At 59.6% G+C, this 112,881-nt stretch carries 112 protein-coding genes, 5 tRNA genes and 1 riboswitch (2 of these 118 only partly in view); of the genes, 81 read left to right on the top strand and 36 right to left on the bottom strand.

Going from position 1 to position 112,881, the window contains the following annotated elements:
- Positions 1 to 248: the 3' end of a succinylglutamate desuccinylase gene (gene astE, locus BFP95_RS03340; RefSeq protein WP_065881345.1), read on the top strand. The gene continues 757 nt to the left of window position 1, outside the view; only the last 248 of its 1,005 coding nucleotides appear in the window; the start codon falls outside the window, past its left edge; its stop codon occupies positions 246 to 248.
- 315 nt (positions 249 to 563) lie between these two features.
- Here the strand turns inward: astE and BFP95_RS03335 are convergent, their stop codons facing one another.
- Positions 564 to 1,073, bottom strand: a complete 510-nt coding sequence (locus BFP95_RS03335) for a 6,7-dimethyl-8-ribityllumazine synthase (protein ID WP_065874001.1) — start codon at positions 1,071 to 1,073, stop codon at positions 564 to 566.
- A gap of 96 nt (positions 1,074 to 1,169) precedes the next feature.
- A riboswitch (FMN riboswitch) is annotated at positions 1,170 to 1,339 on the bottom strand.
- A 190-nt stretch (positions 1,340 to 1,529) separates the two neighbouring features.
- On the opposite strand from BFP95_RS03335, the gene ltaE reads away from it, so the two are divergent.
- The 8 genes from ltaE to mgtE all read left to right on the top strand — a co-directional run bounded on the left by ltaE (position 1,530) and on the right by mgtE (position 9,270).
- Positions 1,530 to 2,534, top strand: a complete 1,005-nt coding sequence (ltaE, locus tag BFP95_RS03330) for a low-specificity L-threonine aldolase (RefSeq protein WP_065874000.1) — start codon at positions 1,530 to 1,532, stop codon at positions 2,532 to 2,534.
- Positions 2,535 to 2,680: 146 nt separating this feature from the next.
- Positions 2,681 to 5,299: an alanine--tRNA ligase gene (gene alaS, locus BFP95_RS03325; protein WP_065873999.1), complete on the top strand. Its 2,619-nt coding sequence runs from the start codon at positions 2,681 to 2,683 to the stop codon at positions 5,297 to 5,299.
- Between the two features lie 95 nt (positions 5,300 to 5,394).
- Positions 5,395 to 6,636: an aspartate kinase gene (locus tag BFP95_RS03320; RefSeq protein ID WP_065873998.1), complete on the top strand. Its 1,242-nt coding sequence runs from the start codon at positions 5,395 to 5,397 to the stop codon at positions 6,634 to 6,636.
- 173 nt (positions 6,637 to 6,809) lie between these two features.
- Complete coding sequence (csrA, locus tag BFP95_RS03315; protein ID WP_003175645.1) at positions 6,810 to 6,998, top strand: carbon storage regulator CsrA; 189 nt, start codon at positions 6,810 to 6,812, stop codon at positions 6,996 to 6,998.
- Between the two features lie 62 nt (positions 6,999 to 7,060).
- Positions 7,061 to 7,151, top strand: a tRNA-Ser gene (locus BFP95_RS03310).
- A 108-nt stretch (positions 7,152 to 7,259) separates the two neighbouring features.
- Positions 7,260 to 7,336: transfer RNA gene (locus BFP95_RS03305), tRNA-Arg, on the top strand.
- A 72-nt stretch (positions 7,337 to 7,408) separates the two neighbouring features.
- Positions 7,409 to 7,485: transfer RNA gene (locus tag BFP95_RS03300), tRNA-Arg, on the top strand.
- Between the two features lie 339 nt (positions 7,486 to 7,824).
- Entirely contained in the window at positions 7,825 to 9,270 is a 1,446-nt protein-coding gene (gene mgtE, locus BFP95_RS03295; protein ID WP_065873997.1) for a magnesium transporter, read from the top strand.
- 102 nt (positions 9,271 to 9,372) lie between these two features.
- Here mgtE and BFP95_RS03290 read toward each other — a convergent pair whose 3' ends face one another.
- From BFP95_RS03290 to BFP95_RS03280, 3 genes are all read right to left on the bottom strand, one after another.
- A complete protein-coding gene (locus BFP95_RS03290; RefSeq protein WP_003193592.1) occupies positions 9,373 to 9,699 on the bottom strand; it encodes an Arc family DNA-binding protein in 327 nt (108 codons plus the stop codon).
- A 377-nt stretch (positions 9,700 to 10,076) separates the two neighbouring features.
- On the bottom strand, positions 10,077 to 10,256 hold the full coding sequence (locus tag BFP95_RS03285; RefSeq protein ID WP_065873996.1) for a PA3371 family protein: 180 nt from the start codon (positions 10,254 to 10,256) through the stop codon (positions 10,077 to 10,079).
- Positions 10,257 to 10,267: 11 nt separating this feature from the next.
- The gene (locus BFP95_RS03280; protein ID WP_065874022.1) at positions 10,268 to 10,495 is read right to left on the bottom strand and encodes a hypothetical protein; all 228 of its coding nucleotides are present in this window, start codon (positions 10,493 to 10,495) and stop codon (positions 10,268 to 10,270) included.
- 325 nt (positions 10,496 to 10,820) lie between these two features.
- Between BFP95_RS03280 and BFP95_RS03275 the strand changes: the two genes are divergently transcribed.
- Positions 10,821 to 10,897, top strand: a tRNA-Arg gene (locus BFP95_RS03275).
- A gap of 637 nt (positions 10,898 to 11,534) precedes the next feature.
- The gene (locus tag BFP95_RS03265; RefSeq protein ID WP_065873994.1) at positions 11,535 to 12,920 is read left to right on the top strand and encodes an MFS transporter; all 1,386 of its coding nucleotides are present in this window, start codon (positions 11,535 to 11,537) and stop codon (positions 12,918 to 12,920) included.
- Between the two features lie 59 nt (positions 12,921 to 12,979).
- Here BFP95_RS03265 and BFP95_RS03260 read toward each other — a convergent pair whose 3' ends face one another.
- The 4 genes from BFP95_RS03260 to flgA form a co-directional block, all read right to left on the bottom strand.
- Entirely contained in the window at positions 12,980 to 13,729 is a 750-nt protein-coding gene (locus tag BFP95_RS03260) for a flagellar brake protein (RefSeq protein ID WP_065873993.1), read from the bottom strand.
- A 96-nt stretch (positions 13,730 to 13,825) separates the two neighbouring features.
- Positions 13,826 to 14,296, bottom strand: a complete 471-nt coding sequence (locus BFP95_RS03255) for a flagella synthesis protein FlgN (RefSeq protein WP_065873992.1) — start codon at positions 14,294 to 14,296, stop codon at positions 13,826 to 13,828.
- Positions 14,297 to 14,344: 48 nt separating this feature from the next.
- Positions 14,345 to 14,659, bottom strand: coding sequence for a flagellar biosynthesis anti-sigma factor FlgM (gene flgM, locus BFP95_RS03250; protein ID WP_065873991.1), 315 nt, complete (start codon positions 14,657 to 14,659; stop codon positions 14,345 to 14,347).
- Positions 14,660 to 14,800: 141 nt separating this feature from the next.
- Positions 14,801 to 15,565, bottom strand: coding sequence for a flagellar basal body P-ring formation chaperone FlgA (gene flgA, locus BFP95_RS03245; protein ID WP_065873990.1), 765 nt, complete (start codon positions 15,563 to 15,565; stop codon positions 14,801 to 14,803).
- Positions 15,566 to 15,646: 81 nt separating this feature from the next.
- Between flgA and BFP95_RS03240 the strand changes: the two genes are divergently transcribed.
- The 7 genes from BFP95_RS03240 to BFP95_RS03210 all read left to right on the top strand — a co-directional run bounded on the left by BFP95_RS03240 (position 15,647) and on the right by BFP95_RS03210 (position 21,954).
- Positions 15,647 to 16,579, top strand: a complete 933-nt coding sequence (locus BFP95_RS03240; RefSeq protein WP_065873989.1) for a chemotaxis protein CheV — start codon at positions 15,647 to 15,649, stop codon at positions 16,577 to 16,579.
- A 43-nt stretch (positions 16,580 to 16,622) separates the two neighbouring features.
- Positions 16,623 to 17,450, top strand: a complete 828-nt coding sequence (gene cheR / locus BFP95_RS03235) for a protein-glutamate O-methyltransferase CheR (protein WP_065873988.1) — start codon at positions 16,623 to 16,625, stop codon at positions 17,448 to 17,450.
- Positions 17,451 to 17,752: 302 nt separating this feature from the next.
- On the top strand, positions 17,753 to 18,160 hold the full coding sequence (gene flgB / locus BFP95_RS03230; protein ID WP_010208346.1) for a flagellar basal body rod protein FlgB: 408 nt from the start codon (positions 17,753 to 17,755) through the stop codon (positions 18,158 to 18,160).
- A gap of 3 nt (positions 18,161 to 18,163) precedes the next feature.
- Positions 18,164 to 18,607 (top strand): flagellar basal body rod protein FlgC, encoded by a 444-nt coding sequence (gene flgC, locus BFP95_RS03225; protein WP_065873987.1) that lies wholly within the window; start codon positions 18,164 to 18,166, stop codon positions 18,605 to 18,607.
- 16 nt (positions 18,608 to 18,623) lie between these two features.
- Positions 18,624 to 19,349: a flagellar hook assembly protein FlgD gene (gene flgD / locus BFP95_RS03220; RefSeq protein ID WP_065873986.1), complete on the top strand. Its 726-nt coding sequence runs from the start codon at positions 18,624 to 18,626 to the stop codon at positions 19,347 to 19,349.
- 31 nt (positions 19,350 to 19,380) lie between these two features.
- A complete protein-coding gene (gene flgE, locus BFP95_RS03215) occupies positions 19,381 to 20,685 on the top strand; it encodes a flagellar hook protein FlgE (RefSeq protein WP_065873985.1) in 1,305 nt (434 codons plus the stop codon).
- Between the two features lie 180 nt (positions 20,686 to 20,865).
- Positions 20,866 to 21,954: a hypothetical protein gene (locus BFP95_RS03210; RefSeq protein WP_065909257.1), complete on the top strand. Its 1,089-nt coding sequence runs from the start codon at positions 20,866 to 20,868 to the stop codon at positions 21,952 to 21,954.
- A 90-nt stretch (positions 21,955 to 22,044) separates the two neighbouring features.
- Here BFP95_RS03210 and BFP95_RS03205 read toward each other — a convergent pair whose 3' ends face one another.
- On the bottom strand, positions 22,045 to 24,942 hold the full coding sequence (locus BFP95_RS03205) for a ribonucleoside-diphosphate reductase subunit alpha (RefSeq protein WP_065873983.1): 2,898 nt from the start codon (positions 24,940 to 24,942) through the stop codon (positions 22,045 to 22,047).
- A gap of 726 nt (positions 24,943 to 25,668) precedes the next feature.
- Between BFP95_RS03205 and BFP95_RS03200 the strand changes: the two genes are divergently transcribed.
- Together BFP95_RS03200 and BFP95_RS03195 are read left to right on the top strand one after the other, a co-directional pair.
- Positions 25,669 to 26,394: a response regulator gene (locus tag BFP95_RS03200; RefSeq protein WP_065873982.1), complete on the top strand. Its 726-nt coding sequence runs from the start codon at positions 25,669 to 25,671 to the stop codon at positions 26,392 to 26,394.
- The gene (locus tag BFP95_RS03195; RefSeq protein ID WP_065881337.1) at positions 26,391 to 28,001 is read left to right on the top strand and encodes an ATP-binding protein; all 1,611 of its coding nucleotides are present in this window, start codon (positions 26,391 to 26,393) and stop codon (positions 27,999 to 28,001) included. Before BFP95_RS03200 ends, BFP95_RS03195 begins: the two co-directional genes overlap by 4 nt.
- A 114-nt stretch (positions 28,002 to 28,115) precedes the next feature.
- On the opposite strand, the gene BFP95_RS03190 is transcribed toward BFP95_RS03195, so the two are convergent.
- On the bottom strand, positions 28,116 to 28,832 hold the full coding sequence (locus BFP95_RS03190; RefSeq protein ID WP_065873980.1) for a 4'-phosphopantetheinyl transferase family protein: 717 nt from the start codon (positions 28,830 to 28,832) through the stop codon (positions 28,116 to 28,118).
- A 136-nt stretch (positions 28,833 to 28,968) separates the two neighbouring features.
- On the opposite strand from BFP95_RS03190, the gene BFP95_RS03185 reads away from it, so the two are divergent.
- From BFP95_RS03185 to BFP95_RS03175, 3 genes are read left to right on the top strand one after another with little or no spacing between them, the layout of a single operon-like run.
- A complete protein-coding gene (locus BFP95_RS03185) occupies positions 28,969 to 29,277 on the top strand; it encodes a hypothetical protein (protein ID WP_065873979.1) in 309 nt (102 codons plus the stop codon).
- Between the two features lie 18 nt (positions 29,278 to 29,295).
- Positions 29,296 to 29,973 (top strand): response regulator, encoded by a 678-nt coding sequence (locus BFP95_RS03180; protein WP_049711914.1) that lies wholly within the window; start codon positions 29,296 to 29,298, stop codon positions 29,971 to 29,973.
- Entirely contained in the window at positions 29,970 to 31,316 is a 1,347-nt protein-coding gene (locus BFP95_RS03175) for an ATP-binding protein (protein WP_065909255.1), read from the top strand. Before BFP95_RS03180 ends, BFP95_RS03175 begins: the two co-directional genes overlap by 4 nt.
- 138 nt (positions 31,317 to 31,454) lie before the next feature.
- Here BFP95_RS03175 and BFP95_RS03170 read toward each other — a convergent pair whose 3' ends face one another.
- Complete coding sequence (locus BFP95_RS03170) at positions 31,455 to 32,453, bottom strand: AraC family transcriptional regulator (RefSeq protein ID WP_065909253.1); 999 nt, start codon at positions 32,451 to 32,453, stop codon at positions 31,455 to 31,457.
- 339 nt (positions 32,454 to 32,792) lie between these two features.
- Here BFP95_RS03170 and BFP95_RS03165 point away from each other — a divergent pair, with 339 nt between their 5' ends.
- The 3 genes from BFP95_RS03165 to BFP95_RS03155 all read left to right on the top strand — a co-directional run bounded on the left by BFP95_RS03165 (position 32,793) and on the right by BFP95_RS03155 (position 35,838).
- Complete coding sequence (locus tag BFP95_RS03165; RefSeq protein ID WP_065873976.1) at positions 32,793 to 34,124, top strand: dicarboxylate/amino acid:cation symporter; 1,332 nt, start codon at positions 32,793 to 32,795, stop codon at positions 34,122 to 34,124.
- Between the two features lie 140 nt (positions 34,125 to 34,264).
- Positions 34,265 to 35,251 carry an XdhC family protein gene (locus BFP95_RS03160; protein WP_065873975.1) on the top strand — a complete coding sequence of 329 codons (987 nt, stop codon included), beginning with the start codon at positions 34,265 to 34,267 and terminating at the stop codon, positions 35,249 to 35,251.
- Positions 35,248 to 35,838 carry a nucleotidyltransferase family protein gene (locus BFP95_RS03155; protein ID WP_065873974.1) on the top strand — a complete coding sequence of 197 codons (591 nt, stop codon included), beginning with the start codon at positions 35,248 to 35,250 and terminating at the stop codon, positions 35,836 to 35,838. The genes BFP95_RS03160 and BFP95_RS03155 overlap by 4 nt, the downstream gene beginning before the upstream one ends.
- Before the next feature lie 185 nt (positions 35,839 to 36,023).
- Here the strand turns inward: BFP95_RS03155 and rne are convergent, their stop codons facing one another.
- Positions 36,024 to 39,167: a ribonuclease E gene (gene rne / locus BFP95_RS03150; protein ID WP_218187116.1), complete on the bottom strand. Its 3,144-nt coding sequence runs from the start codon at positions 39,165 to 39,167 to the stop codon at positions 36,024 to 36,026.
- 766 nt (positions 39,168 to 39,933) lie between these two features.
- Here rne and rluC point away from each other — a divergent pair.
- The 3 genes from rluC to BFP95_RS03135 are packed head-to-tail and all read left to right on the top strand — an operon-like array spanning position 39,934 to position 42,547.
- The gene (gene rluC, locus BFP95_RS03145; RefSeq protein ID WP_065874021.1) at positions 39,934 to 40,893 is read left to right on the top strand and encodes a 23S rRNA pseudouridine(955/2504/2580) synthase RluC; all 960 of its coding nucleotides are present in this window, start codon (positions 39,934 to 39,936) and stop codon (positions 40,891 to 40,893) included.
- Complete coding sequence (locus BFP95_RS03140; protein ID WP_065873972.1) at positions 40,880 to 41,542, top strand: HAD-IA family hydrolase; 663 nt, start codon at positions 40,880 to 40,882, stop codon at positions 41,540 to 41,542. The genes rluC and BFP95_RS03140 overlap by 14 nt, the downstream gene beginning before the upstream one ends.
- A 21-nt stretch (positions 41,543 to 41,563) precedes the next feature.
- The gene (locus BFP95_RS03135) at positions 41,564 to 42,547 is read left to right on the top strand and encodes a S49 family peptidase (RefSeq protein WP_065873971.1); all 984 of its coding nucleotides are present in this window, start codon (positions 41,564 to 41,566) and stop codon (positions 42,545 to 42,547) included.
- 130 nt (positions 42,548 to 42,677) lie between these two features.
- On the opposite strand, the gene BFP95_RS03130 is transcribed toward BFP95_RS03135, so the two are convergent.
- Positions 42,678 to 43,256: a Maf family protein gene (locus tag BFP95_RS03130; protein WP_065873970.1), complete on the bottom strand. Its 579-nt coding sequence runs from the start codon at positions 43,254 to 43,256 to the stop codon at positions 42,678 to 42,680.
- Between the two features lie 105 nt (positions 43,257 to 43,361).
- On the opposite strand from BFP95_RS03130, the gene BFP95_RS03125 reads away from it, so the two are divergent.
- The 20 genes from BFP95_RS03125 to BFP95_RS03030 all read left to right on the top strand — a co-directional run bounded on the left by BFP95_RS03125 (position 43,362) and on the right by BFP95_RS03030 (position 61,104).
- Positions 43,362 to 43,892: a YceD family protein gene (locus BFP95_RS03125; protein ID WP_049711923.1), complete on the top strand. Its 531-nt coding sequence runs from the start codon at positions 43,362 to 43,364 to the stop codon at positions 43,890 to 43,892.
- Between the two features lie 13 nt (positions 43,893 to 43,905).
- A complete protein-coding gene (gene rpmF / locus BFP95_RS03120; RefSeq protein WP_008152339.1) occupies positions 43,906 to 44,088 on the top strand; it encodes a 50S ribosomal protein L32 in 183 nt (60 codons plus the stop codon).
- A gap of 4 nt (positions 44,089 to 44,092) precedes the next feature.
- A complete protein-coding gene (gene plsX, locus BFP95_RS03115) occupies positions 44,093 to 45,103 on the top strand; it encodes a phosphate acyltransferase PlsX (protein ID WP_083214627.1) in 1,011 nt (336 codons plus the stop codon).
- Between the two features lie 126 nt (positions 45,104 to 45,229).
- Positions 45,230 to 46,168 (top strand): ACP S-malonyltransferase, encoded by a 939-nt coding sequence (gene fabD / locus BFP95_RS03110; protein WP_065873968.1) that lies wholly within the window; start codon positions 45,230 to 45,232, stop codon positions 46,166 to 46,168.
- 31 nt (positions 46,169 to 46,199) lie between these two features.
- Positions 46,200 to 46,943 carry a 3-oxoacyl-ACP reductase FabG gene (fabG, locus tag BFP95_RS03105; RefSeq protein WP_034108356.1) on the top strand — a complete coding sequence of 248 codons (744 nt, stop codon included), beginning with the start codon at positions 46,200 to 46,202 and terminating at the stop codon, positions 46,941 to 46,943.
- Between the two features lie 191 nt (positions 46,944 to 47,134).
- Entirely contained in the window at positions 47,135 to 47,371 is a 237-nt protein-coding gene (acpP, locus tag BFP95_RS03100; protein WP_003175607.1) for an acyl carrier protein, read from the top strand.
- A 128-nt stretch (positions 47,372 to 47,499) separates the two neighbouring features.
- A complete protein-coding gene (gene fabF / locus BFP95_RS03095) occupies positions 47,500 to 48,744 on the top strand; it encodes a beta-ketoacyl-ACP synthase II (RefSeq protein WP_034108354.1) in 1,245 nt (414 codons plus the stop codon).
- Positions 48,744 to 49,559, top strand: coding sequence for an aminodeoxychorismate lyase (pabC, locus tag BFP95_RS03090; protein ID WP_065909249.1), 816 nt, complete (start codon positions 48,744 to 48,746; stop codon positions 49,557 to 49,559). The genes fabF and pabC overlap by 1 nt, the downstream gene beginning before the upstream one ends.
- Before the next feature lies 1 nt (position 49,560).
- A complete protein-coding gene (gene mltG, locus BFP95_RS03085; RefSeq protein WP_065889843.1) occupies positions 49,561 to 50,694 on the top strand; it encodes an endolytic transglycosylase MltG in 1,134 nt (377 codons plus the stop codon).
- Between the two features lie 19 nt (positions 50,695 to 50,713).
- Complete coding sequence (gene tmk / locus BFP95_RS03080) at positions 50,714 to 51,346, top strand: dTMP kinase (RefSeq protein ID WP_065873965.1); 633 nt, start codon at positions 50,714 to 50,716, stop codon at positions 51,344 to 51,346.
- Entirely contained in the window at positions 51,339 to 52,328 is a 990-nt protein-coding gene (locus BFP95_RS03075; RefSeq protein WP_065873964.1) for a DNA polymerase III subunit delta', read from the top strand. Before tmk ends, BFP95_RS03075 begins: the two co-directional genes overlap by 8 nt.
- A gap of 53 nt (positions 52,329 to 52,381) precedes the next feature.
- Positions 52,382 to 53,191: a TatD family hydrolase gene (locus tag BFP95_RS03070; RefSeq protein WP_065881320.1), complete on the top strand. Its 810-nt coding sequence runs from the start codon at positions 52,382 to 52,384 to the stop codon at positions 53,189 to 53,191.
- A 437-nt stretch (positions 53,192 to 53,628) separates the two neighbouring features.
- Positions 53,629 to 54,282 (top strand): TetR/AcrR family transcriptional regulator, encoded by a 654-nt coding sequence (locus BFP95_RS03065; RefSeq protein ID WP_010208394.1) that lies wholly within the window; start codon positions 53,629 to 53,631, stop codon positions 54,280 to 54,282.
- A gap of 115 nt (positions 54,283 to 54,397) precedes the next feature.
- On the top strand, positions 54,398 to 55,366 hold the full coding sequence (locus BFP95_RS03060) for a GTP 3',8-cyclase MoaA (RefSeq protein ID WP_065881319.1): 969 nt from the start codon (positions 54,398 to 54,400) through the stop codon (positions 55,364 to 55,366).
- A gap of 204 nt (positions 55,367 to 55,570) precedes the next feature.
- Positions 55,571 to 56,176, top strand: a complete 606-nt coding sequence (locus BFP95_RS03055) for a DUF4823 domain-containing protein (RefSeq protein ID WP_065873961.1) — start codon at positions 55,571 to 55,573, stop codon at positions 56,174 to 56,176.
- A gap of 16 nt (positions 56,177 to 56,192) precedes the next feature.
- Positions 56,193 to 56,753 (top strand): DUF1285 domain-containing protein, encoded by a 561-nt coding sequence (locus BFP95_RS03050; RefSeq protein WP_065873960.1) that lies wholly within the window; start codon positions 56,193 to 56,195, stop codon positions 56,751 to 56,753.
- A gap of 70 nt (positions 56,754 to 56,823) precedes the next feature.
- Positions 56,824 to 57,537 (top strand): GntR family transcriptional regulator, encoded by a 714-nt coding sequence (locus BFP95_RS03045; protein WP_065873959.1) that lies wholly within the window; start codon positions 56,824 to 56,826, stop codon positions 57,535 to 57,537.
- Positions 57,534 to 58,535 carry an ADP-ribosylglycohydrolase family protein gene (locus BFP95_RS03040; protein ID WP_065881314.1) on the top strand — a complete coding sequence of 334 codons (1,002 nt, stop codon included), beginning with the start codon at positions 57,534 to 57,536 and terminating at the stop codon, positions 58,533 to 58,535. The genes BFP95_RS03045 and BFP95_RS03040 overlap by 4 nt, the downstream gene beginning before the upstream one ends.
- Positions 58,536 to 58,727: 192 nt before the next feature.
- Complete coding sequence (locus tag BFP95_RS03035; RefSeq protein WP_065909247.1) at positions 58,728 to 60,194, top strand: purine-cytosine permease family protein; 1,467 nt, start codon at positions 58,728 to 58,730, stop codon at positions 60,192 to 60,194.
- A complete protein-coding gene (locus tag BFP95_RS03030) occupies positions 60,187 to 61,104 on the top strand; it encodes a PfkB family carbohydrate kinase (RefSeq protein ID WP_065873956.1) in 918 nt (305 codons plus the stop codon). Before BFP95_RS03035 ends, BFP95_RS03030 begins: the two co-directional genes overlap by 8 nt.
- A 65-nt stretch (positions 61,105 to 61,169) precedes the next feature.
- Here the strand turns inward: BFP95_RS03030 and BFP95_RS03025 are convergent, their stop codons facing one another.
- The 3 genes from BFP95_RS03025 to BFP95_RS03015 form a co-directional block, all read right to left on the bottom strand.
- A complete protein-coding gene (locus BFP95_RS03025; RefSeq protein ID WP_065873955.1) occupies positions 61,170 to 61,436 on the bottom strand; it encodes a hypothetical protein in 267 nt (88 codons plus the stop codon).
- A 51-nt stretch (positions 61,437 to 61,487) separates the two neighbouring features.
- Complete coding sequence (locus BFP95_RS03020) at positions 61,488 to 61,820, bottom strand: hypothetical protein (RefSeq protein ID WP_065873954.1); 333 nt, start codon at positions 61,818 to 61,820, stop codon at positions 61,488 to 61,490.
- An 85-nt stretch (positions 61,821 to 61,905) separates the two neighbouring features.
- Positions 61,906 to 63,102: an MFS transporter gene (locus tag BFP95_RS03015; RefSeq protein ID WP_065873953.1), complete on the bottom strand. Its 1,197-nt coding sequence runs from the start codon at positions 63,100 to 63,102 to the stop codon at positions 61,906 to 61,908.
- 188 nt (positions 63,103 to 63,290) lie between these two features.
- Here BFP95_RS03015 and BFP95_RS03010 point away from each other — a divergent pair, with 188 nt between their 5' ends.
- The 6 genes from BFP95_RS03010 (at position 63,291) to BFP95_RS02985 (ending at position 69,261) form a co-directional block, all read left to right on the top strand.
- Entirely contained in the window at positions 63,291 to 63,770 is a 480-nt protein-coding gene (locus tag BFP95_RS03010) for a GNAT family N-acetyltransferase (protein WP_034099874.1), read from the top strand.
- 271 nt (positions 63,771 to 64,041) lie between these two features.
- Complete coding sequence (locus tag BFP95_RS03005; RefSeq protein ID WP_065873952.1) at positions 64,042 to 64,863, top strand: SDR family oxidoreductase; 822 nt, start codon at positions 64,042 to 64,044, stop codon at positions 64,861 to 64,863.
- Positions 64,864 to 64,898: 35 nt separating this feature from the next.
- Positions 64,899 to 65,879: a substrate-binding domain-containing protein gene (locus BFP95_RS03000; RefSeq protein WP_049711944.1), complete on the top strand. Its 981-nt coding sequence runs from the start codon at positions 64,899 to 64,901 to the stop codon at positions 65,877 to 65,879.
- Positions 65,876 to 67,375 (top strand): L-arabinose ABC transporter ATP-binding protein AraG, encoded by a 1,500-nt coding sequence (gene araG / locus BFP95_RS02995; RefSeq protein WP_065873951.1) that lies wholly within the window; start codon positions 65,876 to 65,878, stop codon positions 67,373 to 67,375. The genes BFP95_RS03000 and araG overlap by 4 nt, the downstream gene beginning before the upstream one ends.
- 17 nt (positions 67,376 to 67,392) lie before the next feature.
- Complete coding sequence (gene araH, locus BFP95_RS02990) at positions 67,393 to 68,358, top strand: L-arabinose ABC transporter permease AraH (protein ID WP_065874020.1); 966 nt, start codon at positions 67,393 to 67,395, stop codon at positions 68,356 to 68,358.
- A gap of 99 nt (positions 68,359 to 68,457) precedes the next feature.
- Complete coding sequence (locus BFP95_RS02985; RefSeq protein WP_065873950.1) at positions 68,458 to 69,261, top strand: IclR family transcriptional regulator; 804 nt, start codon at positions 68,458 to 68,460, stop codon at positions 69,259 to 69,261.
- 109 nt (positions 69,262 to 69,370) lie between these two features.
- Here BFP95_RS02985 and BFP95_RS02980 read toward each other — a convergent pair whose 3' ends face one another.
- Positions 69,371 to 70,423, bottom strand: coding sequence for an NAD(P)-dependent alcohol dehydrogenase (locus BFP95_RS02980; protein ID WP_065873949.1), 1,053 nt, complete (start codon positions 70,421 to 70,423; stop codon positions 69,371 to 69,373).
- Between the two features lie 181 nt (positions 70,424 to 70,604).
- Between BFP95_RS02980 and BFP95_RS02975 the strand changes: the two genes are divergently transcribed.
- Complete coding sequence (locus tag BFP95_RS02975) at positions 70,605 to 71,498, top strand: AraC family transcriptional regulator (protein WP_049711947.1); 894 nt, start codon at positions 70,605 to 70,607, stop codon at positions 71,496 to 71,498.
- Positions 71,499 to 71,615: 117 nt separating this feature from the next.
- Here BFP95_RS02975 and BFP95_RS02970 read toward each other — a convergent pair whose 3' ends face one another.
- Entirely contained in the window at positions 71,616 to 73,280 is a 1,665-nt protein-coding gene (locus BFP95_RS02970; RefSeq protein WP_065909245.1) for an electron transfer flavoprotein-ubiquinone oxidoreductase, read from the bottom strand.
- Between the two features lie 506 nt (positions 73,281 to 73,786).
- On the opposite strand from BFP95_RS02970, the gene BFP95_RS02965 reads away from it, so the two are divergent.
- The 14 genes from BFP95_RS02965 (at position 73,787) to BFP95_RS02900 (ending at position 85,416) form a co-directional block, all read left to right on the top strand.
- Positions 73,787 to 74,536, top strand: a complete 750-nt coding sequence (locus BFP95_RS02965) for an electron transfer flavoprotein subunit beta/FixA family protein (protein WP_032887429.1) — start codon at positions 73,787 to 73,789, stop codon at positions 74,534 to 74,536.
- A 2-nt stretch (positions 74,537 to 74,538) separates the two neighbouring features.
- Positions 74,539 to 75,468, top strand: coding sequence for an electron transfer flavoprotein subunit alpha/FixB family protein (locus tag BFP95_RS02960; protein ID WP_065873947.1), 930 nt, complete (start codon positions 74,539 to 74,541; stop codon positions 75,466 to 75,468).
- Between the two features lie 84 nt (positions 75,469 to 75,552).
- Positions 75,553 to 76,368, top strand: a complete 816-nt coding sequence (locus BFP95_RS02955) for a substrate-binding periplasmic protein (protein ID WP_065873946.1) — start codon at positions 75,553 to 75,555, stop codon at positions 76,366 to 76,368.
- A 9-nt stretch (positions 76,369 to 76,377) separates the two neighbouring features.
- Positions 76,378 to 76,740, top strand: a complete 363-nt coding sequence (locus BFP95_RS02950) for a DUF4398 domain-containing protein (protein WP_049711951.1) — start codon at positions 76,378 to 76,380, stop codon at positions 76,738 to 76,740.
- Positions 76,737 to 77,552, top strand: coding sequence for an OmpA family protein (locus tag BFP95_RS02945; RefSeq protein WP_065873945.1), 816 nt, complete (start codon positions 76,737 to 76,739; stop codon positions 77,550 to 77,552). The genes BFP95_RS02950 and BFP95_RS02945 overlap by 4 nt, the downstream gene beginning before the upstream one ends.
- 287 nt (positions 77,553 to 77,839) lie before the next feature.
- Positions 77,840 to 79,279, top strand: a complete 1,440-nt coding sequence (locus BFP95_RS02940; RefSeq protein ID WP_049711953.1) for an aminotransferase-like domain-containing protein — start codon at positions 77,840 to 77,842, stop codon at positions 79,277 to 79,279.
- 104 nt (positions 79,280 to 79,383) lie between these two features.
- Positions 79,384 to 79,851, top strand: a complete 468-nt coding sequence (locus BFP95_RS02935; protein WP_065873944.1) for a translation initiation factor 2 — start codon at positions 79,384 to 79,386, stop codon at positions 79,849 to 79,851.
- Between the two features lie 162 nt (positions 79,852 to 80,013).
- A complete protein-coding gene (locus BFP95_RS02930) occupies positions 80,014 to 80,268 on the top strand; it encodes a YkgJ family cysteine cluster protein (RefSeq protein ID WP_065873943.1) in 255 nt (84 codons plus the stop codon).
- Between the two features lie 41 nt (positions 80,269 to 80,309).
- On the top strand, positions 80,310 to 80,915 hold the full coding sequence (locus BFP95_RS02925) for an START domain-containing protein (protein ID WP_065873942.1): 606 nt from the start codon (positions 80,310 to 80,312) through the stop codon (positions 80,913 to 80,915).
- A 103-nt stretch (positions 80,916 to 81,018) separates the two neighbouring features.
- Positions 81,019 to 81,255 (top strand): hypothetical protein, encoded by a 237-nt coding sequence (locus BFP95_RS02920; protein WP_065873941.1) that lies wholly within the window; start codon positions 81,019 to 81,021, stop codon positions 81,253 to 81,255.
- 213 nt (positions 81,256 to 81,468) lie between these two features.
- Positions 81,469 to 81,810, top strand: a complete 342-nt coding sequence (locus BFP95_RS02915) for a ribonuclease E inhibitor RraB (protein ID WP_065873940.1) — start codon at positions 81,469 to 81,471, stop codon at positions 81,808 to 81,810.
- A 441-nt stretch (positions 81,811 to 82,251) separates the two neighbouring features.
- Positions 82,252 to 83,661: a circularly permuted type 2 ATP-grasp protein gene (locus tag BFP95_RS02910; RefSeq protein ID WP_065873939.1), complete on the top strand. Its 1,410-nt coding sequence runs from the start codon at positions 82,252 to 82,254 to the stop codon at positions 83,659 to 83,661.
- A gap of 4 nt (positions 83,662 to 83,665) precedes the next feature.
- Positions 83,666 to 84,616: an alpha-E domain-containing protein gene (locus tag BFP95_RS02905; RefSeq protein WP_065873938.1), complete on the top strand. Its 951-nt coding sequence runs from the start codon at positions 83,666 to 83,668 to the stop codon at positions 84,614 to 84,616.
- Positions 84,613 to 85,416, top strand: coding sequence for a transglutaminase family protein (locus BFP95_RS02900; protein WP_065909243.1), 804 nt, complete (start codon positions 84,613 to 84,615; stop codon positions 85,414 to 85,416). The genes BFP95_RS02905 and BFP95_RS02900 overlap by 4 nt, the downstream gene beginning before the upstream one ends.
- A 133-nt stretch (positions 85,417 to 85,549) precedes the next feature.
- Here BFP95_RS02900 and BFP95_RS02895 read toward each other — a convergent pair whose 3' ends face one another.
- Positions 85,550 to 86,386, bottom strand: a complete 837-nt coding sequence (locus BFP95_RS02895) for a cytochrome c (protein WP_371914445.1) — start codon at positions 86,384 to 86,386, stop codon at positions 85,550 to 85,552.
- A gap of 611 nt (positions 86,387 to 86,997) precedes the next feature.
- Here BFP95_RS02895 and BFP95_RS02890 point away from each other — a divergent pair.
- The 3 genes from BFP95_RS02890 to BFP95_RS02880 all read left to right on the top strand — a co-directional run bounded on the left by BFP95_RS02890 (position 86,998) and on the right by BFP95_RS02880 (position 91,352).
- Positions 86,998 to 88,203, top strand: a complete 1,206-nt coding sequence (locus tag BFP95_RS02890) for an acetyl-CoA C-acetyltransferase (RefSeq protein ID WP_065873936.1) — start codon at positions 86,998 to 87,000, stop codon at positions 88,201 to 88,203.
- 16 nt (positions 88,204 to 88,219) lie between these two features.
- The gene (locus tag BFP95_RS02885) at positions 88,220 to 90,367 is read left to right on the top strand and encodes a 3-hydroxyacyl-CoA dehydrogenase NAD-binding domain-containing protein (RefSeq protein ID WP_065909241.1); all 2,148 of its coding nucleotides are present in this window, start codon (positions 88,220 to 88,222) and stop codon (positions 90,365 to 90,367) included.
- A 259-nt stretch (positions 90,368 to 90,626) separates the two neighbouring features.
- Positions 90,627 to 91,352 (top strand): amidotransferase, encoded by a 726-nt coding sequence (locus tag BFP95_RS02880; RefSeq protein WP_065873934.1) that lies wholly within the window; start codon positions 90,627 to 90,629, stop codon positions 91,350 to 91,352.
- Here the strand turns inward: BFP95_RS02880 and BFP95_RS02875 are convergent.
- The 3 genes from BFP95_RS02875 to BFP95_RS02865 all read right to left on the bottom strand — a co-directional run bounded on the left by BFP95_RS02875 (position 91,349) and on the right by BFP95_RS02865 (position 94,075).
- Positions 91,349 to 92,320 carry a magnesium and cobalt transport protein CorA gene (locus tag BFP95_RS02875; protein ID WP_049711965.1) on the bottom strand — a complete coding sequence of 324 codons (972 nt, stop codon included), beginning with the start codon at positions 92,318 to 92,320 and terminating at the stop codon, positions 91,349 to 91,351. The genes BFP95_RS02880 and BFP95_RS02875 overlap by 4 nt on opposite strands.
- A 126-nt stretch (positions 92,321 to 92,446) precedes the next feature.
- Entirely contained in the window at positions 92,447 to 93,169 is a 723-nt protein-coding gene (locus BFP95_RS02870; RefSeq protein ID WP_065909240.1) for a 1-acylglycerol-3-phosphate O-acyltransferase, read from the bottom strand.
- Positions 93,170 to 93,382: 213 nt separating this feature from the next.
- Positions 93,383 to 94,075: a crotonase/enoyl-CoA hydratase family protein gene (locus BFP95_RS02865; protein WP_049711967.1), complete on the bottom strand. Its 693-nt coding sequence runs from the start codon at positions 94,073 to 94,075 to the stop codon at positions 93,383 to 93,385.
- A 336-nt stretch (positions 94,076 to 94,411) separates the two neighbouring features.
- Here BFP95_RS02865 and BFP95_RS02860 point away from each other — a divergent pair.
- A tRNA-Ser gene (locus tag BFP95_RS02860) sits at positions 94,412 to 94,501 on the top strand.
- 264 nt (positions 94,502 to 94,765) lie between these two features.
- Here the strand turns inward: BFP95_RS02860 and BFP95_RS29745 are convergent.
- Positions 94,766 to 94,912 carry a hypothetical protein gene (locus BFP95_RS29745; protein ID WP_175405968.1) on the bottom strand — a complete coding sequence of 49 codons (147 nt, stop codon included), beginning with the start codon at positions 94,910 to 94,912 and terminating at the stop codon, positions 94,766 to 94,768.
- 93 nt (positions 94,913 to 95,005) lie between these two features.
- On the opposite strand from BFP95_RS29745, the gene BFP95_RS02855 reads away from it, so the two are divergent.
- Positions 95,006 to 96,070, top strand: a complete 1,065-nt coding sequence (locus BFP95_RS02855) for a 2,3-butanediol dehydrogenase (protein ID WP_256534110.1) — start codon at positions 95,006 to 95,008, stop codon at positions 96,068 to 96,070.
- 88 nt (positions 96,071 to 96,158) lie between these two features.
- Here the strand turns inward: BFP95_RS02855 and BFP95_RS02850 are convergent, their stop codons facing one another.
- The 3 genes from BFP95_RS02850 to BFP95_RS02840 form a co-directional block, all read right to left on the bottom strand.
- Positions 96,159 to 96,494, bottom strand: a complete 336-nt coding sequence (locus BFP95_RS02850; RefSeq protein WP_049711969.1) for a hypothetical protein — start codon at positions 96,492 to 96,494, stop codon at positions 96,159 to 96,161.
- A gap of 201 nt (positions 96,495 to 96,695) precedes the next feature.
- Positions 96,696 to 97,274 (bottom strand): DUF4337 domain-containing protein, encoded by a 579-nt coding sequence (locus tag BFP95_RS02845; RefSeq protein ID WP_065909233.1) that lies wholly within the window; start codon positions 97,272 to 97,274, stop codon positions 96,696 to 96,698.
- Positions 97,275 to 97,328: 54 nt separating this feature from the next.
- Positions 97,329 to 97,694: a DUF2784 domain-containing protein gene (locus BFP95_RS02840; protein WP_065881295.1), complete on the bottom strand. Its 366-nt coding sequence runs from the start codon at positions 97,692 to 97,694 to the stop codon at positions 97,329 to 97,331.
- Between the two features lie 108 nt (positions 97,695 to 97,802).
- Between BFP95_RS02840 and BFP95_RS02835 the strand changes: the two genes are divergently transcribed.
- Positions 97,803 to 98,492, top strand: coding sequence for an HAD-IA family hydrolase (locus tag BFP95_RS02835; protein ID WP_065909231.1), 690 nt, complete (start codon positions 97,803 to 97,805; stop codon positions 98,490 to 98,492).
- A gap of 114 nt (positions 98,493 to 98,606) precedes the next feature.
- On the opposite strand, the gene BFP95_RS02830 is transcribed toward BFP95_RS02835, so the two are convergent.
- Positions 98,607 to 99,353, bottom strand: a complete 747-nt coding sequence (locus BFP95_RS02830; protein ID WP_065881293.1) for a 3-oxoacyl-ACP reductase family protein — start codon at positions 99,351 to 99,353, stop codon at positions 98,607 to 98,609.
- Between the two features lie 126 nt (positions 99,354 to 99,479).
- On the opposite strand from BFP95_RS02830, the gene BFP95_RS02825 reads away from it, so the two are divergent.
- Positions 99,480 to 100,403, top strand: a complete 924-nt coding sequence (locus BFP95_RS02825) for a LysR family transcriptional regulator (RefSeq protein ID WP_065909229.1) — start codon at positions 99,480 to 99,482, stop codon at positions 100,401 to 100,403.
- A gap of 104 nt (positions 100,404 to 100,507) precedes the next feature.
- Here the strand turns inward: BFP95_RS02825 and BFP95_RS02820 are convergent, their stop codons facing one another.
- The 3 genes from BFP95_RS02820 to BFP95_RS02810 form a co-directional block, all read right to left on the bottom strand.
- On the bottom strand, positions 100,508 to 101,236 hold the full coding sequence (locus BFP95_RS02820; protein ID WP_065881290.1) for an aspartate/glutamate racemase family protein: 729 nt from the start codon (positions 101,234 to 101,236) through the stop codon (positions 100,508 to 100,510).
- Positions 101,237 to 101,249: 13 nt separating this feature from the next.
- Positions 101,250 to 102,776, bottom strand: a complete 1,527-nt coding sequence (locus BFP95_RS02815; protein WP_065881288.1) for an NCS1 family nucleobase:cation symporter-1 — start codon at positions 102,774 to 102,776, stop codon at positions 101,250 to 101,252.
- Between the two features lie 469 nt (positions 102,777 to 103,245).
- Positions 103,246 to 103,980: a phosphoadenylyl-sulfate reductase gene (locus tag BFP95_RS02810; RefSeq protein WP_065873909.1), complete on the bottom strand. Its 735-nt coding sequence runs from the start codon at positions 103,978 to 103,980 to the stop codon at positions 103,246 to 103,248.
- Between the two features lie 153 nt (positions 103,981 to 104,133).
- Between BFP95_RS02810 and thrH the strand changes: the two genes are divergently transcribed.
- A complete protein-coding gene (gene thrH, locus BFP95_RS02805; RefSeq protein WP_049711978.1) occupies positions 104,134 to 104,751 on the top strand; it encodes a bifunctional phosphoserine phosphatase/homoserine phosphotransferase ThrH in 618 nt (205 codons plus the stop codon).
- Between the two features lie 201 nt (positions 104,752 to 104,952).
- Here thrH and BFP95_RS02800 read toward each other — a convergent pair whose 3' ends face one another.
- The 6 genes from BFP95_RS02800 to BFP95_RS02775 form a co-directional block, all read right to left on the bottom strand.
- Complete coding sequence (locus BFP95_RS02800; RefSeq protein WP_065881286.1) at positions 104,953 to 105,309, bottom strand: helix-turn-helix domain-containing protein; 357 nt, start codon at positions 105,307 to 105,309, stop codon at positions 104,953 to 104,955.
- Positions 105,309 to 105,611: a type II toxin-antitoxin system HigB family toxin gene (locus tag BFP95_RS02795; protein ID WP_065881284.1), complete on the bottom strand. Its 303-nt coding sequence runs from the start codon at positions 105,609 to 105,611 to the stop codon at positions 105,309 to 105,311. The genes BFP95_RS02800 and BFP95_RS02795 overlap by 1 nt, the downstream gene beginning before the upstream one ends.
- Before the next feature lie 228 nt (positions 105,612 to 105,839).
- Positions 105,840 to 107,183: an aminodeoxychorismate synthase component I gene (gene pabB / locus BFP95_RS02790; protein WP_065881283.1), complete on the bottom strand. Its 1,344-nt coding sequence runs from the start codon at positions 107,181 to 107,183 to the stop codon at positions 105,840 to 105,842.
- 89 nt (positions 107,184 to 107,272) lie between these two features.
- A complete protein-coding gene (locus BFP95_RS02785; RefSeq protein WP_065873906.1) occupies positions 107,273 to 108,259 on the bottom strand; it encodes an alpha-L-glutamate ligase-like protein in 987 nt (328 codons plus the stop codon).
- A complete protein-coding gene (locus tag BFP95_RS02780; protein ID WP_049711983.1) occupies positions 108,259 to 109,791 on the bottom strand; it encodes an osmotic stress tolerance membrane protein RloB in 1,533 nt (510 codons plus the stop codon). Before BFP95_RS02780 ends, BFP95_RS02785 begins: the two co-directional genes overlap by 1 nt.
- A gap of 5 nt (positions 109,792 to 109,796) precedes the next feature.
- Positions 109,797 to 110,330 (bottom strand): retropepsin-like aspartic peptidase RloA, encoded by a 534-nt coding sequence (locus BFP95_RS02775; protein WP_065873905.1) that lies wholly within the window; start codon positions 110,328 to 110,330, stop codon positions 109,797 to 109,799.
- Positions 110,331 to 110,602: 272 nt separating this feature from the next.
- On the opposite strand from BFP95_RS02775, the gene BFP95_RS02770 reads away from it, so the two are divergent.
- The 3 genes in view from BFP95_RS02770 to prpC are tightly spaced (at most 40 nt apart) and all read left to right on the top strand, a layout consistent with a single transcriptional unit that may run on beyond the window.
- Positions 110,603 to 111,313: a GntR family transcriptional regulator gene (locus BFP95_RS02770; RefSeq protein ID WP_065873904.1), complete on the top strand. Its 711-nt coding sequence runs from the start codon at positions 110,603 to 110,605 to the stop codon at positions 111,311 to 111,313.
- Positions 111,310 to 112,203: a methylisocitrate lyase gene (gene prpB, locus BFP95_RS02765; protein WP_065873903.1), complete on the top strand. Its 894-nt coding sequence runs from the start codon at positions 111,310 to 111,312 to the stop codon at positions 112,201 to 112,203. Before BFP95_RS02770 ends, prpB begins: the two co-directional genes overlap by 4 nt.
- Positions 112,204 to 112,243: 40 nt before the next feature.
- On the top strand, positions 112,244 to 112,881 hold the 5' portion of the coding sequence (gene prpC, locus BFP95_RS02760; RefSeq protein WP_065873902.1) for a bifunctional 2-methylcitrate synthase/citrate synthase. 490 nt of this gene lie beyond the right edge of the window; 638 of the gene's 1,128 nt are visible here — the first part of the coding sequence; it begins with the start codon at positions 112,244 to 112,246; its stop codon lies off the right edge, out of view.

Here is a 112,881-nt window from a genome sequence, read left to right as displayed (position 1 = left end):
GCCTGAAGCTGTTCGCCGTTGCGCGGGAAGTGATCAAGCACAGCGATGCCTTCCTGATGCACTTGCCGACGGATGTGGAAAACTTTTCGGAGCTGGAAAAGGGCTATCTGCTGGCCGAAGACGTGGCCAAGACCCGTTGGGTGATCGAGGAGGAGGGCGCGCGCATCATCTTTCCCAACCCCAAGGTGAAGAATGGCTTGCGGGCAGGGATATTGATTGTGCCGACGACGGACGCTGGTTTGGTCTGAATCTAAAGGTCCACCGCGATCAAATGTGGGAGCTGGCTTGCCTGCGATAGGCACAGGCATCTACACATTTTCAATGTGATAGTGCGTAGCAGCTGTCGAGCCCTGGCGAGGCTGCGTTTGCGGTCTGTCTGACACACCGCTGACGCAGCCTCGCCAGGGCTCGACAGCTGCTACGCAGAGGGCTCGCTCAAGATGTGTAGATACTTATGCTGCGATAGGATCAACTCGGTCCGTCAGTGACGCTGAGGCGATGCCATCGCAGGCAAGCCAGCTCCCACACAGGCCCAGCTCTGAGGCTGGGCCTGGCGGTGTTGTTTAGACCGCTACAGCACGCGGCTCGCTGCGACGGATCGCACGCACTTTATGCAGCGTATCGGCGCAGGTCCGCGCCGCTTCCTGGCCTTTGTGCACGAAGTGCTCGTAGAAAAAGGTGTGGTGCTCAGTGCCCGCATGGAAGTGATGCGGTGTCAGCGATACCGAGAACACCGGCACTTCAGTTTCCAGCTGCACCTGCATCAGCCCGCTGACGACCGATTGGGCCACGAATTCGTGACGGTAGATGCCGCCATCCACCACCAGCGCAGCAGCGACGATACCGGCGTAGCGGCCGGTCTTGGCCAGCAGCTTGGCGTGCAGGGGCATTTCAAAGGCGCCGCCGACTTCAAAGAAATCAATATCCGATTCCTGGTAGCCCTGGGCGATCATTTCGGCGAGGAAGCCTTTGCGCGATTGGTCGACAATATCCTTGTGCCAGCAGGCCTGGATAAACGCGACGCGCTCGCCGTGATGGTTTTTGCTTTTGCTGTCGATCGCAGTGGGTTGCATGTTCTGACTCCTGTTTAAGAAAAAAACAGGGCGTTATGAATCGAATGGGATTTAAGGGTACGCAAGCACACTTCGTGCGCGGCCCTTAGGTGCCAATCCCGTTCTCTCTTCATCCGGACTATGACCGTCGGCCCCGGGATCACACCGGGTCTGCTGACCTTGTCGCCGTCCTGCGTGAGCAGTTCGAGGCGCCAAGCGCTCGCGGGCTATACACATTGCGTGTAATTACCGCCGGTGGGGAATTGCACCCCGCCCTGAGAACGTTGCCACCAGAACTCTGGCGGCGGAGAGTTTTTAACACGGTTTTTCGCAAACTGCACGATCGCTGTATCGATAAGCTATATCGGTTTGTTTGGTTGGTATTCGATTGAATGCAGCGGGGGCTTGATATTCCGTGGCTTTGCCCGCAGTAATCATTCACAAAAAGAACTTACTGAACCCCTGGAGGCTTGTTTCATGTCCGTGATTGACCTGCGCAGCGACACTGTGACCCAACCCACTCCCGGCATGCTCGACGCCATGGCTACTGCCGTCAGCGGCGATGACGTGTATGGCGAAGACCCCAGCGTCAATCGTCTGGAGGCCGAGTTGGCCAAGCGCCTGGGCTTTGCCGCTGCGCTGTTCGTGCCCACCGGCACCATGAGCAACCTGCTGGCGTTGATGGCTCACTGTGAGCGTGGCGAGGAATACATCGTCGGCCAGCAGGCCCACACCTACAAATACGAAGGTGGCGGCGCAGCGGTGTTGGGTTCGATCCAACCGCAACCGCTGGACATGCAGGCAGATGGTTCCCTGGACCTGGACCAGGTGCTGGCGGCGATCAAGCCGGACGACTTCCATTTCGCCCGCACGCGCCTGCTGGCGCTGGAAAACACCATGCAAGGCAAGGTATTGCCGCTGGACTACCTGGCGAAGGCGCGGGCATTCACCCGTGAACAGGGCCTGGCCCTGCATTTGGACGGCGCACGGCTCTACAACGCAGCGGTCAAGCTGGGCGTGGAGGCGCGCGAGATTGCCAAGCACTTTGATTCGGTGTCGGTGTGCCTGTCCAAGGGCCTTGGCGCGCCGATTGGCTCGGTGTTGTGCGGTTCCACGGCGTTGATCGCCAAGGCCAGGCGCCTGCGCAAGATGGTCGGCGGCGGCATGCGCCAGGCCGGTTCCCTGGCGGCGGCGGGGCTGTATGCGCTGGACCACCAGGTGCAGCGCTTGGCCGACGACCACGCCAACGCCCAATGGCTGGGTGATGAGCTGCGCAAAGTGGGTTATGAAGTGGAGCCGGTACAGACCAACATGGTCTACGTGCAGATCGGTGATCGGGCCGAAGCCTTGAAGGTTTTTGCTGCCGAGCGCGGGATCAAGTTGAGCACTGCACCGCGCCTGCGCATGGTCACGCATATGGATGTCAGCCGGGCGCAGATCGAGCAAGTCGTGCAGGCATTCGTCGAGTTTTCGCGCAAATGAGCGTGCAGACCGTCTAATTGAACCTTTCAATCGTATAAACACGCTGTACCCCCGGCAAAGGGCCGATATAATGCGGCCCTTTGCCGTCGCTCCGTCTGATGATGTTGCGCATTGGCCTTTGGCCGCAGCCTCCGTGGAAGAACCTAATGAAAAGCGCAGAAATCCGTGAAGCCTTCCTTCGCTTCTTCGAAGAGCAAGGTCACACCCGTGTCGCCTCCAGCTCCTTGATCCCAGGCAATGACCCAACCCTGCTGTTCACTAACGCGGGGATGAACCAGTTCAAGGACTGCTTCCTGGGCCAGGAAAAGCGCGCCTACACCCGCGCCACCAGCAGCCAGAAGTGCGTGCGTGCCGGCGGCAAGAACAGTGACCTGGAAAACGTGGGCTACACCGCCCGCCACCACACGTTCTTCGAAATGCTGGGTAACTTCAGCTTTGGTGACTATTTCAAGAAAGATGCGATTACGTTCGCCTGGACCTTCCTGACCGGCGTGTTGAAGCTGCCAAAGGAAAAACTCTGGGTAACCGTGTACGCCACGGACGACGAAGCGTACGACATCTGGACCAAGGAAATCGGCGTGCCCGTCGAGCGCATGATTCGCATCGGCGACAACAAGGGCGCCCCGTACGCTTCCGACAACTTCTGGACCATGGGCGATACCGGCCCGTGTGGCCCTTGCACCGAGATCTTCTACGACCACGGCGCCGACATCTGGGGTGGCCCACCGGGTTCGCCGGAAGAAGACGGCGACCGTTACATCGAGATCTGGAACAACGTGTTCATGCAGTTCAACCGCACCGCCGATGGCGTGTTGCATCCGCTGCCTGCGCCGTCGGTGGATACCGGCATGGGCCTGGAGCGGATCAGTGCGGTGATGCAGCACGTTCACTCCAACTACGAAATCGACCTGTTCACCAACTTGTTGAGCGCGTCGGCCGCGGCCATTGGTTGTGCCAATGAAAGCCAGTCTTCGCTCAAGGTGGTGTCTGACCACATCCGTTCCTGCGGTTTCCTGATCGCCGACGGTGTGTTGCCTTCCAACGAAGGCCGTGGCTATGTGCTGCGCCGTATCATTCGTCGCGCCTGCCGTCACGGTAACAAGCTGGGCGCCACTGGCAGCTTCTTCTACAAAATCGTGGCCGCACTGGTTGCCGAGATGGGCGAAGCCTTCCCGGAACTCAAGCAGCAGCAAAGCAATATCGAGCGCGTGCTCAAGGCTGAGGAGGAGCAGTTCTCCAAGACCCTCGAACACGGCCTGAAAATCCTGGAGCAGGACCTGGCTGAACTCAAAGGCACCGTGGTGCCTGGCGATGTGGTGTTCAAGCTGTATGACACCTATGGCTTCCCGATGGACCTGACCGCCGACATCGCCCGTGAGCGTGAGCTGACCATTGATGAGGCCGGTTTTGAGCGTGAGATGGAAGCCCAGCGCGTGCGTGCCCGCTCCGCCAGTTCCTTCGGCCTGGACTACAACACCCTGGTCAAGGTTGACGTGCCTACCGAATTCATCGGTTACAAGGCTACCGTTGGCGCTGCCAAGATCGTTGCCATCTACAAAGACGGCAAGTCGGTCGACGTGTTGAGTGAAGGCGAAGAGGCGGTTGTGGTCCTGGACCAGACGCCGTTCTACGCCGAGTCGGGTGGCCAGATTGGTGACTGTGGTTTCCTGAGTTCGACGTCCGGCCGTTTTGAGGTGCGCGACACCACCAAGACCGGCGGTGCGTTCCTGCATCACGGTGTGTTGGTGTTGGGCAACTTGACGGTCGGTGCGCCGGTGGACACTCAGGTCGATGCCGATGTACGCCATGCGACGGCGTTGAATCACTCGGCCACTCACCTGCTGCACGCCGCGCTGCGCCAGGTACTGGGCGAGCACGTCCAGCAGAAAGGTTCGTTGGTCGACAGCCAGCGCCTGCGCTTCGACTTCAGCCACTTTGAAGCGATCAAGCCCGAGCAGATCAAGGCCCTGGAAGACATCGTCAACGCTGAGATTCGCAAGAACACCGCGGTAGAAACCGAAGAAACCGACATCGAGACCGCCAAGGCCAAAGGCGCCATGGCGCTGTTCGGCGAGAAGTACGGCGACAACGTGCGTGTATTGAGCATGGGCGGCAGTTTCTCTGTGGAACTGTGTGGCGGTATCCACGCCAACCGTACCGGCGACATCGCCCTGCTGAAAATCATCAGCGAAGGGGGTGTGGCGTCCGGTGTGCGTCGTATCGAGGCCGTCACCGGCGCTGCGGCCCTGGCCTACCTCAATGCGGCTGAAGAACAACTCAAGGAAGCGGCCAGCCTGGTCAAGGGCAGCCGTGACAACCTGATCGACAAGCTGTCGGCTGTGCTGGAGCGCAACCGTGCGCTGGAGAAACAGCTGGAGCAGTTGCAGGCCAAGGCGGCCAGTGCGGCGGGCGACGATTTGTCGGCTTCTGCGGTGGACGTCAAGGATGTGAAAGTGTTGGCTGCGCGCCTGGACGGTCAGGACGGCAAGGCGCTGTTGGCCTTGGTCGATCAGTTGAAGAACAAGCTCGGCCGCGCAGTGATCCTGCTCGGCGGTGTCCATGAGGATAAGGTCGTTCTGGTTGCCGGTGTAACCAAGGACCTGACTGGCCAACTCAAGGCCGGTGATTTGATGAAGCAAGCCGCCGCGGCAGTGGGCGGGAAGGGCGGCGGTCGTCCGGACATGGCGCAAGGCGGTGGTGTAGACGCTGGCGCCCTGGACGCAGCCCTGGCCCTGACCGTGCCGTTTGTCGAGGCAGGTATTTAAGGCACTGTTAATCAGCCCGTGGTCTAGTCGCGGGCTGGTTCGGTGCTGGTTGATTGGTTATCAGGCGCCCCTTTACGGGCTGAGGCGGCTTAGAAATGGCTTTGATCGTACAGAAATTTGGAGGCACCTCGGTCGGCTCTGTCGAAAGAATCGAGCAGGTGGCCGACAAGGTTAAGAAGTTCCGCGATGCTGGCGACGACCTAGTGGTGGTGCTGTCGGCCATGAGCGGCGAGACCAATCGCCTGATCGATCTGGCCAAGGCAATCAGTGGTGATCAACAGCCGCTCCCGCGTGAGCTGGATGTGATCGTGTCCACCGGCGAGCAGGTGACCATCGCCTTGCTGGCCATGGCGCTGAATAAGCGCGGTGTGCCGGCGGTGTCCTACACTGGCAGCCAGGTGCGTATCCTCACTGACAGCGCGCATACCAAGGCGCGCATCCTGCAAATTGATGATCAGAAAATTCGTACTGATCTGAAAGCCGGCCGCGTGGTAGTTGTGGCGGGCTTCCAGGGTGTGGATGAGCAGGGCAATATCACCACCCTCGGGCGTGGCGGTTCAGATACCACCGGCGTGGCGCTGGCGGCGGCGCTCAAGGCCGATGAATGCCAGATTTACACCGATGTGGATGGTGTCTATACCACCGATCCGCGTGTGGTGTCCGTGGCTCAGCGCCTGGATAAGATCACCTTTGAAGAGATGCTGGAAATGGCCAGCCTTGGTTCCAAGGTGTTGCAGATCCGCGCGGTGGAGTTTGCCGGCAAGTACAACGTTCCGCTGCGCGTATTGCACAGCTTCAAAGAGGGTCCGGGCACCCTCATTACTATTGATGAAGAGGAATCCATGGAACAGCCAATCATTTCCGGTATCGCTTTCAACCGTGATGAAGCCAAGCTGACCATCCGTGGCGTGCCAGACACCCCGGGCGTGGCGTTCAAGATCCTGGGCCCTATCAGCGGCGCGAACATCGAAGTCGACATGATCGTGCAGAACGTTTCGCACGATAACACCACCGATTTCACCTTCACCGTGCACCGCAACGAGTACGATGCGGCGGAACGGATCCTGCAGAACACTGCGCAGGAAATCAGTGCCCGCGAAGTGATCGGCGACACCAAGATTGCCAAGGTGTCGATCGTGGGTGTGGGCATGCGTTCCCATGCCGGCGTTGCCAGCCGTATGTTTGAGGCCCTGGCCAAGGAAAGCATCAATATCCAGATGATTTCCACCTCCGAAATCAAGGTTTCGGTGGTGATCGAAGAGAAGTACCTGGAACTGGCTGTACGTGCGCTGCATACCGCTTTTGAGCTGGACGCTCCGGCCCGACAGGGCGAGTGATGCAGTGCCAGAAAGGCGCGGTTTACCGCGCCTTTCATTTTTTGTAGGGCGCATGTTCTTTTGCGTGGGCTCGACAATACTTAGGTGGTAGGGCTACGGCTTTTGGGTTGTAGGTCGAATGCCTTTTTTTTGCAGACTGTTGTTCCTGAACTGAAATGCGTGAGGAGAAAGGTATGTTGATTCTGACTCGTCGTTGCGCAGAAAGCCTGATTATCGGTGATGGCGAAATCACCGTGACCGTGCTCGGCGTCAAAGGCAATCAAGTACGTATCGGGGTTAACGCTCCGAAAGAGGTAGCGGTGCACCGCGAGGAAATCTACCTGCGGATCAAGAAAGAGAAGGACGAAGAACCAAGCCTTTAATTTTTATCGTTTTTTATGTTTGCAAACGGGGATGAACGTGGTTAATATACGCCCCGTGTTGCGGAGAGCTGGCCGAGTGGCCGAAGGCGCTCCCCTGCTAAGGGAGTACACCTCAAAAGGGTGTCGGGGGTTCGAATCCCCCGTTCTCCGCCATTATTTGCTTAGTACGTTGCAATCTGGTTTTTTCGGTAAGTTGTTGAAATTACTCGAAAAAATAGCTTTACATAGAGATTGAACGGCCTATAATGCGCGGCAACAAATGCACTCGTAGCTCAGCTGGATAGAGTACTCGGCTACGAACCGAGCGGTCACAGGTTCGAATCCTGTCGAGTGCACCATTTAAGAGTCAGTTGCAGCAATGCAGGTGATTCGGTTACAACCAGTTGTGATCTGGTCTAAAAACACAATCTGCACTCGTAGCTCAGCTGGATAGAGTACTCGGCTACGAACCGAGCGGTCACAGGTTCGAATCCTGTCGAGTGCACCATACAAACAAAAAGCCCGCCTAGTGCGGGCTTTTTGCCGTCTGGGGTTTGTGTAGGATTTGTTCTTTTTCTCCTCTCTCATGTGTTTTCCTTCCACACTGCGTCGTCGCAGTTCATAGATGCAGCCAATGCTTAGCTTTGGCTCGCAAGCGCTTGTTCTTTCCAGTTTTTTAACGTTTAAAGTGGCCGGGCGGTGTATCATTGCGCCCGTCAGCCCCGCCGGGGCTTGTGGAATACCTCCATGGACTTACCCAGTAGTTACTCAGTACCCCGTTTTACCAATCATGAATTGACTGATTGATCCTTCCGGCGTGCCCCGCTGCTGGGAGTGGAGTTCGCCTATGACCGAAGTAGAAGTAAAGAAAAAAACACAAGACAGCCTGCAGGATCGCTTGGCTCAAGTCATCGAGCTGCTGCAGCGCCAGCGCGTGGTCGAAGACCTTACGCACCGCCAGGATGGTCCGAATAACGACTTGGTCGAAAACCTGGTCCATCGGCAAAACCTCGTCGAGCTGCAACGCAAGCTCGATGACCTGCACTCCGCCGACGTCGCCTATATTCTCGAAGCCCTGCCGCTGGATGACCGACTGGCCCTTTGGCAATTGGTCAAGGCTGATCGTGACGGTGACATCCTGCTCGAAGTATCTGACTCAGTCCGTGAAACCCTGATCGCCGACATGGACGACCACGAGCTCCTGGCTGCGGCCAAGGAGATGGACGCCGACGAGCTGGCTGACCTTGCCCCCGAGCTGCCACGTGATGTTGTCCATGAGCTGATGGAAGCGCTGGACACGCAACAGCGCGAGCGCGTGCGCTCTGCGTTGTCTTACGATGAGGATCAAGTCGGCGCGCTGATGGACTTCGAGATGGTCACCATCCGCGAAGACGTTAGCCTGGAAGTGGTCCTGCGCTACCTGCGCCGGCTTAAAGAGCTGCCTGGTCACACCGACAAGCTGTTCGTGGTCGACTACGAAGGCATTCTCAAGGGTGTACTGCCGATCAAGCGTCTGCTGGTCAATGATCCGGACAAGATGGTTGCGGATTTGATGGCCAGCGATACGGTGAGTTTTCACCCGGATGAAGATGCCTACGACGCGGCGCAAGCGTTCGAGCGTTATGACTTGATCTCGGCGCCGGTGGTCGACAAGAACGGCAAATTGATTGGCCGTTTGACCATCGATGAGATCGTCGACCTGATTCGTGAAGAGAGTGAAACTGAAGTCCTCAACATGGCGGGTTTGCGTGAAGAGGAAGATATCTTTGCGTCGGTCTGGCGCTCGCTTCGTAACCGCTGGGCCTGGCTGGCGGTCAATCTGGTTACCGCCTTTATCGCCTCGCGTGTGATCGGCTTGTTCGAGGGCTCCATTGAGAAGCTGGTAGCCCTGGCCGCGTTGATGCCGATTGTGGCCGGTATTGGCGGCAACTCCGGCAACCAGACGATCACGATGATCGTGCGCGCGATGGCGCTGGACCAAGTGAGTACGGCTAACTCATCGCGTCTGTTGCGCAAAGAGCTGGCCGTGGGCCTGATCAACGGTTTGGTGTGGGGTGGGGTGATCGGTGTGGTGGCCTACTTGCTCTATGGCAGTTGGTCGCTTGGCGTGGTGATGACTGCTGCCATGACCCTCAACCTGCTGTTGGCGGCCCTGATGGGGGTATTGATCCCCATGACCCTGGCCCGTCTTGGACGCGACCCAGCGATGGGTGCCAGCGTGATGATCACAGCCATGACCGACAGTGGTGGCTTCTTCATCTTCCTGGGCCTGGCGACGATATTCCTGCTCTGATTCCATCCAGTGGGGGCAAATCTGCCCCCACCTCACATCCTCTTCCCGAATTGCGCGCAAAAAAAAGCCAGCACATGGCTGGCTTCGGCTTTCAGCTGCAAATCAATTGGCTTCTGCGGCCGCCTCAACGTCGTGCGCGATAAGCGAGACGAGAGCATTTTGCTGGCGGTGGGAAAGCTGGCGAAAACGCTGCAGCAGTTCGCGTTCGTGCAGCGACAGCTCGGGGCTGTCCAGGCGCATGCTCAACTCTTCGCCCAACGCACCTTCCTGAATGAGGCTTTGTTCCAGGCGCGCGATGATTTCGGAGTTCATACTGCGGTGATGATTGCGAGCCACCTCGGCAATGCGTTCCCGCATTCCGTCTGGCAGACGTACGACGAACTTGTCAGCCGTACGGCTGGAATAAATTGCCTGTTTCAATGGGCGCATATATTTAACCGGTTAGTTCAGGGGAGCGGTTTTTGGAATTGGCCGCAAGATGAGTGTTAAGACAAGACTCACGACCAAAGTTCAACCCGAATTGCAAAGAGGCCGCATCATGCCTCAGATTTGCCAGTTCCTTGGCGTCAATTCTGTGACAAATATTGAACCGACTAAAGGCTTTATGCCAGCACTCATTTTTTTTTTTGCGGACTGGTTGGAAAAATCTTCTACGCGTGATTCCGCGATGGAACTTCCCGGAACTCCAGACCAGCACAGGGTTTGAGGCCGCACATCCTATAGCAAAGTGGCACTTTGCCCTTAGGTTTAAGACTAGTGGCAATTTGCCGATTAGCCAGAGCCAGGCGACATAAGGTAGGGGGAGATTAGCGCAGGACTGGGTCGAACTTGATACGACGACCGACAATGAGGGTGATCAACAACAGGCTGGCAAACACACCGGTGGCAATGAATGCGGTGGTTTGGCCGTCTTGCGATTCGGCGCCCAAGCCCACGGCGCCGGTGAAGGCGGTCAGGCACAAAAACAGCCAGGCAGATTTGGTCATTTACGATTTCCTTAGAAAACCCAGTGTTCAGATGCAGGTGCAGCGTGGGTGCCTTCGGTCAGGCGTACCGGCGATTGCGCGTTGGGCGTCATTACCGCCAGCTGCGGCCGCTGTTGCAGGTGATGCGGGACAGCCTGGCTGATCTGCGCGGGATCGTTAGCGCCAGTCGATTGAAAATGGAATGTAACTAATACAGCCAAGGCTACGGTGTTGAGGGCTAACAGAAGGGCACTGTTCATGGTCATGTTCTCCGCTTAACGCCGTGGCTTATTGGGTTTGTAGGAGAAGTATTGCAGGTCTCGTGCCAATCTATTAATCCATTAAAATCAATGGCTTGAGTGTACTTTAAAGGGTCGAAAGGTTGCAATTTGCAATGATGGCATTTTGAGGGAGTGCATTTTGCACGATGGCGGCAAGTGCCCGGGTTTACGGGGCGAAACTGCGATCAGCCCGGCAGGGATCGGCCTACACTCAAAAAGCCGACGGACGACATGACAAAACCCACCTCGGCCGTTAACATGCACGCCGTCCGTCGCCGTGCCCTTGGTCAGACGACTGTCATTTGTCCCAGTAGCTCAATTGGATAGAGCATCCCCCTCCTAAGGGGAAGGTTGGCCGTTCGAACCGGCCCTGGGACACCATCTACTTCAAGGCTTTCAGCTATCCTCCCTCTGCCCGGTACGGCATCTCAGTGCCCCGAGCTGCGCAGGCCATACTTGCGCAATGCCCCCGCTCAGCAGTCCACAGTCACTCCGGTGTAAAGCGTGCGCCCATCACCTGGAGAATGCAGGGGCTTGCGCGTCACTTCTCAGAATTACATGGCTATGAGGTGATGGGCGTCGGTGCCTCTTACATCGGCTTCATTCGTGCTGAGCCGCCCGATATATCCCTGGCTGACCGCGTTGCGAAGGATTTTTGTGCGCTCTACAACACTGGCGATGAAAGCCTGCCAGCACAGGTTCGTGTAGCCACAGAGGCGATCTCCGGTCGCAGGCACCTGTGGTTGCGTTACGTGGAGTGACGCTGTGTGAAAGCGAGAAGCCCTGAGAGCTGAGCATTTTCGATACTTTTGTCGAACCTTGTCGGTGTTCAGGGCTCTCAGCACGTGCGCGGTGTATTTATCGCAACTTATGTACCTTGCAAGTGGCCGGGCAGCGTCTGAGCTATTACGCAAAATAATCCCCGGAAACAGCGCATGTTGCCTGTCCGGACCCGGCCACCCCGGACTATCATGCCGATAGCCCTACCTCTCACCGCAAGGAGCCGCTCGGAACGCCGATGCGCCAAATCTGGAAATCTTTTCGAGCCCTTTATTTCGCCTCTTTGATGATGCTGATCGGCTCCGGCTTGCTCAGTACCTACCTGGCCTTGCGCCTGGCGGCCGACCATGTCGACAGCCTGTGGGTGGGTGCGCTGATGGCGGCCAACTATTTTGGCCTGGTGCTGGGTGGCAAGATCGGGCACCGCCTGATTGCCCGGGTCGGGCATATCCGCGCCTATGCCACCTGTGCTGGCATTGTCGGCGCGGCGGTGCTGGGCCATGGCCTAGTCGACTGGCTGCCGGCCTGGATCGTGCTGCGGATCATCGTGGGCCTGGGGATGATGTGCCAGTACATGGTGATCGAAAGCTGGCTTAATGAGCAGGCCGACGCCAAGCAGCGTGGCGTGGTGTTCAGTGGCTACATGATTGCGTCCTATCTGGGCCTGGTGCTCGGCCAACTGATCCTGGTCATGCACCCCCAGCTTGGCCTTGAATTGCTGATGCTGGTCGCGCTGTGTTTTGCCCTGTGCCTGGTGCCGGTGGCCATGACCCGGCGTATTCACCCGGCAGCGCTGCATCCGGCGCCGATGGAGCCGCGCTTCTTTATCAAGCGCGTGCCGCAGTCACTGAGTACTGTGCTGGGGGCGGGCTTGATTGTCGGTTCTTTCTACGGTCTGGCGCCGCTCTATGCGTCGCAGCAAGGGCTCAGCACCGAGCAGGTCGGCTTGTTCATGGGTAGCTGCATTTTTGCCGGCTTGCTGGTGCAATGGCCGCTGGGCTGGTTGTCGGATCGGTATGACCGAGCACTGCTGATCCGCTGTTTTGCCTTGTGCCTCGCGGTGGCGGCATTGCCGCTGGCGATCATGACCAAAGTCCCGCTGGAAGTGCTGTTTGTCGCCGGGTTCCTGTGCTCGCTGGTGCAGTTTTGCCTGTACCCGTTGGCCGTGGCGTTTTCCAACGACCATGTCGAAGGCGATCGTCGGGTCTCCCTGACAGCGATGCTGCTGGTGACCTACGGTGTCGGCGCAAGCATCGGGCCGTTGTTGGCGGGCGTGGTGATGAAGCTCTTTGGCAGCCAGATGCTGTACGCGTTCTTCAGCCTGTGCGCGGTGATCCTGGTGTGGCGTATCCGGCCCAAAGCCGTGACCAACCTGCACCAAGTGGAAGATGCGCCACTGCATCACGTGGCAATGCCTGACAGTATGTCCAGTTCACCGCTGGTCGCTGCCCTGGACCCGCGGGTTGATGAGCAGGTGGTGCAAGAGCAGATGCAAAACACCGTTCCCGACCCGGAGCCGGAAATCGAGCCGCAACCATCGACGGATGAGCCGCCCTTTGAGGGACCGCCGGAGCCGCTGGGGCCCGAAGAGCATCCGCATGACTTGAGCAGGGCGCGCCCCTGAAAGCAAAAACGGGCAGATCCCTCAAGGATCTGCCCGTTTTTTATTGCGGTTGTCAGGGTTTAAAAATCGTCGTCTTTGTCGAAACGCCGTGCTTCACGTTGGAGCTGGTAGACAAAACGCTCGACCTGACGCTGCACCAAACCACTCATGTTGTGGAAGCGCACGCCGGCGAAGGTGGTGTTGATCCTTTCTTCGAAATGCAGATGACGCAGTTCGACCGAGGTGGTCATGCTGCCAAAGGGCAGGGCCGCGATAAACCGGTCGTAGACCTGGCCCAGTTGCAGGCGCTCGGAAATGTCGCCTTCAAAACGCAGTTTGCAGCCGGTAGCGGAAATATCCAGCAACTTGCCGTTGACCGGCGCTTGGAGTTTCTCGCCGCCCAATTCAATGTTGACCAATTGCGCCAGCTTCAACGCGGCGCGAAAGGCATTGCGCCGTTGATGGTAGACCACCTCGTCCGGTAGGCCGCCGGTGTAAATACGGTGGCCGTCCTTTTCGGTTACGGTCAGCGTACCGTTGCTTTCCCAGGCGACGCGCACACCGTCATGGAAGCCTTCAATGCGGAAGGGTTCGCCATTCTCGAGGTGGCGTTCGCCGTCGCGGGGGATCATTTCATCCAGGGCGAGGGTACCGCCGTCCCGATTGACGTCCACCAAGTAGCTCTGGAAGCGTTGGCTGCGTTCATGGAAGGTAATGATCAGCGGGTCATGGCTTTCTTGCAGCATCCGCAAGGTGCCGGCGATTTCCAGAGGGGTGGTGAGGACCTTGGGTGGCTGCGGGGCATCTTCCGCATTAAGGGCGTTGAACACGGTTCTTCCATCTCCAGACAAAATACGACTACACGCAAGAGCAGGCATTCTGCCAGTATGTGGCGCGCCTTGGATAGGCCGCGCTGTAAACGGGCGTCAGGCTTGGCTGCGGGTGCTTGGCTTGACCAGGCGCGAGGTAGAACCTTGCGCGTTATATAGCGCCGGAGGCTCACCGCCGTGAAGTATACGCAACTGGTTCGCGGTCGTAGCTTGCTGAAGCTGGATCGACTGACCGTTGAGCAGGTTGGCTTCCTGGCACAGGGAGAGCAATTGATTGAGTTCTTTGCTCTGGGCCAGTAATTGGTCGCCGACCGAGGAGTGGCTGGCCAACTGCGCCAGGCCGTCCTGGTCGGCGGGCAGGCCCAGGCTGATGAGGATCTGGCTGCGTTTTTTGCCGTGCTGTTCCAGCAGGACAATCAACGACTGCTTGCGCGCCAGAATTTCTTCCAGCAGGGGCATATCGCGGCCGTAGAGGGCCAGGGATTCTTCCCTGAGCAGCTCGAGCAGCTGTTGCGTCGGCGCTAGATCATCAATGATCAGCTGTAGCAGATTTTCGTCGTGATGCATGGCTGGCCTTGGGTTTTAAGCGTCCAAAAGCCCGGCGCAGGCCTTTGCCTAGCGCTCGGCTTCGAAGTTAAGCAGCTTGCTGGCTACACGGTTGCTGTCGACTTTATAGCTGCCATCGGCGATTGCCTGTTTCAATTCAGCCACACGGGCTTTATTGACCACCGGTTGATCGCGCAGCGAGTCAGTGACCTTCTGCAACTGTTGAGCCTCATTGCTCAGGTGTACGGATTCCCCGCTCTGGCTGGCGCTGGCCTGTTCTGCCTTGGCAGGCAGTGGCTGGGCCTTGGCTTCCACGCTTTCCTTGGAACGCGTAGTGCCTGCCGTTGATGGGGCATTATTCAAACGACTGAAATCGATGACCATGATAAAAAAACCTCTGGGTATTTGGACGCTTGCCATGTTTTCGGCAATACCCGGATTAACTTTAGGCGCGAATGACAATAAATCTCCGCACGGAACATCTCGTGCACAGTGTAGAAAAACCCAGCGTCCACTACCAGCAATCTATAAAGCGACCTCGACTTGCCCCGGCGCCGTTACCCTGGCCTTGATGACCCGGTTGGAATTGAGGTTCTTGACGCGTATCTGTTCGCTCATACCGCCGTTGGACAAGGCTTCCCCCGGCATTTTTACCTGCAGTGCACCACTGCTGGCGGAAATGACCACCTGATCGCCCTTGCGAATCACCTCTGCCTGCTCAAGATGCACCAGTGTGATCACCTGGTCAGTGACCACTGGTCGGGTCAATTTCTGCCCGACGGCCTGATCGAGGGATGTCAGGTAGCCCTGACTGATCATGCTGATGTCGCGCTCGCGCAACACAACGTCTTCGAAACCGATGATGCCGGTGCGTTTGAGTGGGCGGGCCACCACCACCACATCGCGAAACAACTTGACCTGGGCCGGCACGAACACGGTCCAGGGCGAGGCGCCGTCGCAGCGAACCTTGACCGTCACGCGGCCAATGGGCTGTGCCGGGCTTTCCAGGGTGGCTGTCAATTCCTTGTCGCACATTGGCATGCGCAAACGCGGGTCCAACTGGTTGACCTGGATTTCATAACGCCCTGGCGTCTGTGTGGTCGCCAGATAATCTTCTACAGTGAACTCAAGAAAGCCTTGAGTGACGCCGATAAGTAGATCAGGCAGGGTGACGTTATCTGCGCGGGCTGTGGCGCTCAGACCCAAGGCGAGTATCGCCAGCGGTGTGCAGAACAATCTGCAAAACCGTGTAGGGTTGGCGCGTCGGGAAACCGTCGTTTTAATATCCATAATCAATAAATAGCAAAGCTCGTGCCGTTTAGCGTTGGGTGCGCGTCGCACCCTCAAAGGTTTTAGCGTAGGAGTCTGGGCATGGCAGGAGTAATGGATTCAGTAAACCAGCGCACACAGCTGGTAGGGCAGAATCGCCTGGAGTTGTTGCTTTTTCGCCTGGATGGCAAACAGCTGTATGGCATCAACGTGTTCAAGGTGCGGGAAGTGCTGCAATGCCCCAAGCTGACGATCATGCCCAAGTCCAGCCCGGTGGTATGTGGCGTTGCCAATATCCGGGGTGCGACGATCCCGATTCTTGATCTGGCCCTGGCCACCGGTTCTGCAGGTTTGCAGGACCGCCAGAATCCATTTGTGATCATCACCGAGTACAACACCAAGACCCAGGGTTTCCTGGTGCGCTCGGTGGAACGTATCGTCAACATGAACTGGGAAGAGATCCATCCGCCGCCCAAGGGCACGGGTCGCGATCACTACCTCACGGCAGTGACGCGGGTGGATAACCAGTTGGTCGAAATCATCGACGTGGAAAAAATCCTCGCCGAAGTGGCACCCACCTCGGAGTCGATTTCCGTGGGTGTGGTGGACGCTGAAACTGCGCACAAGGCAGTCTCCCTGCGCGTGTTGACGGTGGACGACTCTTCTGTGGCCCGTAAACAGGTGACCCGTTGCCTGCAAACCGTCGGCGTGGAAGTGGTGGCCCTCAACGATGGTCGCCAGGCGTTGGATTACCTGCGCAAGCTGGTGGACGAGGGCAAGAAGCCGGAAGAAGAATTCTTGATGATGATCTCCGACATCGAGATGCCGGAAATGGACGGCTACACCCTCACGGCGGAGATACGCAACGATCCACGCATGCAAAAATTACATATCATCCTGCATACTTCGTTGTCGGGTGTATTCAACCAGGCGATGGTCAAGAAGGTCGGTGCCGATGACTTCCTGGCCAAATTCCGCCCCGATGACCTGGCATCCCGGGTCGTCGAGCGGATCAAAGCAGCAGATCACGGCTAGGGGCTTTTTCCCTGGCGGTCACACGATTTAAGAGGCGGTATCAGTGTCTACGGGTAATTTGGATTTTGAACAGTTCCGGGTCTTCCTGGAAAAGGCCTGTGGCATATTGCTCGGTGAAAACAAGCAGTATCTGGTATCCAGCCGTCTCAACAAACTGATGGAGCAGCAGGGCATCAAGTCGTTGGGTGAGCTGGTCCAGCGCATCCAGGGCCAGCCGCGCAGCGGGCTCAAGGAAATGGTGGTCGATGCCATGACCACCAACGAAACCCTGTGGTTTCGCGACACCTACCCCTTTGAAGTGCTCAAGAGCAAAGTGCTGCCGGAGGCCATCAAGGCCAGCCCGGGCCAGCGCCTGCGCATCTGGTCGGCGGCGTGCTCCTCGGGGCAGGAGCCGTACTCGATCTCGATGTCCATCGATGAGTTCGAGCGGACCAATATGGGCCAATTGAAGGCCGGTGCTCAAATCGTGGCCACCGACCTGTCCGGCACCATGCTCACCAACTGCAAGACCGGCGAGTACGACAGCCTGGCGCTGGGCCGTGGCCTGTCCCCGGAGCGCCTGCAACGTTTCTTCGACCCGAAAGGGGCGGGACGTTGGGCGATCAAAGCGCCGATCAAGAACCGTGTGGAGTTTCGCTCGTTCAACCTGCTCGACAGCTACGCCAGCCTGGGCAAGTTCGACATGGTGTTCTGCCGCAACGTGTTGATCTACTTCTCCGCTGAAGTGAAGAAGGACATCCTGCTGCGCATCCACGGCACGCTCAAGCGGGGCGGCTATTTGTTCCTCGGTGCATCCGAAGCGCTGAACGGTTTGCCGGATCATTACCAGATGGTGCAGTGCAGCCCTGGGATCATTTACCAGGCTAAATAGTACGCAAATCTAAATGTGGGAGCGGGTTTGCTCGCGAATGCGGTGGATCAGTCATAGATAAGTTGACTGACCCACCGCATTCGCGAGCAAACCCGCTCCCACTTTTTTTGCGGCAATTTCCCCAATAGCGGCAACTCTCCATTGCCGCTTTACTGGCGCCACGCGGAAACCTCTTGCCGCTTTTCTGGCATTGCCGCCGGCAACCGCCCCGCAAACCCTTGATATACGGGCCTCCGCAAGATTGGCATGCACCTTGCTATAACCCTGTTAACGAAAAGCAGGTCAGCCTAAAGGTTTCCGCCATGAGCATCAGCTTCGATAAAGCGCTCGGTATCCACGAACAAGCCCTGGGCTTCCGCGCCCAGCGTGCTGAAGTCCTGGCCAACAACATTGCCAACGCCGACACCCCGAACTACAAGGCTCGGGATCTGGACTTCTCCGCCGTGCTCGCCGCACAGCAGGACAAGACCAAAAACGGCACCTTCGCCTTGAACATGACCAACAGCCGTCATATTGAAGCGCAAGGCCTGAGCAATGGTGACGAGTCGTTGCTGTATCGCACACCGATGCAGCCGTCGATCGACCAGAACACCGTCGACGCCCAGCTTGAGCAATCGGCCTATGCCGAGAACTCGGTGAACTTTCAAGCCAGCTTCACCCTGCTTAACAGCAAATTCAAAGGGCTGATGTCAGCCCTGCGCGGAGAGTAAGCCATGTCCCTGTCCAGTGTTTTCAATATTGCCGGCAGTGGCATGAGCGCGCAGACCACGCGTTTGAACACCGTCGCCAGTAACATCGCCAACGCCGAGACCGTGTCTTCGAGCATTGACCAGACCTACCGTGCCCGTCACCCGGTGTTCGCCACCATGTTCCAGGGTGGCCAGGCTGGCGGCAGCGATTCGCTGTTCCAGGACCAGGGTAATGCCGGTTCTGGCGTGCAGGTGCTTGGTGTGGTCGAAGACCAGAGCAACCTTGAAGCCCGCTACGAACCCAACCATCCCGCCGCGAACGAAAAGGGTTATGTCTACTACCCCAACGTCAACGTGGTTGAGGAAATGGCCGACATGATTTCCGCCAGCCGTTCGTTCCAGACCAATGCGGAAATGATGAACACCGCCAAAACCATGATGCAGAAGGTCCTGACCCTGGGTCAGTGATAAGGGGCGCCAAATAATGGCCATCGTTGATACGAGTAACAACACGGCAGTCCAGGACCTTTTCAACTCCAAGGTCAAGACCGCGACCGACACCAGCAGCGTCAATAGTGCCTCCAAGGCAGCGACGGGCAGCCAGTCGCTGGGCAAGGACGCGTTCCTGCAACTGCTCGTGACCCAACTGAAAAACCAGAACCCGCTGTCGCCGCAAGACAACGGTGCGTTCGTGGCCCAGTTGGCGCAGTTCAGCAGCCTGGAAGGCATCAACACCCTGAACGACTCGGTGAACAACATCTCGAGCAACTTCAGCTCGTCGCAAGCGTTGCAGGCGTCGTCGCTGGTAGGGCGTTCGATCATCACCCAGACCGACAAGGCTCTGGTGGACACCAGCAAGAGCATGACCGGTTCGGTAGCCGTGACTGCGGCGACAGGCAACGTCGCCATCAAGATCACCGACAAAGACGGCAACGTGGTGCGCACCATTGATATGGGCGCCCAGAGTGCAGGCAACTCCGACTTTATCTGGGATGGCAAGAACGACAACGGTGAGGTCGCCCCAGCGGGCACTTACACCTTCGCGGCCACCACCAAGAATGACAAGGGCGACGCGGTTGCCTTGGCAACTTCGCTGCCGGCAACGGTAACCAGCGTGACGTTGAGCAAGACCGGCGGCGAAATGCTGCTGAACCTTGCAGGCGGCATGGGCAGCGTCAAGCTGTCGCAAATCCAGACTATCGGTACATAGAGCCGGCTAAATACGGCAGAGGGAGAGAAACATGTCTTTTAATATCGGCCTTAGCGGCCTCTATGCGGCCAACAAACAACTGGACGTGACCGGCAACAACATCGCCAACGTCGCGACCACTGGCTTCAAGTCGTCCCGTGCGGAGTTTGCGGACATCTACGCCGCCTCCAAACTGGGCACCGGCCAGAACAGCATCGGCAACGGTGTGAACCTGGCGGCAGTGTCCCAGCAGTTCACCCAGGGTGACGTCAACAACAGCGGCGGCGTGCTGGACATGGCGATCCAGGGCGGTGGCTTCTTCGTTCAGAAGGGCAGCGACGGTTCGCTGGAATACACCCGCAGCGGTGCTTTCCGTGCCGACAAAGACGGCTATGTCACCAACAATACGGGCACTTCGCGCTTGCAAGGCTACGCCGCGGACGCGGACGGCAACATCGTCAAGGGCGGCTTGACCGACCTGCAACTGAACCTGTCGTACCTGCCGCCCAAGGCTTCAACCAAGGTGGACTCCACCAGTAACCTGAACTCGTCGTCGCCGGTGATCAACCAGACCACTAAGCCGTTCGATCCTACTGACACGAGCACCTTCACCACCCAGAACAGCACCACGTTGTACGACGCCCAGGGTAACTCCCACGAAATGGTGCAGTACATGGTGAAATCGGACGCCAACGAGTGGAAGGCCTACACGTTGATCGACGGCCGTAACCTGGATGGCACTAAGCCTACAACCACCGGCGCCACCGCCCCCGTGCCAGCGACCTACACCTTTGACGGTGCCGGTAAGCTTACGGGTGTCACCGGTACCGGTGTGGTCGGCACGACCCTGACGCTCACGGGTTGGGTGCCGGGTACGGTGACCAACGGTAATTGGGCGCCAAACGACGCTACAGCGCCGGATATTGCCGTCAACCTGGGTAACGTCACCCAGTACAACTCGGCCAGCTACCGCAACCCGCCGACCACCGATGGTTACGCGACCGGCCAGATCACCGGCCTGAAAATCGACGGTAGCGGCGTATTGTTCGCCACGTTCAGCAACCAGCAGAGCAAGGCCATCGGCCAGATCTCCCTGGCCAGCTTCAACAACGAACAAGGCCTGCAGCCATCGGGCGGCACCACGTGGAGAGAGACTTTCGCCTCGGGCCAGCCGGGTTACGACACCCCGCAAGCCGGTACCTTGGGTTCGATCGTGGCCAACTCCCTGGAGAACTCCAACGTCAACCTGACCAACGAGCTGGTGGACCTGATCAAGGCCCAGAGCAACTACCAGGCGAACGCCAAGACCATCTCCACCCAGAGCACCATCATGCAGACCATCATTCAGATGACGTGATGCTGCTGGTCAGACCCTGACGAAAAAAAACCCTCTACGAGGGTTTTTTTTTGCATTCATTTTGTTTGGCGTGATTTTTCATACAGTCCGTGTCCCTAGAGACCACTCGTTTTTACCGGAACGGCCGGCACAGTTTTCCCTACCAAGTAAACCGACAGTGGCTTACGGGTGGAGAAGTCTATGCAATGGGCTCAACAGGTAGCAGGCCAAGCGGCTCGGATTTCTTTTGGCGGCGGAAGCTACACATACGGCACTGAAAACACCAAGGACAACACTGAGGGTGCCGAGAGTCTGGATGCCGACAAGGCGGTCGTTTCTAAGATCCTGAAGGCGTTGGAGGAGGCTCAGAAAACGTCCAAGAGCCAAACCGTCCAGGATTTGCGTGACAAGCTCAATGAGGTACGCAAGAAGCTCGGCGAGGAGAGATTCAAGGAGGTTATTGAGGCGTTAAAGAAAGACGCGTCTGACAGTTGGCTCGCGTTCTTGAAGGCGCTTTTTCCGGAGCTGTTTACTGATGACGGATCTCCCTCTCCACCTGAGCCCATAAACATTGGTGGGGGCGGTGGGGGCGGTGGCGGTGGCGGCCGGGTGAACAGGGAGAATTTTGGTCCTTCCGACGCCATGAGCAACAAGCCCCTCACAGAGGGGGCGAATTACCATGATTACCAGCCCGATAAAAGTGTGCGTGGGAAAAAGCCGGATAACATTTGGAGTGGTTTCTCTCAGGGCTTCGAAGGCAATTGCACGACGGTGTCTTCAATAAAAGCAGCGATGCAGCACTTTGGTCAGGACCCTAAAGACATTTTCAAAAATGTTGAGTTAAAGGGAAATACCTATGAGGTGGAGATGCGTGATGGATTCAAACTCAAACTGACCAAAGATGAGCTGAGCATGGCTGCGCGAGAAGCGCGCTTCCAGGGTGATGACCCTACGTTAATGACCAACGCCAACTTTCTATACGCCGCGAGCGCCAAGCGTGCCCAGATGGAAGGGAACAGTGGCTCACCGGGAGAAAACGACAGAGATGCCACGAGAAGCTACACAGATGCGCTGATAAGCCTGAATGATGGTGAGCATTCCCGTGAAGGCTTGCACAGGCTTGGGCTGAAAAATCACTACAGGCCGGGCTTTCAAAGTGATTTCGAGCGGGGGATGGTGGGGACTTATGAAACGGATGCGCATTCCATGGCGGTGATTGGCAATCATAAGGAGCTATGGGGCAGGCGAGGTGGAGCTCCAGGACCGGGCATTTATACAGTGCTTTTCTAACGACCAAAAAAAACGCCGGCAAACCTAATCATGCTCAGGTTTGTCGGCGTTTTTCAGTTCCGGATCATCACGATCCGTAACCGCCTCAGCTTATTGGCAAGCTTCGCAATCCGGCTCGTCAATCGCACAAGCCTTTGGCACCGGGGCCGGGCCGGCTGGCGCGGCGAGTACCGAGTCATCACCGTGGTTGCCGCCGCTGGAAACTGCGTTCAGCTTGCCGGTGTTGATGGTCGACTTCTCGGTGCTGGTCGCGGCCAGGGCACGGAGGTAGTAAGTGGTTTTCAGGCCACGGTACCACGCCATACGGTAGGTCACGTCGAGCTTCTTGCCCGAAGCGCCGGCGATGTACAGGTTCAGGGACTGTGCCTGGTCGATCCATTTCTGGCGACGGCTGGCGGCGTCAACGATCCACTTGGTGTCCACTTCGAAGGCGGTCGCGTAGAGCTCTTTGAGTTCTTGCGGGATGCGCTCGATCTGCTGCACGGAACCGTCGTAGTACTTCAGGTCGTTGATCATGACCGAGTCCCACAGGCCGCGGGCTTTCAGGTCGCGAACCAGGTACGGGTTGATCACGGTGAATTCGCCCGACAGGTTCGATTTCACATACAGGTTCTGGTAGGTCGGTTCGATCGACTGCGATACGCCAGTGATGTTGGCGATGGTGGCGGTCGGTGCGATGGCCATGATGTTGGAGTTACGAATGCCTTTCTGCACACGGGCACGTACCGGCGCCCAGTCCAGGGATTCTTCCAGGTCAACGTCGATGTACTTCTGGCCACGTTGTTCGATCAGGATCTGTTGCGAATCCAGCGGCAGGATGCCTTTGGACCACAGCGAACCCTGGAACGTCTCGTAGGCGCCGCGCTCGTCAGCCAGGTCGCAGGAAGCCTGGATCGCGTAGTAGCTGACCGCTTCCATGGACTTGTCGGCGAACTCGACCGCCGCATCCGAACCGTAAGGAATGTGCTGCAGGTACAGCGCGTCCTGGAAGCCCATGATGCCCAGGCCAACCGGGCGGTGCTTGAAGTTGGAGTTCTGCGCTTGTGGCACTGAGTAGTAGTTGATGTCGATCACGTTATCGAGCATGCGTACGGCGGTGTTGACGGTGCGTTCCAGCTTGGCGGTGTCCAGCTTGCCGTTGACGATGTGGTTCGGCAGGTTGATCGAGCCCAGGTTGCAAACGGCGATCTCGTCCTTGTTGGTGTTCAAGGTGATCTCGGTGCACAGGTTCGAGCTGTGGACCACGCCCACGTGCTGCTGCGGGCTGCGCAGGTTGCACGGGTCTTTGAAGGTCAGCCATGGGTGGCCGGTTTCAAACAGCATGGACAGCATTTTGCGCCACAGGTCTTTGGCCTGGATGGTCTTGAACAGCTTGATCTTGCCAGGGTACTGGGACAGGGCTTCGTAGTACTCGTAGCGCTCTTCGAAGGCTTTACCGGTCAGGTCGTGCAGGTCCGGCACTTCGGAGGGCGAGAACAGGGTCCACTGGCCGTCATCGAAGACACGCTTCATGAACAGGTCAGGAATCCAGTTGGCGGTGTTCATGTCGTGGGTACGACGACGGTCATCACCGGTGTTCTTGCGCAGCTCGATGAACTCTTCAATGTCCATGTGCCAGGTTTCCAGGTAGGCACACACCGCGCCTTTGCGCTTGCCGCCCTGGTTGACCGCTACGGCGGTGTCGTTCACCACTTTCAGGAACGGCACAACGCCCTGGGACTTGCCGTTGGTGCCCTTGATGTACGAACCCAAGGCACGTACTGGCGTCCAGTCGTTGCCCAGGCCACCGGCGAATTTGGACAACATGGCGTTGTCGTGGATCGCGTGGTAGATGCCCGACAGGTCATCCGGCACGGTGGTCAGGTAGCAGCTCGACAGCTGTGGACGCAGGGTGCCGGCGTTGAACAGGGTTGGGGTCGACGACATGTAATCGAAGGACGACAGCAGGTTGTAGAACTCGATGGCACGGTCTTCTTTGTGCTTCTCTTCAATCGCCAGGCCCATGGCCACGCGCATGAAGAACACTTGCGGCAGTTCGAAACGGATACCGTCCTTGTGGATGAAGTAACGGTCGTACAGGGTTTGCAGGCCCAGGTACGTGAACTGCTGGTCGCGCTCGTGGTTGATCGCCTTGCCGAGTTTTTCCAGGTCGAAAGTGGCCAGGATCGGGTTCAGCAATTCGAATTCGATACCCTTGGCGATGTACGCCGGCAGGGCCTTGGCGTACAGGTCGGCCATTTCGTGGTGGGTAGCGCTGTCGGCGACACCGAGGAAGCCCAGGCCTTCGGCACGCAGGGTGTCCATCAGCAGGCGCGCGGTCACGAACGAGTAGTTCGGCTCACGTTCAACCAGGGTACGGGCGGTCATTACCAGGGCGGTATTGACGTCGGTCAGGGCCACGCCGTCGTACAGGTTCTTCAGGGTTTCGCGCTGGATCAGGTCACCGTCGACTTCTTCCAGGCCTTCGCAGGCCTCGGTGATGATGGTGTTCAGGCGGCCCAGGTCCAGCGGTGCAAATGTACCGTCGGCCAGGGTGATGCGGATCGATGGGTGCGCTTGTACGGCGGCTTCGTCGGCCGGAGCGCGCACGGCACGTTCCTTGGCACGCGAATCACGGTAGATCACGTAGTCACGGGCAACTTTTTGCTCGCCGGCACGCATCAGGGCCAGTTCGACCTGGTCCTGGATTTCTTCGATGTGGATGGTGCCGCCCGAGGGCATGCGACGCTTGAAGGTCGCGGTGACTTGTTCGGTCAGGCGTGCAACGGTGTCGTGGATGCGCGACGAAGCGGCAGCGGTGCCGCCTTCAACTGCAAGAAACGCTTTGGTGATCGCGACGGTGATTTTGTCATCGGTGTAAGGAACGACAGTGCCGTTACGCTTGATCACGCGCAATTGGCCAGGTGCAGTGGCGGACAGATCCAGGTTCGAATCAGCGGCCTGCGGCACGGAGCCCTGCGGGTTCTCGCGAGTTGTGTCGGTTTGCATGGGGGGTTGTCTCCACATTCTATATTTATTTGGGCACCATCTCGGTGCCCACCGTTCCGTCCTGAAGCACTTACAGCAGGCCTGGGCCTGGCATAACAACTTCGGGACAGGAGGAAGGGAGCTGTTCGCGCCGCTTCCATGCCGAAGTCTTCGGTTCGGGGCTGAAAAGCCCTTGGCCGTATTCCTGGTGGGTGACAGTTGCCAGGTTCAGACACTGCAACACCCGTACCGTTTTGCGCTGTAGGCGCTTGAAAACGGCTGCCATCCGCGTACGCGGTTTGGGCGTTCAAAAAATGCGTGGGTTCAACCAAACGAGTGCAAGAAAGGGCTTGAGTTTCTTGTCTGATCTGTGTTTGGTTTTTTCGCTCAAAACCCTACATGTAGGGTTTTTTTTGCGCCGGGCTACAAGATAATGCGTTTTGGGGGGCTTAGCAACGCACTACCTGTGGATAACGTTGTGGGTAAAATGTGTATGAAACGTGGAACACCCGTGTAGGCCGCATTGCTGCTGGATTCGGCCGTTTGTCACCGGATATTCCAAGATAAAAACAACGGGTTGGATTTTTGAGGGCGCGAACCCTATCACAAAAAAACGCGATCACCGAATGGATTTCCCGGCTTGTGTTTGGGGGTTGGGGCATGGCTACAATCGGCCATTGTTATGCCCTCAAAACATGACAAACAGGGTATGGCCAACGCAGTTTCTAATAACAACGAGGACCACCCGTGGAGCAAGAAGCCTGGCAAATACTGATCGTCGAGGACGACCAGCGACTGGCCGAACTGACCCGTGAGTATCTGGAGAGCAATGGCCTGCGGGTGTCAGTGGAAGGCGATGGCGCCCAGGCGGCCGCGCGTATCATCGCCGAGCAACCGGACCTGGTGATCCTGGACCTGATGCTGCCCGGCGAGGACGGCCTGAGCATTTGCCGCAAGGTGCGCGAGCGCTATGACGGCGTGATCCTGATGCTCACCGCGCGCACCGACGACATGGACCAGGTGATGGGCCTGGACATGGGCGCCGATGACTACGTGTGCAAACCCGTGCGCCCGCGTCTGTTGCTGGCGCGCATCCAGGCCCTGCTGCGGCGCAGCGAACCGGCGGAACCGCCTGCGGTAGAGAATCAGCGCCGCCTGCAATTTGGCCCTTTGGTGGTGGACAATGCCCTGCGCGAGGCTTGGTTGAATAATGACGGTATTGAGCTGACCAGTGCTGAATTCGACCTGCTCTGGCTGCTGGTGGCGAATGCCGGTCGCATCCTGTCCCGCGAAGAAATCTTCATCGCCTTGCGCGGCATCGGCTACGACGGCCAGGACCGTTCGATTGATGTGCGCATCTCGCGCATCCGCCCGAAAATCGGCGACGACCCGATCCACCCACGCCTGATCAAGACCGTCCGCAGCAAAGGCTATTTGTTCGTCCCCGAAGCCGCCGCCGACATGCCGCTGTGAATTCGATCTTCCTGCGTATCTACGGCGGCATGTGCGCAGCGCTGATTCTGGTGGCGCTGCTCGGCGTACTGGCCCTGCACCTGCTCAACGAGGTGCGCAGCGGCCAGTACCGCGAGCGCCTGGCCCATGGCACCTTTGCCTTGATGGGCGACAACCTGCAGCCCATGAGTCCCATCGAGCGCCAACGCGCCCTGGCGGTGTGGGAGCGTTTGCTGGGTATCCCGCTGGAGTTGCGCCCCCTGGCCGATGTGCACTTGGACTTGAGCCAGCGCAACAGCCTGCAACGTGGCCAAGTGCTGGTGCAACAGACGGGTCCTCACGCCGCGCGGGTGCTGCGATTGGTCAGTGCCCAGGAACCACTCGTGCTGGAGGGGGAGGTGCAGCAGATCAGCGAGCAACTGGCGCGCGCGACGATCTACCTGCTCGCCGACGAACTGGTGCGCTTCCCGGTGGCCGAACAGCCGCAGCGCCTGGCAGACATAAAAGAAGCCAAGGGTTTTGGCTTCGACATGCACCTGATGACCCTCGACCAGGCTGATATGGACGAGGACCAGCGCCGTCGCGTATCGGAAGGCGATACGGTGATGGCCCTGGGCAAGGGCGGCGATTCGATCCGCGTGTTTGCCGGCATGGTCGGCACGCCGTGGGTGCTGGAACTCGGTCCCCTGTATCAGATGAACCCTTATCCGGCGCAGTGGCTCATCCTGATCGCCTTGATCGGCCTGACCCTGATCGGTCTGATCGTCTATCTATTGGTGCGTCAGCTTGAACGCCGCTTGCGCGGCCTGGAAGCCGCCGCCACACGCATTGCCAAGGGCAACCTGGAAGTCCGCGTGCCGGCCCGTGGCGCTGACTCGGTGGGGCGCCTCGCTGCAGCGTTCAACGGCATGGCCGAGCACTTGCAGCAGTTGCTGGCGATCCAGCGTGAACTGGTGCGCGCGGTGTCCCACGAACTGCGCACGCCGGTGGCGCGTCTGCGTTTCGGCCTGGAGATGGTCGGCGATGCCACCACCCCCGAGGCACGGCGCAAATACCTCGAAGGCATGGACAGCGACATTCAGGACCTTGATGGCCTGGTCGATGAAATGCTCACTTATGCGCGCCTGGAACAGGGCTCGCCGGAGCTGAATTTCCAGCGAGTCGACCTGAATGCGCTGCTTGATCAGGTGATCGGCGAATTATCGCCACTGCGCCCGCAGATCAACGTGGCACGGGGTATCTGCCTGTCTTCGACGCATTGGGATGACGCCTGGGTCGACGCCGAGCCGCGTTATTTGCACCGTGCCCTGCAGAACCTGGTGAGCAATGCCATGCGCCACGCCCAAGGCCACGTGTTGATCAGTTATCAGGTGGGCCAGGTGCGCTGCCGTATCGACGTGGAAGACGACGGCCCCGGCGTGCCGGAAAGCGCTTGGGAGCGCATCTTCACGCCGTTCCTGCGCCTGGACGACAGCCGCACCCGCGCCTCGGGTGGGCATGGCCTGGGCTTATCGATTGTGCGTCGGATTATCTACTGGCACGGCGGCCGGGCGTTGATCAGCAAGAGCAACAATTTGGGTGGGGCGTGCTTCAGCTTGAGTTGGCCCAGGGATCAGGACAAACCCTGATACCGCTATCGCAGCGGTGCGGCGACCCGACAAGCCAGCTCCCACATTCGATCGAGTTCCAGCTTTGGAATGCACTCCAAATGTGGGAGCTGGCTTGCCTGCGATAGCGATCTATCAAGCGCGGATGGCTACCAGACTCAACAGTTGTCCATCACTCACCGCAAACTGCCCCACCAGCTCCTTGCCATGGCACCACTCACTGGAAAGATCCGTCAGCAACCGTAGCCGCAGCTGGCCCGACTCGGACCACTCCAGCAACTCCGCATGCTCAAAATAAAAACGTTTCTGCACAATCGGATAGAGCGCCTTGAACAGGCTTTCCTTGGCCGAAAACGTCAGCGTCACCAGCAAAGCGATCTGCTCTCGCGGGAGGGCGGCCATACGCCGCATTTCATCGGCAGTCAGGATTTCCCCGGCCAGCCGTTCAGCCCGCTCCAGCGTCAGCACATTCTCCAGGTCCATCCCAAGCCCACGCCATTGCGCCGTGTGCGCGACAATCGCAGCGGCGTGCCCGGTGCTGTGGGTGATGGAGCCACTGATGTGCGCGGGCCACACCGGTGCACGGTCTTCACCGATGGCTGGCACGCAATCGAGGTGATCGAGCTGTTGCAGTGCAGCGCGGGCGCACAGCCGGCCGGCCAGGAACTCGGCCTGACGCTTGGCCACTGAACGCTGGATGCTCGCGGGGGGCGGCACGGCACTGCGCTGGAAGTCGCCTGGCGCTAATAAGGCAGGGTCAAACCGGGTGCTGAGAAACACCGTGCCCGGCAAGGGATCGGGCAGCGGCCAATGGGCGTCGAGTGGAGTGCAGCAAGCGGGTAGGGAATTCATGGGCGGTATTTTGCCGAGTTGATGGGCAACAGGATAGCCCGCTGCGGTTCAGGTGCGGTTCAGAGCCTGTTCAGGGGGAGTTCAGGGGCGCCTGCGTAGTCTGGCCTAACAGCCAAAATGCGTGGAGGTAAGCACCATGAGTGCGATCAAAAAGCTGATGTTGGCGTTAACCATGCTCAGTGCCACCGCTGGGGTCCAGGCCGCTGATGGTGCCTTTGCCGCATTCGGCAAAGAAAAGACCCGAAAAACCAGCACCTTGATTCAGCGTGTCAGCCTCGAAGACGCTGGCAGCCAACCTACGCCCTGGGGCCAGTCCCTTGGCCTTGTCACCCCGCAGCCGGCGTACCGCGCTGGCTATGAACACCTGACCGGTCAGTTCAATGGTATTAAACTGCGCCCGCAAGACCTGCAGGGCCGCTATGATATCCCTCTGTCGGACAGTTGATTTGCTTTGGAGAGCCTTATGAAATTGCTGGTGGTGGAAGATGAGGCGCTGCTGCGCCATCACCTGTTTACCCGCCTGACCGACAGCGGCCACGTGGTCGAGGCTGTGGCCAATGCCGAAGAGGCCCTCTACCAGACGGGCCAATTCAACCATGACCTGGCCATCATCGACCTGGGCCTGCCCGGCCTGGGTGGGCTGGACCTGATCCGCCAACTGCGTACCCAGGCCAAGACCTTCCCGATCCTGATTCTCACGGCTCGCGGCAACTGGCAGGACAAGGTCGAAGGGTTGGCTGCCGGCGCCGACGACTACTTGGTCAAGCCGTTCCAGTTTGAAGAGCTGGAAGCGCGGATGAACGCGTTGCTGCGTCGCTCCAGTGGTTTCACCCAGTCGACCATCGTGGCCGGGCCGTTGCTGCTGGACCTTAACCGCAAGCAAGCATCCCTCGACGAACAGCCCCTGGCACTGACCGCCTACGAATACCGGATTCTCGAATACCTGATGCGCCACCACCAGCAAGTGGTCGCCAAGGACCGTTTGATGGAGCAGCTTTACCCCGATGACGACGAGCGTGATCCCAATGTCATCGAAGTGCTGGTCGGTCGCCTACGCCGTAAGCTGGAAGGCCCGGCCGGGTTCAAGCCGATCGACACCGTGCGTGGCCTGGGCTACCTCTTCAATGAGCGCTGCCGTTGATTCGCTCGTTACGCGTGCGCTTGATGCTGGCGGCCGCCACTCTGGCCGTGCTGTTTATGCTGGGTTTGTTGCCGGCCATGCAGGGGGCGTTCAGCCTGGCGTTGCAGGACTCCATCGAGCAGCGCTTGGCGTCGGACGTCACCACCCTGATTTCCGCCGCGCGGGTCGACAATAACCGCCTGCAGATGCCGGCGCAGTTGCCGGACGAACGTTTCAACCTCACCGACAGCCGCCTGCTCGGCTATATCTACGACCGCGAGGGCCACCTGGTGTGGCGTTCGCGGGCGACCAAGGAAGAGAACATCAACTACAAACCGCGCTACGACGGGCGCGGTAATGAATTTGCGCGAATTCGTGAGGCCAATGGTCAGGAATTCTTTGTGTATGACGTCGAGGTCAGGCTGCTGGGCGGCAAGAGCGCGGCGTTTAGTATCGTCGCCCTGCAACCGGTGCGTGAATACCAACTGACCCTCGAAGGCCTGCGCGAAAACCTCTACCTGGGCTTTGGTGCGGCGTTGCTGGTGTTGCTGACCTTGCTCTGGCTGGGCCTGACCTGGGGCTTGCAAGCCTTGCGGCGGCTTAGCCAGGAACTCGACCAGATCGAAGGCGGCACCCGAGAAAGCCTTAGTGAACAACACCCCCGCGAATTGCTGCGCCTCACCGGCTCCCTCAACCGTTTGCTGCACAGCGAACGTGAGCAACGTGCGCGCTACCGCGACTCCCTTGACGATTTGGCCCACAGCCTGAAAACCCCGCTGGCGGTGTTGCAGGGCGTGAGCGAAGACATGGCCCAGCGCCCGGAAGATCGCGACCAGGCCTGGGTTTTGCAGTCACAGATTGAGCGCATGAGCCAGCAGATCAGTTACCAGTTGCAACGCGCCAGCCTGCGCAAAAGCGGCCTGGTGCGCCACCAGGTACGCCTGGCGCCGGTGCTGCAAAGCCTGTGCGACACACTGGACAAGGTCTACCGCGACAAACGCGTCACCGTCTCCTTTGAACTGCCGGATGAATGCGACGTGCCCATGGAAAAGGGCGCCTTACTGGAATTGCTCGGCAACCTGCTGGAAAACGCTTACCGCCTGTGTTTGAGCGAAGTGCGCATCAGCCTGGTGGAAAGCCTGGAGGGCAGTGAGCTGTGCATCGAGGATGACGGGCCGGGTGTGCCGGCGGACCAGCGTGCGCGGATTTTGCAACGGGGTGAACGGCTGGATCGCCAGCATCCCGGGCAGGGGATTGGGTTGGCGGTGGTCAAGGATATTATTGAAAGCTACGGCGCACGGTTGACCCTGGGGTATTCACCGTTGGGTGGCGCGGCATTCAAGATTCATTTTCCGGCCTTGTGATCTCTATTGACTCCACTGGCCTCATCGCAGGCAAGCCAGTTCCCATGGTGGATTGGGTTCACAAATCACTATGTGTTAACCCAATCCACTGTGGGAGCCGGGCTTGCCCGCGATGAGGCCCGCACAAGCAACACAGCTCTAACTTTCTTGCGCGCGATACGCCCCTGGCGTCAGCCCCGTCCACTTCTTGAACGCCCGATGAAACGCCGACGGCTCGGAAAACCCCAACTGCTCGGCAATCTCCTGCAATGACAAATCCGCTCGGCCCAAATGATAAATGGCGATGTCCCGCCGCAGCTCATCCTTGAGAGCCTGAAAACTGGTGCCTTCTTCGCGTAAATGCCTGCGCAGGGTCTGCGGGCTGATGTGCAGGTGCTGGGCGACGGCTTCCAAGTCCGGCCAGGGCGTGCGGTCGCGGCTGAGCAAGCGGCGTAGCTGACTGCTCAAGCTATCGCCTTCATCTGGCCGAGAGAGCAAGTCGGCGGGTGAGCGCTCCAAAAAGTGCTTGAGTGTGCGCTCATCCTGCAGCAGCGGCAGGTTCAGGTAGCGCGCGGGAAACACCAGGCTACTGTTCGGCGCACCGAATACCTGGGCACAGGGAAACAGCAGGTCATATTCGCCGGCGTGAGCCGGCATCGGATAACTGAAGGTGGCCTGGTGCAGCCGAATCCGTTGGCCGATCAGCCAGCTGCCCAGGCGATGCCAGATCACCAGCAGGCATTCGCAGAGGAAGTGATCCGGGTCCCACAACTGCGAGTCGTCCAGACTCAAGCGGGCCATTTCGCCTTCACGTGTCAGCTGCCAGCGCGGGCCTTGTGGGAATAGGCTATAAAATAATAAGCCGCGTTCCAGGGCTTTCTCCAAGGTGCGGCAGTGGATCAGCGCGTGGCACATCATCGCGAAGGTGCCGCGTTTGCTTGGGCCGTCGGCGAACCCAAGATATTCATCGTCAAGCGCCAGCCAGAGCATTTGCAGCAACCGGGCGAATTGCTCCGGCGCGATACGGGCGCGGGGTTCGGTGAGCAGCTCCGGCGTGATGCCCACCTGGTCCAGCAGCCCCGAATAGTCGTAACCGTCCCGACGCGCCCCGCCGAGAGCAGCGCGGGCGAAATGACTGGCGATGGTACGTTCACGCATGCGAAGGCCTCGTCCATGGAGTCGCGGATGGTAGCCAGCGCTGGAGAGGGTCACAAGGCGGATATCCGCCAAATTGTAGGACGGGATTGGGTGAGGGGGCGGAAATCCGCCACTTGCTTATGCGCTTGGGAGGATGCCAGGAAGTCCCAAGCCCTGATGCCTAAAGGCCTTTGCGGATTTTAAGAGAAGTGGCACGGCGTTTGCGATAAGGACTACAGCGCAGGCTTGTTTCTACAGGGCTCGCAAACAACAAATCCCTCCAGTGCAGGAGGGTTCGCAATTCAAGTGTCGTGGGCAATGGCGGATATTTGCCACACGGGACGATTGAGGAACTTTGCAATGACGACTCGTCAGCCAATCTACAAATCCCTGTACTTCCAGGTGATCGTCGCAATCGTTATCGGTATTTTGCTCGGTCACTTCTACCCGCAGACCGGCGTGGCCCTCAAGCCACTGGGTGACGGGTTCATCAAACTGATCAAAATGGTCATCGCCCCGATCATCTTCTGCACCGTTGTCAGCGGCATCGCTGGCATGCAAAGCATGAAATCGGTGGGCAAAACCGGCGGCTACGCGCTGCTGTACTTCGAAATCGTTTCTACCGTCGCGCTGCTGATCGGCCTGATCGTGGTCAACGTTGTGCAACCGGGCGCCGGCATGCACATCGACGTAGCGACCCTGGACGCTTCCAAAGTCGCGGCCTACGTCACTGCCGGTAAAGACCAGAGCATCGTTGGCTTTATCCTCAACGTCATCCCGAACACCATCGTCGGCGCCTTCGCCAACGGCGACATCCTGCAAGTGCTGATGTTCTCGGTGATCTTCGGTTTCGCCCTGCATCGCCTGGGTGCCTACGGCAAGCCAGTGCTGGACTTCATCGATCGCTTCGCCCACGTGATGTTCAACATCATCAACATGATCATGAAGCTCGCGCCAATCGGTGCCCTGGGCGCCATGGCGTTCACCATCGGTGCCTACGGCGTAGGTTCCCTGGTGCAACTGGGTCAGTTGATGATCTGCTTCTACATCACCTGCCTGCTGTTCGTGCTGGTGGTGCTGGGTGGCATCTGCCGCGCTCACGGCTTCAGCGTGATCAAACTGATCCGCTACATCCGTGAAGAGTTGCTGATCGTACTGGGTACTTCGTCTTCCGAATCCGCACTGCCACGCATGCTGATCAAGATGGAGCGTCTGGGCGCGAAGAAATCCGTAGTCGGCCTGGTGATCCCGACGGGCTACTCGTTCAACCTCGACGGTACGTCGATCTACCTGACCATGGCTGCCGTGTTCATCGCCCAGGCGACTGACACCCACATGGACATCACCCACCAGATCACCCTGTTGCTGGTGCTGCTGCTGTCTTCCAAAGGCGCTGCTGGCGTGACTGGTTCGGGCTTTATCGTCCTGGCTGCGACCCTGTCGGCTGTAGGCCACCTGCCTGTTGCAGGCCTGGCGCTGATCCTGGGTATCGACCGCTTCATGTCCGAAGCCCGCGCGCTGACCAACCTGGTGGGTAACGCTGTTGCAACCATCGTTGTGGCCAAGTGGGTCAAGGAACTGGACACCGACAAGCTGCAAAGCGAGCTGGCGTCCGGCGGTACCGGTATCTCGGAAACGCGCGAGCTGGATGACCTGGGCGTGGCCGAAGGCCCTGCACCTGTCGTCAAGTAAACTGCTGATGGCGTGAACTAACGCCGACCGCAACGCACAAACGCCCCGACTGGTTCGGGGCGTTTGCGTTTCTGGCGCGTCACTTTGGTGGCTTTTGTTTTACAGTAAGTGAATGGTTTTTTACGCTTGCAGGAGGTTTTGTGGACAGTGTGGATCTGAATGTCCTGCGCAGCGTGCTGGAATGGCGTCGCGCCGGGCAGCGAGTGGTGTTGTACAGCGTGGTCCAGACCTGGGGCAGCGCGCCGCGCCCGCCGGGCGCCATGCTGGCGCTGCGCGGCGATGGCGTGGTGATCGGCTCGGTGTCTGGCGGCTGCATCGAGGATGACTTGATTGCACGCCTGAAGGATGGCCGACTGCCTGAAGACGGGCCGCCGGTGCAGTTGGTGACCTACGGCGTCACCCGCGACGAGGCGGCGCGTTTTGGCCTGCCATGTGGTGGCACCTTGCGCCTGACTGAAGAGCGCGTGGACGCGTGGGAATGGGTGTCGGAACTGCTGGAGCGTTGTGAAGATCATCAGATCGTCGCACGTGAGCTGGACTTGACCACCGGTAACGTTACCTTGAGCAGCGCGAGCAAGACCGATGGGGTGACCTTCGACGGCGAACGCCTGCGGGCTATCTATGGCCCGCGCTGGCGTTTGCTGTTGATCGGCGCCGGGCAGTTGTCGCGTTATGTAGCGGAAATGGCGCGGTTGCTGGATTTCGAAGTGCTGATCTGCGACCCGCGCGACGAGTTCGTCTACGGCTGGGAAGAACAGCACGGCCGCTTCGTACCGGGCATGCCCGATGAAGCGGTGCTGAATATCCAGACCGATGAGCGCACGGCCATCGTCTGCCTCACCCATGATCCGCGCCTGGATGATATGGCACTGCTTACGGCACTGAATTCCTCGGCGTTCTACATCGGCGCCCTGGGTTCGCGGGTCAACACTCAGAAACGCCGGGAAAACCTCGCGGCGCTGGGGTTGTCGGCGCAAGCGATTGCGCGCCTGCACGGGCCGATCGGGTTGCACATCGGCAGCCATACGCCGGCGGAAATCGCGCTGTCGTTAATGGCGGAAATTGTTGCGATCAAGAACGGTGTGGCGCCCATGCAGAAAAAGCCGCTGCCGGTGGTAGCTGAGTGACGCTGACGGCGATTGTGCTCGCGGCGGGGCAGGGCAGTCGCTTTCGTGCCGAGGCGGGGGCTGACCAGGATAAGCTGTTGGCTGATTGCGTCGGCCTGGATGGCGTGACTCGGCCAGTGATCGAGCAGGTGCTGGTGAATTTACCGAAGCGCGTTGTAAAGCGCTGGCTGGTGACCTCGCCGGAGCGAACGCAGGTGATCCGTTTGGCTGAGGCGTATGGCTGCGACGTCCTGCTGCTACGCTCGGCGGGGATGGGCGACAGTCTTGCCGCGGCGGTGGTGGCCAGCGGTCCGGCGGACGGCTGGCTGGTGCTGCTGGGGGACATGCCGTTTATTCAGTCATCGAGCATTGAGCAAGTAATCGATGGGTTGGAGGCGGGTGGCATCAGCGTGCCGCTGCAGGATGGGCAGTATGGGCATCCTGTGGCGTTTGACCGGGCATCTGGGCCGGGGTTGATGGCATTGACCGGTGACCGTGGGGCCAAACCGTTGTTTGCGCAGGCGGTGGTGAGGGAAGTGCAGCTGAATGACCCCGGCGTGTTATGGGATGTCGATTTGCCGCAGTCCCTGAATTTCACCCCGGTCTAAGTGTGGGAGCTGGCTTGCCTGCGATAGCGGTCTGTCAGCCAAAACACCTGTGACTGATACACCGCTATCGCAGGCAAGCCAGCTCCCACCTTTGCTTGCATTTCAAATCGATGAATCAGTGTTTTCGTCGCCATTAAAAAGCCCCGCCTGATCACTCAGGCGGGGCTTTTTAGTCGCTGCTGGAATCAGACGAGGGGTTTAGGCTCGTGCTCTGCTTCCCGTGCAGCAGCGGCGGCTGCTTCCGCTTCCTTGCGACGACGACGCACTTCACGTGGGTCGTTCGGTGCTCGGCCGTTTTCGGTCAGCGCGCTGGCCGGTGCGGCTTCAACCACTGGAGCGGCAACTTCGGCAATCACCGGCGCTTCAACGACTGGCGCAGGTTCAACGACCGGAGCGGGCTCAACCACTGGGGCAGGCTCGGCAACCACGACTTCAGCAACCGGTGCTGGCGCTTCTTCTACCACGGGGGCAGGGGCTGGCGCTTCAACCGAAGCGGCAGGCTCGGCAGTCCATTGGAAGGCGGTCTGTTCCTCACGAACTTCGCGTACTTCCGGCGCTGCTTCGACAACCGGTGCTTCAACAAACGCTTCGACCACTGGCTGAGGTTCAACCACAGGTGCGGGCTCAACAGCGGCCACTTCAACTTCTGGCTGAGCTTCAGGCGCCTGCGCCACTTCCACTTCCGGTACAACCGGCGCTTCGATTGGGGTGGTCGCTTCGACAACTGGTGCCTCTACGACTGGCGCTTCAGCAGCAGGCGCTTCAACAACCGGCGCTTCAACCACTGGGGTCTCGGCAACAGGTGCTTCCACAGCGGCGGTTTCTTCGATGGCGGCGGTGGCGCGTTCAGCCTGCTCGTGGGCCTGGGCTTCAGCAGGTGCGCTGATAACCGAGCTGGCAACGGCAGCCGTAACGGCCAGGCCGGCAGCCAGTTCTTCGCCAGTTGGCTCGCTGGTAGCGGCTTCTGCGTTTTCGCCGGCTTCTTCCGAGCCTTCGATCACGTTGCCGTTGGCGTCACGTTGACGCTCACGACGGTTGCTGCGACGACGCTGGCCGCGGGAGCGGCGGCGTGGACGATCGCCTTCGGCGCCTTCCTGACCGTCTTCCTGCAGTTGCTCTTCGCTGGTCAGCACTTCCTCTTCTTCGCTGGCGGCAGCCGCTTGCTCGGCGCGTGGTTGACGCTCTTCACGCGGAGCGCGCGGTTGGCGTTCTTCACGTGGCGCACGCTCTTCGCGCGGTTGGCGAGCCGGGCGTTCTTCTGCAACGACAGCGGCACCGGCAACGGCTGGCGCAGCGTCCAGTGGCTCGCGCAATTCACGCACACGCTCTTCACGCTCGCCACGAGGCTTGCGATCTTCACGCGGGGCACGTGGGGCACGTGGCGCGCGCTCTTCACGCGGTGCGCGTTCTACCACTGGGGTTTCTTCACGGGCTTCGCGAGGTGCGCGCTCTTCACGTGGGGCGCGTTCTTCACGCGGCGCACGTTCTTCGCGCGGCTTGCGCTCTTCGTCACGGCGACCGTTGCGGTTACGGCTTTGTTGGCGACCGTTGCGACGCTCTTCGTTGCGTGCAGGACGCTCGGAAGCCGGTTTTTCAACCACAACCGGAGCGGCTGGCTCTTCTTTGGTGGCGAACAGGCTGACCAGCGATTTCACCAGGCCTTTGAACAGGCTTGGCTCAGGCATAACGGCCGGAGCGGCAACAGGCGCTGCTGCTTCAACGGGTACCGGTGCGTTGGCACGGGCAGGGGCCGTCTTGACCGCAGCTTCCTGGCGAACCAGGGTACGGGTCGCAGCGGCTGGCTGGACTTCTTCCACTTCGGCAGCGGCAGCGGCGATTTCATAGCTGGACTGGCCGCTGTGGGCTTCCGGGCTGTCATCACGCAGGCGCTGCACTTCGAAGTGCGGCGTTTCGAGGTGATCGTTCGGCAGGATGACGATACGGGCACGGGTGCGCAGTTCGATCTTGGTGATCGAGTTGCGTTTTTCGTTGAGCAGGAAAGCTGCAACCGGAATCGGCACTTGTGCGCGGACTTCGGCGGTGCGGTCTTTCAGGGCTTCTTCTTCGATCAGGCGCAGGATCGCCAGGGACAGCGATTCAACGTCACGGATGATACCGGTGCCGTTGCAACGCGGGCAGACGATGCCGCTGCTTTCGCCCAGGGATGGACGCAGGCGCTGACGAGACATTTCCAGCAGGCCGAAGCGCGAGATGCGGCCGACTTGCACGCGGGCACGGTCAGCTTCCAGGCATTCGCGGACTTTCTCTTCCACGGCGCGCTGGTTCTTGGCTGGGGTCATGTCGATGAAGTCGATCACGATCAGGCCGCCGATATCACGCAGGCGCAGTTGGCGGGCGATTTCTTCTGCCGCTTCCAGGTTGGTCTGCAGCGCGGTTTCTTCGATGTCGCTGCCTTTGGTCGCACGCGCCGAGTTGATGTCGATGGACACCAGGGCTTCGGTCGGGTCGATCACAATGGAGCCGCCGGAAGGCAGTTCGACCACGCGCTGGAAGGCGGTCTCGATCTGGCTTTCGATCTGGAAACGGTTGAACAGCGGAACGCTGTCTTCGTAGAGCTTGATCTTGCTGGCGTACTGCGGCATCACCTGGCGGATGAAGGTCAGGGCTTCGTCCTGGGCTTCAACGCTGTCGATCAGCACTTCGCCGATGTCCTGGCGCAGGTAATCACGGATGGCGCGGATGATCACGTTGCTTTCCTGATAGATCAGGAACGGCGCGGAACGATCCAGGGACGCTTCTTTGATGGCGGTCCACAATTGCAGCAGGTAGTCGAGGTCCCACTGCATTTCTTCGCTGCTGCGGCCCAGGCCGGCAGTGCGAACGATCAGGCCCATGTCGGCGGGTGCGATCAGGCCGTTCAGCGCTTCACGCAGTTCGTTGCGCTCTTCGCCTTCGATGCGACGGGAAATGCCGCCGGCACGTGGGTTGTTCGGCATCAGCACCAGGTAACGACCGGCCAGGCTGATGAAGGTGGTCAGGGCGGCGCCCTTGTTGCCACGTTCTTCTTTTTCGACCTGGACGATGACTTCCTGGCCTTCGCTCAGGACGTCCTTGATGTTCACGCGGCCTTCAGGGGCTTTCTTGAAGTATTCGCGGGAGATTTCTTTGAGGGGCAGGAAGCCGTGGCGCTCGGAGCCGAAATCGACAAAGGCAGCCTCAAGGCTTGGTTCGATGCGAGTAATCCGGCCTTTATAGATGTTGGCCTTCTTTTGCTCGCGTGCACCGGATTCGATGTCCAGGTCGTAGAGGCGTTGGCCATCTACCAGTGCAACACGCAACTCTTCGGGTTGAGTTGCGTTAATCAGCATTCTTTTCATGTTGTACCGTCGGTTTCCGGGCTGCCGGAAACGGCGTTCGGCACACACGACTTCTCACGGTCGGTGTCAGGTGCGTCAAGAGTGGTTGGCCACTCCAGTGTCCAGCAATAACAGGCCAATTGGGCCGTATCGCGACGGACGCGTCCTGCTTGTTAGCGGTGGTGACAAAGGCACCACTTCAACAAAAGCTAAGGTCAGGAGGAGGAATCAACCGACGACTGTGGACGAGATGAAGCGTCTAAATATAAGCCTAGTGCTACACGGTCCGACGGTTGTGCATCTCCACCCTACACGTATCCCTGATAATTCGGGTGCTGCCGCGCGCAGAATCCGCAGCGGGTTGGCATTTACCGTGTTCTCCAATGGGGAGTCCACGCTCATGGCTAAACAAGACTGAATGTGGGCGACTGCGCTCTCACTCAGCTCTTAACAGGCGTTGTTTCCGAAGCATTCACCATGGTCTGGCTCAGAACTGACTGCACTTTGTGAACTGGCCGTAAATATCGGCGCAAAACGCGAGTATTCACTCTGCGCATCGCACTCGCTTCAGGCCTCATGTCACCTGCGCTCGTTACAATCTTGAGCCTTCCAAGGTGGCGAACACCCCGTAGGACGGCCTCGCGTCCTGATGAATTGCGATGGTCAGGGCCGGCAGTTTGCCGCTAGTCCTCTGTCCAGGCCGCTTTTGGCGGCGTTCGCGACTATAGCAGCAATGATTAAGTGCTTCAATTCCATAAAAATTGTTATCATCGCCGCCATGACGAATACCGCCCCCCAGACCCCCAGCGTCCAGCTGCTTGAGGTCTCGCCGGAATATGCCGGCCAACGCATCGACAATTTTCTCCTGGCCAGGCTCAAAGGCGTGCCCAAGACCTTGATTTACCGCATCTTGCGTAAAGGTGAAGTGCGGGTGAACAAGGGTCGGATCAAGCCCGAGTACAAGTTGCAGGCGGGCGATATCGTCCGTGTGCCGCCGGTTCGCGTGCCCGAGCGTGATGAGCCCGTGCCATTGGCGCAGGGTCTGTTGCAGCGCCTCGAGGCGTCGATTGTCTTTGAAGACAACAAGCTGATCGTGATCAACAAGCCCTGCGGCATTGCGGTTCACGGCGGCAGCGGCCTGACGTTTGGCGTGATCGAAGCCTTTCGTCAGTTGCGTCCGGACGCCAAGGAGTTGGAGCTGGTCCATCGCCTGGACCGAGACACCTCCGGCCTGCTGATGATCGCCAAGAAACGCAGCATGTTGCGTCACCTGCACACCGCCTTGCGTGGCGATGGTGTGGACAAGCGCTACATGGCGCTGGTGCGCGGCAACTGGGCCAGTTCCATCAAGAGCGTTCGCGCGCCGTTGCAGAAGAGCAACCTGCGTTCCGGCGAGCGCATGGTGGAAGTGGACGAGGAGGGCAAGGAAGCCCTGACTTTGTTCAAGGTGCTGCGCCGTTTCGGCGACTTTGCCACCCTGGTCGAGGCCAAGCCGGTGACCGGTCGTACCCACCAGATTCGTGTGCACACGCTGCATGCGGGCCACTGCATCGCTGGCGATACCAAATACGGCGACGAGGACTTCTCCAAGGAGATCCGCGACCTGGGCGGCAAACGTCTGTTCCTGCACGCCTACATGCTTACCGTGCCGTTGCCGGATGGTGGCGAGTTGAAGCTGCAAGCGCCGGTCGATGAGATGTGGGCCAAGACCGTGGAGCGCTTGAGTGTCGCGCCGTGATTACAAGCTGCTGATATTTGATTGGGACGGCACCCTGGCCAATTCCATTGGCCGGATCGTCGAATCGATGCACATGGCGTCAACGCGTTCGGGTTTCGAGCTGTGCAGCGACTTCGCGGTCAAGGGCATTATCGGCCTGGGCTTGCCTGAGGCGATCCGCACCTTGTACCCCCACATTAGCCAAGCCGAATTGGTCGCGTTTCGCGAGCACTACGCCGATCACTACACGGCGCTGGAGGCGGAGCCTTCGCCGCTGTTTGAGGGCGTGGCGCAGTCCCTGCAGGCCTTTCGCGCCGAGGGCTACCACTTGGCGGTCGCCACCGGCAAGTCTCGTCGCGGGCTGGATCGAGTGCTCAAGGCCCACGGTTGGGATGATTATTTCGATATCACCCGTGCTGCCGATGAAACCGCCAGCAAACCTCATCCTCTGATGCTGGAGCAGATCCTGGCGCATTGCGGCGTGTCGCCACGCCAGGCCTTGATGGTGGGGGATGCCTCTTTCGATCTGATGATGGCGCGCAATGCAGGCATGGACAGTGTGGCGGTCAGCTACGGCGCCCAGGCTGCCGAGGCTTTGCAGCAGTACGAGCCGCGACTGACGATTGATCATTTTTCCGAATTGCAGGCTTGGCTAAACCGGGCCCGATGAGTCTTTGCTGGGGTTAATGGCATGAGTGACGAATGGAAAGCGCCCGAAAAGGCTGAAAGCGGTGATGACAAGAGCTGGAAACTGCTGGAGAAAACCCTCCTGGCCAGCGTTCAGGAGCAGCGTCGTGCGCGGCGCTGGGGGATTTTCTTCAAGTTGCTGACCTTTGTCTGGCTTATTGCCATGCTGGCATTGTTCAGCCCGCTGATGGATATGGAAAAAAATGCGACCCGTGGCGCCCACTACACCGCACTGATCGAAGTGCGCGGGGTGATTGCCGATAAGGAGCCCGCCAGCGCTGACAATATCGTCAGCAGCCTGCGTGCCGCGTTTGAGGACCCCAAGGTCAAGGGCGTGATCCTGCGCATCAACAGCCCGGGCGGCAGTCCGGTGCAGTCGGGTTATGTGTATGACGAAATTCGCCGTCTGCGTGGCCTGCACCCGGATATCAAGCTGTACGCGGTGATTTCCGACCTGGGCGCTTCCGGTGCCTATTACATTGCCAGCGCCGCAGACCAGATCTACGCCGACAAGGCCAGCCTGGTGGGTTCCATCGGTGTGACGGCGGCCGGTTACGGCTTTGTTGGCACCATGGAGAAGCTGGGTGTGGAGCGCCGTACCTACACCTCGGGCGAGCACAAGTCGTTCCTCGACCCGTTCCAGCCACAAAAGGCTGATGAAACCGCATTCTGGCAGGGCGTGCTCGACACCACCCATCGCCAGTTTATCGCCAGCGTGAAGCAGGGGCGTGGCGACCGCCTGAAGGATAAGGACCATCCCGAGTTGTTCTCCGGATTGGTGTGGTCAGGCGAGCAGGCGTTGCCGTTGGGCTTGATCGACGGCCTGGGGAGTGCCAGTTTGGTTGCGCGGGATGTGATTGGCGAGAAGGAGCTTGTGGATTTTACGGTTGAAGAATCGCCGTTTGACCGGTTCTCCAAGAAACTGGGTGCCAGCGTCGCCGAGAAGCTGGCGCTGTATATGGGCTTCCAGGGCCCGACCCTGCGCTGATCTAACAGATGCATAGATTCAAATGTTGGAGCTGGCTTGCCCGCGATATCGGTTGGCCAGTCGACATTTATAATGGCTGGACCACCGCTATCGCAGGCAAGCCAGCTCCCACAGTAGTTTGGTGGTGGAATTAAGGGATTTGCACGCCTTCAGCCAATAGCATGTCCACCAGGCGGATCAGCGGTAGGCCAACCAGGCTGGTTGCGTCCGGCCCTTCAGTACTCTGAAACAGGCTCACGCCCAGCCCCTCAGCCTTGAAGCTGCCTGCGCAGTCATACGGCTGCTCAATCCGCAGATAGCGCTCAACACGCTCAACGTCCAGCTCACGCATGTGCACGGTAAAAGGTACGCAGTCGACTTGGCAGTGCCCTGTCTCGCTGTTCAGCAGCGCCAGGCCGGTGAGAAAGCTGACGCGCTTGCCGCTGGCGGCTAATAATTGCTCGCGCGCGTTTTCAAAGGTGTGAGGCTTGCCGATGATCCGGCCTTCCAGCGCGGCAACCTGATCAGAGCCGATAATCAAATGCCCTGGATGGCTGGCCGCTAGCGCGCGGGCCTTCTCTTCGGCCAGGCGCTTGACCAGCTCAATGGCGGACTCATTTGCGCGATGGCTTTCATCGATATCCGGCGAGCTGCAGATGAACGGCAAGTGCAGGCGGCTCAGCAATTCCCGGCGATAAACCGAGCTGGATGCGAGTAATAAAGGCAGCATGGGTGACTCCTCAAAGGCAGTGGCAGATTCTAGCGCGTGACCGGCTGACGCACAGGGCTGAATTTCCTTTGACATGGCCCGGTGCATCCCTATAATGCTGCGCCTATGTTGAATGACCCGATTCCACCTCACGTTGACCCGCGCAAACTGGCTGATCGTGGCACTTCCCTTCAAGGTGAGTTGCTGTTGGCCAATTTGGAGAGACTCTGCGACCCGCTTTCCGACACTGTCGGTACGGTGCAGGCTAAATTCGTTTTTGAACGAGATGAACGTAAATCTGTGGTAATTCACAGCGTTATCGACACCGAAGTCAAAATGGTTTGCCAGCGTTGTCTTGAGCTGGTCACCCTGCCGATCCACAGCGAATGCAGTTATGCTGTGGTGAAAGAGGGTGCGAATACCCAGTCGTTGCCGAAAGGTTATGACGTGCTGGAACTGGGCGAAGATCCATTGGATCTGCATGCACTGATCGAGGAGGAGCTTCTGCTCGCCTTGCCCATTGTGCCTGCTCATCATCCGGAAGAATGCCAGCAGCCGGCGGACCTCGGCGACGAGTCCGAACCGAGCGAGGACGAGGTAACGCGGTCCAACCCGTTCAGTGTATTGGCGCAGTTAAAGCGTGACCCAAACGTTTAGGAGTTAATCAATTATGGCTGTTCAGCAGAACAAAAAATCCCGCTCTGCCCGTGACATGCGTCGTTCGCACGATGCCCTGACGGCGAGCACTCTGTCTGTAGAAAAAACCACCGGTGAAATTCACCTGCGTCACCACGTATCGCCAGAAGGCGTATACCGTGGTCGTAAAGTGATCGACAAGGGCGCTGACGAGTAATCACTTGTCTGCTCTAGTCATCGCGATAGACGCAATGGGCGGGGACTTCGGTCCCCGCAGCATTGTTCAGGCCTGCATTGCCAGCCTGTCTGCCACACCCTCGCTGCACCTGACCCTCGTTGGTCAACCCTCCCTTCTTGAAGAACTGATTGCCAGCCATCCGGCGGTGGATCGCGCGCGCCTGACGATTACGCCGGCCAGCGAAACCATTGGTATGGATGAAAAACCGGCGGCAGCCCTGCGTGGCAAGCCCGATTCTTCGATGCGGGTGGCCCTGGAGCTGCTGCGTGATGGCAAGGTGCAAGCCTGTGTCAGTGCCGGCAACACGGGGGCCTTGATGGCGTTGTCGCGGCATGTGCTCAAGACATTGCCAGGCATTGATCGCCCCGCGATGGTGGCGGCGATTCCGACGCAGAAAGGTTACTGCCAGTTGCTGGACCTGGGTGCGAATGTCGATTGCAGTGCCGAGCACCTGTTGCAGTTTGCCGTGATGGGGTCGGTGGCCGCCGAAGCGCTGGGCGTGGCCCGGCCGCGGGTGGCGTTGCTGAATATCGGCACCGAAGACATCAAGGGCAACCAGCAGGTCAAGCTCGCCGCCACCTTGCTGCAAAGCGCGCGCGGCTTGAATTACATCGGATTCGTCGAGGGTGATGGTTTGTACCGTGGCGAGGCGGACGTGGTGGTGTGCGACGGGTTCGTCGGCAATATCCTGCTCAAGTCCAGCGAAGGCCTGGCGACCATGATCGCCACGCGTATCGAGGCGTTATTCAAGCAGAGCCTGGCGTCGCGCCTGGTCGGCGCCCTGGCGCTGCCGTTGATGCGCCGCTTGCAGGCTGACCTGGCCCCGGCGCGGCATAACGGCGCAAGTTTTCTGGGGTTGCAGGGCATTGTGGTAAAAAGCCATGGCTCGGCTGGCGTCGAGGGCTTTCAAAGTGCTATTGCGCGGGCCGTGATCGAGATCCAGGAGAACCTGCCGCAACGCTTGCACGGCCGTCTTGAGGATCTGTTGCCTTAGGCGAATCGGCCCGGGAATGCTTAAATGTGACCGGCCAGTTCAATTGACCATCCAATCTGTCAGTTTCGTGCGCTCCCACCGTAGGCGTGCGCATTTTTGACGACCAGATCATTAGGGGCTTGTTACATGTCTACATCCCTCGCATTCGTCTTTCCAGGGCAGGGTTCGCAGTCCCTCGGCATGTTGGCCGAACTGGGCGCGCAATACCCGTTGATCCTGGACACCTTTAAGGAAGCTTCCGACGCCCTGGGTTACGACCTGTGGGCACTGACCCAGCAGGGGCCGGAAGAGCAACTCAATCAAACCGATAAAACCCAGCCGGCCATCCTGACCGCTTCGATCGCCCTGTGGCGCTTGTGGCTGGCGGAAGGCGGCGCGCGTCCAGCATTCGTCGCCGGTCACAGCCTTGGCGAATACAGCGCCTTGGTGGCGGCGGGCAGCTTGACCCTGGCTGAAGCGGTCAAGCTGGTCGAGCGTCGTGGGCAGCTGATGCAAGAAGCCGTTCCGGCAGGGCAGGGCGGCATGGCCGCTATCCTGGGCCTGGACGACGCCGTGGTGATCGAAGCCTGCGCCGAAGCGGCCCAGGGCGACGTGGTCAGCGCCGTTAACTTCAACTCCCCTGGCCAAGTGGTCATCGCGGGTGCCAAGGCTGCCGTTGAGCGCGCAATCGAAATCTGCAAGGCCCGTGGCGCCAAGCGTGCCTTGCCGTTGCCGGTCAGCGTACCGTCCCATTGCGAATTGATGCGCCCGGCGGCCGAGCGTTTTGCCGAGTCCATCGCTGCCATCAACTGGCAGGCACCGCAGATCCCGCTGGTACAGAACGTCAGCGCCGCCGTGGCGGCCGACCTCGACACCCTCAAGCGCGACCTGCTCGAGCAGCTCTACAAGCCCGTGCGCTGGGTTGAATCGGTCCAGACCCTGGCGGCCAATGGCGCCACCGAGCTGGTTGAGTGCGGCCCGGGCAAAGTCCTCGCCGGCCTGAACAAGCGCTGCGCCGACGGCGTCTCGACGGCCAACCTCAATACACCTGACGCCTTTGCTGCCGCTCGCGCAGCCCTGGTCTGACCCTCAATTTCCGAACTTAGGAGAAGCCTGCATGAGTCTGCAAGGTAAAGTTGCACTGGTTACCGGCGCAAGCCGTGGCATTGGCCAGGCTATCGCCCTGGAGCTGGGCCGTCAGGGCGCCATTGTGATCGGCACTGCCACGTCCGCCTCGGGCGCCGAGCGTATCGCCGCGACCCTGAAGGAAAACGGCGTGCAAGGCACCGGCCTTGAGCTGAACGTGACCAGCGATGAGTCAGTGGCCGCCGTGCTGGCCGAGATCACCGCGCAGTTTGGCGCGCCGGCGATTCTGGTAAACAACGCCGGCATCACCCGCGATAACCTGATGATGCGCATGAAAGACGACGAGTGGTACGACGTGGTCGATACCAACTTGAACAGTCTGTTTCGCCTGTCCAAGGGCGTTTTGCGTGGCATGACCAAGGCGCGTTGGGGCCGAATTATCAATATTGGCTCCGTAGTGGGTGCCATGGGCAACGCAGGCCAAGTAAACTACGCGTCCGCCAAGGCCGGTCTGGAAGGTTTCAGCCGTGCATTGGCACGTGAAGTCGGCTCGCGGTCGATTACGGTCAACTCGGTGGCTCCAGGGTTCATCGACACCGATATGACCCGCGAGTTGCCGGAAGCACAGCGTGAAGCCTTGCTGACGCAGATTCCGCTGGGCCGTCTGGGCCAGGCTCAAGAGATCGCGAATGTGGTCACTTTCCTGGCATCCGACGGTGCGGCATACGTGACTGGGGCTACAATCCCGGTGAACGGCGGGATGTACATGAGTTAAATTGTGACGGATCGCTTCAAAAAAATGTCATACGAGCTGTCTAAAATCCGTTATAAAGCTGCAACTTAATTTATAGGCGGGTGGCCGACCGGGTACTGGGTGAAGCTTTCAGTTGAAAAGCTGAAATGGCTTTCTATACACTTACCCACTGGCCAGCTGCCTGAATTTGTCCATTAGGAGTTAAACAAGGTATGAGCACCATCGAAGAGCGCGTCAAGAAAATCGTCGCCGAGCAACTGGGCGTTAAGGAAGAAGAAGTGGTCAACACTGCTTCCTTCGTAGAAGACCTGGGTGCCGATTCCCTTGACACCGTTGAGCTGGTGATGGCTCTGGAAGAGGAATTCGAGACCGAAATCCCGGACGAAGAAGCTGAAAAAATCACTACTGTTCAAGCTGCTATCGACTACGTTACTAGCCACCAGGCGTAATAGTTTGTAGTCGTCGCTTGCTTTCAGGGAAAAACCGCACTGCTGTAACGGCGTGCGGTTTTTTCTTTAGCCCTGACGAAATGTGAGCGCTGAAGCAAAAGTGTCGTCATTAGAAAAAGGAGAGTGCTGTGTCGCGTAGACGCGTCGTAGTCACCGGTATGGGTATGTTGTCGCCACTGGGCACGGATGTGCCGAGCAGTTGGCAGGGCATTCTGGCTGGCCACAGTGGTATTGGTCTGATCGAACACACGGACCTTTCTGCCTATTCCACCCGTTTTGGCGGCTCGGTCAAGGGCTTCAATGTCGAGGAATATCTCTCGGTCAAAGAATCTCGCAAACTCGACCTGTTCATTCAATACGGCCTGGCAGCCGGTTTTCAGGCAGTGCGGAACGCCGGCCTGGAAGTCACCGACGCCAACCGTGACCGCATCGGCGTGGCCATGGGTTCGGGTATTGGTGGTTTGACCAATATCGAAGAAACCAGCCGCACGTTGCACGATTCCGGGCCCCGTCGAATTTCACCGTTCTTCGTGCCGGGCTCGATCATCAACATGATTTCCGGTTTCCTGTCCATCCACTTGGGCGCACAGGGGCCTAACTACGCCATCGCTACGGCGTGCACCACCGGCACGCACTGCATCGGCATGGCGGCGCGCAACATCGCCTATGACGAAGCCGACGTGATGATCGCTGGCGGCGCCGAGATGGCGGCCTGTGGCCTTGGCATGGGCGGCTTCGGTGCGTCCCGTGCACTGTCGACCCGCAACGACGAGCCCACCCGCGCCAGTCGCCCGTGGGACAAAGGCCGTGATGGTTTCGTCCTGTCCGACGGCGCCGGTGCCCTGGTGCTGGAAGAGTTGGAACACGCCAAGGCGCGTGGCGCGACCATCTATGCCGAGCTGATCGGCTTTGGCATGAGCGGCGACGCTTACCACATGACCTCGCCACCCTCCGACGGTGCCGGCGCTGCGCGTTGCATCACAAACGCCCTTCGCGATGCGAAGGTCAACCCGGACCAGGTGCAGTACATCAATGCCCATGGCACGTCGACGCCGACTGGCGATTTGGCGGAAGCTGAAGCCATCAAGTCGGTGTTCGGCGAGCATGCCTACAAGCTGGCGGTCAGCTCCACCAAGTCCATGACCGGCCACTTGTTGGGCGCGGCGGGTGCGGTTGAAGCGATCTTCAGCGTGATGGCCATCAAGGATCAGGTCGCTCCCCCGACCATCAACCTTGATGAGCCGGACGAAGGCTGCGACCTGAACTTCGTGCCTCACGAAGCGCAGCCGATGCCGATCGACGTGGTGATCTCCAACTCGTTCGGTTTTGGTGGCACTAACGGGTCCCTGGTGTTCCGCCGGTTCGCCGAGTGATGCACAGCTGGGTCGACGGTCAGCCAGCGGATAACGTGCCCCTGAAAGATCGCGGCCTGGCGTATGGCGACGGGCTGTTCGAAACCATCGCCGTCAGGGCCGGGCAGCCGGTGCTGCTCGACCGTCACCTGCAACGCCTCGATGAGGGTTGCAGGCGCCTCGCTTTGGTTGCAGATCAGCCTTTGATCCGCAACGAAGTGCTGGCCTATGCCGCCGCCCTTGGCGACGGTGTCCTCAAGTTGATCCTTACCCGTGGCGACAGTCTGCGTGGCTATGGCATCAACCCTGGCGCGCCAGTGCGCCGTATCTTGCAGGGCAACCCGCCCGCTACTTATCCCCTCGCCCATGGAACCGACGGCATCCGCCTGTTTCCGTGTGCCACCCGGTTGGCCGAGCAGCCACTGCTGGCCGGCCTCAAACACCTGAATCGCCTTGAGCAGGTGATCGCCCGTGCCGAATGGCGGGATGCCGAGCACGCTGAAGGTTTGATGCTGGACATGTCTGGGCGTGTCATCGAAGGCGTATTCAGCAACCTGTTCCTTGTGCGCAACGGCTTGTTACTAACCGCTGATCTGACGCGTTGCGGCGTTGCCGGCGTGATGCGCGCCGAGATTCTGGCCCAGGCTCAAGCGCTGGGCACCCCGGTGGCCGTGGCCGACATCAGCCTCGTGCAGTTGCAGCAGGCTGACGAAGTCTTTGTGTGCAACAGCGTTTATGGCATTTGGCCTGTGCGCGGGTACGCTGCGATGAGCTGGTCGGTTGGCCCGCTCACCCGTAAACTGCAGGGCATTGTTCGCGCGCTATTGGAAATTTGAGTTGATACGAAAACTGGTTGTACTGCTGCTGGTCGGTCTGTTCTCGGCGGCTTTGCTGTTGGGCTATTCGGCCTGGAAGTTCGATGCTGCCTTGAAGCAGCCTTTGAACCTGACCCAGGAGCAATTGCTCGATGTACCGGCAGGGGCGACCCCGACCGGTACCTTCAATCGCCTGGAAGCCGATGGCGTGCTCGACGGCGCGTTCTGGTTGCGCCTGTACTGGCGCTTCAACCTCGACGGCCAGCCACTGCACAGCGGCGAATACCGCATGACGCCTGGCATGACGGCGCAGGGCTTGATCGGCCTCTGGCAGCGTGGCGAAGTGGTTCAATACAGCCTGACCCTGGTCGAAGGCTGGAACTTCCGCCAGGTGCGCTCGGCCTTAGCCAAGCATGAAAAGATCGTGCAGAGCCTTTCGGGCCTCACTGACAGCGAAGTCATGGATAAACTCGGCCACCCTGGCGTGTTCCCCGAGGGGCGGTTCTTCCCCGATACCTACCGCTTCGTGCGTGGCATGACCGACGTCGAATTCCTGAAAAAAGCCTACAACCGCCTGGACGATGTACTCGCTCAGGAGTGGAGCAAGCGCGCCGCCGATGCGCCATACACTGACCCTTATCAAGCGCTGATCATGGCTTCCCTGGTGGAGAAAGAGACCGGCGTACCTGAGGAGCGTGGGCAGATCGCCGGGGTATTTGTGCGTCGCTTGAAGATCGGCATGCTGTTGCAGACCGACCCGACGGTGATCTACGGCCTGGGCGAGCGCTACAACGGCAAGTTGACCCGCGCTCATCTCAAGGAAGCCAACCCTTACAACACCTACATGATTGCCGGTCTGCCGCCGACGCCTATCGCGATGGTCGGCCGCGAGGCGATCCATGCCGCGCTGAATCCGGTGCCGGGCAGCAGCCTGTATTTCGTCGCACGGGGCGATGGCAGCCATATTTTCTCCGATGACCTGGATGCGCATAATGCCGCCGTGCGCGAGTTTCAACTCAAACGCCGCGCCGATTACCGCTCCAGTCCGGCACCGGTGGTGAAGCCTGCGGAAGACGCAACGCCACCGGCGGATGTGCCAGCTGATAAACCGGCCGAGCCTGCGCCGGACACCACTGCGCCGCCAAGCCCGCAATAATTCTGACTAAGGACTGCCTGTGACTGGCTTGTTTATTACCCTGGAAGGCCCCGAGGGCGCCGGCAAAAGCACTAACCGCGATTACCTGGCCGAGTGCTTGCGCACCCAAGGCATCGAGGTGGTGTTGACCCGTGAGCCCGGCGGCACGCCGTTGGCCGAGCGCATCCGTGAGGTGCTGCTCGCTCCGGGTGAAGAGCAGATGAACCCGGACACCGAGCTGCTGCTGGTGTTCGCCGCGCGCGCCCAGCACTTGGCCGAGGTGATTCGCCCGGCCCTGGCGCGCGGTGCCGTAGTGATCTGCGACCGGTTTACCGATTCCACCTATGCCTACCAGGGTGGCGGTCGGGGTTTGTGCCTGGAGCGCATCGCCACTCTGGAAACCTTCGTCCAAGGCGACCTGCGCCCTGACCTGACCCTGGTGTTCGACCTGCCGGTGGAAGTGGGCCTGGCCCGCGCCAGTGCCCGTGGTCGCCTGGACCGTTTTGAGCTGGAAGGCCAGGCCTTCTTCGACGCGGTCCGTACCGCGTTCCTCAAACGTGCTGCGGCCGAGCCTGCGCGTTATCACCTGCTGGACGCGGCCCAACCGCTGGCCCAGGTGCAGCAAGCCATCGACGCGCTGTTGCCAACACTGCTGGAGCGCGCCCGTGCCTGAAGCCTATCCGTGGCAGGCCAGCCTGTGGCAACAATTGGCCGGCCGTGCTCACCACGCCCATGCCTACCTGTTGCATGGGCCGGTGGGTATCGGTAAGCGGGACTTGGCCGAGCGACTCATGGCCAGGCTGCTGTGCCAGCGCCCGGTCGACCTGGAAGCCTGTGGCGAGTGCAAATCCTGCCTGTTGCTCAAGGCCGGCAGCCATCCCGACAACTACGTGCTGGAGCCCGAGGAAGCCGACAAGGCGATCAAGGTCGACCAAGTCCGTGACCTCGTCAGCTTCGTAGTACAAACCGCGCAGATGGGCGGGCGCAAGGTGGTGTTGATCGAGCCGGTGGAGGCGATGAACATCAACGCCGCCAACGCCTTGCTCAAGAGCCTGGAAGAGCCATCTGGCGATACCGTGTTGTTGCTGGTCAGCCACCAATCGAGCCGTTTGCTGCCGACCATCCGCAGCCGTTGCGTTCAGCAGGCGTGCCCGCTGCCAAGCGAGGCGCTGAGTCTTGAGTGGCTGGCGCAGGCGTTGCCGCAGTGCAGTCAGGAAGAACGGGTCGAGTTGCTGACACTGGCCGCGGGTTCGCCATTGGCCGCGGTGAAGCTGCAAGCCCAAGGTGTGCGTGAGCAACGCGCACTGGTGGTGGAGGGCGTAAAGAAACTGATCAAGCAGGAAGTGTCCGCCACCCAGTTGGCTGAAACCGCCTGGAAGGACGTTCCCCTGCTATTGCTGTTCGATTGGTTCTGCGATTGGTCGAGCCTGATCTTGCGCTACCAGCTGACCCAGGATGAAAACGGCCTGGGCCTGCCGGACATGCGCAAAGTGGTGCAGTACCTGGCGCAAAAAAGTGCTCAGGACAAAGTGCTGACGATCCAGGACTGGATCCTCGCCCAGCGTCAGAAGGTGCTCGGCAAAGCCAACCTCAACCGTGTGCTGTTGCTTGAAGCGCTGCTGGTGCAGTGGGTCGGTTTGCTTGGCCGGCGTTAATTTCCCTGGCTGACGGGTATCGTTGGTCAAACACTTTCAGTGACTTAATTCTTATGCTCGTAGATTCCCATTGCCACCTTGATCGCCTTGACCTTGCCCAGCACGGCGGCTCCCTTGACGCCGCGCTCGAAGCGGCACGCCAGCGCGGAGTAGGGCACTTCCTGTGCATCGGCGTCAGCGCTGAAAATGCTGCCGACGTCAAAGCCCTGGCTGATCGGTACGCCGATGTGGATTGTTCGGTGGGGATCCATCCGCTGGACCTCAAGCCCGGCGAAGCCCCGGCCCTCGACTGGCTGCTGGGCGAGCTCAATCACCCGCGCGTTGTGGCCATCGGTGAAACCGGCCTGGATTATCACTACGAGCCCGAAGCCGCCGAGTTGCAGCAAGCCTCCTTCCGTTTGCACCTGCAGGCTGCCCAACAGACCGGTAAACCAGTGATCGTCCATACCCGTGGCGCCCGTGCCGACACCCTGGCCCTGCTGCGCGAAGCCGCGCTGCCCCAGGCTGGCGTGTTGCACTGCTTTACCGAAGACTGGGACATGGCCAAGGCGGCCCTGGACCTCGGGTTCTACATTTCCCTGTCGGGCATCGTTACCTTCCGCAATGCTGACGCCCTGCGCGACGTCGCGCGCCAAGTCCCGGCCGATCGCCTGCTGGTGGAAACCGACTCGCCTTACCTGGCGCCCATCCCACATCGCGGCAAGCCAAACCTGCCGGAGTATGTGCGCGATGTGGCGGATTACCTGGCGATGCTGCGCGGCGAATCCTACGAGCGCTTTGCCGAACAGACCACCGAGAACTTCAAGCGCCTGTTCCCGCTGGCTCACGTGGCCGGCTCACTACAGCATTGTGTAGATAACTAAATCGCAGGCAAAAAAAACCCGGGTTCTGGGGGGGTGAATCCGGGCTAAGACCATTAGGAGTAAAACAAGGGCACGCGGTCCGTTGGTACCCAGGTCGACGCGTCACTTGGGGGAGATGTCACGCCGACAGTTCAAGTATTGATCAGTATCCGATTCAGTCCAGTCGCGACTGGTCGTTTTTTAAACAGATTTGGAATACGTGCGCTTCGCTTGAGTTCTCATCAAGCAGGTGTACAGGGGCAGTTGTTGCGTATTATTTCTGACTGAAATCAATGCAAACGTTGGTGCGCTGAAAGTAAAGTGCATTACGGGTTCACATAGACATTGCCCAACGACCGTTCAGTCGGGATAATCCCTCGCACTGGGTAAATCGTATCGCCACGTATCCGTGGCCCTGCGCAACCCTCCCTATTTCGACCTCTGCAGACCTCTTTCTCATGCACAAAGAACCCCGTAAGGTCCGTGAGTTTCGCCGCCGTGAGCAGGAAATTCTCGACACCGCATTGAAGTTGTTCCTCGAACAGGGTGAAGACAGCGTCACCGTCGAGATGATTGCGGATGCCGTGGGTATCGGCAAAGGCACGATCTACAAGCACTTCAAGTCCAAGGCCGAGATTTACCTGCGCCTGATGCTCGACTACGAGCGTGATTTGAACGAGCTGTTGCACTCGGCCGATGTGGACAAGGACAAGGAAGCCCTGTCCCGCGCCTACTTCGAGTTCCGCATGCGCGATCCGCAGCGCTACCGCCTGTTCGACCGTCTGGAAGAGAAGGTGGTCAAGGGCCATCAAGTGCCGGAAATGGTCGAGGAGTTGCACAAGATCCGCGCCTCGAACTTCGAGCGCCTGACGCTGCTGATCAAGGGTCGCATCAGCGAAGGCAAGCTGGAAGACGTGCCGCCGTATTTCCACTATTGCGCCGCCTGGGCCTTGGTACACGGTGCTGTCGCGCTGTATCACTCGCCGTTCTGGAGCAATGTGCTGGAAGATCAGGAAGGTTTTTTCCAGTTCCTGATGGATATCGGCGTGCGCATGGGCAACAAACGCAAGCACAGCGCCGAGCAGCCACCGGCTGAAACGCCCGCCACGTAATGATTTGCTGCCACGCGCAGTACCCCAGGAATATACTCAGGCATGGACTCTTGCTAAAAGCTGATTTATCAGTCAGCTTTTAGCGCGCCCGAATCATCCTCTGCCGGAGTGATCCATGATCGTTGATCGTCAAGGCAGGCGTTTTCGCAATTTGCGGATCAGCCTGACCTCAGCCTGCAATTACGCGTGTACCTACTGCGTGCCTAACGGCAAGCGGCTGGTGGCTGCCCAGGACGAACTCTCGGCCGAGGCGATGGCGCGCGGCGTGGCTTATCTTATTGAGGCGGCCGGCATCGACCGTCTGCGCATTACCGGCGGAGAGCCGCTGGTCAGCCCCAAGCTGGAAGCCTTCATGGGCGCAGTGGGGCAGATGGGCCTCAGTGACATCAGTTTGACGACCAACGGCCAACTGCTGGCGCGCAAACTGCCGTTGCTGGTGGAGGCCGGGATCAAGCGCATCAATGTCTCCCTCGACACCCTGGATGCGAACGCCTTCCGCAGCATCGCCCGTGGCGGTGACTTGGCCACCGTGCTCGATGGCATGGACCAGGCCCGCGCTGCCGGGATCAAGATCAAGGTCAACATGGTGCCGTTGCGCGGCCAGAACCTCGACCAAGTGATGCCGCTGCTCGATTACTGCCTGGAGCGCGGCTACGAGTTGCGCTTTATCGAACTGATGCGCATGGGCCACCTGGCCAAGGACTCCAACGCGTTCCTGCAGCAATTTGTCAGCTTGCAGCAACTGCTGAGCCTGATCGGCGAACGGTATGAATACCTGCAAGCCAATGCCCCCGTGGACGCCACCGCCGTACGCTACGAAGTACCGGGCAAGGGTTTCTTTGGCGTGATTGCCAACGAGAGTGTGCCGTTCTGCCGTACCTGTTCACGGCTGCGGTTGTCGTCCACCGGCTGGTTGCATGGCTGCCTGTCGTCGAGCAACCGTCACTATGTCGGCGACCTGCTGGACAAGCCGCGCCATCAAGCGCTGCCTGCGCTGCAAGGCCTGTTGATGAAGGCGTTGGGGGATAAACAGGAAGTGGCGTTCTCCGGCGGTGCCACCATCATGAAGATTATTGGCGGCTGATCAATTTCAATCCGGCATACCGCCACTGTGGGAGCTGGCTTGCCTGCGATATGGGAATGTCAGTCACCCAATCAGGCCACTGACAGACCGCCATCGCAGGCAAGCCAGCTCCCACATTTGCTATGTGTTGTCGTCAAGCTGGCGCAGAATCTGCATCTCACGCCCATTCGCCGGTTTTCCGTCACCGGCTTCTGGAGGATTAGGATGCGTAGTCTGGTTTTGTTGCTGGCGTCGTTGACGCTGAGTGGTTGCATGACCGTCAGCGATATGGCCGAAGGCACCCGCTATCAGATGAGCGATGCCGGCTTGCTCGACCACAGTGACACCCGTCGCACGGCCTCGATTCGCGTGCAGCCGGACTCCTTTATCTTTATCGCCCAGGGTGCCTTCGTGCCGCCAGGCAGTGCCTACCCGCGTCCTAACGTGGTGGCAGAGGAAGCCTTCAACGGCTTCGTCGAATACTTCCCCATGGTCCGCCGCGCCCGCCAACCGGAAGGTTTGGAGCAGGCAATGTCCGAAGCCCGTGCAGCCGGCGCTCACTACCTGTTGTACTGCCGATTTGCGGCAGCGGATGACCGTATCGGCAATGCCGACGAGTGGGCTGATCAGCAGGCCCTTGATCGTGTTGGCCTGGACAACGGTGTCATCCAGATCATGTTGATCGAGACCAGCACCCAGTATTTGATTGATACTGCGCGTATTCGCAGTCGTGGCGGTTTACTGACGTTCCACGACAATAAGCCAGAAGACTTGATTGCCCGCCCCCTGGCGCAGTACGCCCGCGGCCTGCTTGGGATGAGTGATCAATAAGCACCAGGAGAAGCCCATGACCGATTCCGCCAAGGCCAACGATCTGTTGGCCCAACTGCCCAAAGGCAAGGGACCGGCGCCGGTGCATCTGTGGAACCCGGATTTCTGCGGCAACATCGACATGCGCATCGCCCGCGACGGCACCTGGTTCTATCAGGGTACGCCGATCGGGCGTAAGCCGATGGTCAAGCTGTTCTCCAACATCATCCGCCGCGATGGCGATGATTACTTCCTGATCACTCCCGTGGAAAAAGTCGGCATCACCGTCGACGATGCGCCGTTTGTCGCCGTGACCCTGGAAGTCGAAGGGCAGGGCGAAAGCCAGGTATTGCGTTTTACCACCAACGTGGATGAGCAGGTCGAAGCCGGTCTTGAACATCCGTTGCGCGTGGTGATCGATCCGCTCACCCAGGAGCCCGCGCCCTACATTCGGGTGCGCACCAACCTTGAAGCCTTGGTGCATCGAAACGCGTTCTACCAATTGGTGGAGCTGGCGGTGAGCCGTCCGATCAACGGTCAGAACTGGCTTGGTGTCTGGAGCGCTGGGGAGTTTTTCCGTATTGGGCTGGAACCTTAGGGCCCGTTTTTTCACGTTCCTGAAATAATTCGCTTGCTGTAAATAACCGGTTTCGGTTATCAATTTGTACATGATTAGACATGTTCGATTTGATAAGAAAAAACGCGTCGTCGACGAGCTTATTCGCCGTATCGAGGGCGGAGTGATGGTCGACGGTTTTCTGTTGCCGGGTGAGCACCAATTGGCCGAGGAGTTTGCGGTCAGTCGCGGCACCCTGCGCGAAGCCCTGGCTGAACTCAAACGGCGCAATTACATCGCGACCCAGAGCGGCGTCGGTTCCATCGTCACCTTTGACGGCATGGTGCTCGACCAACATAGCGGTTGGGCCCAAGCCCTGGCCGACACCGGCGCGCGGGTGAGCACCGATATCCTGCGCCTGGAAGCGGTGACTCGCCCGGACCTGTTCAACCGTTTCGGCAGTGACCAATTCATCGCCCTCGACCGGCGCCGCCGCACTACCGACGGCACCGCCGTGTCCCTGGAGCGCTCGCTGATGCCAGCCTCCGGAGGCCTGGAGAGCCTGCCTGACGTGGGCCTGATCGATGATTCCCTGACCATCACCCTGGCAGCCTACGGGTATGTCGGGGCCGAAGGTGACCAGTGGATCGGTGCCGAGCCCCTCAGCGATGCAGACGCCGAGTTGCTTGGTCGCCCTGCAGGCACGGTGTTTCTCAAGGCGTCGCGCACGACCTACGATCGTCGCGAGCGCTTCATGGAGTACGTCGAAAGCTGGCTCGATCCTCTGCACTTTCGTCTGCACCTGCAGTTTGGACATTCGAAATGACCCCGCACACTCGCGCCCTCGGCGCCTTCTACGGCCTGGCCTTGGGCGATGCCCTGGGTATGCCCACCCAATCCTTGAGCCGCGAGCAAGTCCGGGCGCGCTTCGGTGCTATCACCGGCCTGGAAGATGCCGATGCCGACCAGCCCATCGCGCCAAACATGCCCGCCGGCTCCATCACCGATGACACCGAGCAGGCGATCCTGGTGGGCGAATTGCTGGTGGAAGGCCAGGGCACGATTGAACCCACCGTGCTCGCCCAGCGCCTGATCGACTGGGAGGCAGTCATGCGTGCCAAGGGCTCGCAGGATTTACTCGGCCCATCGACCAAGCGCGCGATCGACATGATCCTCGCCGGCCACACGCCGGAAGAATCCGGGCGCTATGGCACCACCAACGGCGCCGCGATGCGCATCACGCCGGTGGGGATCGCCGCGGATGTCAGCGACCCGGCGCACTTCATCCAGGCGGTGATCCAGGCCTGCCAGGTCACCCATAACACCACCCTGGGTATCTCCAGTGCAGCGGCGGTAGCGGCGGTGGTGTCGGCTGGCATTAACGGCGTGGATTTGGGTGAGGCACTCAATATCGGTATGCAAATCGCCCAACAAGCCGAAAACCATGGCCACTGGATTGCCGGCGGACGTATTTCCACGCGCATCAGTTGGGCGCGGACGTTGAGCGTCGACAGCGGTGACAAGGTCCTGTTCGCCGACCTGCTGTATGAGTTGATTGGCACCTCCGTGGCCTCACAGGAGTCGGTGGTGGTGTCCTTTGCTTTGGCCCAGCAAGTGGCGGTGGGCGAGATGAATGCCTTCGAGGCCCTGTGCCTGGCCGCCAGCCTTGGCGGCGACACCGACACCATCGCCGCGATTCTGGGTGCCATGTTGGGCGCATGCCTGGGCATGCAGTGCTGGCCTGAGGCAATGATCGATCAGGTCAAGCAGGTCAACGGCCTGGATTTGCAGCCGTTGGTTCAAGGGCTGCTCACATTGCGCTGAACACCGCAGAGCAAAAAATGTGGGCGCTGGCTTGCCTGCGATGACGGTGTGCCAGCCATTGATGCACTAACGGGTTGACCGCAATCGCAGGCAAGCCAGCTCCCACACTGATTGCGTTGAGTCAGGATGACCGGCTTAGAGATTGGATTCTTTGCCACAATTACAACAATACAGGCACCAGGAGCGTCCCTCATGAGCAGCACCTCTTCCGGCCAGAGCGCTGGGCAATTGGAAACACGTGGTATCGAACCGGTCCCGGAAAGCGAGTGTAACGGGCACCCGCTGCAACTGTTCTGGGTGTGGTTTGCGGCCAACATCAGCATTCTTGGCTTACCGCTTGGCGCGACGCTGGTGGCGTTTCGCGGCCTGGCGATCTGGCAGGCAATCATCGTGGCGATCCTCGGCGCTGCCGGTTCCTTTGCCGTGGTAGGCATCATCTCCATCGCCGGTCGGCGTGGCCGCGCGCCCAGCTTGACGCTGTCCCGCGCCATCTTTGGCGTGCGCGGCAATATCGGCCCAACGCTGGTGTCGCTGATGTCACGCCTGGGCTGGGAAACCGTCAACACCACCACAGCGGCCTTTGTCCTGCTGTCGTTGAGTTCGATCCTGTTCGGTTCTGCGGTGGAAGCGAAAAGCGCACCGGTACTCACCCTGATATTCATCGCGATCTTCGTGCTGCTGACCCTGGCCGTATCCGGCCTCGGACACGCCACCCTGCTGGTGATCCAGAAGTGGGCCACCTACGTGTTCGGCGCCTTGAACATTCTGGTCGGCGGCTTCCTTTGCGCCACTATCGATTGGAGCGCAGTGTTCAATGCCACGCCGGCACCGCTCAGCGCGATGATCATTGGCGTCGGCACCATGGCCGCGGGCACCGGTATCGGCTGGGCCAATGCCGGCGCCGACATGTCGCGCTACCAGCACCGCAGTGTAAAAGCTGCGCGCCTGGTGGCATCTGCCGCGTTTGGTGCGGGCATCCCGCTGGTGTTGCTGATCACCCTCGGCGGCCTGCTGTCGGTGGGCAATAACGACTTGGCGTCGGCCACTGACCCGATCATCGCGATCCGCGACATGCTGCCGACCTGGATGGCGGTCCCGTACCTGATCACGGCGTTCGGCGGGCTGCTGCTCTCCAACAACCTGTCGGTGTATTCGGCAGGCCTCACCACCTTGACCCTCGGTTTGAAGGTCAAGCGTGTGCACGCGGTGATCGTCGACATCGTGGCAATCTTCGCCGGTTCGATTTACTTCATGCTGATCGCCGACAGTTTCTATGGCCCATTTATCACGTTCATCTCGTTGCTGGCGGTGCCGATTACGGCCTGGGTCGGTATTTTCGTGGTCGACCTGATCCACCGTCACTACTACAGCCCCACGGACTTGCTGGACGTGAGCCCAAGCAGCGCCTATTGGTATCGCGGCGGTGTGGAGTGGCGCGCATTCGGCGCCTGGGCCCTCGCGATTGTGTTGGGCTTCAGCTTCACCACCATTGGCACCACCGCCGAAAACACCTGGTTCGCCGGGCCGTTGTCCGACTCGTGGCTGGGCCATAACGGCTTGGGCTGGATCGTCACCTTCCTGGTGGCCGGCGGGATTTATGCGCTACTGGGCGGCGCGGCTGACCGTCGCCCGGCTTTGGTAGAGAGCCCCAATGTCTAGATTGCTGCACACCGGCCAAGTCATCGTCGACCTAGTCATGGCCCTCGATACCTTGCCCGCATCCGGCGGCGACGTGCTGGCAAAATCGGCCAGCTTCGAAACCGGCGGGGGCTTCAATGTGATGGCCGCGGCCAAGCGCAATGGGCTGTCGGTGATCTATCTGGGGCGCCACGGCAACGGGCGCTTTGGCGACCTGGCCCGCGCAGCGATGCTGGCCGAAGGTGTGGAAATCGCCCAGGCGCCCAGCACGGATAAAGACACGGGGCTATGCGTTTCGCTGACCGAGGCCAGCACCGAGCGCACGTTCATTTCCCATATCGGCGCGGAAGGTGATTTGAGCGCTGAGGATCTGGCGGGCGTGGTGCCCCAATCGGACGATTACGTTTATGTCAGCGGTTACAGCCTGTTGCTGGAAGGCAAGGCCCAGGTGTTGGTCGACTGGCTGCTGGCGCTGCCCCGTCACATCACCGTCGTGTTCGACCCGGGCCCGCTGGTCAAGGCACCCGATTCTGCTCTGATGGTGGCCCTGCTGCCGCGTATCGATATCTGGACCAGCAATGGCCCGGAGGCGCTGGCGTTTACGGGGGCGGGTACGTTGGCGGATGCACTGGGCGACTTGAGGCACCATCTGCCCGAGACCGCATTGTTGGTGGTGCGTGATGGACCGAATGGTTGCTGGGTCAGCCGACAAGGCCAGGCCGACCATGTGCCGGGCTTCAAGGTGAAGGCGCTGGACAGCAATGGCGCGGGGGATGCCCATGCGGGGGTGTTTATCGCGGGGTTGGCGAATGGTCTTACACCCGCTGAAGCGGCGCAGCGGGCGAATGCGGCAGCGGCGCTGGCGGTGACACGCTGGGGACCAGCAACCTCACCTGGCACCGCTGAGGTCAATGCCCTGCTCACTGAATAAACCCAATCAAAATTGTGGGAGTCGGGCAAGCCCGGCTCCCACAGTGTTTTGCGGTGTGCCCTACATTACTGGGCGGTCTGACTTTCCAGCTTCCGCGCCTCATCCACCCCTGACGCCGTCAGCTTGATCGGCAGATTCAACGAATACTCCCCGGCATCATCGGTGGTCACATGCCCATCCTTGATAAGCCCGCGATCCTGCAGAAATGCCAAGGCACTGGCGACCACTTTTTCTCCGCGGTAGTTATCCAGCACTTCCTTGCCCAACCCTTGAGGGTGAGCGTGCAGCAGGCGGGTGAGGACTTCTTTTTCAAGGTCTTTATCGACGTTCATGCATACCTCTTCACTGGGAAATGATCGGGTGTCTGTAGAGCGATTCGCTGTTTATGGCGCAGGTTGTTTCGGCGCGCCTGGCAGGTTCGAATCATCACCTTTATTGATCTTCGGCTCATTCACGGATGGGCCCATTTTGCCGTTGCCGACGGCGGCAGGCGCCTGGCGTTCGGCGTCGTGGCCTTTGGTGTGCGGGTCAGCGCCATTGGTATTGTCGATGACCGCGCCGCCATTGGTATCCAGGCCAGTGCCCATGGATTTCTGCGACTCGCTGGTCGCGTCAGGCGTGGTGGTGCCGGTCGACGATGTGGCGGCAAAACTGCTCAGGGACACTGCCGACAGCAGGCCGGTGAGCGCGAGGGCAGCAAACGTGGAATTCTTCATGAGGGTGTCTCCATATGATTAATGTCCTTACCCTCTATTGGTCAGTGGACGTTTCCTGATCGTGCCTTGATGGCGACGAACGGTATCAAGTGACCTGTAAGATTTTGTGTGACGAGACTCGACGCCAGGCCAATCGCGCGACGCTGATTAACCAATTGCAGGTGGCCACCCCCAGCACGCTCATCATCAGCGCCGACAAGCCGTAGTCGACGATGAGCTTGCCCGCCAACCACGGAAACCCGAAGACTCCGACAAAATATGCCAGGCTGAACAGCAGCAACGCCTGGGACGTCATGCCGGATGGCGCCTCATGGGCCACCAGCCCGTTGATCACGGAATATGTCAGTCCGTACCCGACCCCCAACAGCGCCGCTGCCAGCAAATAGCTGAGGTTTCCGCTCACGCCAAAGGCAAACAGCGCGATCGACCCGAGCATGATCCCGGATAACACGCAGGCCGCCCGGTAGGCATCACGCTTGACCACAAAGCCGGCGATCAACAGGCGACTGGTGATTGCCGCACTCAGGAAACCCGCGAAGAACAGCGAATAATCCAGCCCATGGGCGGCGGCGTAGCTGGTCTGGAACGATGACAGCCCGCCAAATACGCAACCCCCCAGGCCGACCATCAGGATGGCGAACACCGCTTTGGAAGACAGCACTCGACGGCTGGCACCCCAGGAAATCTTTGCCGTGGGGACGTGGGTGTGATGCTTGAGCTGTGCGCCCATGCGCCAGAACATCACGACACCTGCCAGGCTGGCCAACCCGGCGATATAGAATGCGGTTGTCAGTGGCAGCTCCAGCGCGCTGGCGGCGCGCCCGAGCAGAGGGCCCGCGCCGATGCCGCTCAACATGCTGCCCGACAGCAGCGCAAAGTACTTGGCTCGATGGTGAGGCTCCACCAGCAACGTCACGATGATCGGTCCCAACGTGTAGAACACACCCCAGCCCAGCCCCAGTGACAGCCCAAAAAGCATCAAGCCTTGACCAAACCCCGGCACCAGCGCAAAACCCAGGCAGGCCACCACCAGCAATATGCCCGTCCCCGCAATCGCACGCGCCGCACCCAACGCATCCGCCAAATGCCCGGAAAGCACCACCGCCACGAAGGTACTGAGCATTGCCGTAGAGATCACGCTACCGGCATCGTGCTCATTGCCGCCGCGTGAATGAATCAACAGCGACAGCAAAAACGTCGAGCCGTAGGACAGCGACAGCAGGAAACTGGCAAGGCAGAACAGCGCGAAGGTTTTCGCGCTCACCGAGGGCATCGCAGGCATGGGCACGTCTCGAATTGTTGGAGGTGTGCCGTCTGTTTACCATGCCTGCCTGCGCGGATTGTTCTGTGGTTGATGGTGCTCGCATTGCTCCACAGCGGAGTAAAGCGCCCCGGCCCCAGTGAAAATGCACTGCAATCAGTCATGAAAGCGCCTTAGTATGTGTGCTTTGAAATTGCCAAGGCTCACCCATGACCATCGAGATTCGCCCCGCTGTGCCCAGCGATGCTGCGCAGATCCTGACGTTCATCACTGAATTGGCTGAGTACGAAAAAGCCCGGCATGAAGTGATCGCCAGCGTGGTGGACATTGAGCGCAGCCTGTTCAGCGAGGGCGCCACCGCCCACGGCCTGATCTGTTCACGCGATGGCGTGCCGATTGGGTTCGCGGTGTTTTTCTTCAGCTATTCCACGTGGTTGGGCAGCAACTGCCTGTACCTGGAAGACCTCTACATCAACCCGGAGCAACGCGGCGGCGGGGCGGGCAAGAAGCTGCTGCGCCATTTGGCGAAGATTGCTTTTGATAACGGTTGCGGGCGCTTTGAGTGGAGCGTGCTGGACTGGAACGAGCCGGCGATTGCCTTCTACAAATCCATCGGCGCGCAGCCGCAGGAAGAGTGGGTGCGCTATCGCATGGAAGGCGATGCCCTACGCGACTTCGCCCTCGGCTGAAGCACCCCTTCCAAAAAACACTGAAGATCAAAATGTGGGAGCGGGCTTGCTCGCGAATGCGGTGGATCAGTCAACTCATGTATGGCTGACCCACCGTATTCGCGAGCAAGCCCGCTCCCACATTCGATTTCGTTCGCCTTGAGGATCACCTATTAACTTCAGAGTTTAGCTCACTATATGGGATGCAAATTTATATATTGAGATATTTCAAACGATAGGTTTATAGTCGGCTGCATCAGCACTCACTACCAAAAATAAAACAGGTGAAGCGATGCAGGCACAACCGTTGTCACTCCCCGCCGTGCCCGAGCCCACCTACGGCGAGCGGCTCAAAGGCAAAGTGGTGATCATCACTGGCGCCGCCCAAGGCATTGGCGAGGCCATCGTCGCGTGTTTCCAGGCTCAGCAGGCGCGCCTGGTCATCGCCGATATCCAGGGTGAGAACGTCGAGCAAGTCGCCGCCCACTGGCGCGAACGCGGGGCTGACATCTATGCGCAAGCCGTCGACATTACGTCTAAAGATCAATGGCAGGCGCTGGTCAATCTGACCCTTGAGCGCTTCGGCCGCGTGGATGTGCTGGTCAACTGCGCCGGGGTCAATGTGTTCCGCGACCCGCTGGAAATGACCGACGAAGACTGGCGCCGCTGCTTCGCCATCGACCTCGACGGCGCCTGGTACGGCTGCCGCTCGGTGTTGCCGCACATGATCGAGCAGGGCATCGGCAACATCATCAACATTGCCTCCACCCATTCCAGCCACATCATTCCCGGCTGTTTTCCCTACCCCGTGGCCAAACACGGCCTGCTCGGCCTTACGCGGGCCCTCGGCATCGAGTACGCGCCCAAGGGCATTCGTGTGAATGCCATCGCGCCGGGCTATATCGAAACCCAGCTCAACGTCGACTACTGGAACGGCTTCGCCGACCCCCACGCCGAGCGCCAGCGCGCCTTCGACCTGCACCCGCCCAAGCGCATCGGCCAGCCGATCGAGGTGGCGATGACTGCATTGTTCCTGGCGACCGACGAGGCGCCCTTTATCAATGCCACCTGCCTGATGATCGATGGCGGGCGGTCTGTGATGTACCACGACTAAAACCTGCAGCGCTCAATAACAACAAGAGGTAGCTCATGTTCAAGAAGACTCTAGGCGCAGTAGCGCTTGCGATGGCGTTCAGCGGCGTGGCACTTGCCGAGGAAGTGAAGATCGGCTTTCTGGTCAAGCAGGCTGAAGAACCCTGGTTCCAGACCGAATGGGCCTTCGCCGAAAAAGCCGGTAAGGAACACGGTTTTACCGTGATCAAGATCGCCGTACCGGATGGCGAGAAAACCCTCTCGGCCATCGACAGCCTGGCCGCCAATGGCGCCAAGGGCTTTGTGATCTGCCCGCCGGACGTCTCCCTGGGCCCGGCCATCGTCGCCAAGGCCAAGGTCAACGGCTTGAAGGTGATGGCGGTGGATGATCGCTTTGTCGACGCCAAGGGCAACTTCATGGAAGACGTGCCATACCTGGGCATGGCCGCCTTTGAAGTCGGCCAGAAGCAGGGCGCCGCCATGGCCGCCGAAGCGAAGAAACGCGGCTGGGACTGGAAAGAAACCTACGCTGTGATCAACACCTATAACGAACTCGACACCGGCAAAAAACGCACCGACGGTTCGATCAAATCCCTTGAAGAGGCGGGTATTCCCAAAGACCACATCCTGACCGCTGCTCTCAAGACCCTTGATGTTCCCGGCAGCATGGACGCCACCAACTCAGCCCTGGTCAAGCTGCCCAGCGGCGCGAAAAACCTGATCATCGGCGGCATGAACGACAACACCGTACTGGGCGGCGTGCGCGCCACCGAAAGCGCTGGCTTCAAGGCGGCCAACGTGATCGGCATCGGCATCAATGGCACTGACGCCATCGGCGAATTGAAGAAAGCCGACAGCGGCTTCTTTGGCTCGATGCTGCCCAGCCCGCACATTGAGGGCTACAACACCGCGCTGGCGATGTACGAGTGGGTCACCACCGGCAAGGAACCGGCGAAATACACCGCCATGGACGAAGTAACCTTGATCACCCGCGCCAACTTCCAGGAAGAACTGACCAAAATCGGGCTGTGGAAATGACCGGCGCGGCCTTGCGCTTCAACGGCATCGGCAAGGAGTTTCCTGGGGTCAAGGCCCTGGCGCAGATCAGCTTTGAAGCGCGGCCGCGCGAGGTGCACGCGCTGATGGGCGAGAACGGCGCGGGCAAGTCGACGCTGCTGAAAATTCTCGGTGGTGCCTACATCCCCAACAGCGGCACGCTGCAAATCGGCGAGCAGACCATGGCCTTCAAGTGCGCGGCCGACAGCATCGCCAGCGGCGTGGCGGTGATCCACCAGGAGCTGCATCTGGTGCCGGAAATGACCGTGGCCGAGAACCTGTTCCTTGGGCATTTGCCGACGCGCTTTGGTGTGGTCAACCGCCGCCAGTTGCGCCAGCAGGCGTTGGCTTGCCTCAAGGGGCTGGCGGATGAAATCGACCCGGATGAAAAGCTCGGCCGCCTGTCCCTGGGGCAGCGCCAACTGGTAGAAATCGCCAAGGCGTTGTCCCGTGGTGCGCATGTGATCGCGTTTGATGAACCCACCAGCAGCCTGTCGGCGCGGGAGATCGACCGCTTGATGGCGATCATCACGCGGCTGCGCGATGAGGGCAAAGTGGTGCTCTACGTGTCGCACCGCATGGAAGAAGTATTCCGCATCTGCAACGCGGTCACGGTGTTCAAGGACGGCCGCTACGTGCGCACCTTTGATGACATGAGCGCGCTGACCCACGACCAGTTGGTGACCTGCATGGTCGGTCGCGATATCCAGGATATCTACGACTACCGTGCGCGTGAACGCGGCGAAGTGGCACTCAAGGTTCAGGGGCTGCTCGGTCCAGGGCTGCGTGAGCCGGTCAGTTTCCAAGTCCACAAGGGCGAGATTCTCGGCCTGTTCGGGCTGGTGGGGGCAGGGCGTACCGAGCTGTTTCGGCTTTTAAGCGGATTAACGCGTACGACCGCAGGGCACCTGGAATTGTGCGGCGAAAAACTGCAACTGCGCTCACCGCGCGATGCCATCGCCGCCGGCGTGCTGCTGTGCCCGGAAGACCGCAAGAAGGAAGGCATCATTCCGCTGTCCAGCGTCGCCGAGAACATCAATATCAGCGCACGCGGTGCCCATTCCGCCTTTGGCTGGCTGCTGCGCGACGGCTGGGAAACGCGCAACGCCGACCAGCAAATCAAGGCCATGAAGGTCAAAACGCCTAACGCCGAACAGAAAATCATGTACCTGTCCGGTGGCAATCAGCAGAAGGCCATTCTCGGCCGCTGGCTGTCGATGCCGATGAAAGTGCTGCTGCTGGATGAGCCGACCCGGGGCATCGATATCGGCGCCAAATCGGAGATCTACCAGATCATCCATAACTTGGCAGCCAGTGGCATCGCGGTGATTGTGGTGTCCAGCGACCTGATGGAAGTCATGGGGATTTCCGACCGCATCCTGGTGATGAGTGAAGGCGCCCTGACCGGCGAAGTGGCCCGCGATCAGGCGGATGAAGCACGGCTGTTGCAACTGGCTCTCCCGCGTTCGCGGGCTTGAAGATTTCGAGGTGAATGATGTCTGAGATAAAAACTGCAAAGGGCTTCTGGCCGGGTTTCAACCAGCGTAAGTTCCTGGACGATTGGGTGATGCTGTTGGCAGCACTCGGCATCTTTGTGCTCAGCGCGCTGTTTATCGACAACTTCCTTTCTCCGCTGAACATGCGCGGGCTGGGCCTGGCGATTTCTACGGTGGGCATTGCGGCGTGCACCATGCTGTTCTGCCTGGCGTCGGGCCACTTCGACTTGTCGGTGGGCTCGGTGATCGCCTGTGCCGGCGTGGTCGCGGGCATTGTGATTCGTGACACCGACAGCGTGGTCCTTGGCGTATCGGCGGCCTTGGCCATGGGCCTGGTGGTAGGGCTGATCAACGGCATCGTCATCGCCAAGCTGCGCATCAACGCGTTGATCGCGACGTTGGCGACCATGCAGATCGTGCGCGGCCTGGCGTACATCTTCTCCAACGGCAAGGCGGTCGGCGTGATGAACGAAGACTTCTTCGTCTTCGGCAACGGCCAACTGCTGGGTGTGCCAGTGCCGATCATCATCACCGTGCTGTGCTTTATGTTCTTCGGCTGGCTGCTCAACTACACCACCTACGGGCGCAACACCATGGCTATCGGCGGTAACCAGGAAGCCGCGTTGCTGGCGGGGGTAAACGTTGACCGGACCAAGATCATCATCTTTGCCGTGCATGGTTTGATTGGCGCCTTGGCCGGGGTGATTCTCGCGTCGCGCATGACCTCGGGTCAGCCGATGATTGGCCAGGGTTTTGAGCTGACAGTGATTTCTGCCTGTGTGCTGGGCGGGGTGTCGTTGAGCGGCGGCATCGGCATGATCCGCCATGTGATTGCCGGGGTGTTGATTCTGGCGATCATTGAGAATGCGATGAACCTGAAGAACATCGACACGTTTTACCAGTATGTGATCCGGGGCTCGATCCTGTTGCTGGCCGTCATCATCGACCGCATGAAGCAACGCTGACGTCCTGCCATGTGAAGATCAAAATGTGGGATCTCCTCTGCTCTGGAGGATGGTATTTGCCATAATGGCGCCGTTTTCGTACTTCCCAATAGGCCCGATATGCAGGAAAACGCCCACACCCCCACCAAAGATACCGCCCCCACCGGCACCCAGACCCTGCTGCGTGGCCTGGGCGTGGTACAGGCAGTGGCGGCCGGTGCGCGGGATCTGAAAGAGATCGCCCGGCGCATCGGCACCACCCGCAGCACCACCCACCGCCTGGCCAGTTGCCTGGTGGACGAGCGTTACCTGCGCGTGGTGCCCCAGGTCGGTTACCTGCTGGGGCCGAAGTTGATCGAATTGGGTTTTCAGGCGCGGGAAGAGTTGCCATTGGTGACCCTGGCCATCCCGTATCTGGACGAGCTCTCGGCCCTGACCGGTGACACCATTCACCTGGCTATTCGCGAATACGACGACGTGCTTTACCTGCACAAGAACCCTGGCCGCTACGGCCCGGAAATGCGTTCGCGGGTCGGTCATCGCATGCCGCTGGCACGGACCGGGGTTGGCAAGGCGATGTTGCTGGATGACTCGGCTGAGGAATGGCGGCGTCTCTACGAAGCCAGCTTGCCGGAGGGCGGCAAGAACCTGCAATGGCCGCAGCACCCGGAGCAATCCTGGGCGCAGTTTGAGCAGCGCATGCGTGAATACGTGGTGGGCGGTTATGCGTTCGACCTGGAAGACAACGAGCCGTCGATCCGCTGCGTGGCCGCACCGGTGCGCGATGCCAGCCGGCGAATCGTCGCCGGCATCAGCATCGCCAGTACCGTGCCCTACATGCCGCTGGAAAAAATGGCCGAGCTGATTCCTGTGATCAAACAGGTTGCAGCGCGCCTCTCCGCAGAATTGGGCGCCAAAACCTGACCCTCCCGTAGCAGCTGTCGAGCGCCAGCGAGGCTGCGTCAGCGGTGTACCTGACACACCTCAGACGCAGCCTCGCCAAGGCTCGACAGCGGCTACGGGCGAGTGTGGCTTAGACCTTCAGGGTCGCCATGTCGATGACAAAGCGGTACTTCACATCGCCGGCGATCATGCGGCTGTAGGCTTCGTTGATATGGCGGATATCGAGCATCTCGATGTCACAGCTGATGCCGTGCTCGGCGCAGAAATCCAGGACCTCCTGGGTTTCGGCAATGCCACCGATCAACGAACCAGCCAGCACTTTACGGCCCATGATCAGCTTGGCGGCGTTGACCGGCGGGTCGACCGGTTCGATCAGGCCGACCAGGATGTGCACGCCGTCAAAGCGCAATACGTCGAGGTAGGGGTTGAGGTCGTGCTGCACCGGGATGGTGTCCAGCAGGAAGTCGAAGTGCCCGGCGGCGGCTTTCATCTGCTCGGCGTCGGTGGACACGATCACGTGATCGGCACCCTGGCGACGGCCTTCTTCGGCCTTGCTCGCGGAGCGGGTGAACAAGGTCACTTCCGCGCCAATCGCCTTGGCCAGCTTGATGCCCATATGGCCCAGGCCGCCCATGCCCAGTACACCCACTTTGTCGCCGGCCTTGATGCCGTAGTGCTTGATCGGCGAATACATGGTGACGCCGGCGCACAGGATCGGCGCGGCGCTGGCCAGGTCGAGCTTGGCCGGGATCTTCACCACGAAGTGCTCGCTGACCACAATGCTGTCCGAGTAGCCGCCCATGGTATTGCTGCCGTCGACGCGGTCCGGGGTGGCGTAGGTCATGGTTGGACCTTCGAGGCAATATTGCTCCAGGTCGGCTTTGCACGCATCGCAATGACGGCACGAATCGACCATGCAGCCCACGCCGACCAGGTCGCCGACTTTGTGTGCGGTGACGTTGGCGCCAACAGCGGTGACCTTGCCGACAATCTCGTGGCCCGGCATCAGCGGGTACACGGCGATGCCCCATTCGTTGCGCGCCTGGTGGATATCGGAGTGGCACACGCCGCAGTACAGGATCTCGATAGCCACGTCATCCACGCGTGGGCTGCGGCGCTGAAAGGACATGGGGGCGAGGGGAGTGGTGGCCGACTGGGCGGCGTAACCGATGGCGGTGTACATGGGGAAACCTCGCAAAAGCAATGACAGGAGAGGCCGCGCATTTTCCGCACCGGGCCTTGATGCGGCCATGGTGATTGCTCCGAGTCTCATGCCTATTCGTCCGGGAGTGCCCCCTGATTGGATTTTTGTGCCGCCAGACCTGCGATGATGTTCTCATCCCTTTTTCGCGAAGTTTTTTGCCATGTTGTTGACTCGCCATCTCGACGCCAACGCCACGCTGGTTTCCTTGATTGAAGGCCTCACGCCGCGTGACGGTTTTTCTCCCACCCACCTGCCCGGCGTGCAGGTGCTGCGCGCCAGTTGCGACGTGGCGCGCGGCCCGCAGATCTATGAGCCGAGCCTGATGTTTGTGGCCCAGGGCAGCAAGGTCGCCTACCTGGGCCCGCGTACGCTGGAGTATGGCGCCGGGCATTACCTGATCCAGGCGATGCCGGTGCCGTTCGAGTGCGAGACGTTTGCCATGGCGCCGGATGCACCGCTTTTGGGGGTGACGGTGGGGATTGATCGCGTGGTGCTGGGCGAACTGGTGATGGCCATGGGCATTCAGGCCGGGCCGCCGCCGACGGCGCAGACGCTGGAGTCGATGAGTTCGGTGGTGCTCGATGATGCCATGCGCGGGTGTGTCGAACGGCTGTTGCAGTGCCTGCACGATCCGCTGGAAAGCCGGATCATGGGCCCGGCGCGGGTGCGCGAGTTATTGTTCACCGCGTTGCGCGGGCCGCAGGCCGATGTGCTGCGCGCGCTGGTCGAACAGCAAGGGCAGTTCTCGCGAATTGCCACGTCACTGAATCACCTGCATGCGCATTACGCCGAGCCGCTGAATATCGAGACGCTGGCGGGCTATGCGCACATGAGCGCGTCGACGTTTCATGAGCACTTCAAGCGCTGCACGCTGTTGTCGCCGGTGCAGTACCTGAAGCGTTTACGCTTGCTCAAGGCCCAGCAGTTGCTGCTGGTGGAAGGGATGGGGGTGGCGCAGGCGGCGCATAGCGTGGGGTATCAGAGTACGTCGCAGTTCAGCCGGGAATATAAGCGCTACTTCGAGCGCAACCCTGGTGAAGAGCGGGCTGCATAAATCTTAGTGATTCAACCCGGTCAATGTGGGAGCAGGCAAGCCAGCGCCCACATTTTGACCGAGTCGAGCACAAAAAAAGGCCCTCGCAATGAGGGCCTCGTTTTTCAAGCCGCTGACTTACATATTCGGATAAGTCGGCCCACCCGCGCCTTCCGGCGTCACCCAGGTAATGTTCTGCGAAGGGTCCTTGATGTCACAGGTCTTGCAGTGCACACAGTTCTGGGCGTTGATCTGGAAGCGCTTCTCGCCGTCTTCCTGGGTGATCACCTCATACACACCCGCCGGGCAATAGCGCTGCGCCGGTTCATCGTAGAGCGGCAGGTTGGTGCCGATCGGGATGCTCGGGTCTTTCAACTTCAAGTGGCACGGCTGCTCTTCTTCATGGTTGGTGCCAGAGATGAACACCGAGCTCAGCTTGTCGAAGCTCAGCTTGCCGTCGGGTTTCGGGTAGTCGATCTTCTTGCTGTCCTTGGCCAGCTTGAGGCAGGCGTAGTCCGGCTTGGTGTCGTGCAGGGTGAACGGCATTTTGCCGCCGAGGATGTTCTGGTCGAACCAGTTGAAGCCCGCGCCGATGATCGGGCCGAACTTGTGCATCGCCGGGCCGAAGTTACGGCTGGCGAACAGTTCTTCGTAAAGCCAGCTGGCTTTGAAGCTGTCGACGTACCCGGTCAGTTCATCACCGCCCTCGGAGTCGGCAAACAGGCGATCGGCCACGGCGTCGGCGGCGAGCATGCCGGACTTCATCGCGGTGTGGCTGCCTTTGATCTTGGCCACGTTCATGGTGCCCAGGTCGCAACCGATCAGTGCGCCGCCCTTGAAGATCATCTTCGGCAGCGAATTGATACCGCCTTTGGCCAAGGCACGGGCGCCGTAGCTGATGCGCTTGCCACCTTCCAGGTACTGGGCAAGCACCGGGTGATGCTTGAGGCGCTGGAACTCATCGAACGGCGACAGAAAGGTATTGCTGTAAGACAGGTCGACAATCAGGCCGACAACCACCTGGTTGTTTTCCAGGTGATAAAGGAACGAGCCACCGGTGTTCTCGTTGCCCATGATGTCCAGCGGCCAGCCGGCGGTGTGCACCACCAGGCCTGGCTGATGCTTGGCCGGGTCGATCTCCCAGATTTCCTTCAGGCCGATGCCGTAGTGCTGGGCGTCGGCATCGCTGGCCAGGTTGAAACGTTCGATCAGTTGCTTGCCGATGTGGCCACGGCAGCCTTCGGCGAACAGCGTGTATTTGCCACGCAGCTCCATACCCGGGGTGTATACGCCTTCTTTTGGATTGCCTTCGCGGTCGACGCCGAGGTCACCGGTGATAATCCCGCGCACCACGCCGTTCTCGTCGAACAGCGCTTCCTGGGCGGCGAAGCCTGGGTAGACTTCCACGCAAAGGTTCTCGGCCTGCTGGGCGAGCCAGCGGCACAGGTTGCCCAGGGAGATGATGTAGTTGCCTTCGTTGTGCATGGTCTTGGGCACAAAGAAGTCAGGCACCTTGGTGGAAGCGTCCGGGCTGCGCAGTACATAAATGTCATCGCGCACCACGGGGGTGTTGAGCGGGGCACCGAGTGCTTTCCAGTCCGGGAACAGTTCGTTCAGGGCGCGTGGTTCAAACACGGCACCGGAGAGGATGTGTGCGCCGACTTCGGAGCCTTTTTCAACCACGCAGACGCTGATTTCCTTACCGGCTTCGGCGGCCTTCTGCTTCAGTCGGCAGGCGGCAGACAGGCCCGCCGGGCCAGCGCCGACGATGACCACGTCGAATTCCATGTATTCGCGTTCCACAGGCTATCTCCTACTCAAGGCTCAACAGGCTTTTTTTTCTAATGGGTGGAGGTTCGGTGTCGTCTGGCGCGAGGGCCGGACCCACCTTTCTCTCTAGGTGGCGCATTATATATAGACCACTGCTAGCGTCCAATACAAACGTTTGTTTGAATTGCCCGCAGGCTAGGAAAATCAAAGAGGCGCGGCTTATGACTGGCTATTTTGCCGTATTGACCAGAATAGGTGTTCCGGTCAATATACGGTCGGTTTCGCGCTTACCGTAGGCAGACTGCAGGTTTCAAGAGCACGTCCAAAAGCAAGACAGGTGACGCGTGCCCAAACTTTGGCGCGCAGTTTACACGCTGCGATAAAGAATGACCTCTCAGTCACCACTGACGAACGGTCATCATTTCCCGTGAGCCAGGTCACTCGCCGAGGTTTTTGGAGGTGCCCTTGTGTGCCGATGAGCATCAACCGCCAGGTTCGCCTAGGCGACTTTCTTTTCACCGGAGAGTAACGAGGAATCCATGAAGGTTCTTGTAGCTGTCAAACGCGTTGTCGATTACAACGTGAAAGTTCGCGTCAAGGCGGACAATTCCGGCGTCGACCTTGCTAACGTCAAAATGTCGATGAACCCTTTCTGCGAAATCGCTGTGGAAGAAGCCGTCCGCCTGAAAGAGAAAGGCGTGGCGACTGAAATCGTCGTGGTTTCCATCGGTCCTACCACTGCTCAAGAGCAGCTGCGTACCGCTCTGGCACTGGGCGCCGACCGCGCTATCCTGGTCGAGTCCGCTGAAGACCTGACCTCCCTGGCCGTGGCCAAGTTGCTCAAGGCCGTTGTCGACAAGGAACAGCCTCAGCTGGTGATCCTTGGTAAACAAGCCATCGACAGCGACAACAACCAGACCGGCCAGATGCTGGCTGCACTGACCGGTTACGGCCAGGGCACCTTCGCGTCGAAAGTCGAAGTAAGCGGCGACAGCGTAGCTGTAACCCGTGAAATCGACGGCGGCGCACAGACCGTTTCGCTGAAACTGCCGGCCATCGTGACCACCGACCTGCGTTTGAACGAGCCGCGCTACGCGTCCCTGCCAAACATCATGAAAGCCAAGAAGAAGCCTCTCGAAGTGCTGACGCCTGACGCTTTGGGCGTTTCCACCGCCTCCACCAACAAGACCGTAAAAGTTGAAGCGCCGGCTGCTCGCAGCGCAGGCATCAAGGTCAAGTCGGTGGCTGAACTGGTCGAGAAACTGAAAAACGAAGCGAAGGTGATCTGATCATGACTATCCTCGTAATCGCCGAACACGATAACAAGGTGCTGGCTCCGGCCACCCTGAACACCGTGGCTGCCGCCGCTAAAATCGGTGGCGACATTCACGTACTGGTTGCCGGCCAGGGCGCTGGCGCCGTGGCTGAAGCCGCTGCGAAAATCGCCGGTGTGAGCAAAGTACTGGTCGCCGACAACGCGGCCTACGCTCATCAACTGCCGGAAAACGTCGCGCCGCTGGTAGCTGAGCTGGGCGCTGGCTACAGCCACATTCTGGCTGCCGCGACCTCCAACGGCAAAAACATCCTGCCACGCGTTGCCGCGCAGCTGGACGTCGACCAGATCTCCGAGATCATCTCGGTCGAAAGCGCCGACACCTTCAAGCGCCCGATCTACGCCGGTAACGCCATTGCCACCGTGCAATCGACTGCTTCGGTAAAAGTCATCACCGTACGTGCCACCGGTTTCGACCCGGTTGCCGCCGAAGGTGGTTCGGCTGCCGTTGAAGCTGTTGCGGCTGCCCACGACGCTGGTACTTCCAGCTTTGTTGGCGAAGAGCTGGCCAAGTCGGATCGTCCTGAGCTGACCGCTGCCAAGATCGTCGTTTCGGGCGGGCGTGGCATGCAGAACGGTGACAACTTCAAGCACCTGTATGCCCTGGCTGACAAGCTGGGTGCTGCGGTCGGCGCTTCCCGCGCGGCCGTCGACGCAGGTTTCGTACCCAACGATATGCAGGTCGGCCAGACCGGCAAAATCGTTGCGCCACAGCTGTACATCGCCGTCGGTATTTCTGGCGCGATCCAGCACTTGGCCGGTATGAAAGACTCCAAAGTAATCGTCGCGATCAACAAGGACGAAGAAGCACCGATCTTCCAGGTGGCTGATTACGGCCTGGTGGCGGACTTGTTCGAAGCCGTACCTGAGTTGGAGAAGCTGGTCTAATCCAGTCGCTTCACTTATAAAGAGCCCGGTCTTATGACCGGGCTTTTTTTGCGGCCTCTTTTTTGAACACCGGAGAGCTTCGCCATGGAACTGCGCCCCTGGAGCGTTTTGCTGGGCCTCACGCTGCTGCCGACGCTGTCGCTGGCGGCGGGCAAATGCGATCGCCTGGTGATCACCGGCAGCCCGGACACACCCCCTTTGCTCTGGCGCGACCCGCAGGACCCCACGCACCTGATCGGCGCCACCGCCGATGTGTTGCAACAAGTGGGCAAGGACCTCGGGTTAAAAATCGACCTGCTCTACGGCGGCAAGCGTTCCCTGGCCCTGGATGAAGTGCGCAGTGGGCGCATGGACATCCTCGCCGATGCGCCGCTGAACTTGGGTGAGCTGGAAACCCTCGACTACATCCACCCGGCGCTGGTGCAGCTCGACTATCTGGTCTGGACGCGCAAGGATTCGGCGCTGGCCTACACCACAGCCGCCGATCTGCATGGGCACAAGGGCGCCGTGTCCGAGCGGGCGCGCCTCAGCGCGGGCTTCGAGACCTTCGCCGGCCAGCAATTGACCTTGCAACGCCTGCCATCCCTGACGCCAGCGTTTCAGAAACTGCTGCTGGGCGAGGTGGACTATGTGCTCGCCGGGCGTTATCCCGGCATGGCCATGGCGCAGACCTTGGGCATGAGCAACGACCTGGTCGCCCGCGATGTGCCGATCGATCAGCCGGGCCTGTACCTGGCGATTTCACACAACTCGGCCTGCAATGATCCGTGGTTGCGCGGACAGCTTGCTAAAAAGATGACAGAATTGCCGACGTCCGGTGTGGCGGAAGCGGCGCTGCAGCGCAATCTGGAGCGCTGGAAAGCACAATTGCAGCAACCCGTCGGCACCCCAACAAAGTAGGGATTTTCAGTGACTCTTCGACCTCTTTTCGCGGCCCTCGCCGTTGTCGCTCTGGCGGGATGTGCAGCCGATCCTGCGCCGAATGAACAAATGCGCCTGACCCAGCAAGCCTTGGAGCAAGCCAGTGCCGTGGGTGCCAACGCGGATGAATCGCCTGAATTGAAATTGGCCGAAGCTAAATTCGCCCGAGCCAAGTCGAGCATGGCCGACGAATCCTACAAAAACGCGCGTATGCGTTTCGAGCAAGCCGAGCTGGACGCACGCCTGGCCGAAGCCAAGGTGCTGACGCGCAAGAGCCAGGAACAACTGAACGTGCTCAACACCCGTATCACCCGCCTGCGCAAGCAATTGCAGTTGGGGGAAGCCCAATGAGCCCGATGATCCGCGGTTTGAGTGGTGCCGTGCTGCTGGGCACTGCCGTGCTGGGCGGTTGCGCCAGCCATCCCGATAGCGAACAGGCCTTGCAACAGGCGGGCACTGACTTCCAGAAGGTCAAGGAAGACGCCAATGTATTGCGCATCGCCCCTAAGGACGTGATCCGTGCCGGTGAATCCCTGGCCCGTGCCGACCGCTTGTCCAGTTACTGGGGCAGCGGCTCCGACGTCGTGCATTACGCCTACCTGAGCCAGCGCTACAGCGCCATTGCCCGTGAGCACACCGAGCAGGCGCTCAACGAAGAGCGCGCCGCCAAGCTGGAGCTGGAACGCCAGCGCCTGCAACTGGCCCTGCGTGAAAGCAAGCTGATCAGCGTGCAGCAGCAGGGCAAGTGGCTCGAAGAACAGATCGCCAGCCTGGCCACCACCCAGACCGATCGCGGCCTGGTGATGACGTTGGGCGACGTGCTGTTCGATACCGGTGTGGCAGAACTGAAAAACTCGGCCAACCGCACTGTGCTGAAAATCGTACAGTTCCTGCAATTGAACCCCAAGCGCGTGGTGCGCATCGAGGGTTATGCCGACAACACGGGCGGTGAGCGGGAAAATCTGAAACTGTCCCGCGACCGTGCGCAGTCGGTGGCGGATGTGCTGGTGGACCTGGGTATCGACGAAAAGCGCATCCAGGTTGAAGGTTATGGTGACCAGTTCCCGGTGGAGGCCAATGCTTCCGAGCGGGGCAGGGCGCAGAACCGTCGGGTAGAGATCGTCTTCTCGGACGAGAAGGGCCAATTGGGCGCCGCTCGCTAGGCGTCTGGCACCAGTCAAAATGTGGGAGCTGGCTTGCCTGCGATGCGGGCAACGCGGTTTCTGAGGCATACCGAGGCGATGCAATCGCAGGCAAGCCAGCTCCCACAGGGAGTGCACCGATCCATGATCGGTTTTTTTATGCCTGAAATTCCTGTCACCACCCTTACAGTTTTTACTGTCACTCCCGCCCTCGCTCGACTATTGTGGCAACTGTCCCCGTACACTTCTAAACTGTGCCGGTATGTTTCACACAAAAATAAAATACCCGTGAAATCGAGTGCTGCGTCATGACCAATCTGTTGCTTTACCAACGTATCGCCCAGCAACTGGCCGAAGATATCCGGCGCGGTGTCTATCAACCGGGCGAGCGCGTGCCTTCGGTGCGCAAGATGAGCTCGCAGTTGAACGTGAGCCACGCCACGGTGTTGCAGGCCTACGCCAACCTGGAAGACCAGGGGCTGATCCGGGCGCGGCCGCAATCCGGTTATTACGTGCACCAGACACCAGCGCTCACCGCGCCGACGCCCGACATCGCACGGGTCGAACGCCCAGGGTTGGTCACCCGCAGCAGTATCATCCAGCAGGTATTGGGCGAGTCGCGGCGCGAAGGCGTGTTCCCATTGGGCGCTGCTGTGCCCAGCGTGGACTACCTGCCGGTACGCGCATTGCACCAGCAGTTGGCCAAGGTCACGCGCTTCCAGAGCCCGCGGGCGTTCAGTTACATGTTCAGCCCCGGCTTCGAGCCGCTTCGCCGCCAGGTGGCGATCCGTATGCGCGATGCGGGTGTGGTGGTGGACCCTTCCGAAGTTGTGATCACCCACGGGTGTGTCGATGCGTTGCAGATGTCACTGCGGGTGCTGACACGGCCTGGCGACTTGATTGCCGCTGAATCGCCAACCTATTACGGCTTGCTGCAGTTGGCTGACTTGCTGGGGCTCAAGGTCATCGAGATCCCCAGCGACCCATCCACCGGCATGAGCCTGGAAGCCCTGCAACTGGCGGCCAACCAATGGTCGATCAAAGCGCTGGTGTTGACCACGCGCCTGAGCAACCCCTTGGGCGGCACCATGCCCGAGGAACGTCAGAAACAGTTGCTGCGCCTGGCTTCGGATTTCGATATCCAGATCGTCGAGGACGATATCTACGGCGAGCTGATGTTCGAACTGGGCCGCACCAAGGCCCTGAAAGCCTATGACCGCCTCGACCGAGTTATCTATTGCTCGAGCTTTTCGAAGACGCTGTCCCCCGGTGTGCGCATCGGCTGGATGATCGCCGGCAAATACCAGCAGGAGCTGCAGCGCCTGCAAATGTTCAGTACTCACTCGGCGTGCAGCGTCACCCAGATGGGCGTTGCGGCCTACCTGGAAAACGGCGGCTACGATCGGCACCTGCGCTATATACGCCAGGAGTACCGCAAGAATCTCAGCGCGTTCCAGCTCGCGGTGCAGCAATATTTCCCGGAAGGCACGCAGATGACCCGCCCGACCGGCGGCTTCATTTTGTGGGTCAGTTTGCCCGGACGGGTCAATACCCAGGAACTGCATGTACGCGCACTGCAACAGGGCATCAGCATTGCACCAGGCCTGATCTTCAGTAATACCGAGCAGTTCAATCACTGTATTCGCCTCAACTGCGGTACGCCCTGGAACCGTGAGGCAGAGCGGGCGCTGATGACGCTGGGGATGCTTGCCAGCCAGCTTTGCCAGGAAACGGCAGCCGGCCTTTGACGCGCACAAACGGGAAAAATCCTATAGCGCGCTAATCAGCGCACTTGTCATGCCGCGCACAACAAGCGAGCATATGGCCCTCTGCCGTTAATGCTGTAGGCAATATGACCTCGATTTTTCGCGCTGTTTGTGTGATTGGCCTGTTAAGCCTGTGCAACGTCAGCACCGCGCTGGCGGCAGCACCTGTGAGCGAAACCAAGCCCGCTGCCAGTTCGGAACAGAAGACCCCCGCCAAGAAAGCCCCCGCCGTGAAGAAGCAAAGTGCTGCGGCCAAAAAACGTGCGGCAAGTCGATCCAAATCGTCCCGTGAAGTGGCGCAGACACAATTGCCACCGGCACAGTTGGATCTGTCATTGCCAACGGACATGGTCAGGCACCTTCAGCCCATTGGCACCATGGCCAAGCCTAAAAGCGTGCCCTTGCTGCCGCCGATGTTTGGCGAGAAGCCCACCGACAACAGTGCATTCCAGATCAACGGCCGCCTGCTCAGCAATGAGATGAAGCTGCAGTTGCGCAATGAAGAGCGGCGTGAAGTGGAAGGCGCGGCGTTGGAATTCGAGTTCAAGCAGTAAACTTTTCCCACACACGTGACGCCGCCCTCCGACCATCTGTCGCAGACTGGTCAGTCACTTTTGTTTTCCGCGAAAAACCCCTGTTAGACCATTTTAAAACGGCTGTTTAAGGGCGTACTCTAGCCCGGCCATCCACATTGAGTCGTCGAGGACCTGCTGGTCATGAATTGCCGTGAAGGCTGTGGCGCTTGCTGCATCGCCCCCTCCATCAGCTCGCCATTACCTGGAATGCCACAAGGCAAACCGGCCGGCGAACGCTGCCTGCACCTGTCGGTCGAACAGCTATGCCAGCTGTTCGGGCAACCGGAACGCCCGGCGGTGTGCAGTGATTTCAAGGCGGACATCGAGGTCTGCGGCACCGACCAGGCCGATGCTATTCGTTTGATCGGCTGGTGGGAGCAGATGACGGCGGCTTGATGGGCTTTACTCTCGTAACTTCAACAATAAGGAATACACCTATGGGTTCGCTGAAACGAATGGCTGTGTTATGCGGTTTTACGGTGTTGTTTGCTGCAACTGCCCAGGCTGAGGATTGGCAAGTCGCCAAGGACGAAGACGGTATCAAGGTGTCCCTGAGCGAAGTTGCCGGCTCCAAGTACAAGGCGTATCGCGGTGTGACCGTGGTCAAGGCGCCGGTTGCCAAGATTGTTGCGCTGCAGGAAGACGTAGTGGGTGCCTGCAAATGGATTCACGAGTGCAAATTGCAAAAGCTGCTGAAACACGAGGGTGACGTCAGCTACACCTACACCCAGTTCAATGCTCCGTTCCCCGTCAGTAATCGTGATTCGATCCTCAAAATCACCACCTCCAAGGGCGCTGACGGCAGCGTGACCCGAACCTTGCTGGAGGTCCCGACCTATCAGCCAGAAGAAAAAGGCTTCGTACGGGTTGCCCAAGTCGAAGGCTTCTGGAAACTGGTGCCAAAAGGCGACAACCAGACCGAAGTCACTTACCAGGTACACACCGAGCCAGGCGGCAGCGTGCCATCGTGGTTGGCCAACAAGTTCGTGGTGGACGCGCCGTTCAACACCTTGAAAGCCTTGAAAGAACACGCTGAAAAATAAGCGCATTTGATCCGGTGCTTCCTGCCCAGAGTGGAACGTTTGCCGAACCCTCAAGGTCCAGATAGATGTGAGCCCACACGCGGGCTTTATCGAGGAGGCACCGATGCAAAAGTGGCAGATTACTTTCGTTGATGATCACGGCGTACAGTCCGTGGAGCAGTTCACCTGCGAACAAAGACCTAGCCTCGAAGATGCTGCGCACATGATTCGCAACAAACTGGTGCCTGTCGCCGCCGAACTCGACCTCAACGACCTTGAGGGCCGCCAGTCCGATCCCACGGTCAAGATCCTCAAAGACCAGAACAGTATCCAGATCCTCGACATCTCTCCTGCCGTCTGAACATTCGCTGTACACCCTTCAAGCACCTCTGGTGGAGGCGATAGCTTCGCGCTACTCTGCAAGTGAGATCAGCGAATGAATCGCTAGGTACTGGTCTTGTCAGCTACATGCTTGTTTTCCAGCGGTGATGTTATTGCCGTAGCTCCCACGCCAGTACGGCGTGGGCTTCGGGAAGCACGGAAAGTCTATCCATCAGTCTGAGGAGCACTTTTCATGAGCACAGCCTATCAAGAAGACATCAGCACCAATGTTCTGCGCCGCATGAAAGAAGGCGGTTTTGACTTTTCACGCTTCCACCCCATCGAGTTCTACGCCATTTTTCCTGATGAAGAACGGGCGCGCAGGGCTGCGGGTGAGTTTCGTGGGGAATCGCTGAATGCCCAGGTCAGTGCGCGCGACGATGGCGCCTGGTACTTGGAACTGAGCAAAATCATGTCTGCCACCTACGACGGCATAGGAGACTTCGAGCAAGACTTTGAGGCGGTGGTCGAGCCGCTGGGCGGGATCATCGAGGGATGGGGCGTGAAGCAGGAGGTGCGTGGGTTACCCATGTAGCAGCGAGCAGTATGAGAAACACAGCGTATCGGCTGACCTTTGGGTCGGCCGATTTTGTTTTTGGCGCCCATCCAGGTCTTTTCAGGGCCAAAAAAAAGGCCACCCGAGCAGGGTGGCCAAAAGGGAAGACCGGGAGGCCGGTCGGTACACGAAGCACTACGTTACCGATCGCGCAAAGGGTTGAGCTGTAGGACACGTCCTGTTCAGCAGATGTTGGTAATTATCCGTACGCTTGACCGGGCAGTGAAATCAACTCTGGCTATGCTGTTGATAGTCAAAGCCCGCATTGCGATGAAGCAGGGGGCAGTGCACCGGGCATTCTGCGCACCAGGACGGTGCGAATGGATTCCGGTGCTTATTCAACTCACTGATTCTTAAGTGTTTATGCCGCTGGCACGGGCCTTGCGATGGTTCTAGCGCCCGGGTGACAAGGAGTTCGGCATGATCCGCACTTATTACGATGAAATGTACGACGGGGCAGGGCAGGTCCGACCGCATTACCGCGAGTTCGCCCGCTGGTTGGCTGATACCCCTGCTGAACTGCTGGCCCAGCGCCGGCGTGAGGCCGATTTGCTGTTTCACCGCGCCGGTATCACCTTCACGCTCTACGGGGACGAGCAGGGCACCGAGCGCCTGATTCCGTTCGACACCATCCCGCGCAGCATTCCCGCCAGCGAATGGCGGATTGTCGAGCGCGGCTGCATCCAAAGGGTCAAGGCGCTGAATATGTTTCTCGCCGACCTGTATCACGAGCAACGCATCATCAAGGCAGGGATCATTCCTGCCGAACAGGTGCTGGCCAACGAGCAATACCAACTGGCGATGCAGGGTTTGAATCTGCACCGCGACCTGTATTCCCACGTCTCCGGTGTCGACCTCGTACGTGACGGCGACGGCACGTACTACGTGCTTGAAGACAACCTGCGTACCCCGAGCGGCGTCAGCTACATGCTCGAAGACCGCAAGATGATGATGCGCCTGTTCCCCGAACTGTTCGCCGCCCAGCGTATCGCGCCCATCGATCATTACCCCAACCTGTTGCTCGACACCCTGAAAAGCTCCAGCCCCCTGGATAACCCCAGCGTGGTCGTGCTGACCCCGGGCCGCTTTAACAGCGCGTTCTTTGAACATGCGTTCCTGGCCCGGGAAATGGGCGTGGAGCTGGTGGAAGGCGCCGACCTGTTTGTGCGCGATGACCGCGTATTCATGCGCACCACCGATGGGCCCAAGGCCGTGGACGTGATCTACCGCCGCCTCGACGATGCGTTCCTCGACCCATTGGCCTTCAACCCGGATTCCATGCTCGGCGTGCCTGGCCTGCTCGCGGCTTATCGTTCCGGCAATGTGGTATTGGCCAATGCCATCGGCACCGGGGTGGCGGATGACAAATCGGTGTATCCCTTCGTTACCGAGATGATCCGTTTTTACCTGGATGAAGAACCCATCCTGAAGAATGTTCCGACATTTCAATGCCGTAAGCCCGACGAACTGTCCCACGTATTGGCCAACCTGCCGGACCTGGTGGTGAAGGAAACCCAAGGCTCCGGCGGCTACGGCATGCTGGTCGGCCCGGCGTCCACGAAGGCCGAAATCGAAGCCTTCCGTGCGCGCATCAAGGCCAAGCCCCATGCGTATATCGCCCAACCGACCCTGTGCTTGTCCACCTGCCCGACCTTTGTCGAAAACGGCATTGCGCCGCGCCATATCGACCTGCGCCCATTCGTATTGTCCGGCAAGGAAACCCGTGTAGTCCCAGGCGGGCTGACCCGCGTGGCATTGCGTGAAGGGTCGCTGGTGGTCAACTCGTCCCAGGGCGGCGGCACCAAAGACACCTGGGTGGTCGAGGACTGATGCCATGTTGAGTAGAACTGCCTCGGATTTGTACTGGATGTCGCGCTACCTGGAGCGCGCGGAAAACCTCGCGCGCATGCTCGATGTCAGCTATTCGCTGTCGCTGATGCCTCAAGATGGGCGCGGTGATGGCCTGCATGAACTGGCGATGCCGCTGTTGATCACCGGCACCCTGGAGGATTACCACGCGCGCCACGGCGAGTTGCACGCCGAACGCCTGTTGCACTTTTTTGCCCTGGACGCAGCGAACCCGGCCAGCATCTACAGCTGTCTCGGCGCAGCGCGGGCCAGCGCCCATGCGGTGCGTGGGCGAATTACCGCCGACATGTGGGAAAACATCAACGCTACCTGGCTGGATATTCGTGACATCGCCCAGCAGGGCTTGAGCCGCTATGGCATGAGCCGGTTCTGTGAGTGGGTCAAGGAGCGGTCTCACCTGTTCCGCGGTGCCACCTACGGCACCATCATGCGCAACGATGCGTTCCGGTTCATTCGCCTGGGCACCTTTATCGAACGTGCCGATAACACCCTGCGCCTGCTGGACGCCCGCTATGAAATGGCCGGCGACCAGGCCGAAGCCGTCAGCGATGGCACGGCCCACGCCTACTATCAATGGAGCGCTTTGCTGCGCGCCTTGTCGTCGTTCGAGGCCTACACCGAGATTTACCGTGACGCCCCCGGCGCCCGGCAGGTCGCGGAATTACTGCTGCTGCGCGCCGACGTACCGCGCTCATTACGTGCCTGCAGCGAAGAGATCGACCAGATCCTCGCCAGCCTGCCCGGACTCAATGGCCGACCGGCCCAGCGCCTGGCCGCCGAGATGGACGCGCGCCTGCGCTTTACCGCCATCGATGAAATCCTCGAGGAAGGCCTGCACGCCTGGCTGACCGACTTCATTCCCTTGGTTCGCCAGTTGGGCGACGCCATCTACAGTTCCTACCTGGAGGCCGCATGAGACTCTCCATCAGCCACGAAACCACCTACCACTACGAAAACCAGGTGCGCGCCAGCATCCAGTACCTGCGTCTTACACCCCACGACAGTGAGCGCCAGCGCGTGCTCAGTTGGCAGCTCGACCTGCCGCGTCCGGTGCGCGCCCAGGTGGACCCGTTCGGCAACATCCTGCACGTGCTGACCCTGGATGAACCGCACGACGCCATCATCATCGGCGCCCGCGGCCAGGTGGATATCGACGAGTTGCGCGAGGCCGAACACGAGAGCCAGTCGGCGTTCCCGTTCCTGCGTTGCACCCGTCTGACCGAGCCTGATGACGCCCTGCGCGGCTTTGCCCACCAGCACTGCCATCAACGCCGCGACCGTACGGCGCTGATTGATTTGATGCATGCGCTTAACCAGTCGATGGTCTACACGCCCGGTGCGACCGACGTCGACACCTGCGCCGCCCAGGCCTTCGCTGGCCGTGCAGGCGTGTGCCAGGACCACACCCATGCGTTCCTGGCGTGCGCGCGCAGCCTTGGGATCCCTGCGCGCTATGTGTCGGGGTATTTGTACACTGAGGACAGTACGCACCTGGCCAGCCACGCCTGGGCCGAAGCCTGGCTGGATGACGCGTGGTACAGCTTTGATGTGACCAACCAACTGGCCCGGCCGGAGCGGCATTTGAAACTGGCGGTGGGGTTGGATTACCTCGATGCCTGCCCGGTACGCGGTATGCGCCGTGGCGGCGGGCATGAGCAGATGCATGCCAAGGTATTTGTGGCGCCGACGCCGGTGATTTCAGTCCAGCAGCAGTAACGGATGTAGTGAGCGGGCTTGCCCCGCGCTGGGTGGCGAAGCCGCCCTAATCCTGCCATCGTACTTTTCCAGGCAGAACCGAGTTGTCTGGTTTTGGGGCGGCTTCGCCACCCGCGCGGGGCAAGCCCGCTCACTACAATTTACGCCCTGCCATATGTTTCAAATAACTAACCAGCAAATCCAGCTCACCGTCCGGCAACACAGTGGCCGCAAACGCTGGCATCTTCGCCTGCGGCCAATGCCGCAAACTCTGTGGGGCGCGGATATAGCGTTTGAGGAAATCGCCGCCAAAATACTCGGTGGGGTTATAGGGAATATTCAAGTCCGGCCCCACCTGCGCGTCACCGGCACCGTTGAGGCGATGACAGGCCAGGCAATTCTTCTGGAACAGCGCAAAGCCCTGATTTATCGGGTCATCTACCGCCAGTTTCGGGTCGGGCAACAACGCCGGAAAGCGCTCCGCCACGGTCTTCAATTGTTTGATCCCTGAGATCTGGAACGGCCACTGCTCAGGGCTGATATGCCCGGCTTGAGGATCGGTCCACACCAGATAGAACGGCCCGGCACTCGGTTTTCCTTCCGTCAATACAGGCCACGGTTGAGCGGGATCTTCCACCGCCAGCCAGGCACGTGCGCCCTGTTTTTCCAGCAGCGGTGCAGCCGTGAGCTCGGCGGCGAAACCATCCAAGGCCACAGCCTGCAGGTGGCTCTCAGGTTTCAGTCCCGGTAGGAGCAAGGCCAGCGGCACGGCCCGATAAGTCATGGTGCGCTTGTAGGAAACGTCATCAACGATCTGCACCGTTTGCGCTTGTGGGTGCTTGAGCAAGTCGGCGGTCTGCCAAGTCTTGCTGCTGTGGTCGAGCTCGATGGTCAATTGCGCCGCCGAAGCGGGCAGGCCGATCAGCAAGGCGAAGAGAGCGAAGATGACTTTCAAGAGGGAGGCCCGGTGCGCAGTGGCGATGGTGCTCACGATACCGGAAATCCATACATAAAAAGGCAGCCCCTGCAGGACCGCTATGCGCAATGTCCCGGCAGGTGCTGCCAAAAGCTGCAAACCCGGTGCTGTGTAGGCACGCAATGTGAGTGTTGAGGCGTCACCCAATAACCTTGGTCAAGTTGGGCAAGATCAGGATCAGTGTGGTGGCGAACAGAATAAGTCCCGCCTGACGTACTTTCGAATGTTTGAACATGGCTGACTGCCTTTTGTTGTTATTCCTGAGCGTCAAATGCGTGCCGGTTTTATTTCAGTATGGCGAGATGACGTGTCACTTTTCTTACAGCTGCTCCAGCAAAACCCGGCAGCAGCTTCTTACTGATTCAACCTTAGAGCCCTCGTTCTTCGTGGCTTAGACCTATTTCGTATCAGCTAATCAACAATTCAGCTTAAAAAGGCATGAGGCATAACGCCATCTTGGCGCCAATGCCTTGGCTAGACAGCTAAACCGATTAATCACGTAATTAACTTAGGTGGCTACCGTTCGTCCGAGCGTCGGGGTCAAAAGCAATGAGCGCATCCGTCATTGAAACCGTGTCAATCGGGCCTAAGGTAGAGGCATCCATGCACAGCGGTTCGAGGATGTCATGACCCAAGCTTTGATCTTTGATGCGATACGCACGCCCCGCGGCAAAGGCAAGGCGGACGGCGCCTTGCACAGCGTCAAGCCAGTGAACCTGGTGGCTGGTTTGCTCACGGCGCTGGCCCGGCGCAACGACCTCGACACCCATCAAGTGGACGACATCGTGCTCGGCTGCGTGACCCCGGTGGGCGATCAGGGCGCCGACATTGCCAAGACCGCCGCGCTGGTGGCGGATTGGGACATCAGCGTTGCCGGTGTACAAGTCAACCGCTTCTGCGCCTCAGGCCTGGAAGCGGTCAACCTGGGGGCGATGAAAGTCCGCTCCGGCTTCGAAGACTTGGTCGTGGTCGGTGGCGTCGAGTCCATGTCCCGCGTGCCCATGGGCAGTGATGGCGGCGCCTGGGTTCTGGACCCGCAAACCAATATGCACAGCCATTTCACCCCGCAGGGCATTGGCGCTGACCTGATCGCGACCCTGGAAGGGTTCACCCGAGAGGACGTCGACACCTTTGCCCTGCATTCGCAGCACAAAGCGGCCAGGGCGCGTGCAGACGGTTCCTTCAACAAATCGCTGATCGCGGTGCAGGACCAGAACGGCATTGTGCTGCTGGACCAAGACGAATTCATCCGCGGCGACTCCACCCTCGAAGGCCTTGGCAAGCTCAAGCCGAGCTTCGAAATGATGGGGCAGATGGGCTTCGACGCCACCGCGTTACGGGTCTACAGCCACGTCGAGCGCATCCATCACGTGCACACCCCCGGCAACAGCTCCGGCATCGTCGATGGCGCCGCGCTGATGCTGATCGGCTCCGAGGCCATGGGCCGCGAGCTGGGCCTGCAACCGCGCGCGCGCATCGTCGCCACGGCGGTCACCAGCACCGACCCCACCATCATGCTCACCGGCCCCGCGCCGGCAACGCGCAAAGCGCTGGCCAAGGCCGGCTTGCGTGTCGAAGACATCGACCTGTTCGAAGTCAATGAAGCGTTTGCCTCTGTCGTTCTCAAATTCATCAAGGACATGGGCATCGACGCTGCGCGGGTCAACGTGAATGGCGGCTCGATCGCCATGGGCCACCCGCTCGGCGCCACTGGCTGCGCGATCCTCGGCACCTTGCTCGACGAGCTTGAAGTACGCCAGCAGCGCTACGGCCTGGCCACGCTGTGTGTCGGCGGTGGCATGGGCATCGCCACCATTATCGAACGCCTCTGAGCCCAAGGAATTTTTCATGACCCAAGCCATTCGTTACGAACAAGGCCAGGACAGGATCGTGGTGCTGACCCTCGACATGCCCGGCCAGAGCGCCAATACCATGAACGGCGTGTACCGCGAGGCCATGGCGGCAACGGTCGAGCGCCTGGAGTCGGAGAGGGACAGCATTGCCGGGGTGGTGATCACCTCGGCGAAGAAGACGTTTTTTGCCGGTGGCGACCTCAATGAACTGATCAAGGTCGACAAGGCCCACGCCAAGGATTTCTACAACGGTGTGTTGGTGCTGAAAGCGCAACTGCGCCGCCTGGAAACCCTCGGCAAGCCCGTGGTGGCTGCCATCAATGGCGCGGCGCTGGGGGGTGGTTGGGAGATTTGCCTGGCGTGCCACTATCGCGTCGCGCTGGATGACACGTCAGTGCAGCTTGGCTTGCCGGAAGTCACCTTGGGCCTGCTGCCGGGCGGCGGCGGGGTGGTGCGCATGGTGCGCATGCTGGGGCTGGAAAAGGCTTTGCCGTATTTGCTGGAAGGTAAAAAAGTCAGGCCACAACAGGCGCTGCAAGCCGGGTTGGTCAATGAGTTGGCGGCAAACCGCGAAGAGCTGTTGGCCAAATCCCGCGCCTGGATTCTGGCCCACCCGGATGCAAAGCAGCCTTGGGACACCAAGGCGTATCAAATGCCTGGCGGCACACCGTCCAGTCCGAAAGTGGCGCAGATGCTGGCAATTGCGCCGTCGATTTTGCGCAGTAAAACCCACGGCTGTTTCCCGGCCCCGGAGAAAATCCTCTGCGCCGCCGTTGAAGGTGCCCAGGTGGATTTTGACACTGCGCACCTCATCGAGACTCGCTACTTCACCGAGCTGGTGACCGGGCAAGTGGCGAAAAACATGATCGGCACCTTTTGGTTCCAGCTCAACGAGATCAACGCCGGCAGTTCACGTCCGCAAGGTTTCACGCCTTGCGTCACCGGCAAGGTCGGCGTGCTCGGCGCTGGGATGATGGGCGCAGGCATTGCCTATGTCAGTGCCAGTGCAGGCGTCGAAGTCGTGCTCAAGGACGTCAACCTGGCGGCGGCCGAGAAGGGCAAGGCGCATTCCGCGGCGCTGCTGGACAAAAAGGTCAGCCGTGGGCAACTGAGCGCTGATCAGCGGGAAGCCACCTTGGCGCGGATTCATCCTACGGCTTCCGATACCGACCTGGCCGGCTGCGACCTGGTCATCGAAGCCGTGTTCGAAGACCGCGAACTCAAGGCTAACGTCAGCGCCGCAGCGCAACGCGTCGTGGGTGCCGATGCGGTGATTGCTTCCAACACCTCCACCTTGCCCATCAGCGGGCTTGCTACAGCAGTGCCGGATCCAGGCAAATTCATCGGCCTGCATTTCTTCAGCCCGGTGGACAAGATGCCACTGGTGGAGATCATCAAAGGCGCGCATACCTCAGACGAAACCCTGGCGCGCGGTTTCGATTTCGTACTGCAAATCAAGAAAACCCCGATCGTGGTCAACGACAGTCGTGGCTTTTTCACCTCTCGGGTGTTCGGCACCTTTACCAACGAAGGCATCGCCATGCTTGGCGAAGGCGTGGCCGCACCGATGATCGAGACCGAAGCGCGCAAGGCCGGCATGCCGGTGGGCCCGCTGGCAGTGTCGGATGAAGTCTCTCTGAGCCTGATGAGCCATATAAGGCAGCAGACGGCTAAGGACTTGCAGGCGGAAGGTAAGGCAGTGCCGATGCATCCGGCGGCAGCGGTAATCGACCTTTTGGTCAACGAATACAAGCGCGTCGGCAAGGCGGCGGGAGGCGGTTTTTATGAGTACCCCAACGGCGGGCAGAAGTATCTATGGCCGGAGCTGAAAAGCCGCTTTGAAAGGCCCGATCAACGCATCTCGCCACAAGATGTGCGCGACCGCCTGCTGTTTATCCAGGCCATCGAAACCGTGCGGTGTGTGGAGGAGGGGGTGTTGATGTCCACGGCGGACGCTAACGTGGGTTCGATTTTCGGCATTGGTTTCGCGGCCTGGAGCGGTGGCGCTTTGCAGTTCATCAACCAATACGGGCTGAACGATTTTGTCGCCCGCGCCCGCTACCTGGCCGAGCAGTATGGCGAACGCTTCACACCGCCGGCTTTATTGCTGGAAAAAGCGGCCCAGGGTGACGTGTTCCGGTGATCAAGGGGGGCACCAATAACCTGTAGTGAGCGGGCTTGTCCCGCGCTGGGCTGCGAAGCAGCCCCAGTAAGGCCGTCGCGTTTTTTCAGGTGAAACGTGGTGTCAGGTTTTAGGGCCGCTTCGCAGCCCGGCGCGGGACAAGCCCGCTCACTACAATATTGTGTAGGTACTACGGGTTAAGGGGGGCTTGCCTTAAGGGGGTATTTCAAGGCAGGCTCTGGGGTGTGCATTATTCCCATCACCGTGTCAGGTATTTTTTATGTCGCTACGCGTCTGTATCCTGGAAACCGATATCCTGCGTCCAGGCTTGATCGATCAATACCAAGGGTATGGGCAGATGTTCAAGCGCCTGTTCTCCAAGCAACCCATCCCCGCTGAGTTTGTCGTGTACAACGTGGTGAACGGCGAATACCCATCGGACGATGAAGTGTTCGACGCGTACCTGGTAACCGGCAGCAAGGCCGACTCCTTCGGCACTGACCCTTGGATCCAGACCCTCAAGACCTACCTGCTCGAACGTTACGAGCGCGGCGACAAGCTGCTCGGTATCTGCTTCGGTCACCAGTTGCTGGCGCTGCTGCTCGGCGGCAAGGCTGAGCGCGCCGGCCAGGGTTGGGGCATCGGCATTCACGATTACAAGCTCGACGCCAAGGCGCCGTGGATGAGCCCGGAAGTGGAAGAGCTGACGCTATTGATCAGCCACCAGGACCAAGTGACCACGCTGCCGGAAAATGCCACGGTCATCGCGTCCAGCGCGTTTTGCCCGTTCGCCGCGTACCACATCGGCGATCAAGTGCTGTGCTTCCAAGGCCACCCGGAATTTATCCACGACTATTCCCGCGAATTGCTGGAGATTCTTCAGACAACGCTGGGTGAAAAGGTCTACACAAACGGCGTCGCCAGCCTTGAGCGCGACCACCACGGCGCCACCGTGGCGGAATGGATGATGCGCTTTGTGGCCCACAAGCCCGAGGCCCGGGTTTAAAGCCAACCCGAACGCTTGAAGCTGGCCCACAGGCCGATGCAACCGGTCGCAATAAACCCGAGCACCGCAAAATAGCCGTAGTGCCATTGCAGCTCGGGCATGTTCTGGAAGTTCATCCCATAAATCCCCGCCACCGCGGTGGGGAATGCCAGGATTGCCGCCCACGCGGCGAACTTGCGCTGCACCACGCTCTGGCGCGAAGCCTCCAGTAACACACCGATCTCGATGGTCTGGCTGGCGATATCGCGCAGGGTGGTGAGGTCCTCCATCTGCCGCGTCACGTGGATCTGCACGTCACGGAAATACGGGCGCATATTCTTGTCGATAAACGGGAAGTTCAGCTTCTGCAGCTCCTGGCTGATCTCCACCATCGGCGCCACATAACGCTTGAGCCGCAGCACGTCGCGACGCAGGCCGTGAATCTTCTGGATGTCGCGTTCACTCAGTGAACTGCACAGCACGTTATGCTCGAGCTCATCGATCTCGGCATGGATCGCTTCGCTCACCGGCTGGTAGTTCTCGGTAACAAAATCCAGCAGCGCGTAGAGTACGAAATCTTCCCCATGCTCCAGCAACAACGGCCGTGCCTCACAGCGCTGGCGCACAAAACCGTAGGACGCCGAGTGACCGTTGCGTGCCGTGATGATGTAGCCGTTACCGGCGAAGATATGAGTCTCGATAAACACCAGCTTGCCGTCCTCGCGCACCGGTGAATAGGTCACGATAAACAGTGCATCGCCGAAGGTTTCAAGCTTGGGGCGGCTGTGTTTTTCCAGGGCGTCTTCGATGGCCAGTTCATGCAGGTTGAACTGGCGTTGCAAGTTGGCCAGTTCCTGGGCGTTGGGTTCTTCCAGGCCGATCCATACAAAGTGGCCGGGTTTGGCGGCCCAGGCCGCGCCTTCGTCGAGGGTGATATCAGAGACTTTCTTACCGGCGCTGTAGACGGCGGCCGCAACAACTCTACCCATGGTGCTGATCACTTCTTATTGGGGGGACAGATGTTGGGCAGCTTAGCTTGAATGACGTTCCGTTGTAGCGGCTGTTGTAGTGAGCGAGCTTGCTCGCGCTGGGGTGCGAAGCGCCCCAATCGGTATTCAGGCCCCCTCCAACTCACGATCCATCCGCGCGATGCACTCATCCATCTGCGCATAACAAGCCTGCATCAACGCCGGAATGTCATCCACCGTCAGGCCTATGGTAGGAATTGGCGGCAACGAACGTATGAGCACATCACCACTGTTCCAGCGATTAAGCCGCATGTGAGTGACGTAATTGCTGACACACACCTGCACGATCGGCACACCTGCCGCAATCGCCATATGGAACGCACCCTTCTTGAACGGCAGCAAACCGCTACCCATGTTGCGCGTGCCTTCCGGGAACACCCAGATCGACGTGTCTTTATGTTGCAGCGTGTGGGTGGTGGTGAGCATCGCACGGCGCGCCTTGTGCGCATTGCCCCGGTCGATCAACACATTGCCCGCCAGCCAGAACAACTGACCAAACAGCGGCACCCATTTCAGGCTTTTCTTGGCGATACACACCGTGCGGTATGGCACCACATTGCCAACGACAAACAAGTCATAGTTGGACTGGTGGTTGGCGATCACCACGCAGGTGCCGGGCTTGTTGCGCAGCGAGTCCACATCGGCTTTTACGTTCAAACGCAGAATCCACATGGCCGGCAGCGCATAAAGGCGGGCACACAGGCGGCTGTTGTCCGGGTTGAATGGCCGGCAGATACCTACCAGTACACCCAGCACGCCGGCGAGCATAAAGTGCAGGCTCATCAACAACATACGCAACAGAAAAAGCATCGACACGGCCTATCGAGACAAAAGGTGGCGCAGTGTACGGATGTGCACTGGATTCGGCAATTACCCCGGTAGAGGTAGGAGATAGCCGATGTTTTAGTGCATGTTTCAACATCTGCCGACCACCGGCGGGCTAGAGCGGCTGAAGATGATTCGGATTGAGGTATAAGAAAAAGCCCGACTCAAGGTCGGGCTCTGGCGTATCAGATGTAGGACTTAGCTCAGGATATGCCCTTGGTCCTGGATAATGGCGTCGTCCAAGGCCTCCAGCAGTTCCTTACGCACCTTCAATTTGGTGTGCTTGTGCGCGTTCATATTCAGCTTCTTCAACTGACGCGCTGCTTCCAGCGCCGCTGCCTGCAACTCCTCCGGTGCGACCACCTTATCGAGGAAACCAGCGTGTAGCGCACCCTGTGGGTCGAACATTTCGGCATTGATCACCGAACGGTGAAACGCCGACTTGCGCAGCCGATCCCGCGCCAGCTCGATACCCGCGTGGTGCATGGTCATGCCAATCGCCACCTCATTCAGGCCGATGCTGAACGGACCTTCTACCCCAATCCGATAATCCGCCGACAACAACAAAAACGCGCCCTTGGCCACCGCATGCCCAGGGCACGCCACAATCACCGGAAACGGGTGCGACAACAGACGACGCGCCAACGTGGAACCCGACGTCACCAGGCCGATCGCCTCTTTAGGGCCGGCAGTCATCACCTTCAAATCATAACCACCCGACAGAATCCCCGGCGTGCCGGTGATCACCACCACCGCCCGGTCCTTCTCCGCCTGGTCCAGCGCTTCATTAAAGGCACTGACCACTGCAGGAGAAATAGCATTCACCTTGCCGTTGCTCAAGGTCAGGGTCGCGATACCGTCTTCGAGGTGGTAGGCAATCAACTCACTCATGACGCGGTTCCTTGTAGGATTTGTTATAGAAGGCTTGTTAATAGACGTGCATGCGCAGACGTTACCCACCACGCCCGCCCCGGTAAAGCGTTGTGACTGACTGGCCAGTCAGACTTTTCCCGCACACAGGCGGCTGGAATGCCTGGAGCAGGGCACAATGGCTGCCCCAGACGCGCGCCGCCGATGCCTGAGAATGGCACAATCACCACCCCTCGCCGGATGCGTCCACGTATAACCGGCTAACCGCATGAAAATTCTGAAAAAAACCTTTGCCATCAGAAAGGCTTTCGACTACATTAGCGCGCCTCGACAGACTGAACTGGTTTGACGAGATACGGTGAAGTGTCCGAGTGGCTTAAGGAGCACGCCTGGAAAGTGTGTATACAAGAAATTGTATCGAGAGTTCGAATCTCTCCTTCACCGCCACATTCGAAACGACAACCCCCCTGAAAACGTAAAAGTTTTCAGGGGTTTTGTGTTTTCAGGAGGCCGAAAAAGCCCATTTGGGAATATTCATGGGAACACAGGCTGCCGGGATGGCCGTCCTCATTGATCCCAATCTGCGTTCATTCCTAGCGCCTGGCGCTGAGACGCAACGTCTCACAGTCTCGTAACTACCTCGTGCCGTCTGACCTGCAGCGTCTCATCTGAACCCGACTCCCGCCATCCTTGAGTACCCATCCCACCGCTCTAAAAAAGGGCTGTCCAGGTGTTTTTGCAGATCTGGCACCGGCCTTGCTCTAGCTCCAGCACCCAGCCTGACTGGTCAACCAATAATAAAAAGAAGTGCCCGATGTCCTGCTCAATCGACTGGTTTTGGCCGCTGCGCAACAGCACTGAGGCTCCTGCCGGCGGACGGTTGCGGGGCGCCAGGACCCACCGTCTCAAGGAGATGTCGCGATGACCCTTTCGATCAAACCGCAACGCAGCATGCGTGCCGCTGTCTGGCACGGCCGCAACGATATTCGCGTCGAGGACGTTCCGCTGCCGATTTCGCCGCCTGCTGGTTGGGTGCAGATCCGGGTGCAATGGTGCGGGATTTGCGGGTCCGATTTGCATGAGTACGTGGCGGGGCCGGTGTTCATACCGGTTGACGCTCCGCACCCGCTCACCGGGATTAAGGGCCAGTGCATTCTCGGTCATGAGTTTTGTGGCGAGATCGTCGAACTCGGTCACGGTGTGCAGGGCTTCAGTGTCGGCGAGCCGGTGGCGGCCGATGCGTGCCAACATTGCGGCACGTGCTACTACTGCACCCACGGGCTGTACAACATTTGCGAGAACCTGGCGTTCACCGGGTTGATGAACAATGGTGCCTTCGCCGAACTGGTCAATGTGCCAGCCAACCTGCTGTACAAGTTGCCGGCGAACTTTCCGGCTGAAGCGGGGGCACTGATCGAGCCGCTGGCGGTGGGCATGCACGCGGTGAAAAAAGCCGGAAGCCTGCTCGGGCAACACGTGGTGGTGGTCGGTGCCGGCACCATTGGCCTGTGTACCATCATGTGCGCCAAGGCGGCGGGTGCGGCTCAGGTGATCGCTCTGGAAATGTCCGGAGCGCGCAAGGCCAAGGCCCTGGAAGTGGGGGCGACCCATGTGCTCGATCCCAATCAATGCGATGTCCTGGCTGAGGTACGACGCCTGACGGGCGGGCTCGGGGCGGATGTCAGTTTCGAATGCATCGGTAACAAACACACGGCCAAGCTCGCGATCGATTTGATCCGTAAGGCCGGCAAGTGCGTACTGGTGGGGATTTTCGAGGAGCCCAGCGAATTCAACTTTTTCGAGTTGGTGGCCACGGAAAAGCAGGTATTGGGGGCACTGGCCTATAACGGTGAGTTCGCTGACGTGATCGCTTTTATTGCGGATGGCCGGCTCGACATCACGCCGCTGGTGACTGGGCGCATTCAATTGGAGCAGATCGTGGGTCAGGGCTTCGAGGAACTGGTCAACAACAAGGAGCACAATGTGAAAATCATCGTGTCACCTGCTCGAGTCTGAAAAGAGTGATGGGGGCGTGATGCATTAAATCCACATTCAAAAAACCAAAACACCGGGCAATGCCCGGTGTTTTTTACTGCTTGCTGGTTTACTGCGCAGCTTTCAACTTGACCACATCACCCGAAATCTTGGTGGTGTAACCGCTCAGCACCCAAGCCCAAAACCATTTTTCCTGGATCTGAGTGTTGATCAGCGCATCGCCGCCTTTTGCCTTGATGGCAGCATCCTGGGCACGAACGAAACGGCTGTTCTGGCCAATTGGGATGATGCCGAACAGCATGATGCCAGTGGCGCTGGCTTCGCTGTGACCCAGCACGGTGTATTGGCTGCTGTCGTATTGCGGGGATTTGATGGCGGTGCCGGTGCAACCTGCGAGGGCGAGACCAAGAACGGTTGCGGCAACTGCTTTACTGACGTACTTCACTGTGTAACTCCATGGATGGAATATCGAGATCCAATTCTCGAGGGAGCGCTACTCTAGTTGCTCGGGCAACAGATTGAAATCAATTGCCTGAAGGTTTCATGTTTCTCTACCTGTCTGTAATCGGAGTGACAGCAAAAAATAAGGTTGATTGTTGGTCCGTCATCGCAGGCGAGCCAGCTCCCACATTTAGTTTGCGCCGTGTCAGATATGCAGCCATGCCAAGCTACCCAACATTACGGCCACACCCGCTGCCGCGTAGGACACACGCTTCAACCACTCCTTCCTCGTCAGCAACGTAATCGCCGCCAACGAAATCGCGATCTGAATCGCGGTCATCGCCTGGGCCCAGCGATGATGCTGGTGCAGCGCCTGCTCGGACTTTTCATCCCATTCCTTTGACGTGGCTTCAAGCTTTTCGGCCTGCTTGCGCACGTCTTCCTTCTGGCTCTTGTAGCGCTCGATCTCGTCCTTGTAATGCACCGCGTCCACACCTGGAATGTGCGTGGCGAGTTCCGCAAGGTTTTGTCGGCTGGATTTGGCCTGATAGTAATTCCACTGGTTGGCGGCTTCGGTCTTGAAGATGGCGGCGTTGTTTTTGTCCATCGCCGCTTCGCTTTCGGTGGAGCCGGCCTGGTAGCTGAGCATCGCGCCGAGGGTGGCCATGAGGGCGGTCATCACGGCGATGCGACTGGCGAAATTGTCCCCGCGGCCGTGGGCATGTTCGGTGGTGTGTTCGACGTGTTTTTCGTGGGGGCTGGGGACTTCGAAGGCTTCGGACATGGCGGCGTCTGTGAAGGGAATGAGGGAGTCTGATTCTTCACCAGCGAAGCTGTCTCAAGCCTGTACGTAACGCCGGATCAACCGTGCATACACCGCGATATTAATCATCAGCACCACCGCGCCTAAGCCCAATTGGACCTGTGGGGTCAGCCCGGCGGGGTAGATGAGTGTGAGGATGTAATGCTCGATGAACCCACCGCCATAACCGTCCTGCCCGGCGAGATGACGAAACAGGTTTTCCCAACGGGTTAATGGGCAAGGCAGGTGAAACACCTCGACGGCCACGCCCCATACAGCAGCAGGCAAGTGCAACCACATCACACTACGCCACTTAAGCGCGAGCAGGCCTCCGAACAGAACAAAGAGGATAAAGCACAAGTGAAACAGCACCAGGCTGTCGGCGGCTAGGCGGTAGAGCATCGCGGACACTTCGAAAGGGGAGGTGGATAGTCTAAAGGGTTGCTAGCTGACAAGCGTGGCCGTTATTGTGCTGAATCCTTTTAGTCCTTCCTCCAGGGTTCTGTAGTGATGAATGCACCGCACACCGCAGTCGGTCCGATCAAGGCCGTGATTTTCGATATGGACGGGTTGTTGCTGGACACAGAAGGCATCTACACCGAAGTCACGCAGATCATCGCCGAACGCTATGGTCGCACCTACGACTGGAGCATCAAGCAGCACATCATCGGGCGTGGCGCTCAGGATTTGGCCGACTACGTGGTCAAGGCGCTGGATTTGCCGATCACACCGGCTGAGTTTCTCGAGATCCGTGAACCGCTGATGAGCGAGCGCTTCCCCAAGGCCTTGGGCATGCCCGGCGCCGAAGCACTGGTGCGGCATTTGAAGGCACACAATATCCCGATCGCCGTGGGCACCAGTTCGTCGCGCAATTCGTTCGGCCACAAAACCACGTTGCATCGCGGATGGTTCGGCCTGTTCGACACCATCGTCACCGCTGACGACCCGGAAGTCGGCGCGGCCAAACCGGCGCCGGACATTTTCCTCACCGCCGCCCGCCGCCTGGGCGTTGCGCCCGAGGATTGCCTGGTATTCGAAGATTCGCCCTTCGGCGTTACCGCCGCGAAGGCCGCCCACATGACCGCCATCGCCGTGCCGGATGAAGCCATGGCCGACAGCAAGTACCACCATGCCGATCAGATCATCCGCAAACTCGCGGATTTCGACCTGTCCGCCTACGGCCTGCCGCCGCTCTCCTGACCAAAACGCGGTCAAAAAAATGTGGGAGCTGGCTTGCCTGCGATAGCGAAGTATCAGTCGCTGGATAAATTGACTGATACACCGCCATCGCAGGCAAGCCAGCTCCCACATTTGTTATGCGCTGAAGCCACCATCGATAGTCAAGCTTGCACCGGTGATGTACCCAGCCTCCGGCCCTGCAAGGTAGGCCACAAAGCTGGCAATCTCCTCGACATGCCCATACCGCCCCACCGCCATCAACCCAATCAGACTCTCGGCAAAATCACTGTTCGCCGGGTTCATATCAGTATCTACCGGCCCAGGCTGCACGTTGTTGATGGTAATCCCGCGTGGCCCCAGATCCCGCGCCAAACCTTTGGTCAAGCCGACCAGCGCCGCCTTGCTCATTGCATACGGGCCACCACCACCAAACGGCATGCGCTCGGCATTGGTGCTGCCAATGTTGATCACCCGGCCACCTTCACCCATGTGCTTGGCGGCTTCCTGGGTCGCGATAAACACACTGCGTACGTTGATGGCCAGGGTCTGGTCAAAATCTTCCAGCTTGAAATCTTCCAGCGGCGCGATGGCCAGCACGCCAGCGTTGTTCACCAGGATATCCAGGCGCCCAAAAGCTTCGACTGTAGCGTTGACTGCGTTGCGGATCGCGCCGGCATCGGCGCTGTCGGCATGAATCGCCAGGGCTTTGCCGCCTTCGCTGATCACGCTGTTCTGCAATGCTTCGGCCTTGGCGGCTGAGCTGACGTAGGTAAAGGCAACCGCTGCGCCCTGTGCGGCGAGGCGCTTGACGATGGCGGCGCCGATGCCGCGGGAACCGCCTTGAATCAAGGCGACTTTACCGCTGAGGTCTTGTGTGGTCATGTCGATCTCCTAGCTGTTCAAGGCGGGATGCCTTGTTGTTGGAGCCGAGTATCGACCTCACCAGCCCCTCCCGGTAGACCGTGATTGCTATAGTCTGTGTAAACCAAAAGTTTAGAGTGGGGCGGTATGGAAAGCTTTGGCAGTATCGAATGCTTTGTGCGCAGCGCCGAAGGGGGCAGCTTTGCCGAAGCGGCGCGGCACCTGAGTCTGACCCCGGCAGCGGTAGGTAAAAGCGTTGCCAAGCTGGAAGCACGTCTCGGTGTGCGCCTGTTCCAGCGCAGTACCCGGCGCCTGACGTTGACCGAAGCCGGCAAGCTCTTTCTCGAAGAAGTCAGCGGCAGCCTCACCACCATTCAGAACGCCGTGGCCAATCTGGCCACTGCCGAAGGGCGGCCGGTCGGGACGCTCAAGGTCAGCATGGGCCCGGTGTTTGGCAATCGCTATGTGGTGCCGCTGCTGGGAGCGTTCATGCGGCGCTTTCCAGACATCAGCCCGGACTGGCATTTCGATAACCGCCAGGTCGACCTGATCGGCCAAGGCTTTGACGCCGCCATCGGCGGTGGTTTTGAGCTGCCCCAGGGCGTCGTGGCGCGTAAGCTCACGCCCGCGCACCGCGTGTTAGTGGCCTCACCGGATTACCTGGCGCAACGCCCGCCGGTGGACACGCCTGAAGACTTGGCGCGTTGCACGGGCATCCTGATCCGCTCACCACAAACCGGTCGCATCCGTTCCTGGCAGTTGACCAGTATTGAAAGAGAGCAACGCCCGTTGATGCTCAAGCCAAGGATGACCATGAGTGACTCCGAAGCCGCCTGCTGCGCCAGCGCCCAGGGCCTGGGCATTGCCTTGGTGAGCATGCCGATGGCTGTGCCGTTCCTCGACAGTGGCGCCGTGGTGCGGGTATTGCCCGACTGGTGTGTCGACGACGGCAACATCTCCATTTACTACGCCGAACACAAACTGCTGCCCGGCAAGACCCGGGCGTTTGTGGATTTCATCATCGAGCAGTTTGCCGAGCAGCAACTGAGCCAGCGATTCAGTGCCATCTGATCAAACTGTGGGCCGAGGCGCGGCCATCGCGGGCAAGCCCGGCTCCCACAGATGATCGCATTCCCCTGTGGGAGCTGGCTTGCCTGCGATGGCCACACCTCGGTCTACCGGCCGAACATGCCCGGCCAGCCAATGACCTTCTTCGGCCGCGGCGTCGCATACGTCCTGATCTTCGACGTCGACAACCCCAAGCGAACCAAAGACTCAGCAATGGTAACCGCCGCCGTCACGCCATCCACCACCGGCACCCCGGTGCGCTGGCGAATCTGTTCATCCAGCCCGGCCATGCCGCCACACCCCAGGCAGATCACCTCGGCCTTGTCCTCGCGGATAGCCAGTTCGGCCTGACGCACGATGGCTTCCATCGCGGCCAACGGGTCTTCTTCCAGCTCCAGCACCGCCATGCCACTGGCCCGCACCGAGGCGCAACGCTGGTACAGGCCGGCGAGTTTCAGGCGGTCTTCGATCAGCGGCACAGTACGGTCCAGCGTGGTGACCACCGAGTAGGCATGGCCCAGGAACATCGCGGTGCTGGCAGCGGCTTCGGTGATGTCCACCACCGGCACGTTGAGCAACTCCTGCAAACCTTCGCGGCCGTGTTCGCCGTAGCCGGCCTGGATCACCGCGTCGAACGGCTGGTCGTAGGCCATCACCCGGTCCATCACCGCGATGGCCGCCAGGTAGCTTTCAAAATTGCCCTCCACCGACTCCGCGCCGAAGTAGGGCGTGAGCCCGACAATCTCGGTGCCCGGCGCGGCCACGGCCCGTGCCTGCTGGGCGATGGTTTCAGTGATGGATTCGGTGGTGTTGACGTTGACCACGAGGATACGCATGGAATGTCCTTGATTAATGACTGACGTTATCGACTGCAATGCTTTCGCCGCTGACATCGGCGTAGAACGGCTGGCGCTTGGCGATCAGCCCATACAGCAGCCCTGCAATACCGGCGCCAAACATCCAGGAAAACGGTGAGACGCTGGCGAAACCGGGCAGCAGGGCCAGGAAAATGGCGATCACTGCCGCAGGAATAAACGCCGCCACCGCACGCAAATTGACCCCGCGGCTGTAGTAATAAACGCCACTGGGGTCTTCGCTATACAACTGCGGTACGTCCACCTGGCTTTTACGGATCAACCAGTAATCGACCATGATCACCCCGTACAACGGCCCCAGCAGCGCGCCCAGGCCAGACAGGAAATACACGATCACCAGCGGGCTGTTGTAGAGGTTCCACGGCAGGATCAATACGGCCACGGTGGCGCTGATCAACCCGGCGCGACGGAAGTTCAGGTACTTGGGCGCCAGATTGCTCAACACAAAGGCCGGCGCGACAAAGTTGGCCATGATGTTCACCGCCACGGTGACGATCAGGAACGCCAGGCAACCCAGTACCAGAAACACGGTATTAGGGATGGCTGCGATGATCTCGGTCGGGCTTTCGATCACCCGGCCATTGAGCTGGAACTGCCCGCCGCACAGCAGCACCGTGATCGCAGCGAACACCAGGATATTCACCGGCAGGCCCCAGAAGTTGCCGACCTGGATGGTCTTGCGGCACGGCGAGGAGCGGGCGAAGTCGCAGAAGTTGAGAATCAACGTGCCGTAGATAGACAGCCACAGTGCGCCGCCAGCAAAGATATTGCGCCACATCTCGCCACCACTCAGCGGTTCACGGATCGACCAGGCAATATTGCCGCCGACCTGGAAGTACATCCAACCGGCCAACGAGGCCACGGTGAGCAAAATCACCGGCCCGGCGAAGCCTTCATAGCGGCGCACCATTTCCATGCCGTAGGCCAGGATCACCAGTTGCACCAGCCAGATCGCCACAAAACACGCCCAGCCGAGGGAGGACAGACCGAGGATGGAGTTGTGGTCATAGTCGGCGAAGCCTGGATGAATCGCCGTCAGCAACACGCGGAAAACCACCGAGGCGAGGTAGGTCTGGATACCAAACCAGGCAATCGCAATCACCGCGCGGATCAACGCCGGAATCTGTGCGCCATGAATACCAAAACTGATGCGGCTGATCACCGGAAACGGTACGCCGGTCTTCTGCCCCATATAGCCCGACAAGTTCATGAAGAAGTACACCAGCGCCGCACCGATGCCGAGGGACAACAAGATCTGCCAGCCGCCCAGGCCCAATGCATACAAGCCAATGGCGAACGAATAGTTGGCGATGTTGTGTACGTCGTTGGTCCATAACGCAAAGATGCTGTAGCGCCCCCAACGCCGGCCTTCGACCTTGGTGGGCGCCAGGTCCTTGTTATGCAGGCGCGGGCTGAGTACCAGCGGGCCCGGCCGTGTGGCCTCGGGGTTCAGGGAGGAGGGCGGATCCAGTGCGATGTTATTCGAGAGGCTAGTACGCATTCCGGCAGGCTCCAGCACATCAGCAGTCGGGCCGCGGATGGCAAAGTGTATGTAGGTTTTGTATTTATTGTATACAAAGCGTATTTCACCTTAAGCCACATGCGTGCCAGTTTTCGATCTATGAAAACGGCGGATAATTTCCTTTTTGTAGAATTTTGAAATAACTAGCTGAATTAAAAGCGATATAAATTGACCGTTTGAACAGCTATTTATTTTTCTGTGGGAAAGCGACGGATCGCGATGGGAAACAGAGGGCGAGTAGAGGTGTTACGTTATGGTGCGGATCAAGGAGGATCGCACACATATATGGCACCGATGGTTACATCTTTGTGTACATTTTAGGGGTCAACACAAAACAAATGTGGGAGCGGGCTTGCTCGCGAATGCAGTGTGTCATTCACCGAATAAGTGACTGATACACTGCATTCGCGAGCAAGCCCGCTCCCACATTTTCATATCGCGCCAGGCATCAAGCCTTACTGATGATATTCCCCGCATGCAACCCACATTCCTTCTGCGTAGCCTCTTCCCACCACCAACGCCCCTCGCGTTCATGCTGGTTCGGCAACACCGGACGCGTGCAAGGTTCGCAGCCAATGCTGATGAAACCACGCTCATGCAAGCTGTTATACGGCAGCTCCAGCATGCGGATGTAACCCCAAACCTCCTCACTGGTCATTTGCGCCAGCGGGTTGAACTTGTACAAGGTGCGCTCCGGCGTAGAGAACGCCGTGTCGATTTCCAGTGCCGCCACCTGGCTCCGTGTACCCGGGCTCTGGTCGCGGCGCTGGCCGGTGGCCCAGGCATTTACGCCGGAGAGCTTGCGACGCAGCGGCTCGATCTTGCGCACGCCGCAGCATTCGCCATGGCCGTCCTTGTAAAAGCTGAACAGGCCCTTCTCTTTAACGAAGGGCTCCAGCTTGCTCTGGTCCGGTGAAATCAACTCGATGTCGATCTTGTAGAAGTCGCGCACCTGCTCGATAAACCGGTAGGTCTCCGGGTGCAGGCGGCCGGTGTCGAGGCTGAACACCTTGACGTTCTTGTTCAGCTTCCAGGCCATGTCTACCAGCACCACGTCCTCGGCGCCGCTGAAGGAGATCCACAGGTCATCACCGAACTGGCTGAACGCCAGCTTGAGAATGTCCTGCGCAGACTTGTTGGCGTAAGTCGTGGCGAGTTCAACGACGTCGAAGGCTTGGTTCATCAGGACGGTTTCCTACAGGTCAGTGGCGCTGAGCGCTCTATAGGGGAGCGATGGTATCAAAATCCGCCCTGCGTTGCGGCGGCGAGCGTGAGTCGCTAGAGTTCGGCAGTCCTTTTGCCCGCTCAATCAACAACATCTAAATGGGAGTGTCTTGTGGAAATTGCCTGCCTTGACCTGGAAGGGGTACTGGTTCCGGAAATCTGGATCGCCTTCGCCGAAAAAACCGGTATTGAATCCCTGCGGGCCACCACGCGGGACATTCCCGACTACGACGTGCTGATGAAGCAACGCCTGCGCATCCTCGACGAACACGGGCTCAAGCTCGCCGACATCCAGGAAGTGATCGCCACCCTCAAGCCGCTGGACGGCGCTATCGAGTTCGTCAACTGGCTGCGCGAGCGCTTCCAGGTGGTGATCCTGTCAGACACCTTCTACGAGTTCTCCCAGCCGCTGATGCGCCAACTGGGTTTCCCGACCCTGCTCTGCCACCGCCTCATCACCGACGAAACCGACCGCGTGGTGAGTTATCAACTGCGCCAGAAAGACCCCAAGCGCCAGTCGGTATTGGCCTTCAAGAGCCTGTACTACCGCGTGATCGCCGCCGGCGATTCCTACAACGACACCACCATGCTGGGCGAGGCCGACCGTGGGATCTTGTTCCATGCGCCGGAGAACGTGATTCGCGAGTTCCCGCAGTTTCCGGCGGTCCATACGTTTGAGGACTTGAAGAAAGAGTTCATCAAGGCCTCGAATCGGCAGTTGAGCCTGTAGGTCCTTCAGCGCGGCTGATGGCCTCTTCGCAGGCAAGCCAGCTCCCACATTTGAATGATGTGAACCCGATCAAATGTGGGAGCCGGGCTTGCCCGCGATGGGCATAGGTATCTACACATTTTCAATGTGAAATTGCGTAGCAGAGGGCTCCCTCAAGATGTGTGGATACTTATGCCGCGATGAGGCCAGCACGTTCACCGCCTAAACCCCTGCCAGCAAGCTCTCATAAGGAATGCGCAACCCCTCGTGCAAGCGCTTGATCATCGACAAGCTGAGCTTGCGCTTGTGGTTCAACACCTCTGACACCCGCCCACTGGTGCCGATAAAGGGTTCCAGATCGCGGGCGGTCATGCCCAGTTGCTCCATGCGAAATTTGATCGCCTCCACCGGGTCCGAAGGGGGCATTGGATAATGTTCGGCCTCATATTTTTCGATGAGTATTGCGAGGACTTCCAGCTCGTCACCTTCGGGTGAGCCGACTTCCGCTCCCCATATTTGCTCCACACGAGCGAGGGCTGCAGTCAGATCCTCTTGGGAATGAATCGGTTTGATGTTCATCACACGGTCTCCGCGTTGATCTGATCGTACTGCGCGTGAGTTCCTACGAAGCGTATGAACCCAAGCTGTCGCTGATAATCGATCGCCATGATTACTCGGTACTTGTTGCCACCCACGTTGAAGACAACCCTTCCACTTTTAAGAATGCTTGCTGTTCTAAGCTCTGCTTTGAGCGCTTGCGGCGTTAGGTACGTTGCTTTCTCCATATGGCGATACAGCTCGACCAGGGGTGTTTTTGCGTCGGAATAGGCGCAGTGGCTTTCCCAAAATATGCGTAGGGTGGAGAGAGCGATTATCCGCATCGCTGAAACCTCCCAATTTGGGAGATGATAGGTGCGGTTGGTTTGAGATGCAATCTCGGAAATAATTTCTGACGAGTAAGCAGTCGTTTCATGTGATCCCTCACAGACGGCCAGTGGACGGTCGGGGCTGGACGCTATCTACCAGCGCAAACTCCGTCCATAGACGTTCTGATTCAGGCTTTTTCCTGCCGACCAGCGCTGCACCCGAAACCTGGAGGGGCTTGGTTATTACAGGCCTTCCAAAGTGCGTAACAACACCCGCACCTTCGTCAGCGACTCCTGATATTCCGCCTCCCACTGCGAATCCGCCACGATCCCGCCGCCGCCCCAGCAGCAGACCTGACCCTCCTTGACCAGTAAGCTACGGATGGCGATGGAACTGTCCATCTCCCCCCTAACATCCAGATACACCAAAGAACCGCAGTACAGTCCGCGTCGAGTAGGCTCCAGCTCGTCGATGATCTGCATCGCACGGATCTTCGGTGCGCCGGTGATCGAGCCGCCGGGAAAGCTGCCCGCGATCAGGTCGAGAGCGTCTTTGTCGTCGGCCAACTCGCCGATAACGCTGCTCACCAGATGGTGGACGTTGGGGTAGCTTTCCAGGCTGAACAGCTCCGGCACGCTCACCGAGCCGGTGCGGCAGGTACGGCCGAGGTCGTTGCGCAGCAGGTCGACGATCATCAGGTTTTCGGCGCGGTCCTTGGGGCTGGCCAGCAGTTCGGCGGCGTTGGCGGCGTCTTCTTCGGGCGTCAGGCCACGGGGGCGGGTGCCTTTGATGGGGCGGGTTTCGACGCGACGCTTGCTGATATGCACGAAGCGCTCGGGCGACAGGCTCAGTACCGCGCCGTCGTCCGGCAGGCTCTGGAACCCGGAGAACGGCGTCGGGCAGGCTTCTCGCAGGGCGCAGTAGGCGACCCATGGATCGCCCATGCACGGTGCACGGAAACGCTGGGCGAAGTTGACCTGGTAGCAGTCGCCGGCCTGAATGTAATCCTGGATGCGCACGATGGCCTGACGGTAAGCCTCGGCGGTGAGGTCCGGGGCCATGGGGCCGTGAAGTTTGAAGGACGCGGGCGCGTCGATAGCGCCAGTGCTGAATAGCGCAATCAACCGTTGCTGCTCGCTATCGGCCAGTGCCGGATGAAACACCAACTGGCTGGTCTGCGTGTGGTGATCGCTGACCAGCGCCCAGGCATACAGCCCAAAGCGCGCATCCGGCAGGTGCAGGTCGTCTGTTGCAAGGTGCGGCATCTGCTCAAGGTGCCGACCAAAGTCATAGCTCAGGTAGCCGATCAGGCCTCCGGCAAATGGCAGCTCATACTCGACAGGCAAATCCGCCTCACCCAGCTGCGTGAGATTTTCCCGCAACCGTTGCAGGAAATCGCCACCGCTTTCATCAGGCGACACCGTCAACGTTGCTTGCGGCCAAGCGCTGAGAAGGTCATACCGCCCGCGTTCAGCCGCTGGCCGGCCACTGTCCAGCAGTACGGCACCAGGCGCGTGGCGAATGACCGCGAAATACTCGGCGGGGTTGGCCCGGTAGGGCAGCGGGTGTACGGAACAGGTCGACATGCGGGGTGGATCAGCTGTTGGCGTGGGGGAGGGGATTGTAGTCCCCACGAAGGGTTTGATCCTAGAGCGCAGTCTAAATGTGGGAGCGCTCAGCCTTCTACAGGCGGAATATGCCCAAACATCTCCTGCGCAAACTTAACCCGCTCCTCAGGAGTTTCTGTCACGCCGGCTGCCTTCAGTTCTTCCAGCCGCGCCTCCACCGCATGGGTGCGCAAGGTCAAACCACAGTCGTTGGCGATCTGGATATTCAGCCCCGGTCGCGCATTCAGTTCCAGGATCAGCGGGCCTTTCTCCTGGTCCAGCACCATGTCCACGCCGATGTAACCCAGCCCGCACAGCTCATAGCAGCCGGCTGCGAGCTTCATGAAACCGTCCCAGTTGGGCAGTTGCACGCCATCCACCGCATTGGTGGTGTCTGGGTGTTTGGTGATGATGTTGTTCAGCCAGGTGCCGCGCAGGGTCAGGCCCGTGGCCAAGTCCACCCCCACACCGATGGCGCCCTGGTGCAGGTTGGCCTTGCCGCCCGATTGGCGGGTCGGCAAGCGCAGCATGGCCATCACCGGGTAACCCATCAATACGATGATGCGAATGTCCGGCACACCTTCATAGCTGATGCTCTTGAAGATCTGGTCGGGCACCACGCGGTATTCGATCAGCGCACGATCACGGTGGCCGCCCAACGAATACAGGCCGGTGAGGATGCTGGAAATCTGATGTTCGATTTCTTCATGGCTGATGATCTTGCCGGACACCGTGCGATAGCGCCCTTCAAAGCGGTCCGCCACCACCAGGATGCCGTCGCCGCCGGCGCCCTGGGCCGGCTTGATCACGAAGTCGCTGCGCCCTTTGAGGATCTCGTCGAGCTTGTCGATTTCCTTCTCGGTGGAGATCACCCCGTACATTTCCGGCACATGGATGCCGGCCGCCAGCGCGCGTTCCTTGGTGATGATCTTGTCATCCACAATCGGGTACAGGCTGCGCTTGTTGTACTTGAGCACGTAGTCGGCATTCCGCCGGTTGATGCCCATGATCCCCCGCGCTTCCAGCGCTTTCCAGGTCTTCCAGAATCCGAACATTACTGATCAGCCTTCAAGAAGGCCTTGAATCGCACCAGCTCGGTCAAGCGGTAGCCGCGATACCGACCCATGGCCAGCATGAAGCCCACCAAAATCAGCAGGATCGCCGGGAAGGTGAACACAAAGTAGATCAGTTCCGGCACGCTCATGATCAGGTGTGCCAGGGATGCGGCGAACAGCGTACCAATCGCCACTTTCAGCGCATGGTTGGCGCCGCGCTCTTCCCAAGTGATGGACAGGCGTTCGATGGTCATGGTCAAAATCACCATCGGGAACAGCGCCACCGACAGCCCGCGCTCCAGCCCCAGTTTGTGGCTGAACAGGCTGATGGCCGCGATCAGCACCACCACAAAGGTCAACACCACCGACAACCTCGGCAGCATCTGCAGCTTCAAGTGTTCCAGGTACGACCTGAGCGACAAGCCCAGCGCCGTGATGATCGTAAACAGCACAATCCCGAAGCCCAGCTGCGTCTCGCGGAACGCCAGGGCGATCAGCACCGGGGTGAATGTGCCCAAGGTCTGCAGGCCGATCAGGTTGCGCAGGATCAAAATCACCAACACGCCAATCGGGATCATCACCATGATCATGAAGGTCTGCTGGGTTTGCAGCGGCAGGCCGTAGAGCGAGTACTCGAGGAAGTTGGCGTCGGTGTTCTCGTCGGTCAGCTTGGCCAGGCGAATCGCGTTCATTTCGCTGTTGTTCAGGCTGAAGGTCACCATGGCCTTCTTGCCGCCATCGACAGTGATCAGGTTTTCATCGCCTGTCCACCACAGCAGGCGGTCGGCGGGCAGGCCTTGTTCGCCGGTCTCCGGGTTGAAGTACAACCAGTCATTGCCGTTGAAGCTGCGCAGCCACAGTTCCGGGCTTTGCGGCTGGTCGGCGACCAGGCGGATGGTGTGGACTTTTTCCACCGGCACGTGGGCAATGGACAGCAGCAATTCGACGATCTTGGCTTTGTGCGGCGTCGACGGATCGCCCGCGAGCAGCAGTTTCACGTTGTCGTCGTTGAGGTTGTTGGTGCGCTTGATGGCTTCAGTAATAAAGGTCTCGACGTCGGCCGAGTGCTGGCGGATCGGCGCAAGCAGGGCTTCGGCGGCGATTTTCTCCGGGCCTTCGACGGCAATGCTGTCGCGGAAGGTGGGGCCCTTGACCTTGACCTTTTCGCCGCTGTAGCGCTTGGTCAGGACCAGGCGGTAATACAGGGTCTGGTTACCCTTGGCGCGGCGTGCCGACCAGGTGACCTTGCGGTTGCCGTCGGTGCGGTTGACGCTCACGCCGTAATTATTCGAGATGAAACTCTCGTTGAGGCTGACGAAGTCGCGGCTCAAGGGCGGCACGAACATCTGGATTTTCACGGGATCTTTCGGGTTGGCGACGAACTCGACCTTGGCGTCGATGTTCCACAAGTCGTCGGTGGCGTCCTCGGTAACGGGGATCCCCAGCACGAAGATCTGATAGGCGGTGACCGAAATACCCAGCACCACCAGGATGGCGATCAGGATTTTCAGGTGCAGGGTCAGAGAGCGCATTCGTTTTACTCGGCGGTATGAGCGTCGGCGGCGCAAGCGGGTTTGCCCGCTGCGTATTTAAGACTGGGGTCGACCAGCGCATCAAAGCGTTTCAGCGCTTCGGAGCCAATCAGCAGCGGGTATTGGAATGCGCTGCGGTCAGTCAAGTTCACTTCGATGCTGCGTAAAGCGGTGCCCATGCAGATATCCAGGGCTATCACTGGACGGGCGGTGTAGTTCTTGTCCTCATCGGGGTCGTAGTCACCGGCGCGGCGCTTGATCTTGCTGACGCGGGCCAGGGGGCGTTCGATGGGGTGGGAATGGGCGGTGTCGATGGCCAGGTAGAAGCGAACCCAGGATTCGCCGTTGCGCTTGAAGCGCTTGATGTCGCGGGCGCTGAGGGACGCGGTCTTGGCACCGGTGTCCAGTTTGGCGGCGACTTCCAGGTTAATGCCGGCCAATTGGGCGTATTCGTTGAGGCCATACACGGTCTTCTCGGCAGCGGTGCCAAGGCCTGGCATGAACAATAGGCAGAACAGGGGGAAGGGCTTGAGTCTCATAAATCCTGAGGCGGTGCAGTGCGATGTTTGATTCAAGGCGACTGGCATTACTGCGCAAGCTCCCTCGTGCGCCGTTTCATCTAGTGATGTCAGGCAAATACGGCGAGCATTCTAACATGATGCTTTTTTGGCGCCAGCGCTGGCAGGCGGCCATGCCCTGCACGAGTTCAGCAGCGGTTATTAGACGATTGTCGACAATGTTGATTTATTCTTTGACTATCTTGGTCTGATTGGCTAGTTTTTGCGGCATTGCTTTTAAAGGTGTCGACAATATGCTGGATCAGCTGGAATCCCCAGTGGTGGCGCAAGACGATTCCCAGACCATGTCCGAGAACGTCTTCCGACGTATCCAGGCCGCCATCGTCAAGGGTGAGATCGCCCCCGGCAGCAAGATCTCCGAGCCGGAACTGGCACGCACCTACGGCATCAGCCGAGGTCCGCTGCGCGAGGCGATCCACCGCCTGGAAGGCCAGCGCCTGCTGGTGCGTGTGCCCCACGTCGGCGCGCGGGTGGTGTCGTTGAGCCATGCCGAGCTGATCGAACTCTATGAAATCCGCGAATCCCTCGAAGGCATGGCCTGTCGCCTGGCCGCCGAGCGCATGACCGATGCGGAAATCGAAGAGCTGCGCCAGGTGCTGCACACCCACGAACGCGATGAAGCCTTCCAGGCCGGCCTCGGCTATTACCAGCAGGAAGGCGACTTCGATTTTCATTACCGGATCATTCAAGGCGCCGGCAACCGCACCCTGACCCAAATGCTCTGCGGCGAGCTGTACCAACTGGTGCGCATGTACCGCATCCAGTTTTCCGCCACCCCCAATCGTCCACGCCAGGCCTTTGCGGAGCACCACCGCATTCTTGACGCGATTGCCGATCGCGACGGTGAACTGGCCGAACTGTTGATGCGCCGGCATATCGGCGCTTCCAAACGCAACATTGCCCGTCACTTCCCAGGCGGTGCTACTGATAGAGGTGAGTCATGAGTTCTAACAATAAAAGCACCCCCGGCCAGCGTTTCCGTGACGCCGTCGCCAGTGAGCACCCCTTGCAGGTGGTCGGTGCTATCAACGCCAATCACGCGCTGCTGGCCAAGCGTGCCGGTTTCAAGGCGATCTACCTGTCGGGTGGCGGGGTGGCTGCCGGCTCCCTCGGCGTGCCGGACCTGGGCATCACCGGCCTGGATGACGTACTCACCGACGTACGCCGCATCACCGATGTGTGCGACCTGCCGCTGCTAGTGGACGTGGACACCGGTTTCGGCTCCTCAGCGTTCAACGTGGCGCGTACCGTCAAGTCGATGATCAAGTTTGGCGCGGCTGCCATCCATATCGAAGACCAGGTCGGCGCCAAGCGCTGCGGCCATCGCCCGAACAAAGAAATCGTGTCCCAGCAGGAAATGGTCGACCGCATCAAGGCCGCCGTGGATGCGCGCACCGATGACAGCTTCGTGATCATGGCGCGCACCGATGCCCTGGCCGTCGAGGGATTGGAATCCGCCCTGGAACGCGCCGCCGCCTGCATCGAAGCCGGCGCCGACATGGTGTTTCCGGAGGCCATTACCGAATTGGAGATGTACAAGCTCTTCGCGTCAAAGGTAAAGGTCCCGATCCTGGCCAACATCACCGAATTCGGCGCCACGCCGCTGTACACCACCGAACAGTTGAAATCTGCCGATGTTTCCATCGTGCTGTACCCGCTCTCGGCCTTCCGCGCCATGAACAAGGCCGCCGAAAACGTCTACACCGCGATCCGTCGCGACGGCACCCAGCAGAACGTGATCGACACCATGCAAACCCGCATGGAGCTTTACGATCGCATCGACTACCACACCTTCGAGCAGAAGCTCGACGCGCTGTTCGCAGCCAAGAAGTAACGAACGGCCTCCCTAATAAATTCAAGATTGGAGAAAGAACATGGCTGAAGCAAAAGTACTCAGTGGCGCCGGCCTGCGTGGCCAGGTGGCCGGGCAGACCGCACTGTCCACCGTCGGCCAAGCCGGCGCCGGCCTGACCTATCGCGGCTACGACGTGCGTGAACTGGCCGCCGATGCGCAGTTTGAAGAAGTCGCCTACCTGCTGCTGTATGGCGAGCTGCCGACAAAGACCGAACTGGCCGCCTACAGTGCCAAGCTGAGCAAGCTGCGCGACCTGCCGCACGCATTGAAGGAAGTACTGGAACGCATCCCCGCCGACGCCCACCCGATGGACGTGATGCGCACCGGTTGCTCGTTCCTCGGCAATATCGAGCCAGAGAAAGACTTCAGCGTGCAGCGCGACGTTACCGATCGTCTGCTGGCGGCCTTCCCGGCGATCATGTGCTACTGGTATCGCTTCAGCCACGACGGCAAGCGTATCGACTGCGTGACCGACGAGCCGACCATCGGCGGCCACTTCCTGCACCTGTTGCACGGCGAAAAGCCGAGCGAGTTGCACGAGAAGGTCATGAACGTGTCGCTGATTCTCTACGCCGAGCACGAATTCAACGCTTCGACCTTCACCGCACGGGTGTGTGCGTCGACCCTGTCCGACCTCTATTCCTGCGTCACCGCCGC

Source organism: Pseudomonas sp. 58 R 12 (assembly GCF_900005865.1).
Lineage (GTDB): Bacteria > Pseudomonadota > Gammaproteobacteria > Pseudomonadales > Pseudomonadaceae > Aquipseudomonas > Aquipseudomonas tritici.
This window is presented reverse-complemented; position numbering and strand designations above follow the sequence as displayed.

Coding starts and splice junctions, on each gene's coding strand:
- BFP95_RS03010 (WP_034099874.1), top strand. CDS start 63,291: ATGACCATCGAGATTCGCCCCGCTGTGCCCAGCGATGCTGCGCAGATC.
- BFP95_RS03000 (WP_049711944.1), top strand. CDS start 64,899: ATGTTCAAGAAGACTCTAGGCGCAGTAGCGCTTGCGATGGCGTTCAGC.
- csrA (WP_003175645.1), top strand. CDS start 6,810: ATGTTGATTCTGACTCGTCGTTGCGCAGAAAGCCTGATTATCGGTGAT.
- araH (WP_065874020.1), top strand. CDS start 67,393: ATGTCTGAGATAAAAACTGCAAAGGGCTTCTGGCCGGGTTTCAACCAG.
- BFP95_RS02830 (WP_065881293.1), bottom strand. CDS start 99,353: ATGACCACACAAGACCTCAGCGGTAAAGTCGCCTTGATTCAAGGCGGT.
- BFP95_RS03335 (WP_065874001.1), bottom strand. CDS start 1,073: ATGCAACCCACTGCGATCGACAGCAAAAGCAAAAACCATCACGGCGAG.
- flgB (WP_010208346.1), top strand. CDS start 17,753: ATGAGCATCAGCTTCGATAAAGCGCTCGGTATCCACGAACAAGCCCTG.
- BFP95_RS02810 (WP_065873909.1), bottom strand. CDS start 103,980: ATGAACCAAGCCTTCGACGTCGTTGAACTCGCCACGACTTACGCCAAC.
- pabC (WP_065909249.1), top strand. CDS start 48,744: ATGCACAGCTGGGTCGACGGTCAGCCAGCGGATAACGTGCCCCTGAAA.
- BFP95_RS03020 (WP_065873954.1), bottom strand. CDS start 61,820: ATGAAGAATTCCACGTTTGCTGCCCTCGCGCTCACCGGCCTGCTGTCG.
- BFP95_RS02820 (WP_065881290.1), bottom strand. CDS start 101,236: ATGCGTATCCTCGTGGTCAACGTCAACACCACCGAATCCATCACTGAA.
- BFP95_RS02815 (WP_065881288.1), bottom strand. CDS start 102,776: ATGCGTACTAGCCTCTCGAATAACATCGCACTGGATCCGCCCTCCTCC.
- alaS (WP_065873999.1), top strand. CDS start 2,681: ATGAAAAGCGCAGAAATCCGTGAAGCCTTCCTTCGCTTCTTCGAAGAG.
- fabG (WP_034108356.1), top strand. CDS start 46,200: ATGAGTCTGCAAGGTAAAGTTGCACTGGTTACCGGCGCAAGCCGTGGC.
- BFP95_RS03280 (WP_065874022.1), bottom strand. CDS start 10,495: ATGAACAGTGCCCTTCTGTTAGCCCTCAACACCGTAGCCTTGGCTGTA.
- BFP95_RS03055 (WP_065873961.1), top strand. CDS start 55,571: ATGCGTAGTCTGGTTTTGTTGCTGGCGTCGTTGACGCTGAGTGGTTGC.
- BFP95_RS03190 (WP_065873980.1), bottom strand. CDS start 28,832: ATGAATTCCCTACCCGCTTGCTGCACTCCACTCGACGCCCATTGGCCG.
- BFP95_RS02975 (WP_049711947.1), top strand. CDS start 70,605: ATGTTGTTGACTCGCCATCTCGACGCCAACGCCACGCTGGTTTCCTTG.
- BFP95_RS02890 (WP_065873936.1), top strand. CDS start 86,998: ATGACCCAAGCTTTGATCTTTGATGCGATACGCACGCCCCGCGGCAAA.
- BFP95_RS03130 (WP_065873970.1), bottom strand. CDS start 43,256: ATGCTGCCTTTATTACTCGCATCCAGCTCGGTTTATCGCCGGGAATTG.
- BFP95_RS03070 (WP_065881320.1), top strand. CDS start 52,382: ATGCTCGTAGATTCCCATTGCCACCTTGATCGCCTTGACCTTGCCCAG.
- BFP95_RS02945 (WP_065873945.1), top strand. CDS start 76,737: ATGAGCCCGATGATCCGCGGTTTGAGTGGTGCCGTGCTGCTGGGCACT.
- BFP95_RS03050 (WP_065873960.1), top strand. CDS start 56,193: ATGACCGATTCCGCCAAGGCCAACGATCTGTTGGCCCAACTGCCCAAA.
- ltaE (WP_065874000.1), top strand. CDS start 1,530: ATGTCCGTGATTGACCTGCGCAGCGACACTGTGACCCAACCCACTCCC.
- mgtE (WP_065873997.1), top strand. CDS start 7,825: ATGACCGAAGTAGAAGTAAAGAAAAAAACACAAGACAGCCTGCAGGAT.
- BFP95_RS02885 (WP_065909241.1), top strand. CDS start 88,220: ATGACCCAAGCCATTCGTTACGAACAAGGCCAGGACAGGATCGTGGTG.
- araG (WP_065873951.1), top strand. CDS start 65,876: ATGACCGGCGCGGCCTTGCGCTTCAACGGCATCGGCAAGGAGTTTCCT.
- BFP95_RS02965 (WP_032887429.1), top strand. CDS start 73,787: ATGAAGGTTCTTGTAGCTGTCAAACGCGTTGTCGATTACAACGTGAAA.
- BFP95_RS02845 (WP_065909233.1), bottom strand. CDS start 97,274: ATGTCCGAAGCCTTCGAAGTCCCCAGCCCCCACGAAAAACACGTCGAA.
- BFP95_RS03025 (WP_065873955.1), bottom strand. CDS start 61,436: ATGAACGTCGATAAAGACCTTGAAAAAGAAGTCCTCACCCGCCTGCTG.
- BFP95_RS03165 (WP_065873976.1), top strand. CDS start 32,793: ATGACGACTCGTCAGCCAATCTACAAATCCCTGTACTTCCAGGTGATC.
- flgM (WP_065873991.1), bottom strand. CDS start 14,659: ATGGTCATCGATTTCAGTCGTTTGAATAATGCCCCATCAACGGCAGGC.
- flgA (WP_065873990.1), bottom strand. CDS start 15,565: ATGGATATTAAAACGACGGTTTCCCGACGCGCCAACCCTACACGGTTT.
- BFP95_RS02835 (WP_065909231.1), top strand. CDS start 97,803: ATGAATGCACCGCACACCGCAGTCGGTCCGATCAAGGCCGTGATTTTC.
- BFP95_RS02785 (WP_065873906.1), bottom strand. CDS start 108,259: ATGTTCGGATTCTGGAAGACCTGGAAAGCGCTGGAAGCGCGGGGGATC.
- BFP95_RS03065 (WP_010208394.1), top strand. CDS start 53,629: ATGCACAAAGAACCCCGTAAGGTCCGTGAGTTTCGCCGCCGTGAGCAG.
- BFP95_RS02985 (WP_065873950.1), top strand. CDS start 68,458: ATGCAGGAAAACGCCCACACCCCCACCAAAGATACCGCCCCCACCGGC.
- BFP95_RS02980 (WP_065873949.1), bottom strand. CDS start 70,423: ATGTACACCGCCATCGGTTACGCCGCCCAGTCGGCCACCACTCCCCTC.
- BFP95_RS02955 (WP_065873946.1), top strand. CDS start 75,553: ATGGAACTGCGCCCCTGGAGCGTTTTGCTGGGCCTCACGCTGCTGCCG.
- BFP95_RS03125 (WP_049711923.1), top strand. CDS start 43,362: ATGTTGAATGACCCGATTCCACCTCACGTTGACCCGCGCAAACTGGCT.
- BFP95_RS02930 (WP_065873943.1), top strand. CDS start 80,014: ATGAATTGCCGTGAAGGCTGTGGCGCTTGCTGCATCGCCCCCTCCATC.
- BFP95_RS03205 (WP_065873983.1), bottom strand. CDS start 24,942: ATGCAAACCGACACAACTCGCGAGAACCCGCAGGGCTCCGTGCCGCAG.
- BFP95_RS02855 (WP_256534110.1), top strand. CDS start 95,006: ATGCGTGCCGCTGTCTGGCACGGCCGCAACGATATTCGCGTCGAGGAC.
- flgE (WP_065873985.1), top strand. CDS start 19,381: ATGTCTTTTAATATCGGCCTTAGCGGCCTCTATGCGGCCAACAAACAA.
- BFP95_RS03135 (WP_065873971.1), top strand. CDS start 41,564: ATGAGTGACGAATGGAAAGCGCCCGAAAAGGCTGAAAGCGGTGATGAC.
- BFP95_RS03255 (WP_065873992.1), bottom strand. CDS start 14,296: ATGCATCACGACGAAAATCTGCTACAGCTGATCATTGATGATCTAGCG.
- BFP95_RS02770 (WP_065873904.1), top strand. CDS start 110,603: ATGCTGGATCAGCTGGAATCCCCAGTGGTGGCGCAAGACGATTCCCAG.
- BFP95_RS02800 (WP_065881286.1), bottom strand. CDS start 105,309: ATGAACATCAAACCGATTCATTCCCAAGAGGATCTGACTGCAGCCCTC.
- BFP95_RS03210 (WP_065909257.1), top strand. CDS start 20,866: ATGCAATGGGCTCAACAGGTAGCAGGCCAAGCGGCTCGGATTTCTTTT.
- BFP95_RS03170 (WP_065909253.1), bottom strand. CDS start 32,453: ATGCGTGAACGTACCATCGCCAGTCATTTCGCCCGCGCTGCTCTCGGC.
- BFP95_RS03015 (WP_065873953.1), bottom strand. CDS start 63,102: ATGCCTGCGATGCCCTCGGTGAGCGCGAAAACCTTCGCGCTGTTCTGC.
- flgD (WP_065873986.1), top strand. CDS start 18,624: ATGGCCATCGTTGATACGAGTAACAACACGGCAGTCCAGGACCTTTTC.
- acpP (WP_003175607.1), top strand. CDS start 47,135: ATGAGCACCATCGAAGAGCGCGTCAAGAAAATCGTCGCCGAGCAACTG.
- BFP95_RS03265 (WP_065873994.1), top strand. CDS start 11,535: ATGCGCCAAATCTGGAAATCTTTTCGAGCCCTTTATTTCGCCTCTTTG.
- BFP95_RS02960 (WP_065873947.1), top strand. CDS start 74,539: ATGACTATCCTCGTAATCGCCGAACACGATAACAAGGTGCTGGCTCCG.
- BFP95_RS02880 (WP_065873934.1), top strand. CDS start 90,627: ATGTCGCTACGCGTCTGTATCCTGGAAACCGATATCCTGCGTCCAGGC.
- BFP95_RS02870 (WP_065909240.1), bottom strand. CDS start 93,169: ATGCTTTTTCTGTTGCGTATGTTGTTGATGAGCCTGCACTTTATGCTC.
- rpmF (WP_008152339.1), top strand. CDS start 43,906: ATGGCTGTTCAGCAGAACAAAAAATCCCGCTCTGCCCGTGACATGCGT.
- BFP95_RS02935 (WP_065873944.1), top strand. CDS start 79,384: ATGACCTCGATTTTTCGCGCTGTTTGTGTGATTGGCCTGTTAAGCCTG.
- BFP95_RS02795 (WP_065881284.1), bottom strand. CDS start 105,611: ATGCGGATAATCGCTCTCTCCACCCTACGCATATTTTGGGAAAGCCAC.
- BFP95_RS02910 (WP_065873939.1), top strand. CDS start 82,252: ATGATCCGCACTTATTACGATGAAATGTACGACGGGGCAGGGCAGGTC.
- BFP95_RS03185 (WP_065873979.1), top strand. CDS start 28,969: ATGAGTGCGATCAAAAAGCTGATGTTGGCGTTAACCATGCTCAGTGCC.
- BFP95_RS02920 (WP_065873941.1), top strand. CDS start 81,019: ATGCAAAAGTGGCAGATTACTTTCGTTGATGATCACGGCGTACAGTCC.
- BFP95_RS03290 (WP_003193592.1), bottom strand. CDS start 9,699: ATGCGCCCATTGAAACAGGCAATTTATTCCAGCCGTACGGCTGACAAG.
- BFP95_RS02925 (WP_065873942.1), top strand. CDS start 80,310: ATGGGTTCGCTGAAACGAATGGCTGTGTTATGCGGTTTTACGGTGTTG.
- BFP95_RS02905 (WP_065873938.1), top strand. CDS start 83,666: ATGTTGAGTAGAACTGCCTCGGATTTGTACTGGATGTCGCGCTACCTG.
- BFP95_RS03035 (WP_065909247.1), top strand. CDS start 58,728: ATGAGCAGCACCTCTTCCGGCCAGAGCGCTGGGCAATTGGAAACACGT.
- BFP95_RS02775 (WP_065873905.1), bottom strand. CDS start 110,330: ATGAGACTCAAGCCCTTCCCCCTGTTCTGCCTATTGTTCATGCCAGGC.
- prpB (WP_065873903.1), top strand. CDS start 111,310: ATGAGTTCTAACAATAAAAGCACCCCCGGCCAGCGTTTCCGTGACGCC.
- BFP95_RS02825 (WP_065909229.1), top strand. CDS start 99,480: ATGGAAAGCTTTGGCAGTATCGAATGCTTTGTGCGCAGCGCCGAAGGG.
- BFP95_RS02900 (WP_065909243.1), top strand. CDS start 84,613: ATGAGACTCTCCATCAGCCACGAAACCACCTACCACTACGAAAACCAG.
- flgC (WP_065873987.1), top strand. CDS start 18,164: ATGTCCCTGTCCAGTGTTTTCAATATTGCCGGCAGTGGCATGAGCGCG.
- fabD (WP_065873968.1), top strand. CDS start 45,230: ATGTCTACATCCCTCGCATTCGTCTTTCCAGGGCAGGGTTCGCAGTCC.
- BFP95_RS03320 (WP_065873998.1), top strand. CDS start 5,395: ATGGCTTTGATCGTACAGAAATTTGGAGGCACCTCGGTCGGCTCTGTC.
- BFP95_RS02840 (WP_065881295.1), bottom strand. CDS start 97,694: ATGCTCTACCGCCTAGCCGCCGACAGCCTGGTGCTGTTTCACTTGTGC.
- BFP95_RS03040 (WP_065881314.1), top strand. CDS start 57,534: ATGACCCCGCACACTCGCGCCCTCGGCGCCTTCTACGGCCTGGCCTTG.
- BFP95_RS02875 (WP_049711965.1), bottom strand. CDS start 92,320: ATGGGTAGAGTTGTTGCGGCCGCCGTCTACAGCGCCGGTAAGAAAGTC.
- pabB (WP_065881283.1), bottom strand. CDS start 107,183: ATGTCGACCTGTTCCGTACACCCGCTGCCCTACCGGGCCAACCCCGCC.
- BFP95_RS03030 (WP_065873956.1), top strand. CDS start 60,187: ATGTCTAGATTGCTGCACACCGGCCAAGTCATCGTCGACCTAGTCATG.
- BFP95_RS03180 (WP_049711914.1), top strand. CDS start 29,296: ATGAAATTGCTGGTGGTGGAAGATGAGGCGCTGCTGCGCCATCACCTG.
- BFP95_RS03060 (WP_065881319.1), top strand. CDS start 54,398: ATGATCGTTGATCGTCAAGGCAGGCGTTTTCGCAATTTGCGGATCAGC.
- BFP95_RS02915 (WP_065873940.1), top strand. CDS start 81,469: ATGAGCACAGCCTATCAAGAAGACATCAGCACCAATGTTCTGCGCCGC.
- BFP95_RS03285 (WP_065873996.1), bottom strand. CDS start 10,256: ATGACCAAATCTGCCTGGCTGTTTTTGTGCCTGACCGCCTTCACCGGC.
- rluC (WP_065874021.1), top strand. CDS start 39,934: ATGACGAATACCGCCCCCCAGACCCCCAGCGTCCAGCTGCTTGAGGTC.
- BFP95_RS02940 (WP_049711953.1), top strand. CDS start 77,840: ATGACCAATCTGTTGCTTTACCAACGTATCGCCCAGCAACTGGCCGAA.
- BFP95_RS02780 (WP_049711983.1), bottom strand. CDS start 109,791: ATGCGCTCTCTGACCCTGCACCTGAAAATCCTGATCGCCATCCTGGTG.
- BFP95_RS03005 (WP_065873952.1), top strand. CDS start 64,042: ATGCAGGCACAACCGTTGTCACTCCCCGCCGTGCCCGAGCCCACCTAC.
- BFP95_RS02865 (WP_049711967.1), bottom strand. CDS start 94,075: ATGAGTGAGTTGATTGCCTACCACCTCGAAGACGGTATCGCGACCCTG.
- BFP95_RS03240 (WP_065873989.1), top strand. CDS start 15,647: ATGGCAGGAGTAATGGATTCAGTAAACCAGCGCACACAGCTGGTAGGG.
- rne (WP_218187116.1), bottom strand. CDS start 39,167: ATGCTGATTAACGCAACTCAACCCGAAGAGTTGCGTGTTGCACTGGTA.
- BFP95_RS03045 (WP_065873959.1), top strand. CDS start 56,824: ATGATTAGACATGTTCGATTTGATAAGAAAAAACGCGTCGTCGACGAG.